Below are 115,067 nucleotides of genomic sequence, written 5' to 3'. Positions count from 1 at the left end.
TGTGCGGTGCGTGAGGGAGCTGTCGCGCGGTGTGAGACAGCCCTCAAAGGGAAGTATGTTCACCGCTGAACCACTGTCACCACGAATTTCCGGCCACTCTCTTGGCATATTACGGGTGATTGCTGGCCGAAACGTGGGGACGCCGGGGCGCGGCGGCCTGAGCGCCCGGCCCGCCGGTCCTCGGGGGAAAGGGGGTGACCGGCGGGCCGGGGGGCGGGAGGCTGCCGGGTCAGCCCGCGACGGCGCGGTCGATGCGGGCCAGTTCCTCGTCCGTGAACTCGGGCCCCCGGACCGCCGCGACGCTGTCCTCCAACTGCGCCGGGCTGCTCGCGCCGACCAGGGCGGAGGTCACCCTGCCGCCCCGCAGCACCCACGCCAGCGCCATCTGCGCCAGGCTCTGCCCCCGGGCACGGGCGATCTCGTCCAGGGCGCGCAGCCGGCCGACCAGCTCCGCGGTGACGGCGTCGGAGCGCAGGAAGGGGCTGTCGCTCGCGGCCCGCGAGTCCTCCGGGATGCCGTCGAGGTAGCGGGAGGTCAGCAGGCCCTGCTCCAGCGGGGAGTAGGCGATGGAGCCGACCCGCAGCTCGTCGAGCGTGTCCAGCAGGCCCTCGGTCTCCGGGCGCCGGTCGAGCAGGGAGTAGCGCGGCTGGTGGATCAGGAGCGGGGTGCCGAGGCCGGCGAGGATGCGGGCGGCCTCCCGGGTCTGCTCCGCGGAGTAGTTGGAGATGCCCACGTAGAGCGCCTTGCCCTGCTGGACCGCCGTGTGCAGGGCGCCCATCGTCTCCTCCAGCGGAGTCTGCGGGTCCGGGCGGTGCGAGTAGAAGACGTCGACGTACTCCAGGCCCATGCGGCCCAGGCTCTGGTCGAGGGAGGAGAGGAGGTACTTGCGCGAGCCCCACTCGCCGTACGGTCCGGGCCACATCAGGTAGCCGGCCTTGGTCGAGACGACCAGCTCGTCGCGGTGGCGGCGGAAGTCGGCGCGCAGTGCCTCGCCGAGGGCGGACTCGGCGGAACCGGGCGGCGGGCCGTAGTTGTTGGCGAGGTCGAAGTGGGTGACGCCGAGGTCGAAGGCGCGGCGCAGGATGGCCCGCTGGGTCTCGGCGGGGCGGTCCGGACCGAAGTTGTGCCACAGGCCGAGCGAGAGCGCGGGGAGCTTCAGGCCGCTGTGTCCGGTGCGCCGGTAGGGCATGTCCGCGTAACGGTCGGGGTGTGCGGTGTACAACGCGACTCCTGAGGGGGTTGGCACCCGGGTACGGGCGGGAGAGGGACCGCTCCCACTCTGGCGTGGCCTGCGGGCAGTGGTCCAACAGAAGAATCCGATGGGATTCAGCGGATACGCTTCTCAATCATGGAACTGCGCCATCTCCAGCACTTCGTGGCGGTCGCCGAGGACCGGCACTTCACCCGCGCGGCGGAACGGCTGCTGGTCTCCCAGTCCGGCCTGTCGGCCTCCATCCGGGCGCTGGAGCGGGAGCTGCGGGCGCCCCTGTTCGTCCGGACCACGCGCCGGGTGACGCTGACCGAGGCGGGCCGGGCCCTGCTGGGCGAGGCGCGGCGCGTCCTCGCCCAGGTCCGGGCGGCGCACGAGGCGGTCGCGGCCGTGCAGGGCGTCCTGCGCGGCACGCTGTCGCTGGGCACCGAGCAGTGCGTCGCCGGGGTCCATGTGGCGGGGCTGCTGGCCGCGTTCCGCCGGCGCCACCCGGACGTGGAGATCCGGCTGCGGCAGGCGGGCTCGGGCGAGCTGGCGGAGGAGGTGGCGGCCGGGCGGCTGGATCTGGCCTTCGCCTACCGGACGCGGGCCGACACCGACCAGTTGCGCTCCGCGTCGCTGGCGGCGGAGCCGATGACCGTGCTCTGCCATCCCGGCCACCGCCTCGCGGCCGGCGGGGCGGTGCTCGCCCCCGGCGACCTCGCCGACGAGGTGTTCGTCGACTTCCACCCGGACTGGGGACCGCGCCGGGTCACCGACGCCGTCTTCGCCGCCGCGGGCGTCCGGCGCAGTGTCGCCCTGGAGGTGAACGACGTGCACGGGCTGCTCGACCTGATCGACGAGGACCTCGGCATCGCGGTCGTGCCGCGCCACTTCCGGCACAAGCGGGCGTCCCTGACCTCGCTCCCGCTCCAGGACAGCGGCCGGACCCTCTACGAGACCATCGCCCTCTCCCCGCCCCCGCAGGCGATCAGTCCGGCGGCGCGGGCCCTGCTGGCGCTGCTGGAGACGGGGAGCGGCTGAGGCCCGGCTGCGCCATGGTGGAGGCATGCACGCGAAGGACATCCTCATCGAGGGCTACAGCCGCGTCCGGGAAGAGGTCCACGCCGCCGTCGAGGGCCTCGGACCCGACGCGCTCCACGCCCGCCCGACCGACCGCGCCAACTCCGTGGCCTGGCTCGTCTGGCACCTCACCCGGGTGCAGGACGACCACGTCGCCGACGCCTTCGGCCTCGACCAGGTGTGGATCGCCGAGGGCTGGGCGGAGCACTTCGGGCTGGGCCTGCCGCGCCACGACACCGGGTACGGCCACACCCCGGCGAAGGTCGCTTCGGTCCGGGTCGGCTCCCCCGGCCTGCTGACCGGCTACCACGACGCCGTGCACGAACGGACGGTGGGCGCGCTGCGCTCGCTGACCGCGAAGGAGCTGGACGAGGTGGTGGACGAGGGGTGGGACCCGCCGGTCACCCTCGGGGTGCGGCTGGTCAGCGTCCTGTCCGACGATCTCCAGCACGTCGGACAGGCCGCCTACGTCCGCGGGCTCGTCCGCGGCAGCGCCGCGTAGCCCGGCAGGACGACGTCCTCGATCAGCGCCCGGCGCTCGTCGTAGGGGATGAAGGCGCTCTTGAGGGCGTTCACGGTGACCGTGCGCAGGTCGGCCGCGGTCCAGCCGGCCTCCTCGACCAGCAGGGACATCTCGCGGGTCATCGTCGTGCCCGAGACCAGCCGGTTGTCGGTGTTGAGGGTGACCCGGAAGCCGAGGTCCTTGAGCGCGGTGATCGGGTGCTCGGCGATGGAGGTGGCCGCGCCGGTCTGGAGGTTGGAGGTCGGGCACATCTCCAGGGCGATGCGGCGGTCGCGGACCCAGCCGGCGAGGCGGCCCAGCTTGCCGGCGGCGAGGTCGGGGATGTCGTCGGTGATGCGCACGCCGTGGCCGATGCGCTGGGCGCCGCACACCTGGAGGGCCTGGTGGATGCTGGGCAGCCCGTGCGCCTCGCCGGCGTGGATGGTGAAGGGCACGTTCTCGCGCCGCAGGTGCTCGAAGGCGTCGAGGTGGTCGGCGGGCGGGAAGCCGTCCTCGGCGCCGGCGATGTCGAAGCCGACGACCCCGGCGTCGCGGAAGGCGACCGCGAGGTCGGCGGTGGCGCGGGTGCGGTCGAACATCCGCATGCCGCAGAGCAGGGTGCCGACCCGGACCGGCGTGCCCTCGGCCGCGGCCTTGGCCATGCCGGCGGCCAGCCCCTCCTGGACGGTCTCGACGACCTCGGCGAGGGTGAGCCCCCCGCGGAGCATCAGCTCGGGGGCGTAGCGGACCTCGGCGTAGACGACGCCGTCGGCGGCGAGGTCGAGGACGTACTCCTCGGCGGTGCGCAGCAGCCCCTCGCGGGTCTGCATCACGGCGAGGGTGTGCTCGAAGGTGGCGATGTAGCGCACCAGGTCGCCCGAGTTGGCGGCCTCGTAGTACCAGGCGGCCAGTTCGCCGGGGTCGGTGGTGGGCAGGGGGTGGCCCACGGCGTCCGCCAGCTCGACCACGGTCTCGGGGCGCAGTCCGCCGTCGAGGTGGTCGTGGAGTACGGCCTTGGGCAGGGCGCGGAGGGTGTCGGTGTCGATGCGGGGCGCGGTCATGCGGGTGTTCCTCGGCAGGTCGTTCGAAGGGTCACGCGGCGGGCCGACGGCTGGGGGTGGGCGCCGGAGCCGTCGGGACGGCGGTGACGGGAGAGGTTATACGTAAAACTGCCTGGGCACCAGTCCGGGCCCCGGGGTGCGCCCGCGGGCGGGTCCGGGGCCCCTTCCCGGCCGGAAACGGGGGCGGCGCCGCCCGTCCGCCGCGGCGGGCTGGAGCCTGCGCGGGGGACGGACGGCGCCGCCGGTGCCTGGAGCGGGTCAGCAGTAGAGGTTGCCGCCCGGGTCGACACCGAGGATCTGCGCGAACCGCTGGTAGGTGCTCACACGGCTCTGGACCTGCGCGGGGTTGCGGCCGTCGCACTCCAGGGAACCGTTGATGGAGCGGATCGTCTGGCCGAAGCCGGCCCCGTTGACCATGGCGTTGTGGCCGGTCATGCTGCCGGGCCCGGACTGGGTGTTCCAGTACCACAGCGCGGTCTTCCAGGCGACGGCCGAGTCGTTCTGGACCAGCCAGGGGTTGCCCAGCAGGTCGATGCCGAGGGCGTCGCCGGCCGCCTTGTAGTTGAAGTTCCAGCTCAACTGGATCGGGCCGCGGCCGTAGTAGGCGGCCTGTCCGGCCGGGCAGCCGTAGGGCTGGCCCCAGTCGCAGTAGTGCGGGTAGTTGGCGGTGTTCTGCTCGACGACGTGCACGAGACCGCCGGTCTCGTGGCTGACGTTGGCGAGGAAGGCGGCGGCCTCCTGCTTCTTCGTCGCGTCGCCGCCGGTCTTGGCGAAGCCCGGGTAGGCGCTGAGCGCCGCGGTCAGCCCACTGTAGCTGTAGAAGGAGTTCCGGCCCGGGAACATCTGGTTGAACTGGGACTCGCTGACCACGAAGTCGCCGACCGGCGTCTGGGAGCCGCCGTCCTCGCAGGCGTACGGGTCCCAGTACCAGGTGCTGATGATCGGGTCGTAGCCCGGGTTGGCGTGCTCGGCGATGTACGCCTTGCCGTCCGTGTAGCGGACGATGTCGCCCGCGTTGTAGTAGGTGCCGGCCGACCAGTTCGGGTAGCTGGAGCACGACGCGGCGGACGCCGGGGTGGCCGGCAGCAGCGCGGGGACGGCGCCGGCGAGGGCGAGCACGGTCACCAGGGCGGAGATACGGCGTCTCGACACAGGTACTGCCTCCTTGTCGGAGCACGGTCGCTCCCGCGCCGGGGGGAAGGGCGCGGCGGCGGCCTCGTACGCACGGGCCGGCCGGGCCGGCCACGGCGTGGGGCGACCGTGGTGGGGGGTGGGGACGACACTCAACCGCGTTGGTCTGTACCAGTCAAGGGTGTAGACCAATTCCGGCCGTTTCCCTTCAGCGAAGCCGAACCGGCCCCGCGCCGGGCGGAGTTGGCCGACAATCCCCCCGACCCGCGCACACCGGGGACGCGGTGACCGTTGCGTACCGGATCGCGGGCATCTCCCACCCGTCCCAGACCTACACATAAGGGGCGAATAAGAGCACAATGGATGTGCGCGGCGTGAGTTCGGATCGTCCGCCGCGATAGGCCTTGCCAGTCACGAAGGAGACGACTCATGGCCAACGTCTCGCACTCAAGAGGTGACATCGCCACCCATCCCGACGCCCCGGAGATGCGGGCCCGCTACGCCCGTATGCTCGGTGGCCGCGACGTGGCACTCGTGGACGGGCCGGTGTTCCTGCTCGGCCTCTACTGTGCCGTGTCCCCGTGGATCGTCCACTTCACCGCCAACCAGCCGCCGCTGGTGGCGCACAACCTGATCATCGGCGTCGCCATCGGTCTGCTGGCCCTCGGCTTCACCCGGGCCCCGGAACGCATGTACGGCCTGAGCTGGGCGATGTGCGCGGTCGGCGTGTGGATGATCATCTCGCCATGGATCGTCGGCACCCACCCGGACGCCGGCGTCATCTGGAACAACGCCGTGATCGGCGGCCTGGCCCTGGCGCTGGGGCTGGTCTGTGCCGGGACGGCGGCCAGGAGCGCCCCCAGGCACTAGGCCACGAGTGGCGCTCCCGGCCGCGGGCCGGTCCGGACTGCCGGGCCGGCCCGCGGCCTTCGCTTCAACGACCCGTACGGGCAAGGGGGTTGGGCTCCGGCGGAGTGCCGTCGCCGCCAGTGGGCAGACGTAATCCCGCGGGGGTCTTGACGGAGAGGGGCGGAAGTGGAGATCGACGGCATCATCAGTGCCATCGTCATCGGCGTCATCATCGGTGTCCTGGGCCGGCTGGTCGTCCCGGGGCGCCAGCGCATCGGCGTCCTGTGGACGATCCTGGTCGGCATCGTGGCCGCGCTGATCGGCTCGTGGATCGCGAGCGCCTTCGGGGTGGCCGACACCAAGGGCGTGGACTGGATCGAGTGGCTGATACAGATCGGCCTGGCGGCGGTCGGCGTGGCCGCGCTGGACCGGTCGAAGGCGGGCCGCTGAGGGACCCCGCCCGGGGCGGCAGGGTGTCGACGCGGTGCCTGGCGGCACGCCGGACCGGCGTGCCGCCTCGCGTGTACGGGGCCCACGGGGTGGTGGGCGCACGGCCGACCGGGCACGGCGGGCGCCCACGCGCGGTCGGCGGTGCCGGACCGGGGGTCGGGCGGCGCAGGACGTAGGGTTCGCGGCGGAGACGACACCGCGAGGAGGGCCGTACGCCATGGCCGTGAAGGACACCGAACTGACGTATCTGCGCCGCTGCGTGGAGCTGGCCGCCGAGGCGCTGGAGGCGGGCGACGAGCCGTTCGGCTCGGTGCTGGTCGGCGCGGACGGCACCGTACTGGCCGAGGACCACAACCGGGTGGCCTCGGGTGACCGCACCCGGCATCCGGAGTTCGAGCTGGCGCGCTGGGCGGCGGCCCACATGAGCGAGCCCGAGCGGGCGGCGGCGACGGTCTACACCTCCGGTGAGCACTGCCCCATGTGTGCCGCGGCGCACGCGTGGGTGGGCCTCGGGCGCATCGTGTACGTCGCCTCGTCGGCGCAACTGGCCGGCTGGCTGGACGAGCTGGGCGTGGGGCGGCCTCCGGTGCGGACGCTGCCGGTCGGCGAGGTGGCGCCGGACGTGGTGGTGGAGGGGCCGGTGCCGGAACTGACGGCGGAGATCCGCGCCTTGCACCGCCGGTTCCACGGCGCCTGAGCCGGGGTTCGGCAGGGGCGCGCGGACCGGGTGGGGCTCGGACCGGGTGGCGCGCGGACCGGGTCAGCCGTGCGCCGGCCGGGTGAGGGCCGCGCCGTCCCGTGTGGGGCCGGGACCGGCGCGAGGGCGGTCCGGTCAGGCCGCCGCGTGGTGGCGGAAGCGCCGGTAGAGGACCGCGCCGCCGAGGACCAGGGCCGCCCCGCCCGCGAGCAGCGGCAGCGCCTCGTCCGTGCCGGTGTGGGCGAGCGACGCCGTGGTCTGCGGCGGCTCGGCCCGCGGGGCCGGCCGGGGCGGGGCGCGGTGCTCGGCGGGCGCGGGCGGCTCCGGCGCCGGACGCTCCGGGCGCTGGGGCCGCTCGGGGCGCTCGCCGGTGGTGTTCACCGACTCGTTGCCGAAGACCGGGTTGCCGATCCCGACCACGTTCACGCTGTTGCCGGTCGCGTTGACCGGGACGTGCACCGGCAACTGCACCCCGTTGCCGGAGAGCACGCCGGGCGAGTCCTCGGCCACGCCCTCGGCGACGGCTCCGCCGGAGCTGCCGCCGCCCGCCGCGTGGCCGCCGTCCGAGACGTTGGCGCAGCGGTTGCCCATGGCGGGGTTGAGGAGCCCCACCACGTCGACCGTGTTCCCGCACACGTTCACCGGGATGTCCACCGGGAGCTGGACGGTGTTGCCGGAGAGCACTCCGGGGGAACCGGCCGCGGTACCGTCCGCCGTGGCGCCGTCGGCCGCGAAGGCCGCGCACGCCGGGAGCGTCACGGCCATCGCCCCGGAGGCGGCGACGGCGAGGACACCGGTTCGGGTCACCCTTCTCATCAGGTCCCTGCCTTCCAGACTTTGCTCACGGGCACTCGCCCGCACCGGGTAAACGCCGAGCCCCCGCGCCGGGTTATGGCCCCCCGGCCTTTCACCCCATCGGGTGGCCGGCCTCGAACGTGCCGTGAAGACGGCCCGCGCCGCACCGGACGGGCCCCGGCGCGCGGGACGAGTCCGGCCCGGCGCGCGGTGCGGGAACGGCCGGCGCGCGGCACCGGGCGCGGCCCCTGATGTGCCCGGAGGCGAGCCCCGCGGCGCCCGCTTATGGTGAGCGAGGGCGTCGACGACCGGTCCGCGACGGGGCGCCCGGGAGGCATCGATGCCGGCCAAGCTGTCGATACGGTCCTCGGTCCGACGCCGCGCGGCCACCGGCGCGCTCGGCCTGGCACTGCTCGGCGCGGGTGTGCCCGCCGCCGCTCAGGACGGGGGACCCGGCCTGTCCCGCTTCTACGACCAGAAGGTCCGATGGTCGGCCTGCCGGGGACTGGAGGTGCCGAAGGACCTCCAGTGCGGCAAGGTCACCGTCCCGCTGGACTACGCCCGGCCCGGCGCGGGCACCCTCGACCTGGCCCTCGCCCGCTACCGGGCGACCGGTCCCGCGCGCGGCTCGGTGGTGCTGAACTTCGGCGGGCCGGGCGGTTCCGGCGTCAGCGCGCTCGCCTCCGCGGGCAAGGCGTTCATGCCGCTGACCAACGGCTACGACGTGGTCGGCTTCGACCCGCGCGGCGTCGGCCGGTCCTCGCCGGTGACCTGCGGCCCGGCCACCGAGAAGATCATGGAGGCCACCGGCGGGGACCAGGACATGGCCGACCCGCGGGCCGTGCTGGGGCGGCTGCGGGACGCCGCCGCCGAGTGCGCCCGGCACTCCGGGCCCGTCCTGCGGCACATCGGCACGGTCGACTCCGCCCGCGACATGGACGTCATCCGCGCGGCGCTCGGCGACGACCGCCTCACCTACCTGGGCTTCTCCTACGGGACCCGGCTGGGCGCGGTGTACGCGGCCCGGTTCCCCGACCGGGTGGGCCGGATGGCGCTGGACGGTGTGGACACGCTGACCGAACCGCTGGCCGAGCAGGGGCTCGCCGGGGCGCGGGGCCAGCAGACGGCGCTGGAGCACTTCCTCGACTGGTGCGTCGAGGACATCGCGTGCCCGTTCGGCCAGGACGCCCGCGACGCGCGCCGCCAGGTGGTCCGGCTGGTGCGCTCGCTCGACGCCGACCCGGTGCCGACCGCGCTGGGGCAGGAGTTCACCGGGCAGGACCTGGTGGGCGCGATCGTGCAGGGCCTGTACAGCCGGGAGCTGTGGCCCTCGCTGGAGCGGGCGATCGGGCAGCTCACCGACGACGGCGACACCCGGGGGCTGGAGAACTTCGTCTCGGGCGGTGTCGGCCTCCCCCTCCGGTCCGCCGGGAGCGGGCGGGACGGCGGCGGGCTCACCGACGAGGAGGACGTCCCCCGCGACAACCTCCCCTCGGCCCTGATGGCGATCAACTGCGCGGACGACCCCGACCGGCCCGGCGCCGACCGGGTGCTGCGCTCCCTGGGCCCGCTGCGCGAGCGGTACGAGGCGGCCTCCCCGGTCTTCGGCCGCTACCGGCTCACCCAGGTCCTGATGTGTTACGGGCGCCCCGCGGGCACCGACTACATCCGCGAGCGGGTCAAGGACGTGGACACGGCGAAGATGCTGCTCGTGGGCACGCGCGGCGACCCGGCGACGCCGTACCGCTGGACCGTGGAGACGGCCGAGCGGCTCGGGTCCTCGGCCGTGGTCCTCGACAACCGCTCCGAGGGCCACACCGGCTACGCCTCCTCGCGCTGCGTGCACCGCAAGGTGGACGACTTCCTGCTCTACGGCTCCCTGCCGCCCGACGGCAGTTCGTGCGGGCCGGAGGGCGGGGAGGGCACCGGCTGACCGGGGGCCGGCCCGGCGTCCGCACGGCCGTGCGCCTAGCCGTGCGGGGACCGGTCCGCGCGGCCGGGACCCCGCCCGCCAGGTGCCCCGAATGCCCGATACGTCCGCCCGGCCTATGGTGCTGACATGGAGCACGATCTGAGTCCCGCGACCCTCGCCGAACTGCGCCGGCCGCGCCCGTACCCCGCGGTGTCCCTGCTGACGCCCACCCACCGGCGTGCCCCCGACAACTCCCAGGACCCGGTCCGGCTGCGCAATGTGGTCGCCGAGGCCAAACGACGCCTGGAGGAGGACCCGGCGGTGACCCGGGAGCGACGCGCCGAGGTCTCCCGGGAGCTGGACCGCGCCCTCGCCGAGGTCGACCTGGCGCACGCCGAGGACGGGCTGGCGATCTTCGCCGCCCCGGGTGAGCACCAGGTCTGGACCCTCACCCGTTCGGTGCCCGAGCGCGTCGTGCTCTCGGACACCTTCCTCACCCGCAACCTCGTCGCCGCGCACGCCGCCGGCCGCCCGTTCTGGGTGCTGTCGGTCGCCGCCGACCGCGTCACCCTGTGGAGCGGCGGCCCCGAACGGGTCGTCGAGGAGCACGCCGGCGGCTTCCCGATGGACCGTCCGGAGCCGAACTTCGACCCCGAGCGCGTGGAACGGATCGGCGACACGCCGAGCGCCTTCCGCGACGAGGACACCCGCGCCTTCCTGCGCGAGGCCGACACCGCGATGGGCCGCGTGCTGCGCGCCGACCCGCGCCCGGTCTACGTCACCGGGCCGCAGCCCGCGCTCTCCCTGCTGGAGGAGACCGGCACCGTCCTGCGGGACGCGGTGTCCGTGCCGCACGGCGGGCTCGCCCACGGCACGCCCGACTCCGTGTGGCAGGTGGTGCGCCCGGTGCTGGACGCCGAGGCGCGCGGCGCCGCCGACGCGGTGGCCCGGGAGCTGGAGGCGGCCCGGGGGCGCAAGGACTTCGCGGCCGGCGTCGACGAGTTGTGGCGCAGCGTGCGCGAGGGCCGGGTACGGCTGCTGGCGGTCGAGGAGAACTACCGGGTGACGGTGCGGGACGACGGCGCCCACCTCGTTCCGGCGGCCGACGGCGATCCGGACGCCCGCGAGGACATCGTCGACGAGATCGTCGAACAGTGCCTGGAGACCGGGGCCGAGGTCCGCTTCGTCCCGGACGGCGCGCTCGGCGCGGCGGACGGCATCGCGGGTGTGCTGCGCTACTGAGCCGGGGCCCCGGCGCCGGGCCGCGTCCCCTTGACGGCCGTGACACCCTGTTCGCCACAGCCACACCCGCCGGGCGCGGGTGCGGGGCGGACCCGGGGAAGGAGCCGAGGGGCGTGGGCGAACTGCTGGGTGTGGCGGTCCTGGGCGCGGGGCACATGGGCGCCGATCACGTACGGCGCCTGGACCGGACGGTGGGCGGCGCGCGGGTGGTCGCCGTCGCGGACCCGGACCCCGCGCGGGCCGAGGCGGCCGTGGCCGGCGTCGCCGGGGCGAAGGCGCTCACGGAGGCGGAGGCCGCCCTCGACGCGCCCGGGGTGGAGGCCGTGCTGATCGCCTCGCCGGGCGAGGCGCACGAGGCGGCGCTGCTGGCCGCGTTCGCGCGGGGGCTGCCGGTGCTGTGCGAGAAGCCGATGGTGCCGGGCTCGGCGGGCGCGCTGCGGGTGGTGGAGGCGGAGGCGCGGCTCGGCCGCAGGCTGGCCCAGATCGGCTTCATGCGGCGCCACGACACCGCGTACGCGCGGCTGAAGTCGGTGCTGGACGGGGGCTCGCTGGGGCGGGTGCTGATGCTGCACTGCGTCCACCGCAACGTCTCCTCCCCGCCGGGCTTCACCTCCGCGATGCTCATCGAGAGTTCCGTCGCGCACGAGATCGACGCGGCCCGCTGGCTGCTCGGGCAGGAGCCGGCCGCGGTGAGCGTGCTGCGGCCCCGGCCGTCCCCGGGCGCGCCCGAGGGGCTGCTCGACCCGCAGTTCGTGGTCCTGGAGACGGACGGCGGCGCCCTGGTCGACGTGGAGATCTTCGTCAACTGCGGGTCCGGGTACGAGGTCCGCTGCGAGGCGGTGTGCGAGAAGGGGAGCGCCCGGCTCGGACAGGCGCCCGGCCTGGCGGTCACGGCGGCGGGCACGGTCCGCGAGGAGGTGCCGCAGGACTACCTGGTCCGGTTCGCGGACGCCTACGACCGCGAGGTGCGGGCCTGGGTCGACGCCACCCGGCGCGGCCGGGTCACCGGCGCGAGCGCCTGGGACGGCTACGTGGCGGCGGCGACCGCCGAGGCGGGGGTCCGCGCCCTGCAGACGGGCACCCGCAGCACCGTCCACCTGGCACCCCGCCCCGCGCTCTACCACCCGGCGTGACGGGAACGGCGCCGCCGGGGAACCACGGGGAACAGCCATCCCTCGAACGCGCGGACGAACCCGGCCGGGACACCCCGCGCCACCGTCAAGTCGCGTAGGCCGGCTACGACTTGACGGCCCCGGCGGCTACGCCGCGCACGTGCCGAAGTCACTCCGGGGAGACGGTGGCATATGCCGAAAGCACCCCCGTATCGTGTGTCGCCAAATCCCTTACAGCGCGTGGGGGGCTGTGCCACAGTCGTAGCGGCCCTTCCGCCAGCATCGGTTCCGCCCTGGTCGTACCCTCAGCACATCGGAGTGCGTCATGCCGTCCCACCTGTCCGCGGACCGCCCGGCCGCCCAGCCCCCGGGGCGCGGCTCGGTCGAGGCCCTGATATCGCAGGCGCGGCGGCTGCGCGGCGAGGTGGACGCCGTACGGCGGGACAGCCAGGACGACGACACGGACCCGCGCGGACGCTGGCAGCGCGCCCTGTGCGATCTGGCCCTGCACCACCTGCGGGACCTCGACGACCACCTGGCCCGGCTGCGCGACGGCCCGGAGCCCCTCCCCCGGCCCTCCTCCCTGCTCAGCCGGGTCGGCAGCGCCGAGTGGAACCTGCTCACGGACGAGGCCGACTGGTCCTCCGAGCTGTACCTCATCCTCGGCCGCGACCCCGCCGAGGCGCCGCTGAGCCTCGACGCGCTGCCCTCGCTGGTGCTGCCCGAGGACCGGCCCCGGCTGACCGCGATGGTCACCGACTGCCTGGTCGACGCCCGGTCGATCGACGGCGAGTTCCGCATCGTGCGCCCCGACGGCGCCGTACGGACCGTGCACATGATGGGCGAGCCGGTGCTCGACGCCGACGGCGGCACCGCCTCGATGTGGGCGGTGCTGCGGGACGTCAGCGAACTGCGCCTGACCGAGCGGGCGGTGAGCGAGACCCACGCCTCGCTCCGGTTCCCCCCGCCACCGGCGCCCGGGGCGCCCGATCCGCAACCGCCGCCCTGGCAGGGGATGTTGCCCTTCCCGGAGGAGGGGCGGCCGGGCCTGGACCTGGCCGCCGCCCATCTGCCGGGCCCGGCCGGCGCCACCGCGGGCACCGCCTGGTACGACGCCTGCGCGCTCCCCGGCGACGACACCCTGCTCGGCATCGGGTGCCTCGCCGCCGGGGCCGGTCCGGCGCGGAGCCCGGCCCTGGTGATCGGCGCGCTGCGCGGCATGGCGCTCGCCGGTGTCGGGCCCGAGGAGCTGGCGGACCGGCTCGCCCTCCTGCTCGGCGCCCCCGCGACGCCGGCCCCGGGCACCACCCTGTGCTGCGGCTACCGCCCCGGCACCCGCACCCTGGTGTGGGCGCACACCGGACACCCCGCCCCGCTGCTCTTCCGCGGCGGAACGGGGCGGGTGCTGGACGGGCGGACCACGGCCACCCTCCACGCCGGTGACCTGCTGCTCCTCCACGGCGGCGGACCGGTGGCGGAGCACCCCGGGCACGCCTCGGCCGCCCTCGCCCACCGGCTGCTCGCCCTGGCCCCCCGGCTCTCCGGGGCCCGCACGGCGCGGGAGGGCGTCCGCATGGTGACGGAGGAGTTCGGCGGCAAGGACGACAGCGGCCGGGGCGACGGCACCGGCGGCGCGGTCGACGCGTGCGTGCTGGCCGCCCGGGTGACGGCCTGACGGGACCGGCGGGCGGGACGGGGCAGAGTGCCAGGGCGGAACACCGGCAGGGCGGGGCACCAGCAGGGCGGGGCACCGGGAGCGCCGGGAGGTCCCGCCCCGACGACGCGCCGCCCGTGACGGCGCGACGCGCATGACGGCGCACGGCCGTGACCGCTGCCCGGTCGTGACGGTGTGCCGGGTCAGGCCGGGGCGGTCCCGGCGCCGGTCCCCCTTCCCTTGAGCTGCCGGGTCCTGGGCAGCGCCCGCTCGATCTCCTCGCGCAGCTCCCGGATTCTCGGGTAGCCGGCGCACTCGGCGGTGAGCCGGTACATCTGGCGCAGCCGGTCCCAGGTGCGCTGGGAGGAGTTGGAGCCCATCGACACCAGGGCGAGCCGCGCGTACCGGTCCGCCTGTTCGGGATCGTCGCCGATGAAGCAGGCGGAGGCCATCGACAGGTAGTCGAAGATCTTCGACCGCTGGCGGCCGTCGATCCGCAGGGCCAGCGCCTTCTCCGCGAAGTGCTGGGCGTGCACCGCGGCCCCCGGGTCGAACTCGGCGAGCGTCCGGTAGGCCAGGGCCTGCATGCCGTAGAGGTCCTCCTCCTTGAAGGTCTGCATCCAGTCCGGGGCGGGTTCGTGCGGCCGGTCGGAGACGAAGAGGTCCTCGGCCTGGCCCAGGGTCCGGCGCATGGCCTGGCCCTTGCCCATCGACGCCTGTGCCCACGCCTCGATGGTGAAGAGCATCGCCCTGGTGCGCGGCAGCACCTCGTCGCCGGAACCGGAGCGGGCGAGCTTCATCAGGTCGAGGGCGTCGTCGGGCCGGCCCAGGTGGACCATCTGCCGGGCCGCCCGGGAGAGGGCCTCCCCGGCGCGCGGCCGGTCGCCCCCCTCCCGGGCCGCGTGGGCGGCGATGACGAAGTACTTCTGGGCCGTGGGCTCCAGGCCGACGTCGTGCGACATCCAGCCCGCGAGGACGGCGAGGTTGGCGGCGACGCCCCACAGGCGCCGCTGGAGATGGGGCGGGTGGTGGTAGGCGAGCATGCCGCCCACCTCGTTGAGCTGTCCCACCACGGCCTTGCGCTGGAGGCCGCCGCCGCGGGCGGCGTCCCAGGCGCGGAACACCTCGACGGAGCGCTCCAGTTCCTCGATCTCCTGCGACCCGATGGGGGCGGCCTCGTAGCGGTCGTACCCGGCGGGGTCGGCGTGCAGGGATCGGGAGCTGTCGGAAGCGTCGGCGACCAGGTCAGGGTCGGTGTGCAGCCAGTCGTGCATGGCGCTGGTGAGTGTGGAACCCGCGGCGAGCGCGGCGCCCGCGCCCACCAAGCCGCGTCGGTTGAGCATGAGGTCCATTCCCGTGAATTCGGTGAGGACCGCGGCGGTCCGTTCGGGCGCCCACGGCACACCGTCGGGATGTTCCTCGCTCCCGCCGCCCTGCCGTTTCCCCGCACGCCCGTGCCGGACCAGACCGAGGTCCTCGATGGTCACGACACGGCCGAGACGCTCGGTGAACAGCACCGCCAGCACCCGCGGCACCGGATCGCGCGGGATCTCCCCCATGTCGATCCACCGCCGCACCCGCGAGGTGTCGGTCGCCAGTTGCGGGTGGCCCAGGGCCGCCGCCTGCCGGTTGACCAGCCTCGCGAGCTCGCCCTTGGACCAGCCGGCCAGGCCGAACAGGTCCGACAGGCGGGTGTTGGGTTCTCTGCTCACGTCAAGCCCCCAGGTTCTCGGCTGAGTTGACAGTAGCCCGGGGCACGTTGCCGGGCGACTATTCGCCACCGTTCGCCAGGGTGCGCCAGATGGTGTGCCAGGGGCTGAGGGGTGTCAGGTAGGAATGCGCCACCCCGGCCCGGTTGCCGGGGGCCACTCCCCAGGGTGGTTCCCGGCAACCGGCCGGGGCAGCGCGATGCCTTTCGGACAGGCACCGCTTTTCAGGCAGGCACAGCAGGCACACGAAGGGATCTGTTCCGCCCATGTACGCAGCATCGTCCTCCGTGTCCGCGCCGCCCCGGCCGCCGCACCCCCGCCAGCCGGCGGCCGGCGGCCCCTACCTCGCCCCCGCGCGTCCCGCGGCCCCGGTGCTCGGGGCGGGCAGGGCGCGGCGCGGCCCCGGCACCCAGCCGCTCAGCGGCAGGATCGACATGTCCGGCCCGCAGGGGGCCCCGTTGCGCGCGGCGATCGCCTCCGTGCACCGGATCTGCCCGGAGTTCGCCCCGGTGCAGGTCCTGCGGCGCAGCGCGCGCTCCGTGCTCCTGGTGGGCACGACCGGGCGCAGCACCGCGGTCGCCAAGTGCTTACTGGACCACTCCCCCGTGTGGACCGAGCGGATCAGGCACGAGATAGCGGCCTACCGCTCCTTCGTCCGGCACCGTCCGCCGGTGCGCGCGCCGCGGCTGATCGCGGCGGACCCGGACGACTGCACGCTGGTGATCGAGCGGATGCCCGGCCGTCCCACGGCCCTGCAACGGCACCCGGTGGAGGCCCCGCCGCGGGCGGACATCCGGGCGGCGCTCGGCGCGGTCTGCCGGCTCAACGCCTGGCGTCCGCCGGCCGGCACCTTCGACGCGCCGCTGGACTACGCGGAGCGGATCTCCCGCTACCACGAGCAGGGGCTGTTCACCGACCGGGACCTGGGCGACCTGCAGAAGCTGCTGCACGGCATCGCCCACACCTCCGGGCGCCAGGGCATGGGCCAGTTCTGCCACGGCGACGCGCTGCTGTCCAACATCCTCATGTCGCCGGCCGGGCCGGTGCTGGTGGACTGGGAGCACGCGGGCTGGTACCTGCCGGGGTACGACCTGGCGACGCTCTGGTCGATCCTCGGTGACGCGCCCGCGGCCCGCCGCCAGATCAGCCAGATCGCCCAGTCGTCGGGGCCCGCCGCCCGCGACGCGTTCCTGGTCAACCTGATGCTGGTGCTGACCCGGGAGATCCGTACCTACGAGATGGCCGTGCAGCGGTCGATGCGGGAGACCGCCCCGGCGGCGCCGGGCCACCCGGGCGCCGTGGCCACCGGTGAGGAGCAGCGGCTGCTGCTGCGGCGGCTGCACGACGACTGCCAGACGGCCCGACGGGCCGTGCGCGCGGCGGTCGGCACCCGCTGACGAACGCACGAGCGCGGACCTGACCGCGGGGCGCCCCCTGTCTACGGGGGGGGCGCCCCGCGGTCTTCGGCGTGCGGGAGCCGACGCGGTGCCCGCTGCGGAACGCGCCCGGGGGTGCGTGTGCCGGGGGAATCGGGCGGCGCCTCGGCATGATTGACGGGTCGTCGGGTGTCGGGTACCACTGACGCACGCTCGGCCCCGCACGCCCCGCTCCGCCCCGACCGTCACTGGAGGCCGCATTGCGAGGACCCGTCACCGCCCCCGAGCCCACCCCCGCCCGCCGTCGCCCACGCGCCCCGGCCACGGCCCTTGCCGTCGCCGCGCTCCTCGTCCCGCTGCTCGGCGCCGCCCCCTCCGCCGCCGGCCCCGGCGCCGGGCCCGCCGACCCGCCGGACGGGCTCCAGCGGGCGTTCGCCGCGGCGGCGGCCGAGTACCACGTGCCGCAGAGCGTGCTGCTGGGCGTCTCCTACCTCCAGTCCCGCTGGGACGCCCACGGCGGCGCCCCGAGCGTGACCGGCGGCTACGGCCCCATGCACCTCACCGACGCGCGGACCGCGACGACCGGCAGCTCCCACCACGACACGGGTGGCGAGGACCCGCGCGGCGACGACGCCCGCCCCCGGCCGCGGCCCGGGGCCGTACCGCTCCCGGCCGACCTGCCCGCCCGGCTGACCACCCTGCCGAGGGCGGCCGGACTGACCGGCCGGGACCCGGCCGAACTGCGCACCGACCCGGCCGCCAACGTGGCCGGCGGCGCGGCGCTGCTCGCCGCCGCCCAGCGCGAACTGGGCCGGGAGCCGAGCGAGGACCCGGCCGACTGGTACGGGGCGGTGGCCCGGTTCTCCGGCGCGGACGACACCGCCTCGGCCGCCGCCTACGCCGACGAGGTGTACGCCGTGATCCGTGCCGGGGAGCGGCGCACCACCGACGCCGGCCAGCGCGTCACCCTGCCGGCCCGGCCCGCGCTCGCCCCCGACACGGCGCAGCTCGCCCGGGTGGGGCTGCGCACGGCCTCCCGGGCCGGCACCGAATGCCCGAGGTCGGTCTCGTGCGAGTGGGTCCCGGCACCGTACGAGGAACTGGGCGACGACGACTACGGCAACCACGACCTGGGCGACCGGCCCGCCTCGCAGCGCATCCGGTACATCGTCGTGCACGACACCGAGGGCACCTGGGACGGCGTCCTGAACATGGTGCGGGACCCGGCGTACGTCTCCTGGAACTACACGCTGCGCTCCACCGACGGCCACATCGCCCAGCACGTCAAGGCGAAGGACGTGGCCTGGCACGCGGGCAACTGGTACGTCAACGCGAACTCGATCGGCCTGGAGCACGAGGGCTTCCTCGCGGAGCCGGACTCCTGGTACACGGAGGCGATGTACCGTTCCTCCGCGCGACTGGTGGCCTATCTGGCCGGGCGGTACGGCATCCCGCTGGACCGGCAGCACATCCTCGGCCACGACAACGTGCCGGGCCCGACCCCCGCCACCGTCCCCGGCATGCACACCGACCCGGGCCCCTACTGGGACTGGCGGCACTACTTCCGGCTGCTGGGCCGGCCCTTCGAGGCCACCGGCCCGAAGGGGTCCGGCGTGGTCACGATCCGTCCCGACTACGCCGCCAACCGCCCGGAGTACACGGGCTGCGAGACGGCCGGCGAGGCGTGCGCGCCGCACGGTTCGAGCGCGGTGCGGCTCCACTCGGACCACGACGCGTCGTCGCCGCTGATCGAGGACGTCGGCCTGGGCGGCGCCCCCACCACCGGCGTGAACGACCTGTCGTCCCGCGTCTCCACCGGCCAGCGGTTCGCGGTGGCCGACCGGTGGCGGGAGTGGACGGCCATCTGGTACCTCGGGCAGAAGGCGTGGTTCCGCGATCCGTCGTCGCGTCCGGCGGCCGTGCCGGGCACCGGCCGCACGGTGACGCCGCGCGAGGGCCTGGAGAGCGTCCCGGTGTACGGGCGGGCCTACCCGGAGGCGGCGGCCTATCCGGCGGGGGTGCCGGTGCAGGAGATCACCCCGCTGCCGTACACCCTGCCCCGGGGCCAGCGGTACGTGGCCGGGGACAAGGTGCCGGGCGAGTACTTCTGGGCCCCCACGTTCGACCCGGCCTCCCACCGGGTGGTGACCGGGAAGGACCTCTACTACGAGATCCAGTTCGGCCACCGGATCGCCTACGTGCGCGCCGCCGACGTGCGTCTCGTGGGCGGCGGCGCCTGAGGACGGTGGCTCAGCCCTGCTGGAACAGCTCCGGCGGGAGCGGTTTCAGCAGGGCGTACAGGTCGTCGGTGATGGGGCGGTCCCAGGCGGCGATGGTCACCAGGACGTCGTCGCTGCGGTCGAACTGCACGCAGGAGACGCGGCTCTCGGAGAGCTTGAGCCGGCGCACGATGAGCAGGTTGTCGCCCTGCATGACCGGCACGTCCTCGGAGCCGACGACGCTCACCTCGTCGTCGTTCTCCAGTGCCAGCAGGAGCTGGCCGACCTCGAACGGGATCTCCCCCTCGGGGAGGTCGCGGGCCGGTGATCCCTGCGGCAGATTGCCGATGATCATCGCGGGCCCGCGCCCGCCGAACAGGTCGTAGCGCAGGAAGACGCCCTGGCAGCTCCCGTCGGGCGCCGGCAGCAGGCCGGCGCCGAGATTCCCGGGCCAGTCACCCGGGTCCATGGCCAGTACGTCGAAGTCGGGCCCGGCGGGGGTGGCGCTGCGGCGGCGGAGGAACGACATGCCGCCATGGTACGTGGCCGGGCCCGGCGCGCGGCGTGCGGGCGGCGCACTCGGCGGACGTCTTCCGCGCCCCCCGAGGCGCCCCCGAGGCGCCCCCGTGGGACCCCGAGGCGCCCGCCGGGAGTCCCGGCGGGCCGGCCGCGTCACTCCTCGGCGGGGGTGGGCGGCACGACCGCGATCGGGGCCGCGGCGTGCAGCAGGACGGCGTGGGTGACCGAGCCCATCATGCGGGCGGGGGCCAGCAGGCGCCGCCGGTGCCGGCCGACGACGACCAGGTCGGCGTCGCGGGATGCCGCGACGAGGTGACCGGCCGCGTCGCCGGGCACGGGGAACGCCTCGGCGCGCACCTCGGGGTTGCGTCCCCGGTGCGGGGCGAGGAGTTGCTCGGCCAGCGTGCGGGTCTCGCTCGCGATGGACGCCTCGTCGATGGCCGGGGCGACGATCTGTCCGGCCGCGGCCCAGCTCTGCACCGGCCAGGGGTAGGCGGCGACGACCTGGAGGCGGGCGCCGCGCCGGGCGGCCTCCTCGAAGGCGAAGGCGAGGGTGGCCTCGTCGGGGCTGTCGACATTGAGGCCGACGACCACCCGGGGGCCCTGCTGGGCGGGGGCCTCGCCGTGCACCTCGCGGCCGGGGCGGGGCACCACGACGACCGGGCAGACGGCGTCGCGGGCCGAGGCCAGGCCGTTGGAGCCGAGCAGGAGGCTGGTGAAGCCGCCGCGTCCCCGGGAGCCGAGGACCAGCAGTTGCGCGTCGGCGCCCAGTTCCGGCAGGACGCCGCCCGGGACGCCCTCCAGGGCGATGTACTCCATCGGGGGGAGCCCGGCGCGCTGGGCGAGGTGGTGGCGGGCCTCGTCGAGCACCGGGTCCTCTCCGGTGTCCGGCGGACCGGCCACCAGGACGTCGGCCTGCGGCCAGGCCGCGTACTGGCGCACGTGCACCACCCGGAGCGGCGCCTTGCGCAGCAGGGCGGTGTCCACGGCCCAGTCCAGGGCGCGCAGGCTGTCGTGCGAACCGTCGACCGCCGCGATGACCGGCAGGGTGCTCATGGGGTCCTCACCTCCGGAGTATGTTCTTCCGTTCATCATCCCCCGTCCGGGGCCGCCCCCGCTCGGATACGGACGTCCTCGGAGGGTGCCGAAGATCACGTGTCCGGAGACTCCGGGGTGACACCCCCGGATGGGCGGGCCGCCCTCAGGTGAGGTCGAAGTCGCCCTCGCGCGCGCCGGAGACGAAGGCGCCCCACTCGTCCGGGGTGAAGATCAGGGACGGGCTGTGCGGGCTGCCGCCGTTGCGCAGGGCGACGAAGCCCTCGACGAAGGCGATCTGGACGTCCCCGTGGCCGCGGCTGCCGGGCCGCCACTGGGCGTCGCTGAGGTCCAGGTCCGGCTTGTCCCAGCCGGCGCGGGGATGGTGCTGGGTGGTGCTCTCGGCCACGTCCGTGCTCCTCCCGAGTGGTTCGGCGCGGTCAGCCTAGCGACCGGGCCGGGGTGCCGAACAGGCCACGGGCGGGTGGCGTTCTCGCGGCCGGCGGGCACCCCGGCGGGCGGCGCGGCTCAGGGGGCGGCCAGGCGGTCCCGCAGCTCGCGTTTGAGGATCTTGCCGCTGGCGTTGCGGGGCAGGGCCTCGGCGAACAGCACCCGCTTGGGCGTCTGGAAGGCGGCGAGCCGGCCGCGGACGTGGGCGATCAGCTCCTCCTCGGTGACCTCGCCGCGCGGCACGACGACGGCGGTGACCGCCTCGATCCACCGTTCGTCGGGCAGTCCGACGACGGCGGCCTCGGCGACCGCCTCGTGGGTGTAGAGGACGTCCTCGACGTGGCGGGAGGCGACCAGGACGCCGCCGGAGTTGATGACGTCCTTCACCCGGTCGACGATGGTGAGGTAGCCGTCCGCGTCCCGCACGGCGAGGTCGCCGGAGTGGAACCAGCCGTCGCGGAACGCCTCGGCGGTCTCCTCGGGGCGGTCCCAGTAGCCCTCGCACAACTGCGGGGAGCGGTAGACGATTTCGCCGGGGGTGCCGTCGGGCACGTCCGCGCCCTCCTCGTCGACCACGCGGGCGTCGACGAAGAGGACGGGCCGGCCGCAGGAGTCCATGCGGCCCTCGTGCTCGTCGGGTCCGAGGACGGTGGCCAGCGGGCCGATCTCGCTCTGGCCGAAACAGTTGTAGAAGGCCAGCTCCGGCAGGCGGGCGCGCAGCCGCTCCAGCACCGGGACGGGCATGACGGACGCCCCGTAGTACGCCTTGCGCAGGCCGGTGAGGTCGCGGCTCTCGAAGTCGGGGCGGTTGGCCAGGCCGATCCACACGGTGGGCGGAGCGAAGAGGCTGTCCACCCGGCCGGCCTCGATCAGGTCGAAGAGCACGTCGCCGTCGGGCGCGTCGAGGATGACGCCCGTCGCGCCGACCGCGAGGTAGGGCAGCAGGAAGACGTGGGTCTGTGCCGAGTGGTACAGGGGCAGCGCGTGGGCGGGGCGGTCGCCGGCGCTCAGGTCGAGGGCGGTGATGGCGCTCAGGTACTCGTGGACCAGGGCGCGGTGGGTCATCATCGCGCCCTTGGGCAGGGCGGTGGTGCCGGAGGTGTACAGCAGTTGCACCAGGTCCTCGCCGCCCGGTTCGGGGCCGTCGTGGGCGGCGGCGCCGGCCTGCCGGGCGAGCAGCGAGTCGTCGGCGTCGCGCAGCGCCAGGGCGGGGACGCCGGCGGGGAGGCGTCCGGCGAGGGCGGGGTCGGTGAGGACGAGGGCGCTGCCGGACTGGCCGAGGATGTGGGCGAGGTCGTCGCCGGTCAGGTTCTGGTTGACCGGGACGTGGACGAGACCGGCGCGGGCGCAGGCGAGGAAGGCGATGAGGTAGGCGTCGGAGTTGTGGCCGTAGGCGGCGACGCGGTCCCCGGGGGACAGGCCCCGCTCGCGCAGGACGGTCGCCGCGCGGGAGACGGCGGCGTCGAGTTCCTCGTAGGTCCAGGAGCGGTCGCGGTACTCGATCGCGACGCGGGCCGGGGTGCGGCGGGCGCTGCGCCGGAGCACCCCGTCGACCGTGCTGCGGTGTCCGTGCGTCATGCCTGCCGATCTTCGGTGGCCGCGGGGCCGGGGTCAAGGGATGTACGCGGGGCGGGGCGGGGGCCGACGTTCCCGCGGCGCGGCCTGCCGAGGCTTGGGGCCGGGGTCATCCCCGGTCCGCCTCCAGGACGGCCATCGCCGCGTTGTGGCCGGGGATGCCGCTCACCCCTCCCCCGCGCACCGCGCCCGCCCCGCAGAGCAGCACGTTCGGGTGGGGGGTCTCCACGCCCCAGCGGCCGGTGCCGTCCTGGGCGTGGGGCCAGGACAGGTCGCGGTGGAAGATGTTGCCGCCGGGCAGCCGCAGATCGCGTTCGAGGTCCAGCGGGGAGCGGGCCTCGATGCACGGGCGGCCGTCGGCGTCGGTGGCCAGGCAGTCGGCGAGGGGCTCGGCGAGGTGGGCGTCGAGCTGGGCGAGGGTGGCGGCGAGCAGTTCCTCGCGGACCCTGTCGTGGTCGTGGGCGAAGAGCCGGGCGGGGGTGTGCAGTCCGAAGAGGGTGAGGGTGTGCAGTCCCCGGGCGCCGGGGCCGAGGATGCCGGGGTCGGTGAGCGAGTGGCAGTAGATCTCGCTCGGCGGGGCGGTGGGCGGCCGGCCGGCCGACGCCTCGGCGTGGGCGGCGGCGAGCTGTCCGTACCCCTCGGCGATGTGGAAGGTGCCGGCGAACGCCTCGCGCGGGTCGGTGCCGGGGTCGCGCAGGGCCGGGAGCCGCGTCAGCACCATGTTCACCTTGAGCTGGGCGCCCTCGGCGGGCGGGGGCGGTGCGGCGCCGGTGAGGGCGGCCAGTTCGTGCGGGGAGGCGTTGACCAGGACGTGCCGGGCGGCGGCGACCCGCTCGCCGGCCTCCGAGCGGAAGGTGACCTCGGCGGTGTGCCCGTCGGTGTCGATACGGACCGCCTCGTGGCCGGTGGCGAGCACGGCGCCCGCGGAACGGGCCGCGCCGGCCAGGGCGTCGGTGACGGCGCCCATGCCGCCCACGGGCACGTCCCAGGCGCCGGTGCCGCCGCCGATGACGTGGTAGAGGAAGCAGCGGTTCTGCCGCAGGCCGGGGTCGTGGGCGTCGGCGAAGGTGCCGATCAGCCCGTCGGTGAGGACGACGCCGCGCACCAGGTCGTCGGCGAAGCGCTCCTCGATCGCCACCCCGAGCGGCTCCTCGAACAGGGTGCGCCAGGCGTCCTCGTCGCCGACCCTGCGGCGCAGTTCCGCGCGGGTGGGCAGGGGCTCGGTGAGGGTCGGGAAGACGGACCGGGCGACCTGGCCGGTCATGGCGTGGAAGCGCCGCCACGCCCCGTACTCGCGGTCCGATCCGGTGAGCCGGGCGAAGGACTCCCGGGTGCGCCCCTCGTCGCCGCCGACCAGCAGTCCGGCCGGCCGTCCGTCCCGTTCGACGGGCGTGTACGAGGAGACGGCGCGGGCGCGCAGCCGGACGTCCAGCTCCAGATCGCGCAGGATCTTCCGGGGCAGGAGGCTGACCAGGTACGAGTAGCGGGAGAGGCGGGCGTCGACGCCGGGGAAGGGCCGGGTGGACACGGCCGCGCCCCCGGTGTGGTCCAGCCGCTCCAGCACCAGGACGCTGCGTCCGGCGCGGGCCAGATAGGCGGCGGCGACGAGCCCGTTGTGCCCGCCTCCGACGACGACGACGTCATGGCTGCGCGATACCCGCGGTGCGGTCATGGCCCTTGGTAACACGGGGACGCTCCCCCGGGCCAGGGCGCGGCGCCGGGGCCCGCTCAGCGCAGGGTGGCCAGGAAGGTGCCGCAGGCGCGGGCGCAGTCACGGCAGGAGCGCGCGCTGTCCTCGGCACCCGCGTGGGCGTCGAAGACGTGCGCGCTCTCCAGGCAGACGCTCACGCACCAGTCGAGCTGGGCGCGGAGCACGTCCTCGTCCACCTGGTTCTGGTCGGACAGCATCCGGCACGTGGCGTCGCACACCTCGGCGCACGTGATGCCCTGGCGGCGCGCGTGGTCCCGGCTCTCCGTCCCGTCCGGGTCCACGAGGCCGGCCCGCAGCGCGGTGTTCCTGGCGCACTCGCCGCACGCCTGGGCGCAGGCGAACCGGTCCTCCAGGAAACGGAAGAGTTCCTGCTGGGAAGTTGGCGGGGTCACACCCGGCGGGTTGCCGCGAGGTACGCCGCCAAACCCGGCCCCGGGGCGCGGTCCGCCTCCGGCCGGGGTACGGGTTGGCGGCGGTCGCGGAGGGTACCCGCGCTCCATGGACGACGCATGGATGGAGTCGGCGGCGGGGTCCGGCGCGGCGAGCGTGGCACTGGTGGTGGCGGCCGTCGTGGTGGTGGCGGTGCTGATCGGGGCCTTCGCGTACGGTGTCCGCCTCAAGCGGCGCGAGCCGCCCCCGCCGACGTCCGGGGAGCAGCCGAGGCTGCCCGAGGAGGGGCCGGTCGGGGAGGTCCGGGAGCAGCGGGAGCCCGACGAGATGCCCCGCGACGACGACCGGACGCTGCCGCACGAACTGCGGCACCAGGGCAGCCGCACCGCCCCCGGGCAGGACCGGCGCCGCTGGGACGAGGGAAGCAGCGGCTCCTTCGGCAGCGGCGGTCCGGGCGGGCACTGACCACGGGGCGGGTCCGGAAGGGGGACCAGAGGCGGGGGCCGGGTACTCCAGCCGGGGTGGGGGCGTAGTTTCCTGCGGTGGGGTGCGGGAACCCATGCGCCGTGGTCTTGAAGAGGAGAAGGGCCCGCGCCGGCGCGCGGGCCCGCCGCACGGCCGAACACACCGTCACCTGGGCCGACGGCCGTCTCCCCGTGTCCGAGGGCGGGGTGCTGCTGCGCAAGGCGTTCCCCGAGCACTGGTCCTTCCTGCTGGGCGAGATCGCCCTGTACAGCTTCGTCGTCCTGCTGCTGACCGGCGTGTGGCTCACCCTGTTCTTCCACCCGTCGATGACGGACGTGGTCTACGACGGCTCGTACCAGCCGCTGGTCGGGGTGACCATGTCGGAGGCGTACCGGTCGACGGTGGACATCAGTTTCGACGTGCGCGGCGGGCTGCTGATCCGTCAGGTGCACCACTGGGCGGCGCTGGTGTTCCTGTCCGCCATCGGGGTGCATCTGCTGCGGGTCTTCTTCACCGGGGCGTTCCGCCGGCCGCGTGAGGTCAACTGGATGATCGGCGTGACGCTGTTCCTGCTGGCGCTCGCCGAGGGGTTCGCCGGGTACTCGCTCCCCGACGACCTGCTCTCCGGGACGGGGCTGCGCATCGCGCAGGGCATCATGCTCTCGATCCCCGTCGTGGGGACGTACGTCAGCATGTTCGTGTTCGGCGGGCAGTACCCGGGGCACGATCTGGTCCCCCGGCTGTACTCGCTGCACATCCTGCTCATCCCCGGCCTGCTGCTGGCGCTGGTCACCGTCCATCTGATCCTCGTCTTCTACCTGAAGCACACCCAGTGGGCGGGGCGGGGCCGCACCCGGCACAACGTCGTGGGCAAGCCGCTGTTCCCGCAGTTCGCGGCGGGCTCGACGGGCCTGTTCTTCATGGTGTTCGGGGTCCTCACGGTGATCGCGGCGCTGGCCCAGATCAACCCGATCTGGGTCTACGGCCCCTACCGGCCCGACACCGTCTCCGCGGGTTCGCAGCCGGACTGGTACGTCGGCTTCCTGGAGGGCGCGCTGCGGCTGATGCCGCCCTTCGAGACGTCGCTGGCGGGGCACACCCTGATGTGGAACGTGCTGGTCCCGGCGGTGCTGCTGCCGGGGGCGCTGTTCACGGTGCTCTACGCGTACCCGTTCTTCGAGCGGTGGGTGACGGGTGACCGGCAGGAGCACCACCTGTGCGACCGGCCCCGGGACGTGCCGGTGCGGACCGGGCTGGGCGTGGCCGCGATCTGCTTCTACGCGGTGCTCACCGCGGCCGGCGGCAACGACATCCTCGCCCGCACCTTCGACCTCTCGCTGAACCTGCTGACGTGGGTGTTCCGGGTCTGTCTGGTGGTGCTGCCGCCGCTCGCCCTCATGGTGACCAAGCGGGTCTGCCTCGCCTTGCAGGAGCACGAGCGGGAGCGGCTGGAACACGGTGAGGAGACCGGCGAACTGCGGCAGACGCTGACCGGCGGCTACGTGGAGGACAGCACGCCGCTGGAGGCCGAGGAGCGGCACGTGCTGCGCTCGCGCCGGGAGCCGCTGCCGCTCGCCCCCGCCGCCGCGGCCGGGGAGGAGTCACCGCGGGTGGGACGGTTACGGGCGACGCTGAGCGAGTGGTATCACGGGGACCGGGTGGACGTGGGGGAATCGGCGGACCCGGCGGCGGCCCCGGGGGACGCGGCGCCGGACGACGTGCCGGCGGCCGGTCCCGAGCGCTGAGCGCCCCGGCGCGCGTACTGGAAGACCAGTCCGCAGACGGCGAACGCGAGCAGGCCGAAGCCCATCAGGACGAGCCAGAGGCCGAAGACGATGCCGTTCGCCAGGACGATGGCGCCCAGGGCGACGGTGATGGGCCAGGGGCTGTGCGGCGGGAAGAATTCCAGCGGGCCCACGGCGTCGGCGACCTCGGCGTCGCCCCGGTCCTGCGCGCGCGGTCCCCGCTTCTGGTGCTGCACCCGCAGGAAGAAGGAGACCAGAGAGGCCATCAGGCAGGCGAGCGCGAGGGCGACGGTGCCGGCGGGCTCGGCGGAGAACCAGCCGTAGCCGATCGCGGTGGCGGCGAAGAAGGCGGCGACCCCGGCGAACAGGCGGGATTCGGTCTTCACTGTTCCTGCCTCCGGTCGGTCCGGCGGACGGCGGGGTGGTGGAGGTCGAAGGCCGGGGACTCGGAGCGGATGCGGGGCAGCGAGGTGAAGTTGTGGCGCGGGGGCGGGCAGGGCGTGGCCCATTCGAGGGAGCGGCCGTACCCCCAGGGGTCGTCGCGCTCCACCCGCCGGCCGTACTGGTGGGTGTGCCACACGTTGTAGAGGAAGGGCAGGGTGGAGGCGCCGAGGAGGAAGGCCCCGGCGGAGCTGACGGTGTTCAGGGCGGTGAAGCCGTCCGTGGGCAGGTAGTCGGCGTACCGGCGGGGCATGCCGCCCTCGCCGAGCCAGTGCTGCACGAGGAAGGTGGTCTGGAAGCCGGCGAACAGCGTCCAGAAGTGGATCTTCCCGAGGCGTTCGCCGAGCATCTTGCCGGTGAACTTGGGCCACCAGAAGTAGAAGCCGCCGAACATGGCGAAGACGACCGTGCCGAAGAGCACGTAGTGCAGGTGCGCGACGATGAAGTACGAGTCCGTCAGGTGGAAGTCGAGCGGCGGCGAGGCGATGAGGACGCCGCTCATGCCGCCGAGCAGGAAGGTCACCAGGAAGCCGCAGGACCAGAGCATGGGCGTCTCGAAGGAGAGCGAGCCGTGCAGCATGGTGCCGATCCAGTTGAAGAACTTCACCCCGGTCGGCACGGCGATGAGGAACGACGTCATCGAGAAGAACGGCAGCAGCACCGCGCCGGTGGCGAACATGTGGTGGGCCCAGACCACCGCGGAGAGCATGGTGATGGCGATGGTGGCGCCGACCAGGCTGACGTAGCCGAAGATCGGTTTGCGGCTGAAGACCGGGATGATCTCGGAGACGATGCCGAAGAACGGCAGCGCGACGATGTACACCTCGGGATGGCCGAAGAACCAGAAGAGGTGCTGCCACAGCAGGGCCCCGCCGTTGGCCGGGTCGAGGATGTGCGCGCCGAACTTGCGGTCGGCCTCCAGCGCCAGCAGCAGCGCGGTGAGCACCGGGAAGGCGGGCAGCACGAGGATCGAGGTGAACAGCACGTTCCAGGTGAAGATCGGCATCCGGAACATGGTCATGCCGGGGGCGCGCAGGCACAGGATGGTGGTGATGAAGTTGACCGCGCCGAGCGTGGTCGACAGGCCCGCCACCACCAGCCCCATGGTCCACAGGTCGCCGCCGGGCCCCGGGCTGAAGACGGCGCTGTTCAGCGGGGCGTAGGCGAACCAGCCGAAGGCCGCCGCTCCCCCGGGCGTCAGGAACCCGGACACGACCATCAGCCCGCCGAAGAGGTACAGCCAGTACGACAGGGCGTTCAGCCGGGGGAAGGCCACGTCGGGGGCGCCGATCTGCAACGGCATGATCGCGTTGGAGAAGCCGGCGAAGAGCGGGGTGGCGAACAGCAGCATCATGATGGTGCCGTGCACGGTGAAGAGCTGGTTGTACTGGTACGGGGTGAACAACTGGAGCCCGGGACGGAGCAGTTCGGCGCGCATCAGCAGGGCGAGGACGCCGCCGGCGAGGAAGAAGCCGAAGGACGTCGTCATGTAGAGGTTGCCGATCACCTTGTGATCGGTCGTCGACGTCCACCGCACCAGGGCCCGCCCGAGCGTGCGCCCCGTCCGCTGCCGCGCCGGCGCCCGGCGCGGCGGCTCCTCGGTCCTGCTGTCCACCGCCATGCGGCGGAGGCTACCCACGCCCCCGCCCCCGGCCCGAGGACCACGCCGCCCACTCCTCCACCTGGCGGGCACGGCCCGTGGCGTCGGGGTGGGGACGGGGATCGCCTATCTTGGCGGGCATGCAGTCGTACACGATCGGCCAGGCCGCCCGGCTTCTCGGCGTGAGTCCCGACACCGCGCGCCGGTGGGCGGACGCCGGGCGGGTGGCGACCCACCGGGACCAGGGCGGGCGCCGTCTCATCGACGGGCGGGACCTGGCCGCGTTCTCGGTGGAGCTGGCCAAGGGCGGCGGGGCCGAGGAGGAGGCGTCGTTCACGTCGGTGCGCAACGCGTTCCCCGGCATCGTCACGGCGGTCAAGCTCGGGGACGTCGCCGCCCAGGTGGAGATCCAGGCGGGCCCGCACCGGCTGGTGTCGCTGCTGACCCGGGAGGCCGTGGAGGAACTGGGGCTGGAGGTCGGCATGGAGGCCACCGCCCGGGTGAAGTCGACCAACGTGCACATCGACCGCGCCTGAGCGCGGCCGGGGCTCAGGGGCCGGGGCGGATCGCGCGGGCCAGGAAGTGGTGCGGGGCGTCCTCGTGGTGGTCCGGGAGCCAGCCGGCCGCCCGCAGCGCGGGCCACAGGTTGGCCTCGGCGAGGAGGTCTCCGGGGTCGAGGGACCGGCCGTGGCGGGCGGCGCGTTCGGCGCGGCCGGAGGGGTGGAAGAGCAGCAGGACGCCGCCGGGCGCGGTCACCCGGGCCCACTCCCCGAGCGCCGCCGCCGGGTCGGGCACGTGGTCGACGAGGCCCGCGCTGAACACGCCGTCCACCGCGCCGGACGGCAGCGGCAGCCTGCCGGCGTCCGCGAGGAGCAGCCCGGCGTGGGCGCGGCGGCCCTCCCGGGCGGCGGTGGTGAGCATCGCCGCGGTCAGGTCGACGCCCAGCACGACTCCCTGGGCGCCGACCTGGGCGCGCAGGGCGGGCAGGGCGCGGCCGGTGCCGCAGCCCACGTCCAGCGCGCGGCGGCCGGGGCGCAGTCCCATACGGGCGACGGCGGCGGCGTAGACGGGGGCGTCGGAGGCGAAGCGCCGCTCCCAGGCGTCGGCGCGCGGGGTGAAGAAGGTGCGGGTCGCGGTGCGTTCGGCGCGCTCCGCGACGAGGGCGGCGAAGCGGGCCGGCACGCCGTCGGCCCGCCCCGGTGCGCCGAGGGGGAAGAGCAGGCCCCAGGCCGAGCCGCCGACCCGGTAGGCCACCACGGGGTGCCGGTCGCAGGAGGCGAGCAGCGCGGCGCCCGGCGGGAGCGCGAGGGCGCCGTGCCGGCGGTGGTGCGGGACGCGCACCAGGGCGGGCAGACCGGCGAGGAGCGGGTCGGTACGGGCGCCCAGGGACATCCGTACCTCGTCCACATCGGGGTACCGGGCCCGGTCCGGCCGCTCCCCCGCGGCGGCCGGTGCCGGGGGCGCGCTCCCCCGCGCGCGGGCGGCCTCCGCCAGCAGCCGGGCGCCGCGGTGCACGGCGAGCACCGGCACCTCGGCCGCCAGCGCGGCTTCCAGCAGGGCCTGTTCGCCGGTACGCGCGCCGGTCTCGGGGGCGCCGGTCAGGATCAGCGCGGCCAGGTCCGCCGGAGTGTCCGGGACCGGGTCCCCCGCCCAGGCACGGCAGCGGCGCGGCCTCAGCCCGGCCGACTCCAGCGCCGCGGAGACGGCGTACGGAGCCTCGCGCGGCCCGTGTTCGAGGACGAGTACGTCCGCCGCAGGGTCCGATCTCACCGCTCGCTCCTCCTCGCCGTGGGCTTGGTGCCCTCAGGTCCGTGACGTCAGTGCCAGGCCGCGTAGCCGCCGTCCACCCGGATCGCCTCGATGCCGCTGACGTACCGGGCGCCGCAGCGGTCCTGGGGCAGGACCAGTTGGGGGCCGGTGCCGTCGAGCGGGGTGCCGTCGAGGCTGACGGCGAGCAGGACGGGGGCCCGGCCGAAGTCGGGGTCGATCTCCGCCCAGGAGAGCAGGGCGTGGTGGCCGTCGGCGCCGCGCACGGCGATCAGGAAGCGGAGCCGGTCCTTGCGGCGGGTGGGGTCGAAGACGGGGTCCGCGGCGGTGAGCACGTCGTGCAGGCGGGGTCCGGTGAACCGGTGCCGGCGGATGCCGGAGCCGGCGCACTCGAAGGTGACCCGGGCCCCGTGCTGCGGCCAGGAGAGCAGCGCGGCGACGGTCAGGCGGGCCGGGCGGCGCAGGTCGCCGGTGAGGACGACCTCGGCCGGCGCATCGGCGGCCGTGGGTGACCGGCTCACGGCTATCACCTCCCGGGGGACCGTACCCAGCGGTCCGTAGTGCAAACGCACCTGCCAAGGCTACCGGTCACAGATCGGGCTCATGCGAGGTGACCGGTGTCTTTCCCCTGGTATCTGCGGCATTATCATCAGCGCGTGCACGGGCCTCCGGTCCCGCCGGTCGCCGCGGCGATCCGGCCGGCCGCGGCCGGCGCGCGACCGTGGATGTGTGTCCGTCAGGACCCGAGGGAGTGAACCGTGATGACCCGAACCGTGCGCAGGACCCGCCGGATGACGCGGATGGCCGGCGTGGGCGCCGCCGCACTGCTGACCCTGAGCGCCTGTTCGTCCTCGGGTGACTCCTCCGCCGCCGACCCGGCCTCCTCCGGTTCCGGCTCCGCCTCCGCCGGGCAGCTCTCCGGGACGGTCACCGTCTTCGCCGCCGCCTCCCTCACCGAGAGCTTCACGACGCTCGGCGAGGAGTTCGAGAAGGCGCACCCCGGCACCAAGGTCACCTTCAACTTCGGCGGCAGCGACAGCCTCGCCGCCGGCATCAACAGCGGTGCCCCGGCGGACGTGTTCGCCGCCGCCAGCACCAAGACGATGAAGCTGGTCACGGACGAGGGGGCCGCCTCCGGGGAGCCCGTCACCTTCGTCCGCAACCAACTGGAGATCGCCACCCTGCCCGGCAACCCGGACAAGATCGCCTCCCTCAAGGACCTCGCCGGGCCGGACCTGAAGGTCGTCCTGTGCGACAAGGAGGTGCCGTGCGGCGCCGCCACCCAGAAGGTCCTGGACGCGACCGGCCTGAAGGTGACCCCGGTCTCCTACGAGCAGGACGTCAAGGGCGCCCTCACCAAGGTCGAGCTGAAGGAGGCCGACGCCTCGCTGGTCTACAAGACCGACGTGCACGCGGCCGGTGACAAGGTGGAGGGCGTGGAGTTCCCCGAGGCCGCCGAGGCCGTCAACGACTATCCGATCGCCCTGCTCAAGGACGCGCCCAACGCCGCCGCCGCGAAGGCGTTCATCGCGCTGGTCCGCTCCGACACCGGCCGCAAGGTCCTCTCCGAGGCCGGGTTCCTCACGCCGTGACCCCCGAGGAACGGACGGCCGCCCCGCCCGCTCCCCGCAAGCGCTCCCCGCGCGCGGGGACGTGGGCGGTGGGCGGCCGGGGCGTGCCGCTGCCGTTGCTGCTGCCCGCGCTGCTCGGACTGGCCTTCCTGCTCGTGCCGTTGCTCGCGCTGCTGGTGCGGGCGCCGTGGAGCGGGCTGCCCGAGCAGCTCACCAGCGCCGGGGTGTGGCAGGCGCTGCGGCTCTCCCTGATCTGCGCGACGGCGGCGACCGCGGTGAGCCTGGTCATCGGCGTGCCGCTGGCCTGGGTGCTGGCCCGGGTGGAGTTCCCCGGGCGGGGGCTGGTGCGGGCGCTGGTGACACTGCCGCTGGTGCTGCCGCCGGTGGTCGGCGGTGTGGCCCTGCTGATGGCCCTGGGCCGCAACGGCATCGTGGGCCGGTGGCTGGACTCCTGGTTCGGCGTCACCCTGCCCTTCACCACCGCCGGGGTGGTGCTCGCGGAGGCGTTCGTGGCGATGCCCTTCCTCGTCATCAGCGTCGAGGGCACCCTGCGCGCCGCCGACCGCCGCTTCGAGGAGGCCGCGGCGACGCTCGGCGCCTCCCGGTTCACCGCGTTCCGCCGGGTCACCCTGCCGCTGATCGCCCCCGGCATCGCGGCGGGCGCGGTGCTGGCCTGGGCGCGGGCGCTGGGCGAGTTCGGGGCGACGATCACCTTCGCCGGGAACTTCCCCGGCCGCACCCAGACCATGCCCCTGGCGGTCTACCTCGCCCTGCAGAGCGACCCCGAGGCCGCCATCGCCCTCAGCCTGGTCCTGCTCACCGTGTCCGTCGCGGTCCTCGCCGGCCTGCGCGACCGCTGGATGACCGCCTCATGACGACCCGTGACCGTACCGAATCCCCCGCCCGCGAGACCGGGGCCGGGGCGGGCCTGGACGCGCGGCTCGTCGTGGACCGGGGCTCCTTCAGGCTCGACGTGGCGCTGACCGCCGCGCCCGGCGACGTGGTCGCCCTGCTCGGCCCCAACGGCGCCGGCAAGACCACCGCCCTGCGTGCCCTGGCCGGGCTGGTGCCGCTCGACGGCGGCCATCTGCGGCTGGACGGCACCCCGCTGGACCGCACCCCGCCCGAGGGCCGGCCGGTCGGCGTGGTCTTCCAGGACTACCTGCTCTTCCCGCACCTGACCGCGCTCGACAACGTGGCCTTCGGGCCGCGCTGCCAGGGGCTGGCCAAGGCGGACGCCCGCGAGCGGGCCGCCGAGTGGCTGGACCGGATGGGCCTCGCCGCGCACGCGGGCGCCCGGCCCCGCCGGCTCTCCGGCGGGCAGGCGCAGCGCGTGGCGCTGGCCCGCGCGCTGGCCACCCGGCCCCGGCTGCTCCTGCTGGACGAGCCGCTGGCCGCGCTGGACGCCCGTACCCGGCTGGAGGTGCGGGCCCAGCTCCGGCGGCACCTGGCCGGGTTCGAGGCGGTCGCGGTGCTGGTCACCCACGATCCGCTGGACGCCATGGTGCTGGCCGACCGGCTGGTCGTGGTGGAGGGCGGCCGGGTGGTGCAGGAGGGGGCGCCGGCGGACATCGCGCGCCGCCCCCGCACCGACTACATCGCCCAGTTGGTCGGCCTCAACCTCTACCGGGGCCGGGCCGAGGGGCACACGGTACGGCTGGACGAGGGACCGTCCGTCACGATCACCGAGGAGCTGTCCGGACCGGTCTTCGTGGCGTTCCCGCCGAGCGCCGTGACCCTGCACCGGGAGCGGCCGACCGGGTCCAGCGCCCGCAACCTGTGGCAGTGCGAGGTCGCCGGGCTGGAGACCCACGGCGACCGCATCCGCGCCGACCTGACCGGGGACCTCCCGCTCGCCGCCGACCTCACCACGGCCGCCGCCGCCGAACTGGACCTGTTCCCCGGCGCGAAGGTGTGGGGCAGCGTCAAGGCGGTGCAGACGCACGCCTATCCGGCCTGAGGCCGGAGCCGGGGCGTGCGCCCGGCCCGCCGGCGGGCGCCCGGCGGGCCGGGCTTCACCCCCGTGCATCCGGGGTGACATGATGAGGTGAGGCTCACCTCACCTGTGGGCCGTCCGTGTGTGCCGTGTGCCGCGAGGAGACGTCCATGCGCCTGGTGGGGGAAACCGCGTTCGCCGCGTTCGGGCTGTCCGGTGCGCCGGGGACCGACGCGTTCTGGGCCTCCGTGCGGGGGCCCGTGTCGGTGCCCGCCGAGGGGGGCGGCTGGACGACGCTGTTCCTGTGGCGGGGCTCCCCGGCGACGCTGGAGTTCGAGAGCTGGTCGGGGCCGGTGCCGCTGCGCCGCTTCGAGGAGACGGACTGCTGGTACGCGCGGGTGCCGCTGCCGGCCCGACTGCGGGTGACCTACCGGTTCCTGGCCCGGGACGCGGGCCACGCCGACCCGTTCAACCCGGCGGGCGCCGGCGGTGACCGGTCCGTCGCCGCCACCCCGGACGCGCCGGCCCAGCCGCACTGGCCGGACCTCGGCCCGGACGCCGTGCTGCCGCTGCCCCGGACCCGGCTGCGCTGGGCGGGCGGGCGGCTCGGCGGGCGGCGTACCGTGCGGGTCCATCCGGTGGGCGGCGGCGGGCCGGTGGTGCTGCTGCTCGACGGGGACGACTGGCTGTACCTGCATCCCGCGGTGACCGCCTTCGACGCGGCCCACGCCGCGGGCGAGATGCCGCCGGTGACCCTCGTCTTCCTCCCGGCCCGGGACCGCGAGGCCGAGTTCGCGGCCCGGCCGGAGCTGTGGGAGGCGGTCCGGGACGAACTGCTGCCGCTGGTGGCCGGGTCCGGCGTCCCCGCCGACCCGGACCGGCTCGTCGTCGCCGGGCAGAGCCTCGGCGGGCTGAGCGCCCTCTACGCGGCCCTGGAGTTCCCGGAGCTGGTGACGCGGGTCGCCTGCCAGTCGGGCTCGTTCTGGTGGGCGCCCGGTGCCGAGCGGGCGGCGGACCCGCTGGGCGGCCCGCTCGGCGGGGCCCTCGCCGAGCGGCTGCGCGGGGGCGCGGACCTGGCCGGGCTGCGGATCGCCTTCGACGTCGGGGAGCACGAGCGGCGGATGCTGCCGCACTGCGAGCTGGTCGAGACGCTGGCCGAGCGGGCCGGCGCGGTCGTACGGGTCTCGCGCTCGGCGTCGGACCACGACCGGGCCGGGTGGCGCCAGGCCCTGCTGCGGGACGTCGCCTGGGCCCTCGCCGCGCCGAGCGCCCCGGGCCGCTGACCGGCCGCACGGCCCCGGCGGTCGGCGGCCCGGCCCCGTACGCCGCCTACCGGGCCACGGCGCGGCGGTAGGCGTCGTCGCGGGCGAGCAGGTTGCGGTGGGTGTCCTCGGCGGTGATGGCGCCCCCGTCCAGGACGAGGACCCGGTCGGCCGTGTCCAGGAGCGCCGGACTGCCCGTGACGACCAGGGTGGTGCGGCCCCGGCGCAGCTTGGCCACGTTCCGGGCGATCAGTTGTTCGGTCACCGCGTCGACGGCGGTCGTCGGATCGTGCAGCACGAGGACGTCGGTGTCGGCGGCGAGGGCGCGGGCCAGCGAGAGGCGCTGGCGCTGGCCGCCGGAGAGGTTGGCGCCCCGGTCGCGCACCTCGTGGTCGAGCCCCGCCCGGTGCAGGGCGACGACGTCGGTCAGCAGGGACGCCTCGACCGCCTCGTCCACCGACCCGCTGGTGCCCGAGGGGTCGATGTTGGAGCGCAGGGTGCCCGCGAAGATCTCCCCGTCGTACGGGTTGACGAGCAGGTGTTCGCGGACCCCCTCCGCCGACAGGTCCGCCAGCTTGTGCCCGCCGACCCGCACCACTCCCCCGTACGTCTCCGGCGGCACGTGCAGCGCGAGGACCGCCGCGAGGTCGGCCGCCGCGCGCGGCTGGTAGGCGGCGACGGCGACGAACTCGCCCGCGCGCACCCGGAACGTCAGATCGCGCAGGGCGCCGTGGCGGACGTGGTCCAGCTCCAGGTCCCCGCCCTCGCGGGGCCGGCCGGTGCCGGGGACGGTGACCGGCGGGGCGGCCAGCACCAGCGCCATCCGGTCGGCGGAGGCCCGCGCGGTCATCACGTACTTGGGCATCTCCGAGAAGAGCTTGAGCGGTTCGATGATGAACTGGGCGAGCCCGACGGCCATGACGAGTTCGCCGATGGTGATGTCGCCGCGGAAGGCCAGCCACCCCGCGGTGAGGGTGACGGCGGCGGCCAGGGCGGCGTTGAGGGCGAGCGCGGTGCCCGCGTAGACCCCGTTCACCCCGGCGACGGTGACCGCCTGCCGCTTCGCCTCCGTGCTGACCCGGCGGTAGGAGCGGAAGGCGGCGTGGTTGCCGCCGAAGCCGTGCAGCGGGCGCAGGCCGGTGATGAGGTCGGCGACCTTGGCGCCCGCCCTGGCCACCCGCGCCTGCTGCTCGCGGGTGCTGTCGCCGATGCGCCGGGACATGACGCTCAGGATCGACAGGATGGCGACGGTGCCCACGATGACCAGCAGCCCCAGGTGGACGCTGGCCAGGCCGAGGGCGACCGAGGCGACCGCGACCGCGACGAGCGAGCTGATGAGCAGCGGCACCACCTCGATGATGTCGGCGGTCTGGTCGGCGTCCTCGGTGGCGATGGTCAGCACCTCGCCGGACTTGAGGCCGGTGTCCCGGGCCACCGGCTGGAGGGCGCCGGAGGCGACCCGCACCCGCCAGCGGTGCGCCTCGGTCGTGTTGGCCTTCTGCAGGATGCGCATGCCGAACCGCCAGGAGTACGACACCGTCGTGATGATCACCGCCAGGGCGGCGATCGACAGGCCGAGGGAGCGGGGGCTGCGGTCCTGCATCGTGTGCTCCACGATCAGGCCCAGGGCGATGGGGAAAGCGGTCTCCCCCGCCTGGTACAGGCCCATGAGGAACGTGCCCCCGGCCATGGCTCCGATGTTGCGGCGCAGCGCGGTGCGCAGGATGTCGGCCCCCTGGCGGGGGCGCTGGGTGTCAGGCGTGGTCATCGAGATGGCGGGCAATCGCTTCCGGGGTTCGCAGGGTCAGCAGGTCGCGGATGGTGATCACGGGTCCGTACTCGCGGCGGAGCAGGCCGGTCAGCCGTACCGCCAGCATGGAGTGTCCGCCGAGGGCGACGAAGTCGCCGACCGCGCTGACCTCGTCGTCGTCGAGGTCCAGTGCCTCGGCGAAACACTCGCACACCAGGGTCTCGGTGGGGGTGCGCGGTCCGCGTTGGCCCTCGGTGGACAGCGCGCCGAGCGGCCGGGCCGGCGGCAGGGCCGAGGTGTCGGCCTTGCCGTTGACGGTGAGCGGGATCGCGTCGACCTCGGCGTAGTGGCTCGGGCGCAGGAAGTCGGGCAGGGTCGCGCAGACCTCGGCGGCGACCGTGGCGAGGTCTGCGCCGTCCAGCACCAGGTACGCGGCGAGCCGGAGGGTGCCCTCGGCGCCGGGGTCGGGCTGGGCGACGGCGGCGGCGAAGCGCACCGCCGGGTGCGCGGTGAACGCGGCCTCCACCTCGCCGGGTTCGACCCGGTGCCCGCGGATCTTGACCTGCTGGTCGGTGCGGCCGAGGTACATCAGGTGCCCGTCGGGCCGGCGGACGACGAGGTCGCCGGTGCGGTACACGCGCTCGCCGGGCGGGCCGAAGGGGGAGGCGACGAAGCGGTCGGCGGTCTGCCCCGGGCGGCCGAGGTAGCCCCGGGCGATGCCGGCGCCCGCCACGTACAGCTCGCCGGGGACGCCGTCCGGCAGGGGCCGCAGCCAGGGGTCGAGGACATAGGCGTCGGTGTTGTCGATGGGCACGCCCACCACCGGGTCGGCGCACTCGAAGGTGCCGGCGCCGAGGGTGTTGATCGTGTACTCGGTGGGCCCGTACAGGTTGTAGCCGGAGGTGCCCTCGGTCTCGGCGAGCCGCCGCCACAGCGCCGGGGGGACGGCCTCGCCGCCGAGCAGTACGAGCGCCGGCCGCCGGTCCGGGTCGTCGAGGAGCCCTTCGGCGACGAGTTGCTGGGCGTAGGTCGGGGTCACGTTGATCACGTCGATGGCGTGTTCACGGCAGTACGCCACCAGCCGGGGCGCGTCGCGGCGCAGTTCCTCGTCGCAGATGTGCACCTCGTGGCCGTCGGCCAGCCACAGCAGTTCCTCCCAGGACATGTCGAAGGCGAACGAGACGGTGTGCGCGACCCGGAAGACCCGGTGGCCGTGGTCGGCGAGGACCGGTTCGAAGATCCGGCGCTGGTGGTTGACGAGCATGTTGGTGAGCCCGGCGTACTCGGTGACGACGCCCTTGGGCCGGCCCGTCGAGCCGGAGGTGTAGATGGTGTACGCGGGGTGCCGCAGCCGGTCCGGGTCGTCGGGGGCGAAGGTCGTGTACGGCTCGGCCCCGGGCAGCGGCCGGTCCAGGGCGATGAGGTCCCCGGTCAGCCGGGGCGCCACGTCGGCGACGGTCAGGACGACCTCGGGGCGGGCGTCGTCGACGATGGCGGCGATCCGCTCGTCGGGGTGGTCGAGTTCCAGCGGTACGTAGGCGGCGCCGACGCGCAGCACGGCGAAGAGCGCCACGATCGAGTCGAGGGAGCGGGGGACGGCGAGGCCGACGGTGGTCTCGGGGCCGATGCCGCGCGCGGCGAGGACCCCGGCCAGCTCCCGGCTGCGGTCGCGCAGTCCGGCGAAGGTGAGCGTGGCGCCGTGGGCGACGAGGGCGGTGCGGTCCGGGGAGCGGTCGGCGGCCCGGTCGAAGCGGTCCACGACGGTGTCCGTGCCGAAGTCGGTGCGCGGCGCGGGCTCGGGCCGGGGGGCGAGGCCGGGCAGGGTGCCGAGGGGGCCGTCCCGGTGGGCCAGGTCGTCGAGGACGCGGAGGTAGTCGTCGAGGAGGCGGCGGGCCGCGGCGTCGTCGCCGTCGCGGTGCTCCAGCTTGACGGTGAGCCGTTCGCCGGGGGTGACGACCCAGGTGAAGGGGTAGTGGGTGGAGTCGTCGGCCGTGACCGAGGTGATGCCGTGCCGGGTGTTCATCGCCTCGAACGCGTCGTGGTCCAGGAAGTTCTGGTACACGAACAGGTTGTCGAAGAGGGTGTCGTGGCCGCCGGCCCGCTGGATCTCGCCGAGCCCGAGGTGTTCGTGGTCCATCGCCTCGACGCGGGCGGCCTGGACCGCCGCGAGGTAGGCGCCGGGGGTGGCGTCGGGCCGGGCCCGGGTCCACTGGGGCACGGTGTTGAGCAGGACGCCGACGATGCCGGAGAGGCCCTCGCCCTCGCGGCCGGAGACGGTGACGCCGAACACGGCGTCGGCGCGTCCGGTGCGGGCGGCCAGCAGCAGCCCGAAGGCGCCGGTCAGGAGGGTGTTGAGGGTGACGCCGTGGGCGCGGGCGGCCTCCCGCAGCCGGTCGGACCGCTCGGCGTCGAGGGTGCGGACGTGGGCGTGCGGGGGTCCGTCGTCGAGGGCGGGCGCCGCTCCGGCGAGCAGGGTCGGTCCGGGCAGCCCGGCCAGGTGCCGGGCCCAGAACTCCTCGGCGGCGCCGGTGTCGCGGGCGGCGAGCTCCCGCGCGTACTCCTCGAAACCGGGCGTGGCCGGTTCCGGGAGCGGGGGCCGGCCGTCGAGGACGGCGCGGTAGGCGTCGAAGAGGTCCCGCAGCACGATCTCGCGGGACCAGCCGTCCCACAGCAGCAGGTGGTAGCTGAGGAGGAGTCCGTCGTGGCCGTCGGGGCGGCGGACCACGGTCAGCCGCAGCAGCGGCGGCCGGTCCGGGTCGAAGCCGGTGGCCCGGTCCCGGGCGCGCGCTTCCTCGACCTCCGCCTCCGTGGCGAGTTCGACGGTGTGCACGGGGACGCGGCGGCCGGCGCGCAGGAGCTGGACCGGGTTGCCGTCGTCGTCGGTGGTGAAGCCGGCGCCGACGACCGGGTGCCGGGCGATGAGCCGGGCCGCGGCCTCGGCGAGCGCGTCGGTGTCCAGGCGCCGGTCGAAGGTGAAGTAGCTCTGGGCGACGTACGGCGCCGCCAGGCCGGTCATCTGGGCCTGGAAGTACAGGCCCCGCTGGAGTGGGGTGACCGGTGCGGTGCGCTCGGCGGTCGCGGCGGCCTCGGCGAGCCGTTCCAGGGCGCGCAGCCAGTGGTCGGTGATCTCGTCGGGGACGCCCTCGGCGAGGGTGAAGGAGGCGTGCAGGCTTCCCGTCCGGGCGTCGGTCCAGGCGTTGACCTCGACGGCGTACGGGCTGCCCCGGCCGTCGCCGGTGAGGTGCAGGGCGCGGTCCTCGGTGGCCCGGCCGAGGTAGTTGAGGAGCACCTGGGGGCGGGCGGTGAGCAGCGGCGCGGTCTGCGGGTCGAGGTACCTGAGGCGGCCGTAGCCCATGTGCCGCCGCTCGTCGGGCATGCGGGCGGCGGCCTCGCGGGCGGCGGCGAGGGGATCGGTGTGCGCGGTCAGGCGCAGGGGGGCGATGGCGGTGAACCAGCCGACGGTGCGGGTGTAGTCGTGGTCGGGCCGGGCCGGGACGCGGCCGTGCCGTTCCAGGTCGACGGCGAGGTCGGTGGGGTCGGGCTGGACGCGGGTCAGGGCGGCGCGCAGGGCTCCGCAGAGCAGTTCGGTGACGTCGAGGCCGAGCGCGGCGGGCGCGGCGCGGGTGACGTCGTGGCTGGTCGTGGGCGCGAGGACGACGGTGGTCTCGCGCAGCCCGCGGGCCGGGGGCAGCGGGGCGGGGGCGGCGAGGGTGGTGATCCAGTGCCCGAGGTCGGCGACGGGATGGCCGGCCGGGTCGGCGAGGGCCGCGGCGTAGGCGGCGTAGGGGGTGGTGGCCGGGGGCGGTGCGGCGCCGTCGAGGGCGGCGGCGAGGTCGTCGAGGAGGATCACCCAGGAGACCGCGTCGACGGCGAGGTGGTGGACGGTGACGACGAGGGTGCGGCTCGCCGGGAGCCAGGTGAAGGCGGCGGTCCGTCCGGCGGTGGGGTCGAGCCGGTCGGCGGCCTCCTCGGCGGCGCGCTGCGGGTCGGCGGTGTCGTCGCGGACGACGGTGGCCGGGCCGGCCGGTTCGGTGCGCAGGGTCCACACGCCGTGGTCGGTGGCCAGCCGCAGCCGGAGCGCGGGGTGGGCGGCGAGGACGGCGTCGGCCGCGCGCCGGACGTCGGCGAGGCCGGTGCCCTCGGGTGCGGTGACGGTGCGGGCCTGGGCGAAGCGGGCGAGGGGGCCGCCGAGTTCGCGTAGGCGCAGGATGATGGGGGTCGGGGCGAGGGGGCCGTCCTCGGCGGGGGCGGACATCTGGGGCGCGGGGGCCGGGGTGCGCTGGGCGAGGTGGGCGGCGAGGGCGCGCGGGGTGCGGTGCAGGAAGACGTCGCGGGGGGCGATGGGCAGGCCGAGGGCGCGGGCCCGGTTGATGAGGCCGATGGCGACGATGCTGTCGCCGCCGGCGGCGAAGAAGTCGGTGCCGGGGCCGACCTCGGTGTCGGGCAGCGCGGCGGCGAAGACGCCGACCAGGGCGTCGAGGGCGTCGTCGCCGGGGGCGGCGGGCGGCTCGGCGGCGGTGGCGCGGGCGGCGTCGGCCGCCGCGTCGGCGGTGGCGGTGCGTTCGGTGAGGGCCTTGCGGTCGAGTTTGCCGTTGACGGTGAGCGGCAGGGCGTCGGCGGCCAGGACGCGGGCGGGCACCATGTGCCGGGGCAGCTTCGCGGTGAGCCGGTCGGTGAGGTCGCCGGGGACGCGGCCGACGACGTGCGCGACGAGGTGGTCGCCGCTGCCGGCGACCACGACGGCCGCGTCGACCACGCCGTCGACCTGCCGGATCGCGGTCTCCACCTCGCCGAGTTCGACGCGGAAGCCGTGGAGCTGCACCTGGTCGTCGGCGCGGCGGGTGAACTCCAGCTCGCCGTCGAGGGTGCGGCGGGCGAGGTCGCCCGTGTGGTACATGCGGGAGCCGTCGCCGGCGAAGGGGTCGGCGACGAACCGGGACGCGGTCAGTCCGGGCCGGCCCAGGTAGCCGAGGGCGACCTGGTCGCCGGCGACGTAGATGGCGCCTTCGCGGCCCGGCGGCACCGGCCGCAGCCGTTCGTCGAGCAGGTGGGTGACGAGGCCGGGGATGGGCCCGCCGATGGGGCTGGCCCCGTAGCCCGGCGCGAAGTCCTCGTCGGTGAGGACGCGGTGGGTGACGTGGACGGTGGTCTCGGTGATGCCGTACATGTTCACCAGCTCGGGCGAGCGGGTGCCGTGCCGTTCGACCCAGCCGCCCAGCCGCCGCAGGTCCAGCGGCTCCCCGCCGAAGATGATCCGGCGCAGGGCGCGGGCCGGGCCGGGGGCGAGCCGGTCGGCCTCGGCGAACTGGTAGAAGGCGGACGGCGTCTGGTTGAGGACGGTGACGCCGCGGTCGCGGACCAGACGGTGGAAGTCGACCGGGGAGCGGGTCAGCGCGTACTCGGGGACGAGGAGTTCGGCGCCGTGCAGCAGGGCGCCCCACAGCTCCCAGACGGCGAAGTCGAAGGAGGCGGAGTGGAACTGCACCCATACGTCCCGGGGCCCGAAGTCCATCGCGGGCCGGGTCCGCTCCAGCAGGGTCACGACGCTGGAGTGCGGGACGACGACGCCCTTGGGCCGGCCGGTCGAGCCGGAGGTGTAGATGACGTAGGCGGGGTCCCGCGGGCCGGCCTCGCCGACCGGGGCGGGCGGGGCGGCGGCGCCGTCCGGGTCCTCGCCGGGGACGAGGAGGCGGGCGGACGAGCCGGCGCGGGCCAGGAGCCGGGCGAAGCGGTCGCGGTGGGCGGGGTCGACGAGGACGACCTGCGGGGCGGCGTCGGCGAGGACGTACTCCAGCCGCTCGTCGGGGTAGGCGAGGTCCAGCGGTACGTAGGCGCCGCCCGCGCCGACGACGGCGACCAGGGCGACGACCTGTTCCACCGAGCGCGGCAGGGCGATGGCGACCCGCTTGCCGGGGCCGGTGCCGGCCGCGCGCAGGGCCTGGGCGAGCCGGTCCTTCTCCGCCGCCAGCCCGCCGTAGGTCAGGGAGCGGGTGGTGCCGTCGAGGGCGCAGTGGGTGACGGCGGTGGCGTCCGGGTCGCGGCGGGCGGCGGCGTCGAACAGCGCGCCCAGGGTGGCGGGTCCGGTCCGCGCGGGTGCCGGGGTCTCTTCCTGGGGGGCCGCCTCGCCGGCCGGGTGGCCGGGCCGGGTGAGCAGGCCGGTGAGGGTGCGGGTGAAGGTGCGCAGCAGCGCGCGGGCGCCGCTCTCGCGGAGCAGGGCGGCGTCGTGGATGAGCCGGAAGCGGGGACGGCCCTCGGGGGTGCGTTCCACGACGAGGGTGAGCGGGTAGTGCGGGGCGCCCTCGTTGGCGATGTGGGTGATGGCCAGGGTGTCGCCGGGGGCGCGCAGGGCGGCGGGGTCGGTGGCGACGTCGAAGACGACGAGGGTGTCGAAGAGGGGTCCGGCGCCGGCCAGGCGGCCGATGCGGGCGAGGGAGACGTGCTGGTGGGCGAGGACGGCGCTCTGCCGCTCGCGTACCGAGGCGAGCAGGTCGCCGGCGGTGGTGGTGCCGCTCCAGCGGACGCGGACGGGGAGGGTGTTGATGAAGAGGCCGACCATGTCCTCGATGCCGGGCACGTCGGCGTCGCGGCCGGAGACGGTGGACCCGAAGACGACGTCCGTGCGGTGCAGGATGCCGCCCAGGGTGAGGGCCCAGGCGCTGTGCACGGCGGCGCTGAGCGGGACGCCGGCCGCGCGGGCGGCGGCGTCGACGTCGACGCCGGTCTCGCCCCCGGCCCGGTCCCCGGCCGCCGCCTCCTCCTCCCCCGCCTCGACGACGACGTCGGCGAACCGGTCGGAGGGGATGTGGTCCTCGGCCACCAGGCAGGGGCCGGGCAGGCCGGCCAGGTGCGCGCGCCAGACCCGGTCGCTCTCGGCGTCGCCGGCGAGGGCGAGCCGGCGGGCGTGCTCGGCGAAGCCGCCGCTGGGCAGGGCGCTGCCGGGGGCGTGGTACTCGGCCAGCAGGGTGCGCAGCATCGGCGGTACGGACCAGCCGTCGGCGACGATGTGGTGGACGGTCTGGACGAGGACGTGACGGCCGGCGCCGGCGCGGACCAGGGTGTAGCGCATGAGGGGGCCGACGGCCGGGTCGAAGCCTGCCCGCCGGTCCCGTTCGGCGAGGTCGCGCAGGTCGGCGTCGGTGATGCCGGGGCGGTCCAGGACGGTGAACGGCGCCTCGGTGCCGTCCTCCAGGACGGAGACCACGCGGCCGTCGGCGAGGGGCACGAAGCGGGCGGCGAGGTTGGGATGGACGGTGAGCAGGCGGGTGGCCGCCGCCGCGAGGCGCCCGGCGTCGGGTTCGCCGTCCAGGGTGAGGAGTTGCTGTTCGACGTAGCTGCCGGTGGCGTCGTCGTCGTAGACGGAGTGGAAGTACAGGCCCTCCTGCAACGGGGTGAGCGGCAGGATGTCGCGCAGGGCGGGGCCGTCGAGGGCGTCGACGTCGGCCTGGGTGAGGCGGACGCCGGGGAAGTCGCTGGGCGTGTGGCCGCCGCCGTCGAGGGCGGCGAGGCCGGTCAGGGCCTGGTGGTAGTAGCCGGTGAGGGCGGTGATGTCCTCGTCGGTGAAGAGGCCCTCGGGCCAGGAGACGGTGGTGACCAGCTCGTAGCCCCCGCCGGGGGCGGGTTCGGCGATCGCGTTGAACTCCAGGGCGCGCGGCAGGCGCATCCGGGGGTCGCGGCGCTCGCCCAGGTGGCCGGTGGAGCCGGCGGGGCGCCACTCCTCGGTGCTGCCGGCGTCGTGGCGGCCGAGGTAGTTGAAGAGGACCTGGGGCGCGGGGGTGTCGAAGGCCGTGCCGTGCACGTGGCGCAGGACGCCGTAGGGCAGGCCGTTGCCGGGCACCGCGGCGAGATCCTCCTTGACCGCCTTGAGCGCGGCGGCCAGGTGTCCGGGCGACGTGGGGTCGGTGGCCGGGCCGGGGTCCACGGTCACCGGGAACAGGGTGGTGAACCAGCCGACGGTGCGGGACAGGTCGGGTTCGAAGCCGGCGGTGCCGGCGACGAGGCCGGGCTCGCGGCCGTGGCCCTCCAGTTCGATGTGGGCGTGGGTCTGGTCCTGTCCGAGGTCGCGGCGCAGCCGGGCGAGGGCCACGGCGAGGGCGGTCAGCAGGACGTCGTTGACGCGGGCGTGGAAGCGGGCCGGGACCTCCCCGAGCAGCGCGGCCGTCGCGTCGGGGCCGATGCTCACGGTGCGCAGGCGTTCCCGGGCGACGGTGTCGGAGGCGGCGAGGGGGCGCCGGCCCAGGGGTGCGTCGGGCGCGGGCCGCGGGCGGCGGAAGGCGTCGGCGTGCGCGTCGAGGGGCGTGCGGGCCAGGAGCTGGGTCCAGCGGCGGAAGGAGGTGCCCACCGGGGGCAGGGCGATCGGCGAGCCGGAGACGAACTGCCGCCAGGCGGTGGCCAGATCGTCGGTGAGGATGTGCCAGGAGACGCCGTCGACGACCACGTGGTGGGCGACGAGGACGAGTTGGCGGGCGCCGGGCCGCCAGACGGCGCGCAGCATCACGCCGGCGTCCGGGTCCAGTGCCTCGGTGGCGAGGGCGACGCAGGCGTCGAGGGGGGCGTCGCTCTCCTGCCACAGCGCTCCGGCCGGGGCTCCCGCCTCGGGGACGTGGAAGCCCCAGTGCTCGCCGCGCACCAGGCGGGCGCGGAGCATGTCGTGGCGGGCGACGACGGCGGCCAGGACGGTGTCGAGGGCGGCGGCGGTGAGTCCGGCGGGGGTGTTGAGCACCAGGGACTGGACGAAGCCGTCGACGGCGTCGGTGGTCTCGCCGAGCCAGCGCACGACGGCCGAGCCGGTGACCTCGCCGGCCGGGACGTCGCCGGTGTCGCCGGTGGTGACGTCCTCGCGGCTCGCCACCGCCGCCAGTTCGCGGACGACGGTGTGGGTGAAGATCTGCCGTGCGGTGACGTGCAGCCCGGCCGCGCGCAAGGCGCTGAGCAGGGAGATGGCGAGGATGCTGTCGCCGCCGAGGCGGAAGAAGTCCTGGTCGGCGCCGACCCGGTCGAGCCGCAGCACCGAGGCGACCGCCTCGCACACCAGCCGCTCCTCCTCGGTGGCGGGCGGGGCGGAGGCGCCGTCGGCGACGGCCGGCTCGGGCAGCGCGGCCCGGTCCAGCTTGCCGTGGGCGGTGAGCGGGAACGCGTCCATCACGACGACGTGGGCGGGCACCATGTACTCGACCATGTGCCCGGCGGCCCAGTCGGTGACGTCCTCGGCCCGCAGCCCCTCGGCGCCGGCCGACGGGATGACGTACCCCACGAGGTAGGTGCCGCCCGCGGTGTTCTTCCGGGCGACGACGCAGGCGTGCCGGACGCCGGGGTGTTCGGTGAGGCCCGCCTCGACGTCCTCGATCTCCAGCCGCATGCCGCGGATCTTGACCTGGTTGTCGGCCCGGCCGAGGAAGTCCAGCGAGCCGTCGGGGGCCCAGCGGGCGAGGTCGCCGGTGCGGTAGAGGCGGGAGCCGTCGGTGGCGAAGGGGTTGGCGACGAAGCGGGAGGCGGTGAGGCCGGGCGCGTTGACGTAGCCGCGGCCCAGCAGGAAGCCGCCCGCGTACAGTTCGCCGCCGACGCCGACGGGGACCGGGCGCAGTTCGTCGTCGAGGACGTAGAGCTGGGTGTTGGGGTTGGCGCGGCCGATGGAGGTCGACAGGCGTTCGGCCGCGCCCCGGTAGACGACGTGGGAGACGCCGATGGTCGTCTCGGCGGGGCCGTAGCCGTGGTACAGGGGGATGTCGAGCCGGGCGCGGAAGCGCTCGTACAGCTCGGGGGTGAGCACCTCGCCGCCGCACCACACGTGGCGCAGGCTGTCCAGGCGCCCGGAGTCGCCGACCAGTTCCAGGAGGACGTCCAGCATGGACGAGACGAGGTAGGTGAAGGTGACCCGGTGTTCGGCGATGACGCCGAGCAGGTGGTGCGGGTCGCGTTCGCCGCCGGGGCGCAGGACGACCAGGCGTCCGCCGCGCACCAGGGGCAGGAAGATCTCGTTGACGGAGATGTCGAAGGACAGGGGCGCCTTGAAGAGGGAGGCGTCGTCCGGGCCGAAGCCCAGGATCTCCCCGGCCTGCCACAGCAGGCGTTCGCTGATCGCCTCGTGGCGGATCATGGCGCCCTTGGGCCGTCCGGTCGAGCCGGAGGTGAAGATGACGTACGCGAGGGCGGCGCCGGGGATCACGAGGCCGGGGCCCTCGGCGGGCCGGTCGGCGTAGCGCCAGTCGGCGAGGTCGACGGCGGCGGCCTCGGGCTCGTCCGGGGCGTGCTCGCCGGTGGCGTTGAGCTGGAGGACGACGCGGGCGTCCTCGATGACGGCGGCCCGGCGGGCGGCGGGCCAGCGCGGGTCGAGCGGGACGAAGGCGCCGCCCGCGCGGACCACGGCGAGCAGGGCGATGACCAGGTCGGCGCTGCGGTCCAGGGAGATGCCGACGACCTGTTCGGCGCGGAGCCCGCGGGCGAGCAGGTCGTGGGCGAGCTGGGCGGAGAGCGTGTCCGTCTCGCGGTAGGTCAGGGTGCGGTGCTCGTCGACGACGGCGACGGCGTCGGGCCGCGCCTCGGCCTGCGCGCGGAACATCTCGACGAGGGTGGGGCGGTCCCGGTCGGCGGCGGTGTCGTTCCACGCGGCGAGGTCGGCGAGCCGCTGGGCGGCGCCGCGGGGGCCGATGGTGCCGAGGGGCCGGCCGGGGAAGTCGGCGAGGTCGTCCAGGGCGAGCTGTGCCTCGGCCGGGTCGACGCCCTCCGGTACGGGGATGTCCAGGCCGTCGCCGCCGGTGGACGGGGCGTTGCCGGCACCGCCGTGGTGGGCCCAGCCGAGGACGTCGGCGAAGAGGGTGCCCGGGGCGAGGTCGATGCCCTCGGGGCTGTCGCCGTGCGCCCAGTGGGCCAGCGCGACGGCGCAGGCCCGGGTGATGGTCCGGTCGTCGTAGTCGCCGGCCCGGCGGCGTACGTCGTCCAGCCGGGCGGGAGAAAGCCGTACGTGTCGGTCGGTCGGTTGCCTCATCGGAGACTCAACACCCCTCCGGGGCCGGGGTGTCCGGCCCCCTCTCACGGCGGATCGCCTAACTTCCCTCGCGCCATGCCCGCCACAGCCGGGCGTACCGGCCGCCGCGGGCGACCAGTTCGTCGTGGGTTCCCTCCTCCACGACCCGCCCCGCGTCGAGCACGGCGATCCGGTCGGCCGCCATCGCCTGGGTGAGCCGGTGGGCCACGAAGAGCGTGGTCCGGCCGGCGCAGGCGGCCCGTACGGCCCGTTCCAGCTCGGCGGCGCCCTCGCTGCCGGCCTCGGCGGTGGACTCGTCGAGCACCACCACCGGGGTCCGGCCGAGCACCAGCCGGGCCAGGGCGATGCGGGCGACGGTCGTGGTGTCCAGCCGCTCGCCGCCCTCGCCGACCACGGTGTCGAGTCCGTCGGGCAGGTCGTCGAGCCGGCCGCCGGCGCCGACCGTGCGCAGGGCGTCGGTCAGTTCGGCGTCGGTGGCCTGCGGCGCGGCCAGCCGCAGGTCGTCGGCGAGCGGTCCGGAGAAGACGTGGGTCTCCTGGGTCAGGATGCTCACCAGGGCCCGTGCCCCGGCCTCGTCGACGTCGGCGAGGTCGGTGGGGCCGATCCGTACCGACCCGGCCTCGGGGGTGCCGAGGCCCGCGATCAGGGCGGCCAGGGTGGTCTTGCCCGCCCCGGTGGCGCCGACCAGGGCGAGCGAGCCGCCCGCCGGGATGGTCAGGTCGACGTCGCGCAGCACCGGTTCCTCGGCGCCGGGGTAACGGAAGGTCAGCCCCCGTACCGTCACCGGGTGCGGCACGTCCTGGGCGGGGGCGACGGCCGCGTCGCCCACCAGCCGCTCCTGCGCGGGCTCCCCCAGCACGCCGACCAGCCGGATGAGGCTGGCGCCGGACTTCTGGGCCTCGTCGAAGGTGAACATGATGGAGCCGAGCGGGGTGAAGAGCCGGTGGAAGAGGAGCGGGGCCGCCGACACCTCGCCGAGGCTCGCGGCGCCGGCCTCCAGCAGGGCGTACCCGACGAGGATGATCAGGACGAGTCCGATGAACTCGGCGCGGTTCTCCCGGCCGACGAACCGTCCGAAGAACCGGAAGACCTCGACGCCGAGGTCGCGCACCCGCCAGGACTCCTCGGTGACCCGGGTGCGGAAGGCGTCCTCCAGGCGGTAGGCACGCACGGTGTCTATGCCGTCGAGCCCGCTGATCAGGGCCTGCGCCCGGTCGGCCTGGGCGGCGCGCTGGCGCCGGTAGAGCGGGGCGGAGCGCGGCAGGTACCAGCGCAGGGCCAGCGCGTAGGCGGGCAGCGCGCCGGCGCCGGCCAGGCCGAGCCGCCAGTCCAGTCCGAACATGCCGGCGGTGGCGATGAGGACCAGCACCCCGGCGGAGAACACGGTGGGCACGGCCGTGCGGATGCCCTTGGAGAGGACGGCCACGTCGTCCCCGACCCGGGAGAGCACGTCCCCGCGGCCGACCTGCTCGATGCGGGCGCTCGGCATGCCGAGGACGGCCCGTACGGCGCCCTCGCGCAGGTGGGCGAGGAGATCGGCGCCGAGGCGGCCGATGAGGTAGGCGGAGGCCGCGGTGGCCGCCGCGCCGAGCACCGCGGAGGCCACCAGCAGCGCGCCGACGGTGACGAGGACCGAGCGGTCCTCGCCCGCGACGACGGCGTCGACGACCTCGCCGAGCAGGAGGACGGGGAGCACCTGGAGCGCCGCGCCGGCCACCGTGGTGAGCACGGTGGCCGCCGTCAGCCAGGGCACCCGGCGGCAGTGCGCGGCGACCCAGCGCATGCCCTCGCGGGCGGTCGCGGTGCGCAGGGTGGCGGACGGTGCGGGCGCGGCCCGCGTCTCGGTGACCGTCACATCCGCCCGGCCGACTCGACGAGCTGGTCGATGGCGTACGGCAGGGAGAGCAGGGTGCTCTGGGACATGGCCGCGCCGACCGCGGGGCCCTCGCTGTCGAGGAGGTAGGCGACCTTGCCGTCCTTGACGGCGGACAGGTTGGTGAACAGCTTGAACTTCTTCAGCGCGTCCTGGTCGGCCTTGTCGCCGATGACGAAGATGCGGTCGACGTCGACGAGGTCGACGCGTTCGGGCGAGAGCACGGTGTAGAAGCTGCCGTCGGCGATCTTGTCGATCTCCGTCTGTCCCTCGTAGCCGATGCCGGTGAGGAGCCGGCCGCGGACGTCGGTGGTGGTGAAGGGGGCCACGGAGTCCTTGTACCAGGAGAGCGCGACGGCGGTCTTGCCGGCGAACTCGGGGTGGTCGCGCTTGGCCGTGTCGAGCTTGTCCTGGATGGCCTGGATCTGCCGCTCGCCCTCCTCGGCCTTGCCGAGCGCCTTGGCGATCTGGAGCGCGTTGTCCTGCCAGGGGGCGCTGAAGGGTTCCTTCTCGGCCTTGGTGCGGCCCACGGTGGGGGCGATGCGGGTGAGCTTGTCGTAGGCGGCCTGGTCGATCTCGGAGTAGACCGCGATGATCAGGTCGGGCCGCAGGGCGGCGATCTTCTCGTAGTTGGGGCCGGAGTCGCCGTTGCTCATGACGACCTCGGGGCGGGTGTCGCCCCACTTGTCCTTCACCCAGGGCCACTGGGTGTTGATGTCGGGGCTCTGGCCGGACGGGTTCGGGTACTGGTCGACCATGCCGACCGGCTTGACGCCGAGGGCGAGGATGGCCTGGTCGTCGGTGTAGCCGACGGAGACGACGCGCTGGGGGGCCTTGTCGACGCGGGTGGTGCCGAAGGCGTGTTCCACGCTCACCGGGAAGGCGCCCGCCGTGGCGGTGGCCTTCGCCTCGTCCTTGTCGTCGGCCGAGCCGGACCCGCATCCGGCCAGGAGGCCGGCGCCCAGGGCCGCGGCGGCCAGCCCGGCCGCCATCCGCCGCCAGGACTTCACGAGCGTCGTTCTCTGGAGCAGCATCCCGCAATCCCTTGTTCGCGCAGGTCCGTCGCGCCCCCGTGCCGGGGGCAGGCACACCATATCCATCCCAACTAAGGCCAGGCTAGCCTTACTTGGCGTTATCTTCGCCCCACCTGGTCCGATCGGACATGCGTACGACCGATGGGGACGACGAGCGGCCGGTCCCCCACCGGATCGTCGAGCACCGCGGCCCGCAGACCGAACGCCTCGTACAGCAGCTCGGCGGTGATCACCTCCCGCGGATGGCCCTGGGCCAGGATCGAGCCGTCCCGCATCACGATGAGGTGGTCGCTGTAGCGCGCGGCGAGGTTGAGGTCGTGCAGCACCATCACCACGGCGCACCCCGACTCGTGCAGGTCGTCGACGAGGTCCAGCACGTCGACCGCGTGCGCGAGGTCCAGATACGTCGTCGGCTCGTCCAGCAGCAGCAGGTCGGTGCCCTGGGCCAGCGTCATGGAGATCCACACGCGCTGGCGCTGGCCGCCGGAGAGCGAGTCGACCGGGCGCTCGGCCAGGTCGGCCACCCCGGTCATGGCCAGGGCGCGTTCCACCACGGCGGCGTCGTCCGAGGACCACTGGCGCAGCCAGCTCTGGTGCGGGTGCCGGCCCCGGGCCACCAGGTCGGCGACGGTCAGCCCGTCCGGCGCGACCGGCGCCTGCGGCAGCAGCCCGAGCTTCTTCGCCACGTCGCGGGTGCGCAGGGAGGCGATGTCCTCGCCGTCCAGCACGACGGTGCCCGCGGTCGGTTTCAGCAGCCGGGCCAGGGTCCGCAACAGGGTCGACTTCCCACAGCCGTTGGGGCCGATGATGGTGGTGATCACCCCGGGCGGGATCTCGGCGTCGAGGCCGTCCAGCACGGTCCGGCCGCCGTAGCCGACGGTGACCCCCCGGGCCTGGAGCCGGGCTGCCCCGGTGGCCCGGGACTCGTCGGCGGTGATGAACTCGGCGACCACGTGGCCCCCTTCGTCGATTGGTGTCCGGACGGCTCCGTCCCCGTCCCGTCTCATCGGAGATTGGCCCGTACCAGCAGGTATACGAGGAAGGGCCCGCCGATCGCGGCGGTGACCACACCGACCGGCAGGGTGACCGGCAGCGCCGTGCGCGCGACGAGGTCCGAGCCGGTCAGCAGCACCGCCCCCACCATGCCGGAGGCGGGCATCGGCGGCGTCGGGCACCGTGCCAGCCGCATCGCCACCTGCGGCGCGACCAGCGCGACGAACGGCACCGGACCGGCGGCGCTCACCGCCACCCCGGCCAGCAGGACGGCGCAGAGCAGCAGCACCGCCCGGACCCGCGTGTGGCGGACGCCGAGCCCGGCGGCCACCTCGTCGCCCAGGTGCAGCGGCTTGAACTGGAAGGCGGCGCACGCGACGACGGCCAGCAGGGCCAGCGTGCACCACACCGCGATGCCCACCTCGCCCCAGGACCGGTTGTCCAGCGAGCCGACCAGCCACGCCTGGGCGCGGGCCACGTCCCGGATGTCGGCGGTGACCAGCAGCCAGGTCGTGATCGCCTCGGTCACGGCGCTCACCGAGATGCCGATGAGGATGAGGCGGAAGCCGTCGATGCCCCGCCGCCAGGCCAGGAAGTACACCAGCAGGCCGGTGCCGAGCCCGCCTGCGAGGGCCGCCGCGGAGACGCCGAGGGCGCTGTTGACCGCCGCGGCCGTCCCGCCGGAGACCGTCACGAGGAAGACCGCGACCATGCCGGCGCCGCCGGTGACCCCGAGGATGTCCGGACTGGCCAGCGGATTGCGCGCGATGGACTGGGTGATGGCGCCGGAGACGCCCAGCGCGCAGCCGACGACGAGTCCGGCCAGGGCGCGCGGCATCCGCAGGTCCATGATGACGAACTCGTCGACCGGTTCCCCGCCGCCGAGGACGGTGGCGACGACCCGGGGCAGGGCGATGGGGAAGTCCCCGGCGCCGATGGAGAGGCAGAAGACCAGGAAGGCGGCGGCCGCGAGGAGCAGCGTGACCAGGACGAGCCAGGGCCGCCAGACGAAGGACACCTGCCCCAGCCGCACGCCGGGGGGCGTCACCGATCGCTTCACGTCCGTCGCGTTCATGCCTTCCTGAACTTTCCGCGCCATACGAGCACCGCGAAGAAGGGGGCGCCCAGCAGGGCGACGACCACGCCCGCGTCGAGTTCGCCCGGCCGTACCACGAGCCGTCCGACGATGTCGCAGACCAGCAGGACGACGGCGCCGAGCAGTCCCGCGTACGGCACCAGCCAGCGGTAGTCCGGTCCGGTCAGGTACCGGGCCACGTGAGCCACCATCAGGCCGAGGAAGGCGATGGGCCCGCAGGCGGCCGTGGCGGCGCCGGCCAGCACCGTGATGGCGACGATGCCGGCGGTCCGGCTCCACGCGATGTTGACGCCGAGCGCGCGGGCCACGTCGTCGCCGAGGTTGAGCAGGTTGACGGAGGGCAGCATGGCCAGGGCGATCACCAGTCCGGCCGCGACGCAGACCGCGACCGGCCCGATCACGTCGAAGCCGGTGCCGGCGACCGAGCCCGCGTTCCAGAACCGCAGCGCGTTCAGCGCCGTCTGGTCGGAGAGCGCGACCGCCGTGGTCATCGCGGCGAGGAAGACCGCGATGCCCTGCCCGGCCAGCACCAGCGTCAGCGGGTTGCCGGCCCCCCGCCCGATGCTGGCCAGCCCGAACACCACGACCCCGGCGGCGCCCGCGCCGAGGAAGGCGAACCAGACGTACTGGAACGGGTCGGTGAGCCCGAACAGGGTGATCGCCGACACCACGGCGAACGAGGCGCCGGCGTTGACGCCGAGCAGGCCGGTGTCGGCGATCGGGTTGCGCGTGTACCCCTGGATCAGCGCCCCGGCGACCCCCAGGGCGATGCCGGCCACGACCGCGAGGACCGTACGGGGGACGCGGACGGTCCGCACGATGAGCCTGATCTCGGTGAGGCGCTGGTCCGGGTCGGGCGGGGCGAACAGCCCGTCCCACACCTCGCCGGGGCCGAGCGCGCGGGCGCCGACGGCGAGCGACGCCGTGGCCGCGGCCAGCAGGACCAGCACGAGCGCCACCAGTCCCACGACCCGGCGGTGCCGGACCGCGGTGCCCGGCGGTGCCGGACGCTCCACCACAGTCATGCTCATGTTGTCGTACGGTATCCCTTCCCTCCGCCGGGACGGCGGACGGCGACGGACGGGGGCGGGCGGGGGCGGACCGGTCGGCGGTGGCCAACCGGTGTGCGGTCGTGGGCTGGTGGGCGGTGACGGCCCGGTGTGCGGTGGCGCGCTGGTGGGCGGCCGGCGCTAGCGGCCGGGGCCGATGCCGTCGCTGACGGTGCCGGCCTCGTCGGCGGCCTCCTTGAGGGTGCGGTCCAGGAGCGAGTCGAGGATGTCGCCGACCCGGATCGCGGTGTTGGAGAGCAGGGACGACGTGATCCCGTGGGTGTGCTCGGTGCCGCCCTGGAGGTAGATGCCGCAGCGCAGCTCGGGATCGGTGGTCACCCGGTAGTCGCGTTCGACGCGGACGCGGCCCTCGGCGTCGCGCAGGCAGTGGGCGGCGAGCGGGCCGAGCAGCGGGAGCGGGTCGGCGGGTTCGTACCCGGTGGCGAAGACGACGGCGTCGGCGTCCAGCGGGGTCTCCTCGCCGGTGGCGAGGGAGGTCACGGTGGTGTGGACGGTGTCGGGGGTCTCGGTCACCCGGGTGAGCCGGGAGACGTTGAGGAAGCGCAGGCGCGGGGTGCCGAGGACCTTCTCCTGGTAGCTCTGCCGGTAGAGCTGGTCGATGAGGTCGATGTCCACCACGGAGTAGTTGGTGTTGGCGTGGTACTCCATCAGCCGGCGTTTGACCGGCTCGGGCGCGGAGTAGTACGTGTCGACGGCCTCGGGGTCGAAGATGCGGTTGGCGAAGCCGCTGTCGTCGGCGGGGCTGTAGCCGTACCGGGAGAACACGGCGCAGACCTCGGCGCCGGGGAAGTGGCGGTGCAGGTAGGCGACGTTCTCGGCGGCGCTCTGCCCGGCGCCCACGACGATGAACCGGGTGGCCTCGCCGGGGTCCAGCGTCTCGGCCTTGGTGAGCAGTTCGCAGGTGTGCCAGACCCTCTCGCCGCGGTCGACGCCCTCGGGCATCCGGGGGCGAAGTCCCGTACCGAGGACCAGGTTGCGGGTGCGGTGGACGGCGAGGCCCTGGGCGGAGCGGACGGTCACGTCCAGGTACCGCACGGCTCCGTCGTGGGTGACCGGGGTGACGCCGACGACCTCGTGCCCGTAGGAGACCATGTCGTCGACCTGGTCCGCGGCCCATTCGAGGTAGTCGTGGAACTCCGCGCGCAGCGGGAAGAGGTTCTTGTGGTTGATGAAGTCGATCAGCCGCCCCCGGCTCTTCAGGTAGCACAGGAAGCTGAAGCGGCTGGCGGGGTTCCGCAGCGTCACCAGGTCCTTGAGGAAGGACACCTGCATGGTGGCGTCGTCGATGAGCATGCCGCGGTGCCAGCCGAAGCGGGGCTGCTGCTCGAAGAAGTGAGCGGTGAGGCTCTCCCGCTCTCCGGCGCGTGTCCGGTGCTCGCTGAGCGCGAGCGCCATGGCCACGTTGGAGGGGCCGAAACCGATCCCTATGAGGTCGTGGACCGTTGGTACGTCGCCGGGTAGGGCCTGTGCCATGTCACTCCCATCGTGCGGTGTGATCCGCCGTGCGGGGCGGGCGTGCTTCGGGCGGTGCGGGGTGGGGCATGCCGAGGAACCACGGGCTGGACTTAGGTAAGGCTAAGCTCATTCCGTGGATGCTGTCGACGGGCAAAACGGACGCCTCGGAGCTGAGTGATCGTCACCACACCGTCGTGAAAGCCGTGTTGACACTCGGAGCATCTGTGAACCGGGTGAGGCCCGCATGCCGAAGGGGCGGTGAGGGTGTCCCGTTCGACACCTTCACCGCCCCTGACGGCCGCCCGCCCCCTCGCTGACGCGCGGTCCCCGGCCGGCCGTCCCCACGGCCGGGGACCGCGGGCTCAGAACTCCCGCGTCCGCCGCCGCCGGCCCCGCACCCGGTACGCGTAGGCGGCCAGCACCACGGCGAGGCTGAGGAAGCTCATCCCCACCTGGGCCCGTGTCTCCGGCATGACGACCATCACGATCAGCACCCCGGCCATCCAGGCGATGGTCACGTACGACAGGTACGGGAAGCCCCACATCTTCAGCCCGATCGGCTCGCTGCCCTCGCGCTCCACCCGCTTGCGCTGCCGTATCTGCGCCGTGACCAGGACGATGTAGTAGATGAGCTGGATGGCGCCGGAGGAGTTGATGAGGAAGAGGAACACCTCCTCGGGGAAGAAGTAGTTGGCGACCACCGCGAGGTACCCCATCGACGTGCCCGCGAGGATCGCCCGGACCGGGACGCCGCGCCGGTTGACCTTGGCCAGGAAGGCGGGCGCCTCCCGCTGCTCGGCCAGCGTCAGCAGCATCCGCGAGGTGATGTAGAGGCAGGAGTTGAGCGAGCTGAGCACCGCGGTCAGGACGACCACCTGCATCATCTGCCCCGTGTAGGGGATGCCCGCGGTGTCCAGGGCGACCGCGAAGGGGCTCTTGATGATCTTCCCGGAGAAGGCGAAGTCCCACGGCACGACGCAGACGATGAGCAGTACCGAGAGCACGTAGAAGGTGAAGACCCGGTACATCACCTGCTTCGTGGCCTTGGCCGCGTACTCGGCGGGCTTCTCCGACTCGGCGGCGGCGATGGTGGCGATCTCCGCGCCGCCCATGGAGAACAGCACCGTCACACTGCCGATCACGGCGGCCGTGATGCCGAGCGGGAAGAAGCCGCCCGCGCCGAAGAGGTGGCTCAGCCCCGGGCTCGGCCGGCCGGTGCCGCCGAGCAGGAAGACCACCGCGACACAGGCGAAGAAGATGATGGCCACGATCTTGACGGAGGCGAGCCAGAACTCCGACTCCCCGTACGCCTTGACCGACAGCAGGTTGATCGCGGTCATCACCAGCATCAGGCCCAGACAGAGCGCCCAGGTGGGCACCGTGGGCAGGTAGTTGGCGAGGATGCCGGCGCCCGCCACCGCCTCGATGGCGGCGACGACGACCCAGAAGTACCAGTAGAGCCAGCCGATGGTGAACCCGGCCCAGTCGCCGAGGCCGTGCCGGGCGAAGTTGGCCACCGAGCCGGCCGCCGGCCGCAGCACGGCCATCTCGCCGATGGCCCGCATCACGAAGACCATCAGGACGCCGCTGGCCGCGTAGCTCAGCACCGCCGCGGGGCCGGTCCGGTTGATCACCGCCCCGGAACCGACGAAGAGCCCCGCGCCGATGATGCCGCCCAGCGCGATCATCGTCAGATGCCGGTTCTTCAGGGATTTCTTCAGTTGTCCGCCGGGGGCGGGAGCCTGCTGGGACTCGGGTTCAACTCTCGAAGCGGGTCGATCACTGGTCGTTGCCATGGTGGACCTCGTTCTTCTTCGAAGACGACGAAGGAGGGGGATAAGTGGGAGCCGTCCCGGGGGGCGCCCCGGTCGGGGGCGCCACGCGTCGCGCGGACCACGGCTCAGGCGCACCACGCTTCGGCGGCAGCCGCGTAGATCTCGACGATCTCCAGGTACTTGCTCGTCTCGACCCATTCGTTCGCCCAGCTATAGGGGGGCGTGCCCGGACCGATGTTGACGGCGTCGATTCCGGCCTGCTTGAGGGGGACCATGTCGGTCCAGAACTGGATGCCGCGGAAGGCGGGCTCGCCGCCGGCGGTGCGCACCGCGCCGGCCACCGTGCGGGCGATGGGCGCGTCGGTGCCGATCTCGTACGGCAGCCGGGGCCCGCTCAGCCAGTGCGGGCTGAACTCGACCGTGGCCTTGACGCGGGGGTCGTCGGCGCTCAGTTTCTCGATCATGGCGATGACCTGGCGCCGGACCTCGTAGGGGTCCTGGGAGGGCAGCAGCCTGAGGTCCAGGGAGATGGTGCAGCGGTCGGGGACCTGGTTGTGCTTGGTGCCGCCGTGGATGGTGCCGATGTTGAGGATCGGGCCGCCGGGCAGCTCCGGGTGCGGCTCGTAGGGCAGGGTGCCCTCCAGCTCGCGCAGGGCCGCGAGGACCGGCTCCATCGTCTCGATCGCGTTGAGCCCGAGGTGCTTGCCCGCCGTGTGGGCCTGCTTGCCGTGGGTGGTGATCTCCAGGTAGGCCGCGCCCCGGTGGACCGCGCCGATGGTGTTGTCGGTGGGCTCCCCGCAGATGGCCGCGTCGGCGGTGAAACCGGCGTCCAGCAGGGACCGGGTGCCGACCCCGCCCTCGAAGTGGCAGGACACGCCCTGGAAGACGAGGTCGCCGCGGGGCCGGGTACCGGATTCCAGCACCCGGCGCATGACGGCGAGGGAGGCCGTGGTGGCGGCCTTCATGTCGGCGATGCCCGCGCCGTGGACCCTGCCGTCGGCGACGAAGGGGGCGAAGGGGTCGGTGTCCCAGTCGTCGGAGACCTCGTAGATGTCCAGGTGGCCGTTGAGGATGAGGGACCTGCCGCCGCCGGTGCCCCTGATACGGGCGCCCACGCTGGGCCGGCCGGGCATGGACTCCACGAGGCCGACCTCGTCCGCTCCCCATTCGCGGAGCCGGTCGGCGAGGAACTCGGCGAGTTCCCTCTCCCGGCCCCAGGTGGAATCGATGGCAAGGGTCTGCATCAGAAGGTCGAGATCGCGCTGCGACATGGACTCGCTTCTCCGTCCGGCTGAGGTGATGGGCTGGAGTGCAGGTCATTCAGCCAGGAAACACGGAGTTGGAACAAACAGAATTATTCGAAGTCACCCATGGAAGGAATCGATGGTCGCGCCGAGGGTGCGGGCGCACTGCTCGGCGAAGGCGACCGCCCGCCGGCTGGGCCTGAGGCCGGCCAGCCGCACCAGTCCCACGTTGAGCCCGGGGCGGCGCGGGGCGAGCGGCCGGGTGACCAGTTCCAGCCCGTCGTAGCTGATCGGGATGGTGGGGCGCTGGGTCAGTACGGCGTAGCCGAGGCCGTGGGCGACCAGCGAGCGGACCATCTCGAAGTTGGTCGCCCGGTAGCGCACGTGCGGCGTCAGGCCCGCCTCCTTGAACAGCGACAGGAAGTAGGTGGCGCCCGGCGGCAGGTCGAAGAGGATCATCGGCTCGGGGGCCAGGTCGGCGACGCCGATCGCGTCCCGGGCGGCGAGCGGGTGGTGCCGGGAGAGCAGGACGTACGGTTCGGCGGCGTACAGCGCGGTCATCCGCAAGTCCTTGGCCAGCCGGAACTCGTCCGCCTCGTACATCAGGGCGAGGTCGCAGCCGACGCCGCGGAGCTGGCCCACGAGGTGCTGGTCGGAGCCTTCGATGACGTTCAGGTCCACGTCCGGGTACCGGGCGACGAAGTCGGCGATGACCCGGGGCAGCAGCACCGCGGCCAGGGTGCTGTAGCAGCCCACGACGAGGCTCCCCGAGAGCGAGGACTGCACCTCCCGGGCGGAGTCGCGCAGCTCGTCCACGCCGGAGAGCAGCCGCCGGGCGTCGGCCAGCGCCTGGCGCCCCGGGGTGGTCAGTTTCAGGCCACGGGCGTGCCGCAGGAAGAGCTGCACGCCGAGGTTCTCCTCCAGTTCGGACAGGGCCGTGGAGACCGCCGACTGGGTCAGGTGCACCTTCGCGGCGGCGGCGGTGACGCTGCCGGTCTCGGCGGCGGCGACGAAGTATTCGAGCTGTCTGAAGCTGATCTCGTTCATGCCCACAGGGCGTTTCCCCTTTCACGACGGATCGCGTGACGTGGCGCGTCACCGCCCGCGTCCCGGCCCGTCCGATTCCCGCCCGGAGAAGGTATAAGCGAAATCGAATGCTGTCCACAGAAACTTCTGTTGGTCCTATGGCTGCGCCCGCTCACATACTTCTCGGCAAGTCAGCACGGCACTTCCCCGAAGGAGTCGACGTCGTGACCATTCCCGAGGCAGACGTGCGGAGCACCACCGCCCCGCCGGTCCCCAGAGACCGGTTCCGGGCGGCCATGGGAGCCGCGGCCACCGGTGTCACCGTGGTCGCCACCGGCGGCCCGCTGGGCCGGTTCGCGCAGACCGTCAGCGCGATGTGCTCCGTATCCGAGGAACCTCCGACCCTCCTGGTCTGCGTCAACCGGCGCAGCCCGATGAACGAGGCGATCCAGGCGCACGGCACGTTCGCGGTCAGCGTGCTCGGCAGACAGCACGACCACGTCGCGGACACCTTCGCGGGGCGCCCCTGGCCCGGCAAGGAACGCTGGGACTTCACCTGCGGCGAGTGGACACGGACCGTGTCCGGAGCGCCGCGGCTCGCGGACGCCGTCGCGTCCTTCGACTGCGCCGTGGAGACACGGCTCACCGTCGGGACCCACCACATCTACGTCGGGTTGATCCACGAGGTGACCGCGGCCGGCGGCACGCCGCTGGTCTACAGCGACCGCCGCTACGCGCGGCCCGAGACGGTTCCGCCCTCGACGTTCCCCGGCTTTCCCGGGTCCGGACCCGCCCACCGAGACGAGCAGAGGACTACACGATGATCCGTACAGGCGACGAGTACCGCGAGTCCATCAGGGACGGCCGGCAGGTCTGGGTGGACGGGGAGAAGGTCGACGACGTCACCCGGCACCCCATGTTCAAGCCGATCGTCGACGTCCGGGCCCGCATCCACGACCTGGCCCACGAGGAGGCCACCCGGGAGCGGATGACCTACCGGGACGAGGAGACCGGCGAGCTGAACGCGATCGCCAACCGGCTGCCCCGTACCCGTGAGGACTGGCAGGACAAGCGGACCGCGGTCGAGCTGGTGCAGCGCGCCGCGGGCGGTGTCGCCACCCGCGTCGGCGACGAGACCATCGGCGAGATGTGGTCCCTCTACGACGGCCAGGACGTGCTCAACGAGGTCGACCCGCGCTTCTCCGAGAACATCCGCCGGCACCTGGCGAAGGCCATCACCGCGGACCCCTTCCACGTCTCGGCCAACACCGACCCCAAGGGCGACCGGTCCAAGGCGCCCAAGGACCAGGACCCGGACATGCTCCTGCACGTGGTGCGGGAGACCGACAACGGCATCGTGGTCCGCGGCGCCAAGTACGAGACGGCGGCGGCCTACGCCAACCAGGCGTTCACCAAGCCGACCATCGCCAACTGGGGCAACGACACGATGTCCGACTACGCGGTCGGCTTCGTGCTGGACATGGGCGCCCCGGGCCTGAAGTTCGTCTGCCGCAACGGCTTCGCCGGCCGCGCCCCGGCGAGCGACTACCCGCTGTCCAACCGGGTCGACGAGGTCGAGTCGCTGGTCATCTTCGACGACGTCGAGATCCCGTGGGAGGACGTCCTCTTCTACCAGCACACCCGCGCCGCCTCCTTCATCCGCGCGACCCTGCACCGCTACAGCGCCTTCCCCTTCGTCCAGCGCACCCTGCACCTGGCCGACCTGATGATCGGCTCGGCGCTGTGGAACGTGAAGCAGACCGGGCTGGAGAGGCAGCCGGCCGTCCAGGAGAAGCTGGCCCAGCTCGCCTGCTACCGCGAGACGGTCAACGCCCACCTGACCGCCGCGATCGCCATGGCCGAGCCGAGCCCCGGCGGGCTGCTGATGCCCAACCAGTCGCTGCTGTACACCGGCCGTGTGGTGGCGCTCTCCCAGCTCCCGACGATGATGCACACCGCCCGCGAACTGTGCGGCGGCCAGATCTGCATCACCCCGGACTCGGCGACGTTCGCGGACCCGGAGGTCGCGCCGTGGCTGGAGAAGTACTACACGGTCAACGAGAACTGGGTGGCCGAGGACCGGCGCCGGCTGCTCGCCTTCGCCCGCGACCTGCTCAACAGCGACTACGCCGGGCACCGGCTGACCTTCCAGCTCTTCGCCCAGTCCCCGCCCTTCGCCCAGCTCGGCGCGGTCTACCGCGCCTTCGACTTCGACGGCCCGCTGGACCTGGTCAAGGCGGCGGCGGACCTGTCCGACAAGGTCGACGGCTCGCGCTGACCGGCGCCCGGCACCCCGCACAGTGAGGATCAACAATGACGTTTTCCCTGATCGCCCGAGACGCGGCGACCGGCGCCTTCGGTGTCGTGGTCACCTCGTCGAGCCCCGCGGTCGCCGCCCGGTGCGCGCACGTCCGTAGCGGCGTCGGCGTCGCCGCCTCGCAGAACGTCACCCTGCCGGCGCTCGGGCCGCGGCTGCTCGGGCTGCTGGCCGAGGGCGTGGACGCGGCCCGCGCGGTCGCGGCCGTCACCGCCTCCGAGGAGCACATCCGCTACCGCCAGCTCGCGGTGGTGGACGCGCGGGGCCGGACCGCGGCGTTCTCCGGCGAGGGCACGCTCGGCACCCACCGCACCGTCGAGGGCGACGGCGTGGTCGCCGCCGGCAACCTGCTCTCCGACCCGGGCGTCGTCGACGCCATGCTCGCCGCCTACGAGCGGTCCGCCGGCGCCGAGTTCGAGGAACGGCTGCTGGCCGGGCTCCTCGCCGGCCGGGACGCCGGCGGGGAGGAGGGGCCGGAGCACTCGGCGGGCCTCGTCGTCGTGGACGAGGTGAGCTGGCCGGTGACCGACCTGCGCGTCGACTGGTCCGACGACGACCCGATGGGCGAGCTGGAGCGGTTGTGGCGGCGGTGGTCCAAAGAGAAGCGGGACTACCTCTCGCGGGCGGTGAACCCGGCCGCGGCACCGAGCTACGGCGTGCCGGGCGACCTGTGAGCACGCTCAAGGACCGGGCGGCGGCGCGGCTGCCCGGCCTCTCCCCCCTCCTGCTCGGCCTCTCCCACAAGCTGCACGCCCACCCCGAGGTCGCCTGGGAGGAGCACCGCGCGGCCCGCTGGACCGGCGAGGCGCTCGACGGGCTCGGCTTCACCGTCGAGCCCGGGTTCTGCGAGCTGCCGACCGCCTTCCGGGCCCGCGCCGGCAGCGGCCCGCTCAACGTGGCGATCTGCGCCGAGTACGACGCGCTGCCGGGCCTCGGCCACGCCTGCGGCCACAACATCATCGCGGCGGCGGCGGTCGGCGCGGCCGGGCTGCTGGCCCCCCTCGCCGACGAGGCCGGGCTGACCGTCACCGTGCTCGGCACCCCGGCCGAGGAGGGCGGCGGCGGCAAGATCCTCCTGCTGGACCGGGGCGCCTTCGACGACGTGCACGCCGCCATGATGATCCACCCCGGCCCGCTGGACGTGGCCCGCGCCGAGCCGTTCGCCGTGGCCCACAACAAGATCCGCTACCACGGCCGGGCCACCCACGCGGCGGCCTACCCCGAGCGGGGGCGCAACGCCGCCGACGCCTTCACCGTCGCGCAGACGGCGATCGGGCTGCTCCGCCAGCACCTGGACGCCGGCACCCGGGTGCACGGCATCGTCACCCGGGGCGGCGAGGCACCCAACGCGGTCCCCGAACTGACCGAGGGCCGCTGGTACGTCCGGGCCGGGAACCTGGACGAGCTCACGGAACTGGAGACCAGGGTGAACCGATGCTTCGAGGCCGGGGCGCTCGCCACCGGCTGCCGGCTGGAGATCGAGCCGGAGAGCCCGCCCTACGCCGACTTCGTCACCGACGAGGACCTCCTCGCGCTCTACCTCGGCAACGCCACCGCGCTCGGCCGCGAGTTCCCCGAGCCGAGCGAGGCGTCCCGGATGAACCGCGCCTCGACGGACATGGGCAACGTCTCGCACCGGGTGCCCGCCATCCACCCCTACCTGGGCATCGACTCGCTGCCCGCGGTCAACCACCAGAAGGAGTTCGCCGCGCACTGCGCCGGACCCGCCGCCGACCGGGCGGTCCTGGACGGGGCCCTCGCCATGGCGTGGACCTGCCTGGACCTCGCCGCCCGCGACGATCTGCGCACCCGGCTGACGGGCGGCGGTGAGGCAGCGTGAACGGGGACGTCACCGCGGTGCGCGGCGAACGCGACCTGATCGGCTCGCTGCCGGTGCCGGCGGACGCGTACTGGGGCGTCCACACCGCCCGCGCACTGGAGAACTTCCCGGTCTCCGGCACCCCGCTCTCCCGCCACCCGCGTCTGGTGGCCGCCCTCGCGGCGGTGAAGCAGGCGGCGGCGCTCGCCAACCGGGACCTCGGGCTGCTCGACGGGGAGCGGGCGGGGGCGATCGCCGACGCCTGCGAGGAGATCCGGAAGGGGAAGCTGCACGAGGAGTTCGTGGTCGACCTGGTGCAGGGCGGCGCGGGCACCTCGACCAACATGAACGCCAACGAGGTGATCGCCAACCGGGCGCTGGAGATCCTCGGCCGGCCGCGCGGCGACTACGGCCACCTCGATCCGCACGCCCACGTGAACCTGGGCCAGAGCACCAACGACGCCTATCCGACGGCGCTGCGGGTGGGGCTGGGCGACGCCGCGGACGATCTGTCGGCCGCGATGTCCCTGCTGGAGGACGCCTTCCGGGACAAGGCGGCGGAGTTCGCCGGGTTCCTGAAGATGGGCCGCACGCAGTTGCAGGACGCGGTGCCGATGACGCTGGGCCAGGAGTTCGGCGCGTTCGCGGTGATGCTGGCCGAGGACCGCGAGCGGCTGCGGGAGGCGCAGGCGCTGCTGTGGGAGGTCAACCTCGGCGGCACCGCGATCGGCACCGGGCTCAACGCCCATCCCGACTACGCCCGGCTCGCCACCCGGCATCTGGCGGTGCTGACCGGCCGGCCGCTGGTGTCGGCGGCGGACCTGGTGGAGGCCACCCAGGACGTGGGGGCGCTGGTGCACCTCTCCGGCGTGCTCAAGCGGATCGCGGTGAAGCTGTCCAAGACCGCCAACGACCTGCGCCTGCTCTCCTCGGGCCCGCGGTCGGGGCTGGGCGAGATCACCCTGCCCGCCGTGCAGGCCGGTTCGAGCATCATGCCGGGCAAGGTGAACCCGGTGATGGCGGAGATGGTGAACCAGGTCGCGTTCTCGGTGGTGGGCAACGACGTCACGGTGTCGCTGGCCGCCGAGGGGGGCCAGCTCCAGTTGAACGCCTTCGAACCGGTCATCGCCCGCTGCCTCTTCCAGGGGCTGGCGGAGCTGACGGCGGCCTGCGAGCTGCTGGCCACCCGGTGCGTGCACGGCATCACCGCCGACCGGGAGGGGCTGCGGGCGGGCGTGGAACGGTCGATCGGGCTGGTCACCGCGCTCGTACCGCACCTGGGGTACCACCGGGCGACGGAGGTCGCGCAGGCGGCCCTGCGGAACGGGACGAGCGTGGTCGAGGAGATCCGGGTGCAGGGGCTGATGGACGACGCGTCCCTGCTCGCCCTGCTCGGCGACCCGGCCCGGCTGGTGGGCACCGGCGGCTGACGCCGTTCGGGCCGGGGAGGTACGGCGCCCGTGCGGGGGCGTCACACGGAGGGCGGGTCCGTCGAGGGTCCGCCCTCCGCCGGTGCCGTGGCGGCGCCGTGTGCCGTGGGTCAGGCGACGGGGCCGTAGAGCCAGTTGCCGGCCGCGTCGGCGTCGGGGCTGACGTAGAACTCCCGTACGGCGGCGAGGAGTTCGTCGACCGTGAGTCTGCCGCTGCCGTCGGCGTCGAGCTTGCGGAAGGCGGCGGCCCGGTCCTCGGGCGCGGTGCGGAAGACGTCCTGCCACGCCTGGAACTCCCGTTCGTCGACCTCGCCGTCGCCGTCGGTGTCGAGCAGGGTGACGACCGCCTCGGCCAGCGGCCGGAAGGAGGTCTCGAAGCCGTCGGGCGAGGTGACGAAGGCGCCGGTCATGCAGGCCCGGTACTCCTCGCGGGAGAGTTCCCCGTCGCCGTTCTCGTCGGCGACGGTCACGAGGGCGTCCCAGAAGCGGGCCATGCCGTCCATCAGGGCGGTGCCCTTCGGGGAGGTGGCGGGCTCGCCGAACCGGGAGAGCAGGTGGGCGCCGAGGGTGAGCAGGTCCTCGCGGTCGATCGCGCCGTTGTCGTCGGTGTCGAAGTGGCGGAAGCAGAGGTCGATCTTGTGGTGGAGCAGGTCGGTTCCGGACAGCGTGGTCATGGTCGGTGCCTCTCTCGTGGACGCCGTGGCGGCGTGACGGTGCGCCGGGTGGCGCGGGTGGGGTGGGAAAACCTGGGGCGGGGGGGCGCGGGCGGGCCGGGGTGGTCGCGCGCGAACCCCGGGTTACGGGTGCCGCGGCGGGCCGGCGGTGGCGAGGTGGTCGAAGTGGTCCGGCCGGCCGGTGCCGATGCTGATGCCCTGGAGCCGGGTGGTCCGCAGGAAGGGCACGTTGGCCTCGCCGAACACCCCGCCGGACAGTCCGGTCCCGCCGATGATGGGCAGGACGGGGAGCGTCCCGATGTGGCTGTCGTTGACCTTGAGCACGCCCCCGTTGGTGACCTCGTCCGTGAACCGGTCGACGACGTACGGGTCGCGGGCCCACAGGGAGTTGCGCAGCCCGTAGCGGTTGGCGTTGACGAAGGCGAGGACGGTGTCCAGCAGCGCGCGGTCCGCGTCCGTCGCGTCGGCGGGCGTGTCGGTGGCGGCGCCGTCCGCTGTACCGACCGGGGCGTCGTCTGGTGTGCCGGCGGGGGCGTCGTCCGGGACGATCACGCACATCAGCGGGAAGAAGGTCTCCTCGGTGACGGCCCGCATCCGCGCCGCCGCCCGGAGCCCGCGCACACGCAGCAGCACCGGCCGGACGAAGGGGCCCCGGCGCGAGGGGGCGCCGTGCACGTCGACCGCTTCGCCGCCGCAGAGCAGTTCGGCCCCGTGGGAGAGGGCGTCGTCGAGGACGTCCTGGCACTGGGAGCGCTTGACCACGGGCGTGAGCACGACGTCCGGGTCCTCGGGCGGGCCCACTCGCAGCGCCGCCACCCGCTCGCGGAGCAGACCGGTGAACGTGTCGGCCACCGCCGGGTGGACCAGGGCGAACTTGGGGGCGAGGCAGAGCTGTCCCGAGCCGTGGTAGCGCTCCAGCGCGGCGTCGACCGCCCCGGTCAGATCGGCGTCCCGCCAGACCACCAGGGCGTCGTTGCCGGCCATCTCCATGACGGGCTTCTTGCCGTTCTCCAGGCAGGAGCGGGTGAGTTCGGCGCCCTCGCGGGAACCGCCGAAGAAGAACACGTCGTCGCAGTCGGGCGAGGCGAGCCAGGCGCGCAGCACGGGCCGGGCCGGCGCGCAGAGCACGCTGAGCGTGCCGGGCGGCGCCCCGTGCTCCGCGAGCAGCGGGGCGACCACGGTGTGGAAGACGTGCACGGTGCCGAGCGGCACGGAGGGCGGGGCGTTGAGGACGAGCGCGTTGCCGGCGGCCAGGGTGGGGACGCCCGCGAGGGCGGTGAGCAGGGGCGCGTTGCGCGCGGGGTCGAGGCAGACGACGCCGTCGGGTTTGCGTACGAGACGTATCCGGCGGCCGGCCTGCTCGCCCTCCCAGCGCAGGACCGACCGGGCGTGGTCGAGGGTGTCGGGGTGGGTGAGGTTGAGGGCGGCCGACAGGGCCCACTCGGCGACGCGTAAGGGGTGCCCTTCGGCGACGAGGATGCCGGTGAAGTCGCCCGCCCGCTCGCGCAGCCGCCGGTGGACGGCGCGGACGAAGTCGAGCCGTCTCTCCAGCGGCACCCGGGCCCAGACGGGCTGGGCGGCGCGGGCGGCGGCGAGTGCGGCGGTGACCTGCTCGGGCGTGGAGCGGGCGACCTTGCCGGCCAGGCGGGGGTCGGTCTCGTCGGCGGGGGTGGCGCGGCCGTGGTCGAGGCGGGCCTTGAGCGCGAGCACGTCGTAGGTGTCGTGGAGCATGGCGCTGCCGCGGGGCCAGTGGACCCAGCCCTCACCGGGCACGGGGACACCCCCCAGCAGAACGGGATAGGTCGGCGGCGGTGCGCCGGCGGGACAGGTCACGGCAGGATTCTGCGACCGGTACGGGCGCTTCACCCGTCCGCACCCACCGAATCACTGGAAAGGGGTAAATAAACCCGCGTCCGGTTCATCAGGTTGACGCGGGCCCGGCCTCGTCCGGCCCACGGCGCACGCGAGCGACCCGCACGGTGCGCCACCCGCTGCCGACCCGCGGGTCCGCCACCCGCTGCCGGCCCGCCGGCCCGCCTCAGTGCGGAGGGTGGGCGGCGGGTGTGTCGAGGACCTGGAACACGCGCACCGGCTCGGTCCCCGCGATCTCCCACGAGTGGGGCAGCTCCCCGGGGTAGGACATGGTGTCGCCGACGGTGAGCGACACCGGGTCGTGACCGCTGAGGGTCACGACCAGGCTGCCCTGCGCCACGTAGATCACCTCGTAGCCGCTGTGGCTGAAGTCGCCGGTGAGGTCGTCGCCGGGGGAGGCGACGAACTCCGACATCGACAGGGGTCCCTGCCGCAGGACGGCACGGAAGTGGACGTCGCCGGTGGTGTCGCTGACCGGGTAGACGTCGGCGGCCTCGTCGGCCCGGACCACGACGATCTCGTCCTCCTGCACGGAGGGGCGCAGGAGGCCGGCAGGGGTCATCCCGAGTTGTTCCGCGAGCGCGAAGAGGGTGGTGAGGCTCGGTGACGCCTTGCCGGTCTCGATCTCGCTGAGATAGGACTGCGAGATCCCGGCACGCTTTCCGAGTTGCACCATCGTGATGCCCTGCTGGATGCGCAGCGACCTGATCGTCCTCCCGACCGTGGACGGATCGTTGTGGTCCATGCGTTCAGACCTCAGCCCTTCCGGCCCGCCGCCAAGGCCGCGAGCACCTCGATGTAACACCGCCCTGCCACAGCCGCACCGTGGTACTGGTGATCGTAGGCGGGCCCCAGGCAGGAGAAGTCGAACCCGACCAGCTCGCGCCCGTCACCGAGCACGGTCCGCAGGGAACGCAGCATCTCACGGGCGGTCAGTCCGCCTACCTCCGGGTACTTCTGGGCCGGCAGCGCCGCCGGGTCGAACACGTCGACGTCGATGGAGACATAGAGCGCGTCGCAGCCGCTCAGAGCCCGTTCCCGCGCTTCGACGCTCACCTCCTCGACGCCCCGTCGCTCGATGTCGTCGATGGTCAGCACCGTGGTCCCCAGTTCGGCCGCCGCGGCGTGCCAGAAGTGGGAGTTGCGCACCCCGCGGATACCGAGGTGGACGAGGTTGGCCGGTTCGAGGGCGCCCATCTCCATCGCCCGAGCCCACTGCGAGCCCGCCCAGTACCTCGGGTACCACGACAGGTCGTAGTGCGCGTCGTAGGTGACCACCCCGAGCTTCTTGCCGGTCGCCGCGAAGATGCCCGCGATGGTCGGCAGCGACACGCTGTGGTCACCGCCGAAGATCAGCGGCACGGCACCGGCCCGGGTGATCTCACCGATGTGTCCGGGCAGCCACTCCAGGATCTCCTCGGGGGTCTGCTCCCCGATCGGGGCGTCACCGAGATCGCCTGCCCTCAGGTGGTCGCCCACCACGAGACCGCGCTCCGGCAGCAGCCAGTTCGAGTGGTCGATCGAGTAGAACAGGGATGCCTGCCGGATCGCCGTGGGTGCCTCGTACGCGCCGGGACGTGAGTAGACGTCGTGGCCCGGCGCGGGAGCCGTGCCCTGCGGGTAGAAGTTGCGCGGGTCCTTCACCACGAAGCCCTCGAACGGTATGCCGTAGAAGACGGCGTCGTACTCCCGCAACCCGTCGAGGCGGACGCGGTCGACCTCGGCGAAGGTCGGTACCCCCGGCCGCAGCAGGGCCTCGGCCCGCCGCTCGACCCGCTTTCCGGACCGCTCCGCGATGACCGTGGCGCGGTCGAACATGGCTTCGATCTGGTCGTTTCGCACTGGTTCCTTCACTCCTTCTTCGGCGTGCTCCTACCGGCCGGAAATGGCGTCCGCGACCCGGGCGAGCCGCGAGGTGTCCGGTCGGTGGCGTTCGTTGTGGTCCGCGCGCCGGTACAGGGCGTAGAGGGCCTGCACCCCGATCCAGCGCAGCGGTTCCGGTTCCCAGGTGCGCACCGTGCGGCCCACGCACGGCAGCGAGGTGAGGTCGCTGTCGCGCCGCAGCACGAGGTCGCGCAGGGCCCGGCCCGCGAGGTTGGCCATCGCCAGTCCGTGCCCGGCGTAGCCGCCGGCGATCCCGGTGCCGCTTCGGTGGTCCAGCCGCACCGTGGCGCACCAGTCGCGGGCCACTCCCAGTGCGCCGCACCACGCGTGCGCGACCGCGGAGCCGCGCACGTCGGGAAAGATCGAGGTCAGGCTGGACCAGAGGGCGTCGACGTCCCCGGGCCGGGCGGCGGCGTCGGTGTCGGTGCGGGAGCCGTACCGGTACGGGTTGCCGCGTCCGCCGATCGCGATCCGGCCGTCGGCGGTGCGCTGTGCGTACAGGAAGGCGTGGCCCTGGGTGCCCAGGAGCTCGAACCCGTTCCAGCCGATCCGCTGCCAGGTCCGCTCGGGCAGCGGCTCCGTGGCGATCATGACGCTGTTCATCGGCAGCCACTGCCGTCGCGCCCCCGGCAGGCCCGCGGTGAACCCCTCGGTGGCGCGCAGGACGTAGTCGGCGCTCACCACACCGTGCGGGGTGCGCGCCGTGCGCGGCTCGATGGCGAGCACGGGCGTCCGCTCGTGAATCCGCACCCCGAGGCGCTCCACCGCGTCCGCCAGTCCGGTCGCCAGCCTGAACGGGTGGATGCGGGCGCCGTGCGGGCTGAACGCCATCGCCCTGACGCCGGACACGGTGATCCTCGACCGGATCTCGTCCTCGGTGAGCAGGCGGAAGTCCTCCTCGGAGTTCCCCCACGCGCGCTTGTACTCGACCGTCTTCGCGAGCCGGCCGCGCTGGCTCTCCGTCAGCGCCGTGTACAGGAGCCCGTTGCGGGTGATGTCGGCGTCGATGCCTTCGGCCTCCGCGACGTCGATCACCTCGTCGATGCTGTCGATGACCGCGCGTTGCATGCGGATCACGGCGTCGCGGGAGGACTCGGCGGCGTACCGCTCCCGTGAGCCGCCCAGTTCGCCGGAGAGCCAGCCGCCGTTGCGGCCGGAGGCACCGAACCCGACGTGGCGGGCCTCCAGGACGGCGATGCGCAGGTCCGGGCTGGCCTTCTTGAGGTAGTAGGCCGTCCACAGGCCGGTGTATCCGGCGCCGACGATGGCCACGTCGACCTGGAGGTCGCCTTCCAGCGGCGGGCGGGCGGGGAGGTCCCCGGCGGTGTTGCGCCAGAACGAGACCTGCCCGTTCCGGTAGCCGGCACTCAGTGGCGTGCCCATGATGGTTCCTTGTCTTCGGCAGGCGAGCAGGGGTGAGGGGAGAGGGAGCGGGGGATCACGCCGTGGCCGCGGGTTCCGGATCGCTCGACCGGTCGAGTTCGTCGAGGACGTGAGCGGGCGGGGGCGCCGTGAGGAGGCTGCCGGCGATCAGGGCGGACAACGAGATGCAGAACGCGATGAGCAGGGAGTAGGGCTCGCCCGGCCAGGGCACGGCGACCCCCAGCTCGCGCAGGGCGAAGTCGAGGATCACGAACCCGCTGCCCGACAGGGCGCTCCACGACGCGCCGTACCCGTTGGCGCGCCGCCAGTAGAACGCGGCGACGATCGGTACGAGCATGCCGGCGAAGGCGATGGAGAACGCGAGGTAGAGCGCGCCGAGGATGAAGTCGAAGACGGTGGCGAAGAGCAGGGCCACCAGGCCGACGAGGACCGTCGAGATCCGGCCGACGGCGACGGTGCGGGACGGGGAGGCCCGGTCCCCGGTCACGCGCAGGTAGATGTCCTTGGTGACGTTCAGGGCGCAGGAGTTGATGGTGGTGGTGAGCGTGGACAGGATCGCCGCCGTCACGGCCAGGAACAGGAAGGCCGAGACCCACGGGGAGTACATGTTCTTCGACGTCCACGAGACGAGTGACTCGGCGGGCAGGGCCTCGTGGCCGTTGCGGGGCAGCCACACGGTCGCGGCGAGGCCGGCGACCACAGGGAACAGGTAGAGCGGGATGAAGATCAGCAGGGCGAAGAGGCCGCCGCGCACGGCATGGCCCGCGTCCTTGGCGCTGGCGAACCGTTGCAGGATGTCCTGTTGGGGCACGAGGGCGAGGCCGAAGGCCGCGACGTAGGCCATCGCGACGCCGGGGGTGATGGACGAGGAGAACAGGTCGAGGTGTCCGGGGCTCTCCGCGGCCAGGGTGTCGACGATGCCGGACCAGCCGCCCGCCCACCGCACGCCGGTCACCGCGAGGACGCCGACGCCGATGGCGAGGATGACGCACATGATGCCGTCGGTGATGACCACGCCGAGGAAGCCGGACGCGCCGGCCAGCACCAGGCCCACGAGCAGGGTGGCGCCCATGGCTGGCAGCAGGGGCAGGCCGGTGAAGCCGTTGATGAAGATGCCGAGCGCGAGGAGCTGGGAGGTGGTGAATCCGACGTAGAAGAAGATGGTGACGATGGTGAAGACCGTGCGGGTGCCTTCCCCGTAGCGCAGGGCGACGATGTCCGGGACGGACGCGACGCCTTTGAGTCTTCGGACCTTTCTCGCGAAGAAGACGGTGGCCACGAAGGCGCCGATCCACGACGGCACGGCCAGGATCCAGATCGCGCTCACGCCGTAGCTCATGGAGTTGCCCGCCACGACGAGCATGGACGTTCCGCCGAAGAGACCGGCCGCGATGGTGGGCCCGATCCCCCACCAGGGCATCCGGCGTCCCGCGAGGTAGAAGTCCTCACCGGACTTCACGTAACGGCGTGAGAAGAGGCTCGCTGCCGCGAGGACCAACGCGAAGGCGCTTACAACGATGACGAGAGCCATGGAGCATCCCTTTCGGAAGGGCTGGGGAATGACGCTGGGGGCGTGGCCCCGCTTCCCGCGGTCGGCGACCGCGGTGCGCGAACCTCGAAACTCGTCGCGTATCGCTCAGGGCGATATCGGTGAGGGCGATATTAGGAGGGGGTGATCTGTCTGTCAACGACTCGGCCGCACCGGGGACCAGGGGCGGCCGGAGTTGCTCGCGGCATCCCGGAAGGGGGCGGAGGGCCGGGGCCTGCCCCTCCCCCAGGGGCAGGGGTCACGGTGGCGGTGCTGTTCACCCGGCGCCACGTGACCGCCGCCGGCCCGCCCGGCTTCCTGGCGGAGTCGAGCGAGAGCCCACCCCTCTGCCGGGCCGAGGAGCCGGTGCGCCCGGAGGCCGGAGGCGGCCCTCAGGCGGACGCGTCGGGAGACGGGCGGCGCAGGCCGAGGAGTACCGCCGTGGTCGCCGCCGCGCAGACCAGGGCGGTGAGCAGGGCGATGGTGACCAGGGCGCGGGACCACAGGGTGGGGCCGTCACCGGGCGTGTGGACGCGTACGGCGGTGGCGCAGGCGGCGATGCCGAGGCTGAGCCCAAACTGGCGTGCCGCGTTGACCGCGCTGGAGGAGACGCCGGTCCGGGACGGGGCCACGCCGTCCATGGCGGCAGCGGGGAGCACCGGGGAGATGATTCCGGAGCCGATGCCGGTGAGGACCATCGCGGCCAGGACGGCCCGCCACCCGGGTACCAGCGCGGGGAGGAGGAGAGCGAGGCATCCGGCTCCGCAGATCACCAGGCCGGCCGCGAACGGGGTACGCCGGTGCAGCCGCCCGAAGCGGGCGCCGAGCAGCACGGAGGTGAGGAAGAAGGTCACCGGCTGCACGGAGAGGATCAGCGCGGTGGCCACCGGGGTCGTGCCGAGCGCGTCCTGGAGCCAGAAGGAGACGGCCGGGAGCGCGCCGAAGGCGGCGAAGTAGTACGCGGCGGCGACCACGGACGCGACGAGGAAGACACGGTTGCGGACCAGTGCGGGACCGAGCAGCGCCGTGGCCGGTCGGCGGCGTTCGCGCGCGACGAACCCGGCCCCCAGGCACGCGCAGGCCACGAGCACCGTCGTCGCCGTCGGATTCGCCCCGTGCTCGGCGAACACCAGGGTGGCGGCGATGAGTCCGCCGACGGCCGCCGCGAACAGGACCATCCCGGTCACGTCCAGCGGGGAGCGCCCGCCGGGCCGGTCACGCGGGAGGAACACCGCCGTGAGCAGCGCGGCGGCGAGCGCGAGGGGAACGGCGGCGGCGAAGACGGCACGCCAGCCGAAGGCGGAGAGCAGCCCTCCGGAGACGTTGCCGACGGCGGCGGCCAGACCGGACACGGCGCCCCAGACGGCGAAGGCGCGGTGTCGGGCCCGGCCGCCGTAGGTGGCGTCGAGCAGCGGCAGGGTGGTGGCGAACAGCGCGGCGGCGGCGATCCCCTGCACCAGCCGGGCGAGGACCAGCACGAGGACGTCGGGGGCCAGGGCGCAGGCGAGTGAGGCGGCGGCGAACGCGACGAGGCTCCACAGGAGGAGAGAGCGCCTGCCGATCCGGTCGCCGACCGTGCCCAGCGGGACGAGGAGGGCGGCGAGGGCGATGGTGTAGACGTCGATGACCCACTGGAGGGCGCCGAAGCCGGTGCGGAGGTCGGCGGCGATCACGGGCATCGCGACGGTCACGATCGTGGCGTACGCCAGCAGGAGGAAGGTCGCGGTGCAGGAGATGACGAGCGGTATCTGCCGCCTCATGCGTCTCCCCGCGGCGAGGCCGGCGCGGGCGCCGGTGCCGGTGCCGGTGCCGGTGCCGGGCAGGCGTACGCGAAGGCGAGGTTCCCCCTCGGGTCGGTGAACGTCTCGCAGTCGACGTGGTAGACCTCGCGGATCAGCGCGGGGGTCAGGACCCGCCGGGGGGCTCCGGCGGCGACGACCCGGCCGTGGTCGAGGACGTAGACCGTGTCGCAGTAGCGGGCGGCCAGGTGCAGGTCGTGCAGTGCCGCGAGGACGCCGATGCCGAGGCCGCGGACGATGTCCAGGACCTGTAGCTGGTGGCGGACGTCGAGGTGGTTGGTGGGCTCGTCCAGGATCAGGAACCCGGGTTCCTGCGCCAGGGACCGGGCGAGGGCGAGGCGTTGGAGTTCTCCGCCGGAGAGGGTCTGGATGTCGCGCTCCGCGTCCTCGTCCAGCCCGACGGCGCGCAGGGCCCGCGCGACGACGCGGCGGTCGTGCGCGCCGTGGGGTTCCAGGAGCCCGAGGTGCGGGGTCCTGCCGAGGGCGGCCATGTCGCGGACGGTCAGGTTGAAGCCGGCTTCCTGGAACTGTGAGATCACGGCCAGATGGCGCGCGACGACGGCGGGCCGCGCACGGCGCACGTCCAGGTCTCCGAGCCTGATCGTGCCCCCGGTCGGTGTGACGACCTTGTAGAGGGCTTTCAGCAGCGTGCTCTTGCCGCAGCCGTTGGGCCCGACGACCCCGACGAACTCGCCGCCGTTCACGGAGACATCGATGTCGCGGACGATCGGGGTGCCGCCGAGTTCGACGGTGACCCCGGCCGCGCGCAGGCCCGGCGCCACGGGCGGGGTGTCAGCCAAAGCGGTACTCCTTGCGGGTCAGCATGTGCAGGAAGACGGGGGCGCCCAGGACGGCGGTGACGATGCCGATGGGCAGTTCGGAGTGGGAGACGGCGACGCGGGCGATCACGTCGGCCCACAGCAGGAACAACCCGCCGCCGACCACCGCCACCGGCAGCAGACGGCGGTGGGAGGAACCGACGATGCCGCGCACGACGTGCGGCACGAGCAGGCCGACGAAGCCGATCACCCCGGTGCGCGCGACGAGGATTCCGGTGACCAGCGCGCAGACCAGCAGGTACAGGCGTCGCCGGCTGGCGGAGTCGACGCCGAGGGTGAGCGACGACTCGTCCCCGGTGAGCATGACGTCGAGGCTGCGGATCTGTGTGCCCATCACGACGGCCGCGGTCAGGACGGCTCCGGCGGTGAGGGGGATGTCCGCCCAGGTCGCCGACGCGAGACTGCCCAGCATCCAGAACGTCACGGAGCGGATGCCCTCGGCCGAGGCCGCGAAGTACACGAACGAACTGGTGATCGCCGAGCAGAGCGCGTTCACGGCCGCGCCCGCCAGCACGAGCTTGACGGCCGAGGTCCTCGGTCCCAGCGCGCCGACCAGCAGGACGACGGCGGTGGCGGCGAGGCTGCCGAGGAAGGCCCACACCGGAAGGGCCGCGCCCGCGAGCAGCCCGCCGGCCCCGAAGCCCGACAGGATCGCCACGGTAGCGCCGAGCGAGCCGCCCGCGGACACCCCCAGCAGGTAGGGATCGGCCAGGGGGTTCCGCAGGGACGCCTGCATGACGACCCCGCACATCGCCAGACCCGCGCCGACGAGGACGCTCAGGAGCACGCGCGGCAGCCGGATCTCCCAGACCACGTTCTCGAACCGCGCTCCGCCGGCTCCGGCCGGGACGTCCGTGCCGAGCAGCTTCCGTCCGAGGACGGCGATCACCTCGGGAAACGGGATGCTCATCTGCCCGATCGAGACGGCGAGCAGGATCGAGGCGCACAGCACCGCCGTGACCGTCAGGACGGCGACCGCCCCGCCGGGCCGCCGGGGAGCAACCGGCGCGTCCTCCCCGGCGACCGGGGCCGCTCCGTCGCCGCCGGTCACCGGTGACCGGCCTCGGGGTGCAGGAACTCCGCGAGTCTCCGCGTCAGTTCGCCCAGGTGCGGGGTGCCCCGTACCGAGGTGGAGTAGTCCAGCAGCATGACCCGGCCCCGGGAGATCGCGGTGACGTCGCGCAGGCGGTCGTCGCCCAGCAGCCGGTCCTTCTCCGCTTCGGCGCCGGCCTTCTGGAACTGCGTCATCACGATCACGTCGGGGTCGACACTGATGATCGTCTCGGCCGACATCTCCGCGTACGCGTCCTTCGACACCTCGACGTAGGTGCCGCCCGCCGCCCGCACCATCTCGTCCACCAGGCCGAGCGAGGGCGAGTAGTAGTTGTACGTCAGCTTGTTGGCGCCGCCGGAGGCCACCAGCAGCACGCGGGGCGTGTCCTTCGCGGACCGGGTGAGGGACCCGATGTCCTCCAGCGTCTTCTTCTCGCGGGCGATGTAGGCGTCGGTCCGGTCGGAGACGTCGAACGCGGCACCGAGGTTGCGGATGTCGGCGAAGTAGGTGTCGAGGTCACGGCCGATGGTGTAGTTGTCCGCCGTGATGACCGACACCCCGCGGGCGTTCCACGTCGGGACGGACCCCAGGTTCTCGTCCGTCATCGCGAACGACATGGAGAGGATCACGTCGGGGTCGAGCGCCATCACCGCCTCGGCGGACGGCACCTGGTCGGTGAGGTGCGGCAGTTCCGCCAGTTCCTCGCGGTAGTACGAATCGGCGCCGTCGAGGTAGCCCACGCCCACGATCCGGTCCTCCAGGCCGAAGGCGATCATCAACTCGGCGAGGTTCTGCCCGACGACCACCACGCGCTTCGGCTCGGAGGTGATCGTCTGGGTCAGCTCCTCGCCCGCGTTGTCGAACAGGGTCAGTTCACGCGGCCAGGCCGTGTCCGCCCGTACCCCGGACGACGGCGACGCCGATGACGATGACGATGACGACGCCGATGACGAGGGTGACGACGGGGAGGACGCTCCCGGGGAGCACCCCGTCAGCGTGGCGACCCCGACGGCGACGGCCACCACGACGGCGGCCACCGGCCTGTGCGGCACACGAGTAGGCATACGGCCCGGACCTCTTCTCAAAACGGTCGGAGAAGGCCGCCGCTGCGGCCCCGACCGATCCTCGCGCCGGGAGGGAGAGCCTGGTGTGGAGCGGGGGACCCGCCCCTGTGGAGGGAGCGGCCCGGGGCCGGGGCGGCGTCCGCGGTCGCGGCCGGGGGCGCGGAGAGGTCAGAGCCGTGCGCGCCGGTAGGCGGCGGGAGTCGTCCCGAGACGCCGGCGGAAGGCGTAGACGAAGTTGCTCGCCGCGGCGTACCCGACCTCGTGTCCGATCCGCTCGACCGTCCAGTCCGTGTCCAGGAGCAGGTCGGCGGCGCGTTCCAGGCGGCGACGGCGGTGGTGCTCCATCGGCGTCACGCCGAACTCCGTCCGGAAGGCGCTCGCCAGGCGTTTCGGACTCATCGACAGCTCCCTGGCGACCTCGGCGAGGGTGGGCGGGTCGTGGCGCTCCCGCCAGAGGATCAGCGGGACCCGGCGCACCGCCTCGGCCTCGTGGTCGGCCACCGCGTCCTGCCCCCGGCACGACGACGCGGCATCGGTGACCAGGGCCAGGGCCTCCATCACCCGGGCCTCCATCATCAGGGTCTTGCCGGGGGTCTCGGCACGCGCCTCGAAGAGGCCGGCCAGCAGGTTCGGCAGACCGCGCAGCCGTGCTCCCCGCCCGAGGTAGAGGTCGGCGCCCCTGGACGAGTCCAGCCGTCCCAGCGCCGAGGCGAACGCCTCGGCGCCGACGCTCCCCAGGTACGGCGAGAGCGCGTCTCGGGAGCCGGTCAGCGAGAGACCGCGATAGGGCTGGTCCGAGGGGTGCACGATCATCCCCTTGGTCGGCCGCGGAGGCGTCAGGGACGACGAGTAACGGCACAGGTCCGCCCGTCCCGCCTCTTCCTCGGCTATGCGCAACCGGCCGTCGAGACAGACCTCCAGTTCGAAGCGGTCCTCGGGGAACCGGTAGTCGACCCGGTGATCGGCGGTGAAGCTCACGTCGTACCGGATCACCCGCAGCGAGCCCTGCAACCGCGTCACCTCGATCGTCCCCCGGCCGACCTCGGGACGGAGCGTGTACGTGGTGACGTGCGGGGTGTTCCGGCCCCGGGTCTCGGTCGCTATCGCCGCGTAGTACCGGGCGTACTGGCGCTCCTGCTCGGCCGAGCCGACCCCGCCGGACAAGAAGTGAGGACTCACGCGACCAAGCTTAGCCTTGCCTCTCTTTCCGGCCGATGGCGTCGCCGTCGTGGCCCGGGTGGCCCCGGGCCGGCCCGTGCGCCCGTGTCACCGGGTGCAGACGAAGCTCGACGCGGTGTCCGGGTCACCCGCGCGGTACTCGGGCCAGCGCGGGTATTCGCACAGGGGGCGTGTGCGGTCGTGGGCCGTGTCGGCGACGGTCGGATTCGTGGGGGGCCGCCCCTGTTCGACCCAGCGTTCGAGTGCCGAGAGCGAGTCCGTGCTCGCGGCGAACGCCGGCGTGCCGAAGTTCGCGTGGTTCGCCCCGGGCAGGAGGTAGTACCGCAGGAACGCGTCCGTCGAGCGGGGCCCCAGGATGTCGCGTACGCGCTCGTAGTAGTCGCTCGTCGACCGGTCGGAGACCAGTTCGTCGGCGGCGCCGTGGAGCAGGATCAGTTTGCCGCCGGCGCGTGCGAAGGGGCCGAGGTCCGCGTCGTTGCGGTCCTGCACCGTGGACAGGTGGCTGATGCGGGCGAGCCACTTCCCGGGGTTCCGGGGGTCCAGGTCGAGAGAGTTGTAGTGGGGGTCCCGGGTCAGGAAGTACCTGACCCATTGGTCCCAGTACTGCATCCCGTAGCCGCTCGTCACCGGCATGGGATGCGCCGGCGCGGTCTGGCCGAATCCGAGGAACGGGGTCCTCATGTCCGCGCCCGAGAGGAAGGGGAAGCCCGGGTACGAGGTCTCGCCACTGGCGATCCGGTACGGCCACGCGAACGGGGAGGACATGGCGGTGACGGCCCTGATCTGGGGGTCCGACAGGCAGTCCGGGCCGGTGTCGGCGCCGCGGGGGCAGCGAAGCACGTGGGGATCGAAGTGGCAGCCGCCCGGGTGGGAGACGACGTTGTCCTCGACACCGTCCAGGCCGTCGCACGCCCTGATGACGCTGTCGTAGAGGAGCGTCTGCTTCTCGGGTCCGGGGAAGGCCCCGGGGCCGGAGAGGATCTGCGTCAGGTACCCCAGGTAGAGGCCCTCGCTGAGGTTGTTCCAGGCGGGGAAGGCGGAGATCACGCCGTCGAAGGCGGTCGGCCACCGTTGGGCGGCCACGAGGGCTTCCCGGCCGCCTGTCGAGCCGCCCGCGAAGTAGACCTCGGCAGGCCGCGTCCCGTAGGCGTGCCGGATGAGGAAGAGGCTCGCGTCACGGGTCTTCTTGAGCGCGTCACCGGCGGCGAAGTTGTGCAGCGCCTCGTCGTTCAGGCCGAAGGACCCGTCCAGGGACGGAGGGGCCGCCGGGTCCTGCCGGTGGCCGGAGTCGCTTGCGAAGGTCGCGTAGCCCCGGGCGAGGGGCACCGGCCGGTCCACGGGGCCGAACGGCACGTTTCCCGCCAGGTCGGGGATGGTCCCGTTGTAGCCGCCGCCTCCGAACATCATCGCCTTGCGGTTCCAGTCGTACGGCAGGGCGAGGCTCATCTTGATGGCGGGCGCCGACCGGTCCACGGGGAAGAGGTCGGCGTCGACCTGGCAGTACACGAGGGTCTCACCGCCGACGACGCCGGTCCTGACCGACGTCGACACGACGCGGCCGCCGGTTGTCGGCAGGCTCATGACCGAGGCCGGGATCGTCGTGTGCTCCAGTCCGGCGCACCGCGGCACCACCGTCGAGTGGCCGGCCTGGGCCGCGGTCGTCGCGGTGGCGGGTCCGGCGTCGAGGAGACCGACCGCGCCCGCCAGCAGGACCATGGCCGCCGGCAGGGTGAGCCGTCGCGTCCTCGCGCTCCTTGCCGATGTTCTCCTCACACTGGCCTCTTTCCTGGGGCTCGTGGGGTCCGTCAAGTCCGTCGGGTCCGTCGGGTCCGTCAGCGGTACAGGTGCGTGCCCGGGATGGCGTGCGGATCGTCGCGGATCTCGGCGGTGTTCGTCTCGGGCAGGAACCACGCGCTGGCGAAGGTGATCAGGCCCATGACCATGATGTAGACGGCGACCGGTACGGTGCTCCCGGTCTCCGCGATGAGCGCTGTCATGAGGAACGGCGTGCCACCGCTGACGACGATCGCGGAGAGCTGGTAGGCCAGCGACGCGCCCGAGTAGCGGACGCTGGGCGCGAACAGCTCACCGAGGAAGCTCGCGATCGGACCGTAGGTGAGGCATTGGAAGACGAACCCCACCACCACCGCGACGAAGATCAGTGGCAGTGACGCGGTGTCGACGAGCCGGAAGTACGGGAAGGCCCAGACGGCAACACCGAGGCCACCGATGAGGATCAGCGGCCGGCGGCCCACCTTGTCCGAGAGGTGACCGGACCAGGGAAGGGTCACCAGCATCGCCGCGGAGCTCGCCAGCACGACCGCGAGCAGGAGGTCGCGCTCCAGCCCGAGCGAGTCGGTGCCGTAGCTCAGGAGTCCGGAGACGCTGACGTAGAAGAGGCTGTTGGTGGCCGAGAGGAGCCCGCAGCCGAGCAGGATGGTCCCCCACCGGGTTCGCACCACCTGGGCCAGCGGGGCCCGGCTCACCGCGCCCTCCGCACGTGACGCCTCCCGTTGCAGTTCGCGGAACTCCGGCGTGTCCTCCACCTTGGCCTGGATGTAGAGCACCACGAAGAACATCACCACGCTCGCCAGGAAGGGGACGCGCCAGCCCCAGTCGAGGAAGGCGTCGTCCGGCATCAGACCGCTGGCGGCCATGAAGATCAGGTTGGAGACGATCACGGCGACGGGGACGCTGGTCTGTCCGAAGGTTCCGGCGAAGCCACGCCGTTTGGGGCTGGCTGACTCGGTGAGCAGGAGCACGATGCCGCCCCACTGGCCGCCGGCCGCGAGTCCCTGGAGGAAGCGCAGTACGACCAGCAGTGTCGGGGCCAGCGCGCCGATGGTCGCCGCGCCGGGAAGGCAGCCGATCAGGAAGGTCGCCGCCCCCATGAGCGCCAGGCAGGTGACGACGACCGGCTTGCGCCCGTACTTGTCGCCGAGATGTCCGGCGAGCACCCCGCCGATCGGCCGCGCCACGAAGCCCGCCCAGAACGTGCTGAAGGCGAGGAGGGTCCCCGTCAGGGCCGAGGAGTGCGGGAAGAACACACGGGGGAAGACCAGCGCGGCCGCGGTGCCGTAGAGGAAGAAGTCGTACCACTCGATCGAGCCGGCGATGAGCCCCGCGGCCAGCAGCTTGCGGGAGGCGCGGCGCCCGGTCGTGGACAAGTCGGCTCCAAGGGGCTCGGATCGCCCCTCGGGCTGAGTGCTCGGGGTTGTCATGCGTGCCGCCTTCGTCGATGACGCGGAAGGTGATGGCGGTCACATTAAGGCGCCGCTACCCTGTGGGTGAGGTGTACATCTCACACACCTCGCGCCGAGCTGGTGGGCCTTTCTTGCACCTGACGCCGAGGAGGGAGGGCACCTTGACCGGCAACCCGGCCGACGGGGCGGAGTCGTACTCGCTCGTGCGCCGGCAGCGCGAACTGGCGTCGTTGTACGCGACCGCCAAGTCCCTCACCGCGCTCGGCGAGTTGGACGAGGTGCTGCGGTCGATCGTCCGCCACGCCCACGATCTGACCGGTACGGACTTCACCTACCTGTCCCTGGTCGGCGCGGACGGCGGGCTGTCGGCCCGAGCGTCGGAGGGGACGATCTCCGCCTCCTTCCTCGCGGCGGGGATACCGGCCGGCGTGGGCCTCGGCGGCAAGGTGCTGGCCTCGCGGAGCCCGCACTGGGTGCGCAACTACGCCGCCGCGACCCTGATCGAGCACGATCCGGGCTTCGACCGCCTGGTCGTCACCGAAAGACTCGTCGCGCTCCTCGGTGTCCCCCTGGTCATCCGCGGTGAGGCGGTGGGCGCCCTGTTCGCCGGGGACCGCTCCGAACGCTCCTTCCAGGCCGACGAGATCGCGCTGCTGAGCGCCTTCGCCGACCATGCCGCGGTCGCCCTCGACAACGCCCGTCTCTACGAGGCGAGCCGGACCTCCCTGCACGAACTGCGCATCGCCTACCGCAAGATCGAGAAGCACGTGGCGGTGATGCAACGGGCGCAGGCGATCCACGAAGCCCTGACCGGTGTGGTGCTGGCGGGCGGGACACCCGGCGACGTGGCGCAGCTCCTCGCCGATCAACTGGGCGGCGGCATCACCCTCCTCGACAGGACCGGTGCCGCGCTCGTGCGCCGGACCTCGGCGGCGAGCCCGTGCGACGCGCCCCCGGAGACGGACCTGACCGACGCCGTCCGCGACGCTCGCAGCTCGGGCCGCTGCACGACCTCGGTCACCTCCGCCGGAGTCGCCCGGAGCGTGGCCGCGATCCAGGCAGGCGACAACCACCTGGGCGCGCTGGTGTGGAGCCAGGCGGCGGCCGGCCGCCAAGGCGCCCCGGACGAGGCGGACCTGCGCACGCTCGAACGGGCCACGCACATCCTGGGCCTGCTCATCCTCAAGGAGCGGGCCGTCGTCGAGGCGAGCGAGCGATTGAGCGGAGAGCTGCTGACCGAGCTGATGGTCGGCGGCCCCGGGATCAGCCCGGCCCAGCTCGCCCGCGCCCGTGCCCGCGACATCGACGCCGGCCACCTGGATCTGGTCCTCGTCGCCGACTCCCCCGCGCTGTCGCCGGTCGACCTCTACCACCATCTGCGCGACATCGCCCGGGACCACCGCGGACTGGCCGGCGAGCATCTGGGGAGGGCCACGATGCTCCTCCACAGCGTCGACGACGAGCGGACCGTCGAGGAGGTCCACCGCCGGCTGCGGCGCACGGTGGGCGGTCCCGTCCTGGCCGTCGGCGAACGGGTGGTCCATCACGACTGGTCACGCGCCTTCTCCCTGGCCAGTCGCTGCGGTGCGGTGATGCGGGCGATCGGGCACACCGATCTGGGCGCCACGACGGGTCGTTACGCCCTGTACGCCATGCTCTTCGACACCGAACGGGTCCACGAACTCGATCGTTTCCTCTCCGTCTCGATCGGCCCGCTCCTCGACTACGACCGGCGACGCGGCACCCATCTCGTCGACACCCTCAGCGCCTACTACGCCCACCAGGCCAATGTCGCGGCGACCGCACGCGCGTTGTACATCCACGTCAACACGCTGCTGAAGCGACTGGACCGCGCCGGCGCCGTCCTCGGCCTGGACTGCCGCCAGGGCAACGACCTGGAACTGCGAATCGGGCTCAGACTCCACCAACTGCGCGTGAGCGCCGCCGGCTTGCCGTGAGCCCGCCGCGCCGTCCGCGCACCGCGGTTCAGACGGTACGTGCCGACTCCCGCAGGGCCTTCTTCGACAGCTTGCCGGTGCCCGTCTTGGGCAGTTCCGTCATGAAGACGAACTCGTCGGGCAGCCACCACTTGGCGACCATCGGCGTGAGGTGCCGCACGAGGTCGTCGGCCGTGGCCGCGCCGCCGTCGCGCAGGACCACGTAGGCGACGGGGCGCTCCGTCCAGCGCGGGTGGGGCCGGGCGATCACGGCGACCTCGACGACGTCGGGGTGGGAGGCGATGGCGGACTCGAGTTCGACCGAGGAGATCCATTCGCCGCCGGACTTGATCAGGTCCTTGATCCGGTCCACGAGCCGCAGGTATCCGTCGGCGTCGATGGTGGCCAGGTCTCCGGTGCGCAGCCAGCCGTCGTCGGTGAAGCTGTCATCCGCCCGCACCCGGAAGTAGCCGCCCGCCACCCAGGCGCCGGCCACCTGTAGTTCGCCGACGGCGTGGCCGTCGCGCGGCAGTTCCCGGCCTGTCTCGACGTCGACGATCCGCAGGTTCACCAGTGGCAGGGGCTGGCCCTGGGCGGCCCGTACGGCGACCCGCTCCTGCGCGGTCGCCTCCCGGTGCTGGGTACGCGTACCGCCGATGGCCCCGACGGGGCTGACCTCCGTCATCCCCCAGGAATGGGTGATCGGTACGCCGATGGCGGCACGGTAGGTCTCCGCCAGCGCCGGGGGAACGGCGGAGCCGCCCCCGAGCAGGAAGCGGGTGGCGCTCAAGTCGTAGGCCCCCAGCTCGGGAACGAGGCTCGTCCACACCGTGGGAACGGCACCGGCGACGGTCACCCGCTCGGTCTCCCACAGCCGCAGCAGATGAGCGGGGTCCGTGGAAGGGCCGGGCAGGACCAGGGAGGCGCCCGCCATCATCGCGCCGTAGGGAAGCCCCCAGGCGTTGGCGTGGAAGAAGGGCACGATCGGCATCACGACGTCGCTCTCGCCCAGGCCGATGAGCCCGGCCGCCAGCGTCCCGAGGCAGTGCAGAACCGTCGAGCGGTGGCTGTAGAGCACGCCCTTGGGCGGTCCGGTCGTCCCGGAGGTGTAGCAGAGCCCGGAGGCCAGGTTCTCGTCCGCGAGCACGAACGTGTCCTCGAACGAGCCCGTGAACGGATCACCGCCGGAGATCAGCTCGTCGTAGTGCACGATGCGGGGGTCCGCCGGAATCGCCGCGTCGCTGCCGTCGGGGAGCACCACCCAGTGCCGCACCCGGGGCAGGTGGCCGACGCTCCGCCAGATGAGCGGGAGGAGTCCGCGGTCGACGAACACCACGTCGTCCTCGGCGTGGTTGACGATGTAGGCGAGATGGTCCGAGGAGAGCCGGATGTTGATCGTGTGCAGCACCCGCTTGGTCGCGGGCACCGCGCAGTAGATCTCCAGGTGACGCCGGGTGTTGCGGGCGAAGGTGGCGACCCGGGCGCCGACCGGGACGCCGAGGGAGTCCAGTGCGGTGGCGAGGCGCCGCGTGTGATCCGCCACCTCGGCGTAGGTGAGCCGCTCGACGCCGGCGGTCGCGACGTGCTTGTGCGCGAAGAGCCGTTCGGCGCGCTCCAGGATGTGCGCGATGGTCAGCGGCCGTGGCTGCATCAGCCCGTACGGGGTGTCGCTCGCCCCTCCCTCCCTCAGCACCGGGAACCACCCCCGGCGCGGAGGGGCCGGCCGGCGGTGACGGTGGCGACGCGGACCTGATCAGGCATGGCTCTCCTCGTGCGGTCGCCGGGTCTGCCCCGGGTGACGGGTACGGATCGAGAGGGGCGTGAAGGCTCCGGGCCGTGACCTCTCGCCGCGGCCCGCGCCGTGTGCCGCACGTCACCCTAGGCGGGCCTCCGGAACGGGGAGAGGGGGGAATCTCCCACTCGTTCACCCGTTTCGGCGGCGGTTCCTCACACCGCGGCGCCACCGACCCGCCACGCCACCCCACGCCACCCCACGCCACCGCCACGTCACCGGTACGGCCGGTTCGGCGACGGGCCGGCGGTGGTACCCGGCCTCGCGTGAGGCGCCCACGGTGTGCCGGGCACTGTGCACAGACCGGATCCGAGAGTGCTGTGACCGGATATGTCGCCGGTGCGATGTGGATGACGCTGTACGGCATGACCAGCCTCACCACCCCACCGACGCAGGCAGCCGCCGACGCGATCACCCCCGAGGTCCTGCGCGCCACGATGGGCGCGTTCTGCTCGGGCGTCGTCGTCGTCACCGCACTGGACGACCGGCTCGACGGCACGCCCCTGGGCTTCACCTGCCAGTCCTTCGTGTCGCTTTCGTTCGACCCGCCGCTGATCTCCGTCAGCCCGGCCCGGACCTCCACGACCTGGCCCCGCATCCGTGAGGTCGGCCGGTTCGCCGTCAACGTCCTGGCCGACGACCACGCCGACCTGTCCAACCGGTTCGCCCGGTCCGGGAGCGACAAGTTCGCCGGGATCGACTGGACACCGTCACCCAACGGATCTCCCCTCCTCGGGGGTGTCAGCGCCTGGGTGGAGTGCACCATGTGGCGCGAGTACGACGGAGGCGACCACACGGTCGTCCTCGGCGAGGTCACCGCGCTCGGCCACGACATCGAGCGGAACCCGCTGCTCTACTACCGCGGGGCCTATCCGCGCGCGGACTGGCGAGCGTCCTGATGAGCGGCGCGGAGCAGACCGGCGGAGCGCTCAAGGTCACCGCGGTCCTGGCCAGTCCGCACGGGAGCGGCTCGACGGCAGCCGCGGTCGACGCCGTTCTGGACGGGTGCCGCGACGCCGGGGCCGTCTGCACCCTCGTGGACCTGCGTGACGGCGCGGCCGACGGGTTCGCCGGCGCCCGGGAGGCGATCGAGGAGGCCGACGCCGTCGTGTTCGCCTCCCCCACCTACCGCGCCACCCACACGTCCCTGCTCGCCTCGTTCCTGGAAGGCGTCGAGCGCGGCGCGCGGTTCGAGACCCGGGCTCCCCTGCGGGGCAAGGCGACCGCCGTGGTGATGACCGGCGCGGCCCCCGAGCACTTCCTGGCGACGGAGAGACTGCGGGCCACCCTCGCCTCCTTCTACGCCGTCCAGGTGCTCTCACCGTCACTGTTCCTCACTCGGAGCGCCTTCGGCCCGGACGCGTCACTGACCCCGGACGCGGCCGGAACGGCCGTCCTGCACGGACGCGCTCTCGTGGATCTGGCGGCCGCGTGCCGGGCGAGCGGGAACATCGCCCTGCTCAAGCCGCTCGTGTGACCAGTGACGCCGTCGGCGCCGGGAACTCCCGGCCCGGCCGTCCTCGAACCAGCAGGGAGAACGCGTACATGACCACGAAAGTCGAACTCGTCGAGGTCGGTCCCCGCGACGGCCTCCAGAACGAGAGGAAGCCGCTCGACGTCGACACCCGGGTCGACCTCATCACGCGTCTGGTCGCCCGAGGTGCCCGGCGCATCGAGGCGGTCAGCTTCGTGCGGCCCGACCGCGTTCCGCAGATGGCCGGGGCCGAGGAGGTCATGGCGAAGGTGCCGCGGGACCCCGAGGTGTCCTACATCGGTCTGGTCCTCAACCGACGTGGTGCCGAGCGGGCCGCACGGACGTCGTGCACCGAGGTCAACATCGTCGTCCCCGTGACCGACGCCTTCTGCCTGCGGAACCAGAACCTCACCGTCGAGGCGATGCTCGACCACGCGTCCGCCGCGTCGCAGGTCGCCCGTGACGCCGGTATGCGGGTGAGCCTGACCCTCGCGGTGGCGTTCGGGTGTCCGTTCTCCGGGCCGGTCTCCGTCGACCAGGTCGAAAGGGTGCTGGCGCGGGCGGCCGAGAGCCGGCCGGACGAGATCGCGTTCGCCGACACCATCGGCGTCGGCGTCCCCCGCCAGGTTCGTGCGCTGGCCGCGCTCGCGGCCACCGACGCGCGTATCCGCAAGCTCCGTTTCCACTTCCACAACACGCGCAACACCGGCTATGCGAACGCCGTCGCAGCCGCTCGCCTCGGTCCGGCCGGCGGGGCGGTCCCGGGCAGAGTCGTCGCCCTGGACGCTTCGGTCGGCGGGTTCGGCGGCTGCCCGTTCGCGCCCGCCGCCACCGGAAATATCGCCACCGAGGATCTCGCCTACCTCCTGCGCGGAGAAGGCGTGCCCCTGCTCGGTCCCGGCGTCCCCGACCTGGAGGGCCTCGCCCGGGTCGGGTCCTGGCTCGGCGACCGGCTCGGCAGCCCGCCGCAGGGTCTGCTCGTCCGGGCGGGCGACTTCACCCCGGCCACCCGGGCGGGCGACGGGTCCACCACCGAGGACTGACGCGGCGTCATCCCCGACCCTCCCGCGACCGACAAGGAAGGCACCGAGAATGAGCTCGGCAGGCAAGACACCACACCGTCCCCACACCTCGGCCGACACGCTGCCGCTGGCAGGCTTCCGTGTCATCGAACTCGGCAACTTCATCGCCGCCCCCACCGCGGGTCGCCTGCTGGCCGACTTCGGCGCCGAGGTCATCAAGATCGAGCGGCCCCGCACCGGTGACGAACTCCGGAACTGGCGCCTGTTCGCGGGCGACACCTCGATGCTGTACCGCACCATCAACCGGAACAAGAAGTCGGTCGAGCTCGACCTGCGGACGGACGACGGCCGCGTCTCGGTCCTCGAACTGGTCTCCTGTTCCGACGTCCTGATCGAGAACTTCCGCCCCGGCACCCTCGACACGTGGGGACTGACCCCGCAGGCGCTCACCGCGGCCAACCCCGAGCTGGTCGTGGCACGCGTCTCCGCCTACGGTCAGACCGGCCCGCTCGCCCCCCGGCCCGGGTTCGCCGCCGTCGCGGAGGCATTCGGCGGGCTGCGGGAACTCGTCGGCGACAGCGACCGGCCGCCCTCGCGTGCCGGCGTGTCCATCGGTGACTCCATCGCCGGCCTCTACGCGGCGTTCGGGGTCGTCATGTCGCTGCTGGACCGCGGCAACCGCAAGCAGCGGGGCCGCCGGCCCTGGACGCCCGTCGAACGGCACGTCGACGTCGCGCTCCACGAGGCGGTCTTCTCGATGATGGAGTCCCTCGTCCCCGACTACTCCGCCCACGGTGTCCTCCGGGAGCGCACGGGCGGCCGGGTGCAGGGCATCGCTCCGTCGAACGCCTACGTCTGTTCCGGCGGCGACTCCGTCGTCATCGCGGGCAACGGCGACGCCATCTTCGTCCGCTACATGGAGGCCATCGGCCGCCCCGACCTGCGCGACGACCCGGGTCTGGCGACCAACGACGGACGCTGGGCCCGACGCGACGAACTCGACCGTGCCATCGAGGCGTGGACCAGCCGGCGTCCCCGTGACGAGGTGCTGGCCGTCCTGGCCGCGGCCGGGGTGCCCGCCGGACCGATCTACACCGCCAAGGACATCGTCGACGACGAGCAGTTCGCGGCCCGCGGCATGGTGCAGACACTGCCGGTCGACGTCGGCGGGGAAGTGCGCGACGTGATGTTCCCGGGGATCGTGCCGGTGCTGGACCACCGGTCCGTCCCGGTCTCCCGTCCGGGCCCGGACCTCGGCGAACACACGCACGAGGTGCTCTCCGAGCTTCTCGCACGCCCGTGCGGCTGCCGGGCGTGTCTGGAGGCGATGGCCGAACTCGGCGACGGCGCCGTGCAAGATGCCGCACGGAGCGACTCGGCCGACCGCCGTGCCCGGTCCACGCGCACCTGACCCCGTACGCCCCTCACCGAGATGGAGCGCACCCATGACACAGATCTCCCGAGCCACCCCTCCGTCCACGAACACGCCGGACCGCTCCGAGGGCGGCGGTGATGTCGGCACCCTGCGTGACATCTCCCGGCGCGTGCTCTGGCTTTCGGCCGCCATCGTCGACGCCGCCAATCGCGGGCGCCCGAACAGGACCGGCATCAAGGTCGGCGGGCACCAGGCGTCCTCCGCGTCGATGGTCGACATCATGGTCGCCCTGTGGTTCCACCACCTGACCAGTCTGGACCGGGTGTCGGTCAAACCGCACGCGTCGCCCGTCCTGCACGCGATCAACTATCTCCTGGGCGACCTGGACCCGAAGTACCTGACGACGCTCCGGGCGAAGGGGGGCCTCCAGTCCTACCCGTCACGCACCAAGGACCCCGACACGGTCGACTTCTCCACCGGGTCGGTCGGCATCGGCGCGACGGCGGCCCTGTGGGCGGCCGTCTCGCACCGCTACCTCGCCTCCCAGTTCCCCGACACACCCCCCGCGGGCCGCTTCGTGAGCCTGCTCGGCGACGCCGAACTCGACGAAGGCGCCATCTGGGAGGCGGTGGCGGACCCGCAGGTGGCGAAATTGGGCGAGCTGCTGTGGGTCGTCGACCTGAACCGGCAGTCGCTGGACCGGATCGTGCCCGACATGCAGATCGAGCGGCTCCAGGGCATGTTCACCGCCGCCGGCTGGCAGGTCGTCGTCCTGAAGTGGGGGCGCGTCATCGGTGAGCTGTTCGCCCGCCCGGGTGGCGAGGAACTGCGGAGCCGTCTGGAGGGGATGCCGAACGAGGAGTATCAGCGGATGCTCCGGGCCGACTCCTCGGAGATCGCCGAGCGCATCGTCGGAGAGACGGGCTCGGCGGAACTGACGGCACTGCTGGACTCGCTGACCGCGGATCAGCTCACCGCGGCGGTGAGGGACCTCGGCGGGCACGACCTCGGGCTCCTGGTCGACACCTTCGACGCGGTCGACGCGCACCGGCCCACGGTCGTGTTCGCCTACACCGTCAAGGGACGCGGGCTGCCGACCGAGGGCCACCCGAACAACCACTCCGCGCTCCTGACCGAGGCGCAGATGCGGTCGCTGGCACAGTCCTGCGGGGCCGGCCTCGAAGACCCGTGGCGCGTGTTCGAGCCCGGCACGGCGGCGGCCGAGTGGTGTTCCCGCCGCGGTGAGCTGCTGCGGCGGACTCCGTACGCGCCGTCCGCGCCCCTCTCGGTTCCGGCGTCGCTCGGGCATCCGCACCGCAAGCCCGCCTCGACCCAGGCCGCGCTCGGCCGGCTCCTGGCCGATCTGGTCCGGGATGCCCCGGAAACCGCCGCCCGGGTGGTGACGTGCAGTCCCGACGTCGCCTCCTCGACGAACCTCGGTGGCTGGATCAACAAGACCGGCGTGTGGTCGGTCACCGAACGGTTCGACTGGTTCGCCGATGACGCCGAGCGCGTCCTGCGGTGGTCGGAGGTCCCCAACGGGCAGCACATCCAGCTCGGGATCGCCGAGGTCAACCTGGTGTCGCTCGCCGGTGAGCTGGGCGCGACGTGGTCCCGGTGGGGCCGGCGGCTCATTCCCATCGCGACCCTGTACGACCCGTTCGTCTCCCGGGCCCTGGAACCCTGGAGCTACGGCATCTACGCGGGCGGCCAGTCGATCCTGGTCGGGACCCCGTCCGGAGTGACCCTGGCTCCCGAGGGCGGCGCCCACCAGTCCGTCACGACACCGTCGATCGGTCTGGAGCAGCCGTCCTGCGTCGCCTGGGAACCGGCCTTCGCCCAGGACCTGGAATGGTGCTTCCTGCACGCGATGAACCGGGTCGGCGTCCCCGGCGGCACGTCGGCCTACTTCCGGCTCTCGACCCGCCCCGTCGACCCCGCCCTCGCCCAGGTCCCGCAGGACCCGGCGCTGAGGGAGCGGCGACGCCTCCAGGCGGTCGCCGGCGGCTACCGCCTCCCGTCCCCGAGCCCGGCGGACGAGCAGATCACCCTGGTCGGTGTCGGGGCGATGATGCCGGAGGTGATCGCGGCGGCCGACGCCCTGGCGGGCCTGGGCGTCGGCGCCGGGGTCGTCTGCCTCACCAGCCCCGACCTGGTCTTCCGCTCGTTCCAGCAGCGTGGGGCCCGCACGGCCGGTGGCGGGTCGGACATCATCGACGAGCTCTTCCCCCCGCTCCGTCCGGCGCCTCTGGTCACCGTCCTGGACGGCCACCCGCACACGCTGTCCTACCTCGCGGGGGCACGGGGTGACCGCATCCGGTGTCTGGGGGTGAGCGAGTTCGGGCAGTCCTCGGACCTGACCGACGCGTACGCACTGCACGGCATCGGGACCGACGCGATCATCGACGCGGCGCTGACCCTTCTCGGCCGGTAGCACGCCACCGATGCGGAGGACCACACAATGTCGGTATCGCCGGACGAAGCCGGCCCCCCGCGGGCCGCGGTGCCCGCCGGACGGGAGATCGTCGCCGTCGTCCTGACCTGGCGTGGCCGTGTGGGGCTGTTCAAGAGGAGCGGGGCCGTCGGCCACGACGCCGGGAAGTGGCACTGCATAAGCGGCTACGTCGACGCCGGCACCGGCCCCTACCGGCAGGCGGTCCAGGAGGTCTGGGAGGAGACCGGGCTGCGGTTCGCGGACATGGACGCCTTCGAGGCCGGTCCGACGCTGCGGCTCCCGGACGCGCACGACGGCCTCCCGTGGAGCGTGCACACCTTCCACGCGAACACCACCCGCAGGCGCGTCAGGCTGAACTGGGAGCACGTCGCCCACCGATGGGTCCGGCCGTGCGACGTGCCGCGTTTCTCCGGCCAGGTGGGCTGGCTGCGGGAGGTCCTCGCGGCCTTCGAGGAGTCCTGCCAGGCGCCCTGAGGGCGGCCTGGCAGGACTGGCGGGGAGCGCCGCCGGAGAAAGGGCGGGAGTCCTGGTCAACCATCCCGACAGGGATCGTCACGCCATCGCCATCCGCCATTGTCGTCGCCGTCGCCGTCGCCGTCGCCATTCGGTATGACCGTGGCCTTTGACATTTGCCCGTCTTTCGCCAGAATCCGCACAGAGCGGATAGTCGCTCTCCGCCGGCGGCTGCGTGGGGCATCACCGCGCATCTACGCTTGCGGCACTCATCACGTAGCTGATGTGCCCCGAAGGGGTTGCCATGGAATATCTGGCCTCTGCCTCGGTGATCAAAACGCAGAGCCTGGAAGAGGCCCGCGAGGCGGTCACCAAGATCTACCTGCCTCACGATCTGGTCGGCCCCCAGGACGCGATGAACATGCGCCTGAACGCCCTCACCGACCGGCACATGACATTGGGCTACCTGACCTATCAGGCCGAAGCCGAACTCACCATGCCGGCGACCGAGCACTGCTATCACGTCAACCTCACCATCGTCGGTGAGACGAAGGCGTCCCGCAGTGACGGCGGCCGTGAGGTCACGGTGGGCGGCCGGCGCGGGGTGGTGCTCTCCCCGGTCCAGACGAACAGGGTGTCCTGGACCCCCGAGGCGGAGCAGCTCATCCTGAAGATTCCGAGGACCAGCCTCGAATCACATCTCTCGGACCTGATCGGCAAGCCGGTCACCGAGGTCGTCGACTTCGATTTCGGCCTCGACCTGACCACCAGTTCCGGCCGTGCCCTGCTGAGGGCGGTGCAGTTCCTCGCGACCGAACTCGACAAACCCGCCGGCCTGGCGGAGATGCCGCTCGCGCGTGAACAACTCGAGGCGTATGTCCTCACCTCGCTGCTGCACGCGGGCAGGCACCAATTCAGTGACGCGCTCTCCGGGAACGAGGACGTGCGCCGCCTGGGCCGGCTGTCCACCGTGGTCTCCTACATCGAGGAGCACGCGAACGGCGAGATCACCCCGGAGGTCCTCGCGCGCGTCGGCTGCGTCAGCGTCCGCACCCTCCACGCCGCTTTCCAGGAGCAGCTCGGCGAGTCCCCCATGGCGTACGTACGCCGTATCCGGCTGAGCAAGGCCCGAGCCGAATTGCTGCGCAGTGACCCGCAGAAGACCCGGGTGGCGGACGTGGCCATGCGGTGGGGGTTCTTCCACCAGTCGCGGTTCGCCCAGCAGTACCGGGACCAGTTCAACGAACTGCCTTCCGTCACACTCCAGCGCTGACACCCCGCGTTCCTGTGCGCCCGGCCCTTGGGCCGGGCGCACTTCGTCATGCTCGCGCACCGGCGATATCGGCCGCGTATCCGTCAACCCTGCGCTGAATGGCCCTTATACGTCAGCGAAGGGATAGGAGCCCGGCGCCGCCGTTCCTAGCGTTCGGTGTGAAGTCAGCGACATCCCGACTCACTCCCGAGGAGACCGAACGACATGGCTCCCCCCTCCTCCGCATACGAGACGTTCAAGCTTTTCATCAATGGCGAGACCGTCGACGCCGTCTCCGGAAAGACCTTCGCCTCACTCAATCCCTATACCGGACAGCCGTGGGCGACGATCGCCGACGGCGGCCCGGAGGACATCGACATCGCCGTGCGGGCCGCGCGGGCCGCGTTCGAAGGCGAGTGGGGCGCGAAGAGCGGTTTCGAGCGCGCCGCCGTCATGCGGAACATCGCCGACGCCATCAGCGCGAACGCCGAACGGCTCGCACTGCTGGAGGTGCGCGACTCCGGCAAGCTCATGCGCGAGATGATCGGCCAGCTCAAGGGCCTCGGCACCTGGTACACGTACTACGCCGGGCTCGCCGACAAGCTGGAGGGCAAGACCGTCCCGGCCCTGAACCCCCAGACCTACTTCGGCTACACGCTCCGGCAGCCCGTGGGGGTGGTCGGCGCCATCACCCCGTGGAACAGCCCCCTGCTGCTTCTGACGTTCAAGCTCGCGCCGCTCCTCGCGGCGGGGTGCACCTGTGTGGTGAAACCGTCCGAGCACTCGCCCGCCTCGACGGTCGCGTTCGCCCAGATCCTCACCGAAGCCGGCCTGCCCCCCGGGGTCCTGAACGTCGTCACCGGCTGGGACCGCTCCACCGGCGAGGCCCTCGCGGCGCACCAGGGCGTCGACAAGGTCGCGTTCACCGGCTCGACCGCGACCGGTGCGAAGGTGGCACAGGCGGCGGTGGCGAACATCAACAAGGTGACCCTGGAGCTGGGCGGGAAGTCACCGCAGATCGTCTTCCCCGACGCCGACCTGGACGCCGCGGCCAACGGCGTCATCGCCGGCGTGTTCGCCGCTACCGGGCAGACGTGCATGGCCGGGTCCCGGCTCATCGTGCACGAGTCGGTCAAGGACGAACTGGTCGCCAAGGTCGTCGAGCGCGCCAACGCCATCAAGCAGGGCGATCCCACGGAGGCCGGGACCGAGATGGGGCCGGTGGCCAACCGTCCCCAGTACGAGAAGGTCCTCGGTTTCCTCGCGGGCGCGAAGGCCGAGGGGGCGACCATCGCCTGCGGCGGCGAACCCAACGCCGACCTCGGCGGCCTGTTCATCCGGCCGACCGTGGTGCTCGCCGACCCCGAGAAGACGATCGTGCGCGAGGAGGTGTTCGGCCCGGTCCTGGCCGCCTACACCTTCACCGACGAGGACGAGGCCGTCGCCCTGGCCAACGACACGCCGTACGGCCTGGCGGGTGCCGTGTGGACCAAGGACGTGCACCGGGCGCACCGGGTGGCCGCCGCCGTACGCGCCGGCACGATCTGGATCAACGCCTACCGGGTCGTCACGCCGAACATGCCCTTCGGTGGCTTCGGACTCTCCGGCATCGGCCGCGAGAACGGGACCGACGCGGTCGACGAGTACCTGGAGAACAAGTCCGTCCTGGTCGAGCTGACCGGCGGGTCCCGCGATCCCTTCACGATGGGCTGATCCCGCCCTCCCCCCCCTTGCCCCGCGCTCCCGTCCCTGCGGGCCGCGCCTGTGCCCATTCCCGCCCGAGCACGACTTCCCGCGTGCGGGGCGAACCGGAGAACCAAGGAGAACGACATGACGCTCAGCGCGAACGAGAGGCTCGGACTCGCCGCCACCGACCCGCGTCCCGACAGCGAGACCCGGCCGGTCCAGGACCGCCGGGAGACCAACCCGCTCCTCAACGACCAGCCGATGAAGCTCGGCCTGTTCGGCACCAACTGCTCCTACGGCCTGATCATGTCCCACGCGCCCTCGTCGTACGAGATCACCTGGGAGCACACGAAGTCCATCGCCCGGCAGGCCGACCGGATGGGCCTGGAGGTCATGGTGCCCGTCGCGCGCTGGAAGGGCTTCGGCGGCTCGACGAACTTCAACGGCAACTGCTTCGAGACCTACACCTGGGCCGCCGGCCTCGCCGAGGCCACCGAGAACATCGCGATCGCGGCGACCTCGCACCTGCCGACCGTGCACCCCATCGTGGCGGCCAAGGCGGCGACCACGATCGACCGGATCTCCGGTGGCCGGTTCGCCCTCAACCTGGTCATGGGGTGGGTTCCGCCGGAGATGGAGATGTTCGGCGGCGAGCAGCGTCAGCACGACGAGCGGTACGCGTTCGGACAGGAGTGGATCGAGTACGCGATGCGCCTGTGGTCCGAGCAGGGCAGCTTCGACGTCGACGGAGCGTACTTCCAGGGCCGGGACGTGGAGTCCTACCCGAAGCCGCACCAGAGCCCGAACCCGGTGCTGCTGAACGCGGGCAACTCGCCCGCCGGCATCGACTACTCGGCCCGCAACGTCGACATCAACTTCGCGAGCCTCGACACGCTGGAGAACATCAAGACCTACACCGAGACCGTCCGCAACAAGGCGCGCGACGAGTACCGGCGTGCCATCGACGTGATGACCTACGGCCTGGTGGTCGTCCGCGACACCGAGAAGGAGGCGAAGGCGGCCTTCCAGCAGGTCGTCGACGAGGGCGACTGGGGAGCCGCGGGCAACGTCATCAAGATCGCGCTGTCCGGGGCGAGCCAGTCGTTCGACCACGCCAGGGAGATGTCGGAGCGCTTCATCGCCGGCTGGGGCGGCTACCCGCTGGTCGGCACCCCCGAGCAGGTCGTCCAGGGCATGAAGGAGCTCAACGAGGCCGGCATGGGCGGCATGATCATGGGCCTGATCGACCCCGACCAGGAACTCCCGATGTTCAGGGACGAGGTCCTGCCCCTCATGGTCGAAGCGGGCATCCGGCACTAGCCGCGGCGGTCGGCAGGTGGTCGTGCCGGTGCCGGACACGGCCACCGGCGTACGGGGCGGCGGCTGAGCCCGCCGTCCGTCCCCCCTCGTCCCCGTGCCCACGCCCCCCGTCGTCCGCGTGCCCACGCGCCCCCCGGACCCCCTCGACCGGCCGGGAGGAAGGGCCGGTGAAGGCGGGGGGCCGCCGTTTCCCGTTCACCTGTGCGGCCGTCACAGGTGACCGTCGGTGCCGCAAGGCCGATACTGCTGGAAGGAGTGCTCCGGATTTACCGTGTCCGCCCGTCCGGGTTGCCCGATGACCGCCGAATCGTCCGCGTGAGACCGGTGTCGGTGCCGTCGGGCACCGCGTCCGACCGTCGTGAACCGCCGAGATCAACACCCGCCGTCACCTGTCCTGACCAGTGAGGACACAGGTCGCGGCCACCCTGTTCCGATCGCCAGGAGGTACTCATGAAGATGCTCATCAACGTCGCCGAGACCGTGGTCGCGGACGCCCTGCGGGGTATGGCGGCGGCCCATCCCGAGCTGACCGTGGACGTCGAGAACCGGGTGATCCTCCGCCGGGACGCGCCCGTGGCCGGAAAGGTCGCGCTGGTCTCCGGCGGCGGTTCCGGGCACGAGCCGCTGCACGGCGGTTTCGTGGGGCCCGGGATGCTGTCGGCCGCCTGTCCCGGGGAGGTGTTCACCTCGCCGGTGCCCGACCAGATGGCGCGGGCCGCGGCGGCCGTGGACAGCGGCGCCGGGGTGCTGTTCGTGGTGAAGAACTACACCGGGGACGTGCTCAACTTCGACATGGCCGCCGAGCTGGCCGAGGACGAGGGGATCAGCGTCGCCAAGGTGCTCGTCGACGACGACGTGGCGGTGACCGACAGCCTCTACACGGCCGGCCGGCGCGGCACGGGGGCCACCCTGTTCGTGGAGAAGATCGCGGGCGCGGCGGCGGAGGAGGGCCGGCCGCTGGAGCAGGTGGAGGCCGTCGCCCGCCGGGTCGACGAGAACTCCCGCAGCTTCGGGGTGGCGCTGGCCGCCTGCACCACCCCCGCCAAGGGCAGCCCCACCTTCGACCTGCCGCCGGGCGAGCTGGAACTCGGCATCGGCATCCACGGCGAGCCGGGCCGGGAACGGCGGCCGATGATGACCTCGGGCGAGATCGCCGACTTCGCCGTCGACGCCCTCCTCACCGACCTGCCGCCCCGCAACCCGGTGCTCGTGCTGGTCAACGGCATGGGCGCGACACCGCTGCTGGAGCTGTACGGCTTCAACGCCGAGGTGCAGCGAGTCCTCGCCGCGCGTGGCGTGGCCGTCGCCCGCACCCTCGTCGGCAACTACGTGACCTCGCTCGACATGGCGGGCGCCTCGGTCACCCTGTGCCAGGTCGACGAGGAGCTGCTCTCCCTGTGGGACGCGCCGGTGAGCACGCCCGGCCTGAGGTGGGGCATGTGAGCGCGGACGGCGCGTCCCTGGCAGCCCCACCCGAGAGGCAAGGAGATCCCGTGCTCGACGCCGACTTCTTCCGCCGCTGGATGACGGCCTGCGCCGCCTCGGTCGAACGTGAGGCGGACCGGCTGACCGCCCTCGACTCGCCCATCGGCGACGCCGACCACGGCACCAACCTCCAGCGCGGTTTCCGGGCCGTGACCGCCGCGCTGGAGAGGGAGGCGCCCACCACCCCCGGCGCGGTGCTGACGCTGGCCGGGCGGCAGCTCATCTCCTCGGTCGGCGGCGCCTCGGGGCCCCTGTACGGGACGCTGCTGCGCCGTACCGGCAAGGCGCTGGGCGACGCGGCCGAGGTGAGCGAGGAGCAACTGGCCGAGGCGCTGCGCGCGGGCGTGGACGCGGTCCGGGCCCTCGGCGGGGCCGCGCCGGGCGACAAGACCATGGTCGACGCGCTGGTGCCCGCGGTGGAGGCCCTCTCCACGTCCTTCGCCGCGGCGAAGGACGCCGCCGACGAGGGTGCCATCGCCACCACCCCGATGCTGGCCCGCAAGGGCCGGGCGAGCTATCTCGGCGAGCGCAGCGTCGGGCACCAGGACCCGGGGGCGACGTCGTCGGCGCTGATCGTCGCCGCGCTGGAGGAGGCGGACGGTGAGTGACGGGAAGCTGGTCGGCATAGTCCTCGTGTCGCACAGTGCCGAGGTGGCCGCGTCGGTGGCCGGCCTGGCGAAGGGGCTGGCGGGCGGTGACGTGTCCGTGCCCATCGCGCCGGCGGGGGGTACCGCGGCAGGCGGGTTCGGGACCAGTTCGGAGCTGGTGTCGGCCGCCGCCGCCTCCGTCGACCGGGGCGCGGGGGTCGCGGTCCTCGCCGATCTCGGCAGCGCGGTCCTCACGGTCAAGGCGCTCCTCGCCGAGGGCGACGAACTGCCCGACGGGACGCGTCTGGTGGACGCGCCCTTCGTCGAGGGGGCGGTGGCCGCCGTGGTCACCGCCGCGACCGGCGCCGACCTCGCCGCCGTGGAGGCCGCGGCGGCGGAGGCGTACGCCTACCGGAAGGAATAGGCGGCCCCGGGGGCCGTCAGCCGCCGGCCACGAACCTGCGGGCCAGTTCCTCCCCCGCCTCCTCGGCCGCGCTCCGGTCCTCGATGGGCCTGACCTCGCTGTCCTTGAAGACGATGTACGTGACGTCCGAGGCCGCCCCGCCCGAGCGCGGGTCGGCCGGGATGCCGAGGCCCTCGGCGGTGGCGTAGGACGCCTCGCCGATGACGTCGCGGGGGCCGATGTCGCCGACGACGGCGTAGCGCACCCGGTCGCCGTGGACGACGGCGGCGACGGACCCGCCGTGGACGCCGTGCTCGCGGTGGTCCCAGATGCCGCTGGGCTCGGGGACGACGATGTACGGCAGGGTCTCGGCGTCCAGCGGGCCGCCGTCGGAGGCGGAGTAGGCCGTGGCGGGGCTGAAGTCGGGGTCGGTGCCGAGGTTGCAGCGGGCGCCGGGCCTGCCGTCGCAGTCGATGTCCAGGTCGGCCTTCCAGAAGACGGCCTCCGGGGTGCCGCAGACCGGGATGTCCGCGGGCCTGCCGGCGTCGCTGCGGTAGTGGCCGTGGGAGACGGGGTCGCACGCGCGTACCCGGGCCAGCAGGTCGGCGGCGGTGACGGCCCTCTCCTCGTCCTCCCGCGGCTGCTCGGGCTCCGGCGTTCTCGCCGCCGGGCCGGGTCCCGCGGCGCCGGGGCGCGGGACCGGGGGGCGTTGGCGTCCGCCGCGGCCGGGGCGCAGGGGGTCCCTCTCCGGCCGGGGTCCGGCCTCGGCCACGGTGGGGTGCGGGGGCTGCGGTCCGCCGGGCCGGGGCGCCGCGAAGGCGCCGGGGACGGACGTGGGGGCGAGCAAGGCGGCGCCGGCCGCGATCAGCGTCAGCGAGTGGACACGCACGTCGTGGGGGCCTCTCCTGGGGGACAAGGTCGAACGCTCGGCCCCATCTGTGCCCCGGAATCGTCCGCGTGGTCACCCCCACAGGGCCAGACGGTGCACATGCCGGGAGGAGTGTGGAGGTCGGGACGGGGGCGGACGGGCCGGAGCCGGTCTCGGTCCCGGCCCGCCCGACCGCCCGCGCCGGCGCGGGAGTGCGACGACAGCGGTCCGCGCCGTCGGCCGAACTCCCCCGCACGTCACGGGAGTTCGACCGTCAGTTCCCTCAGCATACGTAACCCTTCCGGGTGGGCACCAACGGCGACCCCCTTGATGTGATCGCGTCACCCCGTCATATTGGTCCGGACCATTCCCGTCTGGCTGCCCGGGAGGCAGAACCGTGCGAGGCGTCCCCGTTCCCGCTGTCCCGTCCGCCGGCCCGGCGCCGCGCCGCCGCGCCGCGCTCCGGCCGGTCCTGATCGGCGGCGTCCTCGCCCTGGTCACCTCGTGCGGCTGGGGCGTCTCCGGCGAGGACGGGGGCCGGCTCCCCGCGGCCCCGACCGGCGTCACCGCCGACGCCGGCAGCGCGACCAGCGTGCACGTCATGTGGAACGCGATCGAGGGCGCCGAGGTCTACGAGGTGTACCAGGGCACCACCAAGGTGAAGGAGGTGCCGGCCTCCGACCGGATGGTCGACGTGACCCGCCTCGCCCCCTCCACCGGCTACGTCTTCTCGGTACGGGCGCGGGACGCCGACGGCAGGCTCGGCCCGCCCAGCGCGGAGGTGCGGGCGACCACGCCCGCCGCCGTCGCCGCGGACGGCTCCCCGCCGACCCGCCCGGAGAAGGCCGAGGGCCGCACGGCGGGCAGCCGCGCGGTCCAGCTCTCCTGGTCCGCCGCCACCGACGACCAGGGGGTGACCTCGTACGACGTCCACCAGGGCGGTACGAAGATCCACAGCGTGGGCGGGGGCCAGACGGCGACCGTCGTCACGGGGCTGCGGCCGGGCACCCGCTACGAGTTCACCGTCCGGGCGCGCGACGCCGCCGGCAACCTCTCCCCCGACAGCCCGCCCGTCCGCCTGACCACCCCCGGCTCCGACGACGGCCGGGCCACCGCCCCCACCGGCCTGCGCGCCGCGACGCACCGGGAGGACGGCGCGTACCAGATCGACCTCTCCTGGGTCCCGCCGCGGACCGACGGGGTGATCACCGAGTACGAGATCCAGCTCGACGGGCGCACGGCGACCTCCCTCGTCTACGGCGGCGACGCGCCGCGCGAGAAGGCCGAGTACAGCTTCTACGCGGGCACCGAGGCCGGTGTCACGCACCGGGTGCGGCTGCGGGCCAAGCTGCCCGACGGCACCTGGGGCGGCTTCTCGGCGGAGCGCACGGTGACGACGGGCGAGCAGGCGGGCGAGAAGGGGGACTGACCTCCCCGCGACCGGCGGCGAGGGCGCGTCACCTGGCCGGTGGCGCTCGGCATGCGGGCCCGGCCGCCGCCCTGTTGGCTTCCGTTGAGGCGGTACGGGCTCCCCGTCCTCGGCGGCGCCAGGGATGTGCCGCCGCCGTGCCGCCGGAGGGCAGTCCACATGCGCATCTCATCGTCCCTTCTCCGTTCCGGCCCGGCCGCGGCAGCCGTGGCGCTGCCCCTCGCCCTGGCCTCCCCGGCCGCCGCGGGCCCGGGGATCACCGTGAGCACCACCGCCTCCACCGTGTCGGTCACCACCACCGCCTGCGCCCAGCTCAACGGCAGTTGGGGCACCGCCTCGCTGCTCGGCGAGGGGCAGACGGACTTCGCCCAGGGCCGCCAGGTGGCGCTGTCGGGGACCGCGTCGGGCCAGTCGGCGGCCTGGTCGGGCATCACCCCGGGCACGTACACGGTGGTCGTCCTGTGCTCCAACAACAGCACGGCCGGCACCCAGACCGTCATCGTCTCCCCGCCCCCGTCGCCCTCGCCCTCGGTCTCGGTCTCCGCCTCCGCGCTGCCCGCGCCGTCGGCGTCGGCGTCGCCGCGCGGTGTGCTGGGCGGGATGGGCGGCGCCGTCAAGGACTACGGCACGGCGACCCTGGCGGCGGGCGGCGCGCTGGTCGGCGCGGGGGTCATCGCCGCCGCCTGGTTCCTGCGCCGGCGGGCGAAGCCGTACCGGTTCTGAGCGTGCCGAAAGGGGCGGGGACCTGCTCTCACTCCTCCGGCGAAGGGGTCGTACCGCGCGGGGTGCCGGGGGCGGCGGGCGGACCGGCGGGGCGGCCGTCCGGCAGTTCGGCGAATTCCGCGAGGGCGTGGCGGAGCCAGCTCGTCCAGAAGGTCTCCAGGTCGATGCCGGCCCGCAGCACCAGATGGCGCAGCCGGTCCTCGGCGCCGTCCTTGCCGGGCGGGAAGTCCCGCCGCTCGATCTCCTCGTACGTGGCCAACTGCCGTGCGTGCAGCTCCAGATGGCGCCTGAGGTCGGCCTCGACGCCGGTGGTGCCGACGACGGCGGCGGCCCGCAGCCGCAGCAGCATGGCGTCCCGCAGGGGCCTGGGGTCCTGGGGCTCGGCGGTCCAGCGGGCCAGTTCGGCGCGGCCCGCGGGCAGCACCTCGTAGCTCTTCTTCTGCCCGCGGGCGGGCTGTTCGGCGGGCAGCGCGCGGATCAGGCCCCGCGCCTCCAGCTTGCCCAGCTCGCGGTAGATCTGCTGGTGCGTCGCGGACCAGAAGTAACCGATCGACCGGTCGAAACGGCGGGTCAGCTCCAGCCCGGACGACGGCTTTTCGACCAGGGCGGTGAGGATCGCGTGCGGGAGTGACATGGGGCTCATCCTAGGGACCGCTGCCGCCGCCCCCGCCGCCCCGTCAGAGCGTCGCCGCCACTTCCGTGCCCTGCCGCACGGCGCGCTTGGCGTCGAGTTCGGCGGCCACGTCGGCGCCGCCGACGAGGTGCGCCGCGCGGCCCCGGGCGCGCAGTTCCTCGTGGAGCGTGCGCCGGGGCTCCTGGCCGGTGCAGAGCACGATGGTGTCCACCTCCAGCACGGTGCCGCGGCCGTCGACGGTCAGGTGCAGTCCGGCGTCGTCGATGCGGTCGTAGGTGACGCCCGGGATCATGGTGACGCCGCGGTGGCGCAGTTCGGTGCGGTGGACCCAGCCGGTGGTGGTGCCGAGCCCGGCGCCGACCTTGGTGGGCTTGCGCTGGAGCAGGTGGACGGTGCGCGGCGGCGCGGGCCGCTCGGGCGCGGCCAGTCCGCCGCGGGCGCGGTAGCCGGTGTCGACGCCCCAGCGGCGGAAGTACGCGGCGGGGTCCTCGTGCGCCCGGTCGCCGCCGTCGGTGAGGTAGGCGGCCACGTCGAAGCCGATGCCGCCGGCGCCGAGGACGGCGACCCGGCCGCCGACGGGGGCGCCGTCGCGCAGGACGTCCAGGTAGCCGAGGACGCTCGGGTGGTCGACACCGGGGATGTCGGGGACGCGCGGGGTGACGCCGGTGGCGACCACGACCTCGCCGTAGCCGTCCAGGTCGTCGGCGGTGACGGTGGTGTCCAGGCGGACGTCGACGCCGAGTTCGGCGAGGCGGGTGCGGAAGTAGCGCAGGGTCTCGTCGAACTCCTGCTTGCCGGGGACCACGCGGGCCACGTTGAGCTGTCCGCCGACCTCGCTCGCGGAGTCGAAGAGGGTGACCCGGTGGCCGCGTTCGGCGGCGGAGACGGAGCAGGCCAGTCCCGCCGGTCCGGCGCCGACGACCGCGATGTGCCGGCGCCGGCGGACCGGGGAGAGCACGAGTTCCGTCTCGTGGCAGGCGCGCGGGTTGACCAGGCAGGAGGTGATCCGGCCGCTGAAGGTGTGGTCCAGGCACGCCTGGTTGCAGCCGATGCAGGTGTTGATCGCCTCGGGCCGGCCGGCGGCGGCCTTGGCGACGAAGTCCGGGTCGGCGAGGAAGGGGCGGGCCATCGACACCATGTCGGCGGTGCCGTCGGCGAGCAGCCGCTCGGCGAGTTCGGGGGTGTTGATGCGGTTGGTCGTGACGAGGGGGACGGTGACCTCGCCCCTCAGCCGCCCGGTGACCCAGGTGTAGGCGCCGCGCGGCACGGTGGTGGCGATGGTGGGGACGCGGGCCTCGTGCCAGCCGATGCCGGTGTTGATGAGGGTGGCTCCGGCGGCCTCGACCGCGCGGGCGAGCGTGATCACCTCGTCGAGGGTGGAGCCGTCCGGGACCAGGTCGAGCATGGAGAGCCGGTAGATCAGGATGAAGTCCTCGCCGACCGCCTCGCGGACCCGGCGGACGATCTCCACGGGGAAGCGCATGCGGTTCTCGTACGAGCCGCCCCAGCGGTCGGTGCGGTGGTTGGTCCGGGCGACGAGGAACTCGTTGACGAGGTAGCCCTCGGAGCCCATGATCTCGACGCCGTCGTAGCCGGCCTCGCGGGCGAGGCGGGCGCTGCGGACGTAGTCCCCGATGGTCCGCTCGACCTCGGCGTCGGTCAGCTCGCGGGGGACGTGCGGGCTGATCGGGGCCTTCAGGGGGCTCGGCGCGACCAGGTCGGCGTGGTAGGCGTAGCGGCCGAAATGGAGTATCTGGAGGGCGATCCGGCCGCCCTCGCGGTGCACGGCCCCGGTGACGAGGCGGTGCCGTTCCGCTTCCTGGGGGGTGGTGAGTCTGGCGCCGCCTTCGTAGGGCCGGCCCTCGTCGTTGGGGGCGATGCCGCCGGTGACGATGAGTCCCGCTCCCCCGCGTGCCCGTGCGGCGTAGAAGGCGGCCATGCGCTCGAAGCCGCGCTCGGCCTCCTCCAGGCCGACGTGCATGGAGCCCATCAGGACCCGGTTGGGCAGCGTGGTGAAGCCCAGGTCCAGCGGGCTCAGCAGGTGCGGGTATCGGCTCATCGGGCCCTCCGTGCGCGGTGTGGTGCCTCTGTTGTAGAGGACGGCCACCCCCTTTTGCAACTAGTTGCAAAAGGGGGTGGCCCACACCGGCCCTCACACGGCCCGCGCGTCAGCGGGTTTCGAGCCGTACGTGCAGTTCCCGCTCCTGGTCGCCGGAGGCCGTGCTCAGGTCGCGCACGGCGAACAGGGAGTCCAGCGTGGCGCGGACCCGCTCGACGGCCCAGTAGCCGCCCTGCACGTCCGCGTCGACGGAGCGCCGCAGCCGGACGGGGCCGCGCTCGCCCTCGTGGACGTCGGCCACGTCGAAGGTGCCGAGCCAGACGGTCGGGCGCACCGCGTGGTACTCCCGGGGCGTCTCGCCCGCGCGCCGGTCGGAGGCGTAGGAGGCGCACAGGGCGTCGAAGACGGTACGGGCGTCCTCCGCGCCGCACCCGCTCAGCTCCACGGAGACGGACTCGGGATGCGCTTGGACGGCGTCCATGGCGATCGCTCCTCTCGTGACCGCGGCCCGGCCTCCCACCGCACCGCGCCGCCGCGACCCCCTCGTATCACCAGAAAAGCACCACGGGGACGGGAACACCAGCGGCACGGGCGGCCCGGCGGCCGGGTCCGGCCGCCGCTCGGGCTCAGCCGCGGGTGAAGCGGTACGTCTTGCTGTCGGTCAGCACGCAGAAGCCGGGGGAGACCACGATGACGCGCAGGGTGCCGGTGCGCCGGTCGTAGTCGATGCCCTCCGCCTCGAAACTCCCGGAGCAGGCGCTGCGCAGCGGCAACTGGCGCAGGGCGGTGACGCGGCCGGTGACGTCCCCGGCGCCGGTGGGCGCGGCGGACAGGTCGACCTGGAGCAGCGGCTTGGTCATGCCGAAGAGGCTGCCCTCGGGATCGTCCGAGGAGCACAGCAGGGTCGTCGCGTCCGAGAAGTCGCAGCCCTGGACGTCGCGGACGGGCCGGTCGAGGCGGACGGTGGCGACCCGCGGCAGGTCGGCGGAGGGCGAGGTGGCCGGGTTGGCGCCCGGGGTGGGGAAGACCAGCAGGCGGTCCATCGTGCCCCACTCGCCGGCCAGCATCCACTGGCTGTCCGGCGAGATGGCGACCCAGGAGTTGTTCCGCGCCTCGCCGGGGGCGAGCGTGTGCACGTACTCCGACCAGCGGCCGTCGGGGGTCTGGAGGCGGAACATCTTCGTGTTGCCGTCGTCGCGCTGGTAGGGCTCGACGTAGTGGCCCTGGTAGGAGGCGTCGGGGTCGCCGACGTGGTTCCAGCCGCGGGTGGCGAGGCCGAGGGGGATGGTGCCGATGCCGGTGTAGCGGTTGGGGCTGCCGGCGGGGACCTCGACGGAGGCCAGGCCCTGGCTCTCGGTCAGCGGGTCGGCGCGGTCGGAGCCGACCTCGTTCCAGACGTCGGCGGCGGGGGCGGCGAAGGCGGGCTGCGCGACGCAGAGGGCGGCGGCGGTGGCGAGGGCCGCGAGTCCGGTCAGGGCGGCGTGACAACGTTGCCGGGCACGCAGAGGCATGGCGGGGCTCCTCATGGGGGGTGGTCGGGCGGTACCGCCGGTCGGGTACGCGCTCGGCGCACAGTGTGGCCGCCCCGCGAGGTCATGTACAGACCAACCCTGATGATTCCGCGTCACGTCCCGAGGGCGCTCCGCGCCGTGCCGGGTGATGCTGGAGGCAGGGCGGGCCACGAAGTGGCGTGCCCGTGGCGGGACGAGCGACAGGACGCGTGGTCGACAGGAGGGCGTGCCTGATGGAACGGCGAAGGCGAAGCCCGGGATGAGCCGTCCGGACGAGTCGGAGGAAGAGGCGGCGCTGCACGGACCGATGGAGCCCGGCGGGCTCCTGGACGTGCTCAACGTGGCCTCGGTCGTGCTGGACACCCAGGGACGGATCGTGCTGTGGAGCCCGTGGGCCGAGTCCCTCTTCGGCTACCGGGCGGACGAGGTGCTGGGGCAGCCGGCGGACCGGTTCATGGTGCACGAGCGCCACCTCGACCAGGCGGCGGAACTCTTCGCGGACGTCATGCGCACCGGCGAGGGCTGGGCGGGCACCTTCCCGATCCGGCGCAAGGACGGCAGCACCCGGGTCGTGGAGTTCCGCAACGCCCGCCTGCTGGACAAGGAGGGCAATGTCTACGGGCTCGGGCTCGCCGTCGACCGGACCACGGTGCGCCGGCTGGAACGGAAGATGGCCCTGTCCGACCGGGTCATCTCGCAGTCCCCGATCGGTCTCGCCGTGCTCGACACCGGCCTGCGGTACGTCTCGGTCAACCCGGCCCTGGAGCGGATCAACGGCATCCCGGCCGAGGAGCACCTGGGACGCACGGTGCGCGAGATGCTGCCGCTGGTGAACATCGACGAGGTGGAGGCGGCCGTTCGCCGGGTGCTGGAGACCGGGGAGCCCCTGGTGGACCAGTCCGTGCGCGGGCACACCCCGGCCGACCCGCACGAGGAGCACGCCTGGTCGGTCTCGCTGCACCGGCTGGAGGACACCTTCGGCGCCGTGCTCGGCGTGGCCGTCTCCATCACCGACGTCACCGCGCAGTACCGGGCGAGCGTGGAGGCGGAGACGGCGCGGCGCCGGCTGACCACGATCGCCGACGCCACCGCCCGGATCGGCAGCACCCTGGAGCTGGACCGCACGGCGCACGAGCTGGCCTCGGTGGCCGCGGCGGGCCTGGCCGACCTGGCCTCCGTGGACCTGCTGGAGGCGGTGGTCGACGGCCGGCGCACCGCGCTCGACCCGGCCGAGCCCGCCGTCCTGCGCACCCTGGCCGTCCGGGCGGACGCCGGTACCGAGGTGCTGCCGGCGGCGGACCCGTCGGGCGGCGTCGCCCCCTGGCATCCCGAGCAGTTGGTCGCCCAGTGCGTCCGCACGGCCCGGCCGGTGCTGGTGCCCCGGGTGTCGTGGGCGGCCCCGGACCACGTCGCCGGGGACCCGGGGGCGGACGGGGCGCTGCCCGCGACCGGGGTGCACTCGTACCTGGCGGTGCCGCTGATCGCGAACGGGGAGGTGCTGGGCGCCCTGGCCCTGAGACGGATCGGCAATCCGCAGCCGTTCGGCGAGGACGACCTGCTGCTCGCCCGGGAGCTGGCCTCCCGCGCCGCCGTGCAGATCGACAACGCGCGCTGGTACCAGCGGGCCCGGGACGCGGCGCTGACCCTCCAGCGGAGCATGCTGCCGCGCCATCCGCCGGTGACGGGCGGGCTGGAGGTGGCCTCGCGCTACCAGCCGGCGGAGTCCACCAGCGAGGTCGGCGGCGACTGGTTCGACGTGATCCCGCTGGAGGGCGGCCGGACGGCGCTGGTGGTCGGGGACGTGATGGGCAGCGGCATCGCCGCCGCCGCGTCCATGGGCCGGCTGCGGACGGCGACCAACACCCTGGCGGCGCTCAACCTGGACCCGGCGCTGCTGCTCGAACACCTCGACCGGACCGCGGCCGGCCTCGACCAGGCCATCGCCACCTGCCTCTACGCGGTCCACGACCCGCACCGCCGCCAGTGCCGGATCGCCAACGCCGGGCACCTGCCGCCGGTCCGGCTGCGCGCCGGGTGCGCCCCGGAGCTGCTGGACCTGCCGACGGGGGTGCCGCTCGGCGTGGGCGGCGTCGGCTTCGCCAGCACCACGGTCGACGTGGTGCCCGGCGACCGGCTGGTCTTCTACACGGACGGCCTCGTCGAGACCCGGCAGGACTCCCTCGACCTGCGGCTCGCCACGCTGCTGACCCTGCTGGAGGGGCCGGACCGGCCGCTGGAGGAGGTCTGCGACCTGCTGCTGGGCACCCTGCACCAGCCGGAGAACCCCGACGACGTGGCCCTGCTGATCGCCCGCGCCACGCCGCCGGTGTGACGGCGGCGGGCGGGGCGGGTCCGGTCAGTCGCGTACGCCGACGGCCACGTGGGCGTGGAGTTCCTCGCTCACGGCGAGCCGGGCCGTGAGCCCGCCCCGGGTGAGGGCGTCGAGGGCGGCGGGCGCCTGAGCGCGGCCGGTCTCGGTGAGCAGGGCGCCGCCCGGGGCGAGCCAGTCGCGGGCCCCGGCGGCGACCCGGCGCAGGACGTCGAGCCCGTCGGCGCCGCCGTCGAGGGCGGCCGGCGGCTCGTGCTCACGGGCCTCGACGGGCAGCAGGGGGATCTCGCCGGTCGGCACGTAGGGCACGTTGGCCGTCAGGAGGTCGACCCGGCCGCGCAGTGCGGCGGGGAGCGCGTCGAAGAGGTCCCCGGTGTGCACCCGGCCGCCGTGGGCGGCGAGGTTGCCGCGGGCGCAGCGCGCCGCGGCGGGGTCGATGTCGGCGGCGTGCACCTCGGGCCGGTCCAGGGCGGCGGCGAGGGCGGCGCCGACGGCACCCGAGCCGCAGCACAGGTCCACCACGACGGCGGCGCCGGGGTTGTGGGCGAGGGCCTGGTCGACGAGGTGCTCGGTGCGGCGCCGGGGGACGAAGACGCCGGGGGCGACGGCGACGCGCAGCCCGTGGAAGCGGGCCCAGCCGAGGACGAGTTCGAGGGGCACTCCCCGGGCCCGGCGTCCGACGAGGGCGCTCAGCTCGTCCGGGGTGCGGGCGGCGGCGAGGAGGAGGTCCGCCTCGTCCTCGGCGAAGACGCAGCCGGCGGCGCGCAGGACGGCCGCGACGGCGTCACGGGAGGGGGTGGCGGTGGGCGGCGGGGGCGGTGGCGCGGAGGAGGCGGTCATGCGGGCGGAGAGCCTTTCGGAGACCGAAGGGCGCTCTCGCGGTCAGAGCGCGGCCGGGACCGCGGTGCCGGTGCGGGAGAGCACCCGGGACGGTGCAGCGGTGATCGGTCCCACCTCCCTCGTCACGGCGGCCGGGACGCTCCGCGGCCGTCGCACACCTTACCGCAGCGCCCCCGGCCCGCACGCCGCGCGGAAGGGCCGTCTTCCCTCCTCGGGGCGTGTTTCCCCGGGGGTGTGCCGGGCACCTGGGCGGTGGCGCGCAAGCGCGGTGCCCCGGGGTGGGCGAAGGCCGCCGGCCGGGGCACGAGACCTGTGCGGGCATTCGCACGCGTGGGCGCGATACGGAGACGGCGACGGCGACGGCCCGCCCCCTGCGGCCGTCCGTCCGGCCCTCCGGTCGTGACGAACGCGAGGAGGTCGACATGCGAACCCGGGTGCGCGGCTGGCGCTGGCGGCGCAATCCGCTGCGGCGCCGGTCGGATGTGGTCGAGGCGTGGACGGTGCTCATCGTCGCCCTCCTGTTGTTCATCGGGGTCCCCCTCGTCGGCGTGTACGCGGCGGCGCGCGCCCACGACCAGGCGGAGCAGGTCGCCGCCGTGCAGCGGGCCCAGCGGCACCGGGTCACGGCCACCGTGGTCCGTACCGATCCGAGCAGCCTCCCCTCGGAGCAGACCGACGGGCACGCCTCCCGGGCGACCGTGCGCTGGCACGCCCCGGACGGCGGCACGCGGACCGCCGGGACCGAGGTCCCCTCCGGCACCCGGCAGGGCGACGTGATCGGCCTGTGGCTGGACGGGAAGGGCCGGACCGTGGCGCCGCCCACGGACGACACGGCGGTCTGGCAGCACACGGTGACCGTGGGCACCTGCACCACGCTCGGGGCCGGGCTGACCGTCCTGCTGATGCACGGGGGCGCGTACCGGCTGCTCCAGCGGCACCGGCTGACCGGCTGGGAACGCGAGTGGGAGCGCACGGAACCCCGGTGGAGCCACCGCCGCGCCTGAGGGCACGTACCGCCGCTTCCGCAAGGACGCCCGACCGGTCCCGGGGGGGCCGGGCGGGCGTCTGGCGGCTCCGGCGGCCCCTCCCCTACCGTGTGACCGCCCGTGCTCGCCCCCTCCCGCAAAGGCGGTCCTCGATGGCCCTGTTCGACCTGCCGCCCGGCGAACTGCGCGCCCACCGCAGCACGTCGGTGGAACCGGACGACTTCGACGCCTTCTGGAGCAAGACCCTCCAGGAGGCCCGGGAACACGATCTGGACGCCCGCTTCGTGCCGGTCGACACGGGCCTGGCCACGGTGCGGGTGTACGACGTGACGTTCGCCGGGTTCGGCGGGCACCCGGTGAAGGGCTGGCTGACGCTGCCCGCCGCCGCGACGGGGCCGCTCCCCCTGGTCGTCGAGTTCGTCGGCTACGGAGGCGGTCGCGGGCTGCCCCACGAGCACCTGCTGTGGGCCTCCTCGGGCCGGGCGCACTTCGTGATGGACACCCGCGGCCAGGGCAGCGCCTGGGGCGGCGGGGGCCACACGCCGGACCCGGTCGGCGCGGCGCCCGCCCAACCGGGCTTCCTGACCCGGGGCATCGACGCGCCGGAGCACTACTACTACCGCCGCGTCTTCACCGACGCCGTGCGCGCCGTCGAGGCGGCCCGCTCCCACCCGCTGGCCGACGCCGCGCGGACGGCGGCGCTCGGCACCAGCCAGGGCGGCGGCATCGCCCTCGCGGTCGGCGGACTGGTGCCGGACCTGGCGGCGGTCGCGCCGGACGTGCCCTTCCTCTGCGACTTCCCCCGCGCCGTCACGCTCACCGACCGGCACCCCTACCGCGAGATCGGGCTGTACCTGCGCACGCACCGCGGGCACCGCGAGGTCGCGCTGCGGACGCTGTCCTACTTCGACGGCGTGCACTTCGCCGCGCGCGGCCGGGCCCCGGCCCTCTTCTCGGCGGCCCTGGAGGACCAGACCTGCCCGCCGTCGACGGTCTTCGCGGCGTTCAACGCCTGGGCGCACGACGACAAGGCGATCGAGGTGTACGAGTTCAACGACCACGAGGGCGGCGGCCCCTACCAGGAGGCCGCCCGGCTGCGCTGGCTCGGCGCGCACGCCTGACGCCGGGGGCGCCGGGGCCGTCAGGGCCGCCGGGGCCGCCGGTCAGGGGAGCCGCCGGGCGACCACCAGCCGGGCGCGGGGGCTCCCGTCGGGGCGGCTGCCGAAGCCGGGCAGGGCGTACAGGTCGGTGCGGAAGCCCGCCCGCGCCAGCTCCCGGCCCACGTCGCCGAGGCGGAACGTGCGGTAGTACATGACGAACGGCGGCCTCCACAGGGCGTTGCGCACCCGCATCGCCGCGTCGAAGCCCAGCAGCGTCCAGTACGCCGGTGAGCCGGGCCGGGGCGGGGCGCCGACGGGGAAGGCGAACCGGCCGCCCGGCCGCAGCACGGAGCGCACCTGCCCGAACAGGCCCGGCAGTTCGCGGGGCAGGAAGTGCCCGAAGGCGCCGAAGCTGACCACGAGGTCGAAGACGGGGCCGAAGGGGAGCGCGCGGGCGTCCGCCCGCACCCAGGTGACCTCCGGGCCGGCGGGCACGGGGTGCGCGCGGGCGGCGGAGAGCATGCCGGCGCTGAAGTCGGCCCCGGTCACCCCGTCCCGGCAGAGGCGGGCGAGCACGCCGACGCCCGCGCCGGTGCCGCAGCACAGGTCGAGCCCCCGGCCGAACGGCCCGAGCGGGGCCAGCCCCGAGGCGACGGCGTCGAGCACCCGGTCCGGGGTGCGGTACGGGGTGTGGTCGAACTTCGGGGCGAGCAGGTCGTAGCCGCGCTCGACGGAGGACAACGCCTGGACGGCGAGTTCGCGCAGGGTGGGGCCTTCCGGGCTGAACATCCCGCCAGCCTAGAGCGTGGGCCGCCGGTCGGGCCCGCGCCGGAACAGAAACCGGGCCCGTGGTGTTGACAAGACACGGAAGCGGAAAATCCGTCGCCGGGCCCTGTTGCCGCCCGCCTGGGCGTGGTACGGTCCCGGTTGGCACTCGTGCACGCCCTCTCCTGGGCGCCGGTGCCGGTTCCTCTCTGTTACGCCGCGACACCCGTCCGCTCCGGACCGGTGTGTCTCCGTTTCCTTCCCAGCACGGCCTCGTGAGCGGGTTCTCCCGCGCTTTCCGGGGTGCTGTTCCCCGCCGTCCGGGCGTGACCTCCGTCCGCCCTCGTGCACGGCATCTCCTCCCCCACGCTTTCCTGTGCCCGCGTCCGTGAAAGGACCGCCCATGACCACCACCCTCGACCACACCCCCGTGCGGCGCTCGCCGGCCGAGATCGCCTCCGGTGTCCTCGACATCGACCCGGGCGGCCGGGGCCGCCTGCGCTCGCCGGAGCTGCTGCCGCAGCCGTCCGATCCGTCCCTGTCCCCCGCGCTGATCCGCCGCCACGCCCTGCGCAAGGGCGATCTGATCGAGGCGGTGCGCGGCGAACGCAACGCGATCACCGAGGTGATCCGGGTCGACGGCCGCGCCCCGGCGGCGGACCGCCGCCGCTTCGGGGACCTGACCCCGCTTCACCCGTACGAGCGGCTGCGCCTGGAACATCCCGCCTCGGGCCTCGCCGGGCGGGTCGTCGACCTGATGGCGCCGGTCGGCAAGGGGCAGCGCGGGCTGATCGTCGCCCCGCCCAAGACCGGCAAGACCGTCCTGCTCCAGCAACTGGCCGCCGCGGTCGCCGGAAACCACCCGGAGTGCCGGCTGATGGTCGTGCTCCTGGACGAACGCCCCGAGGAGGTCACCGACATGCGCCGCTCGGTGCGCGGCGACGTCTACGCCTCCACCTTCGACCAGGGACCCCGGCAGCACATCGCCCTCGCCGAGTTGGTGATCGAGCGGGCCAAGCGGCTCGTCGAGGCCGGCGAGGACGTCGTCGTCCTCCTCGACTCCCTCACCCGGCTCTGCCGCGCCCACAACCACGCCGCCGCGCCCACCGGACGCACCCTCAGCGGCGGGGTCGACGCCGGGGCGCTGCTCGGGCCCAAGCGGCTCTTCGGCGCGGCCCGCGCCGCCGAGGAGGGCGGCTCCCTCACGCTGCTGGCCACCGCCCTGGTGGAGACCGGTTCGCGCGCCGACGACTTCTTCTTCGAGGAGCTGAAGGGCACCGGCAACATGGAGCTGCGGCTCGGCCGCGACCTCGCCAACCGCCGCGTCTTCCCCGCCGTGGACCTGCCCCGCTCCGGCACCCGGCGCGAGGAACTGCTGCTGTCCCCGGCCGAGGCGGGCGCCACCCGCGGGCTGCGCCGGGCGCTGGACGGCCGCGACGGACAGGGCCTGGAGACGCTGCTCGACCGGCTGCGCAGGACCCCGGACAACGCGGCCTTCCTCCGGCGGGTCCAGCCGACCCTGCCCGCCGCCTGACCCCCGCGCCGGGCGGTCCGTCAGAACCTCGCCGGACACGGCCATACGGGTGCCGATGTGCGCCAGTCGGACCGGCCCGTATGGCGCTTGCGGGTCCCCTTCCTACGTTTGCGGTATGGCTATCGGATTCTCATCCCGGGCGGCTCGGTCCACGTGTCTGCTGTGCGTGGCGGGTCTGCTGACCGTGATGCCCGCCGCCGTCGCGCGTACGGGCCGCCCGGACCCCGGCACGCCCGGCGGGCCGGGCTCGTCGGCGCCACCGGAATCCGCCGGGGCCGGGGGTGCCGAGGAGGCCGTACTGCACCGCCCCGGCACGCAGGTCCGGCTCCGCCCCGGGGCGCCGCGGGTCCCCGAGGTCTCCGCGCTCTCCTGGGTGGTGGCGGACGCCGAGAGCGGCGACGTGCTCGCCGGTCACGACGCGCACCGTCCCCTGCCGCCCGCCTCCACCCTGAAGACGCTGTTCGCCCTCACCATGCTGCCCCTCCTGCCGGGCGGCACCCGCCACCGGGTCGACGAGGCCGAACTGTCGGACGTCGGCCCCGGCAGCAGCCTGGTCGGGGTCGTCGAGGGCGGCACGTACCGGGTCTCCGACCTGTGGAACGGGGTCTTCCTCAACTCCGGCAACGACGCGGTGCACGTGCTGGCCGCGCTCGGCGGCGGCTGGAGCGAGACGGTCGCCCGGATGCGGGCGCGGGCACGGGCGCTCGGCGCGCTGGACACGCACGTGCTCTCGCCCGACGGGTACGACGCGCCGGGTCAGGTGTCCTCGGCGTACGACCTGGCGGTCTTCGGCCGGGCGGGGCTCCGCGACCCCGACTTCGCCCGGTACTGCGCCAAGGTGGACGCCTACTTCCCGGACGGGGGCGGCTCCTCGTTCGGCATCCGCAACACCAACCGGCTGCTGACCGGCGAGGACGGCGTGGAGCCGTACCCGGGGCTGATCGGCATCAAGAACGGCTACACCAGCAACGCCGGCAACACGCTGGTCACCGCGGCCCGCCGGGACGGGCGCACCCTCGTGGTGACCGTGATGAACCCTCAGGAGGGCGGCGGGTACGCGGTCTACGAGGAGGCCCGCGCCCTGCTCGACTGGGGGTTCCGGGCGGCCGGGCGGGTCGATCCGGTCGGCTCGCTCGACCCGGGCGGGGTGCGCGCCGCCTCGCCGCAGCCGGGGCCGACGGCCGTGCCGCCCGCCGTGGCCGCCCCGGAACACCGCAGCGGCACCGCCTGGGCGGAGGCCGGGATGGTGACGGGGGCC

At 73.8% G+C, this 115,067-nt stretch carries 90 protein-coding genes (1 of these 90 only partly in view); 43 read left to right on the top strand and 47 right to left on the bottom strand.

What is annotated here, in order from left to right; genetic code table 11:
• Positions 1-229: 229 nt before the first annotated feature.
• Complete coding sequence (mgrA, locus tag J5Y05_RS10345) at positions 230-1,222, bottom strand: L-glyceraldehyde 3-phosphate reductase (RefSeq protein WP_210870646.1); 993 nt, start codon at positions 1,220-1,222, stop codon at positions 230-232.
• Positions 1,223-1,348: 126 nt separating this feature from the next.
• Between mgrA and J5Y05_RS10340 the strand changes: the two genes are divergently transcribed.
• Positions 1,349-2,233, top strand: a complete 885-nt coding sequence (locus J5Y05_RS10340; RefSeq protein WP_210870643.1) for a LysR family transcriptional regulator — start codon at positions 1,349-1,351, stop codon at positions 2,231-2,233.
• A 25-nt stretch (positions 2,234-2,258) separates the two neighbouring features.
• Positions 2,259-2,774 carry a mycothiol transferase gene (locus J5Y05_RS10335; RefSeq protein WP_210870641.1) on the top strand — a complete coding sequence of 172 codons (516 nt, stop codon included), beginning with the start codon at positions 2,259-2,261 and terminating at the stop codon, positions 2,772-2,774.
• Here the strand turns inward: J5Y05_RS10335 and J5Y05_RS10330 are convergent.
• Positions 2,738-3,835 (bottom strand): adenosine deaminase, encoded by a 1,098-nt coding sequence (locus tag J5Y05_RS10330; protein WP_210870638.1) that lies wholly within the window; start codon positions 3,833-3,835, stop codon positions 2,738-2,740. The two genes, J5Y05_RS10335 and J5Y05_RS10330, sit on opposite strands and share 37 nt — an antisense overlap.
• Positions 3,836-4,093: 258 nt before the next feature.
• Positions 4,094-4,987: a glycoside hydrolase family 19 protein gene (locus J5Y05_RS10325; protein ID WP_210870636.1), complete on the bottom strand. Its 894-nt coding sequence runs from the start codon at positions 4,985-4,987 to the stop codon at positions 4,094-4,096.
• A 408-nt stretch (positions 4,988-5,395) separates the two neighbouring features.
• Here J5Y05_RS10325 and J5Y05_RS10320 point away from each other — a divergent pair, with 408 nt between their 5' ends.
• The 3 genes from J5Y05_RS10320 (at position 5,396) to J5Y05_RS10310 (ending at position 6,962) form a co-directional block, all read left to right on the top strand.
• Positions 5,396-5,836: an SPW repeat protein gene (locus J5Y05_RS10320; protein WP_210870634.1), complete on the top strand. Its 441-nt coding sequence runs from the start codon at positions 5,396-5,398 to the stop codon at positions 5,834-5,836.
• 165 nt (positions 5,837-6,001) lie between these two features.
• Positions 6,002-6,265: a GlsB/YeaQ/YmgE family stress response membrane protein gene (locus J5Y05_RS10315; RefSeq protein ID WP_210870631.1), complete on the top strand. Its 264-nt coding sequence runs from the start codon at positions 6,002-6,004 to the stop codon at positions 6,263-6,265.
• Between the two features lie 217 nt (positions 6,266-6,482).
• Positions 6,483-6,962 carry a nucleoside deaminase gene (locus tag J5Y05_RS10310; RefSeq protein ID WP_210870628.1) on the top strand — a complete coding sequence of 160 codons (480 nt, stop codon included), beginning with the start codon at positions 6,483-6,485 and terminating at the stop codon, positions 6,960-6,962.
• 135 nt (positions 6,963-7,097) lie between these two features.
• Here J5Y05_RS10310 and J5Y05_RS10305 read toward each other — a convergent pair whose 3' ends face one another.
• Entirely contained in the window at positions 7,098-7,778 is a 681-nt protein-coding gene (locus J5Y05_RS10305) for a chaplin (RefSeq protein ID WP_210870625.1), read from the bottom strand.
• A 319-nt stretch (positions 7,779-8,097) separates the two neighbouring features.
• On the opposite strand from J5Y05_RS10305, the gene J5Y05_RS10300 reads away from it, so the two are divergent.
• The 4 genes from J5Y05_RS10300 to J5Y05_RS10285 all read left to right on the top strand — a co-directional run bounded on the left by J5Y05_RS10300 (position 8,098) and on the right by J5Y05_RS10285 (position 13,698).
• Positions 8,098-9,690, top strand: coding sequence for an alpha/beta hydrolase (locus J5Y05_RS10300; RefSeq protein ID WP_210870622.1), 1,593 nt, complete (start codon positions 8,098-8,100; stop codon positions 9,688-9,690).
• 126 nt (positions 9,691-9,816) lie between these two features.
• Positions 9,817-10,911 carry a baeRF3 domain-containing protein gene (locus J5Y05_RS10295; RefSeq protein ID WP_210870619.1) on the top strand — a complete coding sequence of 365 codons (1,095 nt, stop codon included), beginning with the start codon at positions 9,817-9,819 and terminating at the stop codon, positions 10,909-10,911.
• 113 nt (positions 10,912-11,024) lie between these two features.
• Complete coding sequence (locus J5Y05_RS10290; protein ID WP_210870616.1) at positions 11,025-12,044, top strand: Gfo/Idh/MocA family protein; 1,020 nt, start codon at positions 11,025-11,027, stop codon at positions 12,042-12,044.
• Between the two features lie 304 nt (positions 12,045-12,348).
• Positions 12,349-13,698 (top strand): PAS domain-containing protein, encoded by a 1,350-nt coding sequence (locus tag J5Y05_RS10285; RefSeq protein ID WP_210870614.1) that lies wholly within the window; start codon positions 12,349-12,351, stop codon positions 13,696-13,698.
• A 182-nt stretch (positions 13,699-13,880) separates the two neighbouring features.
• On the opposite strand, the gene J5Y05_RS10280 is transcribed toward J5Y05_RS10285, so the two are convergent.
• A complete protein-coding gene (locus J5Y05_RS10280; RefSeq protein WP_210870611.1) occupies positions 13,881-15,389 on the bottom strand; it encodes a DNA-binding protein NsdB in 1,509 nt (502 codons plus the stop codon).
• A gap of 263 nt (positions 15,390-15,652) precedes the next feature.
• Between J5Y05_RS10280 and J5Y05_RS10275 the strand changes: the two genes are divergently transcribed.
• Both J5Y05_RS10275 and J5Y05_RS10270 read left to right on the top strand, forming a co-directional pair.
• A complete protein-coding gene (locus tag J5Y05_RS10275) occupies positions 15,653-16,783 on the top strand; it encodes an aminoglycoside phosphotransferase family protein (protein ID WP_210870608.1) in 1,131 nt (376 codons plus the stop codon).
• 239 nt (positions 16,784-17,022) lie between these two features.
• Positions 17,023-19,002: an N-acetylmuramoyl-L-alanine amidase gene (locus J5Y05_RS10270; RefSeq protein WP_210870605.1), complete on the top strand. Its 1,980-nt coding sequence runs from the start codon at positions 17,023-17,025 to the stop codon at positions 19,000-19,002.
• Between the two features lie 10 nt (positions 19,003-19,012).
• Here J5Y05_RS10270 and J5Y05_RS10265 read toward each other — a convergent pair whose 3' ends face one another.
• The 6 genes from J5Y05_RS10265 to J5Y05_RS10240 form a co-directional block, all read right to left on the bottom strand.
• Positions 19,013-19,510, bottom strand: a complete 498-nt coding sequence (locus J5Y05_RS10265; protein ID WP_210870602.1) for a hypothetical protein — start codon at positions 19,508-19,510, stop codon at positions 19,013-19,015.
• Positions 19,511-19,653: 143 nt separating this feature from the next.
• Entirely contained in the window at positions 19,654-20,556 is a 903-nt protein-coding gene (locus tag J5Y05_RS10260) for a universal stress protein (RefSeq protein WP_210870599.1), read from the bottom strand.
• 145 nt (positions 20,557-20,701) lie between these two features.
• The gene (locus tag J5Y05_RS10255) at positions 20,702-20,944 is read right to left on the bottom strand and encodes a DUF397 domain-containing protein (protein ID WP_210870596.1); all 243 of its coding nucleotides are present in this window, start codon (positions 20,942-20,944) and stop codon (positions 20,702-20,704) included.
• Between the two features lie 119 nt (positions 20,945-21,063).
• Positions 21,064-22,563, bottom strand: coding sequence for an acyl-CoA synthetase (locus J5Y05_RS10250; protein ID WP_210870593.1), 1,500 nt, complete (start codon positions 22,561-22,563; stop codon positions 21,064-21,066).
• Between the two features lie 106 nt (positions 22,564-22,669).
• Positions 22,670-24,232 (bottom strand): phytoene desaturase family protein, encoded by a 1,563-nt coding sequence (locus J5Y05_RS10245; RefSeq protein ID WP_210870590.1) that lies wholly within the window; start codon positions 24,230-24,232, stop codon positions 22,670-22,672.
• Positions 24,233-24,288: 56 nt separating this feature from the next.
• Entirely contained in the window at positions 24,289-24,663 is a 375-nt protein-coding gene (locus J5Y05_RS10240; protein ID WP_210870587.1) for a four-helix bundle copper-binding protein, read from the bottom strand.
• A 106-nt stretch (positions 24,664-24,769) separates the two neighbouring features.
• Here J5Y05_RS10240 and J5Y05_RS10235 point away from each other — a divergent pair, with 106 nt between their 5' ends.
• Both J5Y05_RS10235 and qcrB read left to right on the top strand, forming a co-directional pair.
• On the top strand, positions 24,770-25,126 hold the full coding sequence (locus J5Y05_RS10235) for a DUF6479 family protein (RefSeq protein ID WP_210870584.1): 357 nt from the start codon (positions 24,770-24,772) through the stop codon (positions 25,124-25,126).
• 101 nt (positions 25,127-25,227) lie between these two features.
• Positions 25,228-26,871: a cytochrome bc1 complex cytochrome b subunit gene (qcrB, locus tag J5Y05_RS10230; RefSeq protein ID WP_210870581.1), complete on the top strand. Its 1,644-nt coding sequence runs from the start codon at positions 25,228-25,230 to the stop codon at positions 26,869-26,871.
• On the opposite strand, the gene ctaF is transcribed toward qcrB, so the two are convergent.
• Together ctaF and ctaD are read right to left on the bottom strand one after the other, a co-directional pair.
• On the bottom strand, positions 26,772-27,257 hold the full coding sequence (gene ctaF / locus J5Y05_RS10225; protein ID WP_210870578.1) for an aa3-type cytochrome oxidase subunit IV: 486 nt from the start codon (positions 27,255-27,257) through the stop codon (positions 26,772-26,774). The genes qcrB and ctaF overlap by 100 nt on opposite strands.
• The gene (gene ctaD / locus J5Y05_RS10220) at positions 27,254-28,933 is read right to left on the bottom strand and encodes an aa3-type cytochrome oxidase subunit I (protein ID WP_210870575.1); all 1,680 of its coding nucleotides are present in this window, start codon (positions 28,931-28,933) and stop codon (positions 27,254-27,256) included. Before ctaD ends, ctaF begins: the two co-directional genes overlap by 4 nt.
• Before the next feature lie 119 nt (positions 28,934-29,052).
• On the opposite strand from ctaD, the gene J5Y05_RS10215 reads away from it, so the two are divergent.
• The gene (locus J5Y05_RS10215; protein ID WP_210870572.1) at positions 29,053-29,448 is read left to right on the top strand and encodes a TOBE domain-containing protein; all 396 of its coding nucleotides are present in this window, start codon (positions 29,053-29,055) and stop codon (positions 29,446-29,448) included.
• Between the two features lie 13 nt (positions 29,449-29,461).
• Here the strand turns inward: J5Y05_RS10215 and J5Y05_RS32450 are convergent, their stop codons facing one another.
• Entirely contained in the window at positions 29,462-30,682 is a 1,221-nt protein-coding gene (locus J5Y05_RS32450) for a methyltransferase domain-containing protein (RefSeq protein ID WP_307853820.1), read from the bottom strand.
• 47 nt (positions 30,683-30,729) lie between these two features.
• Positions 30,730-31,200 (bottom strand): molybdopterin-dependent oxidoreductase, encoded by a 471-nt coding sequence (locus J5Y05_RS10205; protein WP_307853819.1) that lies wholly within the window; start codon positions 31,198-31,200, stop codon positions 30,730-30,732.
• A 240-nt stretch (positions 31,201-31,440) separates the two neighbouring features.
• Here J5Y05_RS10205 and modA point away from each other — a divergent pair, with 240 nt between their 5' ends.
• The 4 genes from modA (at position 31,441) to J5Y05_RS10190 (ending at position 35,469) form a co-directional block, all read left to right on the top strand.
• Complete coding sequence (modA, locus tag J5Y05_RS10200) at positions 31,441-32,271, top strand: molybdate ABC transporter substrate-binding protein (RefSeq protein WP_210870569.1); 831 nt, start codon at positions 31,441-31,443, stop codon at positions 32,269-32,271.
• Positions 32,268-33,125 carry a molybdate ABC transporter permease subunit gene (gene modB / locus J5Y05_RS31715; protein WP_307853817.1) on the top strand — a complete coding sequence of 286 codons (858 nt, stop codon included), beginning with the start codon at positions 32,268-32,270 and terminating at the stop codon, positions 33,123-33,125. Before modA ends, modB begins: the two co-directional genes overlap by 4 nt.
• Positions 33,122-34,210, top strand: a complete 1,089-nt coding sequence (locus J5Y05_RS31710; RefSeq protein WP_247614429.1) for an ABC transporter ATP-binding protein — start codon at positions 33,122-33,124, stop codon at positions 34,208-34,210. The genes modB and J5Y05_RS31710 overlap by 4 nt, the downstream gene beginning before the upstream one ends.
• 146 nt (positions 34,211-34,356) lie before the next feature.
• On the top strand, positions 34,357-35,469 hold the full coding sequence (locus J5Y05_RS10190) for an alpha/beta hydrolase-fold protein (protein WP_210870566.1): 1,113 nt from the start codon (positions 34,357-34,359) through the stop codon (positions 35,467-35,469).
• Between the two features lie 46 nt (positions 35,470-35,515).
• Here J5Y05_RS10190 and J5Y05_RS10185 read toward each other — a convergent pair whose 3' ends face one another.
• The 11 genes from J5Y05_RS10185 to J5Y05_RS10135 all read right to left on the bottom strand — a co-directional run bounded on the left by J5Y05_RS10185 (position 35,516) and on the right by J5Y05_RS10135 (position 59,766).
• Complete coding sequence (locus J5Y05_RS10185; protein ID WP_210870563.1) at positions 35,516-37,216, bottom strand: ABC transporter ATP-binding protein; 1,701 nt, start codon at positions 37,214-37,216, stop codon at positions 35,516-35,518.
• Entirely contained in the window at positions 37,203-48,179 is a 10,977-nt protein-coding gene (locus tag J5Y05_RS10180; protein ID WP_210870560.1) for a non-ribosomal peptide synthetase, read from the bottom strand. The genes J5Y05_RS10185 and J5Y05_RS10180 overlap by 14 nt, the downstream gene beginning before the upstream one ends.
• A gap of 58 nt (positions 48,180-48,237) precedes the next feature.
• Positions 48,238-50,034 (bottom strand): ABC transporter ATP-binding protein, encoded by a 1,797-nt coding sequence (locus J5Y05_RS10175; RefSeq protein WP_210870558.1) that lies wholly within the window; start codon positions 50,032-50,034, stop codon positions 48,238-48,240.
• The gene (locus tag J5Y05_RS10170; protein WP_210870555.1) at positions 50,031-51,086 is read right to left on the bottom strand and encodes an iron-siderophore ABC transporter substrate-binding protein; all 1,056 of its coding nucleotides are present in this window, start codon (positions 51,084-51,086) and stop codon (positions 50,031-50,033) included. The genes J5Y05_RS10175 and J5Y05_RS10170 overlap by 4 nt, the downstream gene beginning before the upstream one ends.
• A 98-nt stretch (positions 51,087-51,184) precedes the next feature.
• The gene (locus J5Y05_RS10165; RefSeq protein ID WP_307853815.1) at positions 51,185-52,039 is read right to left on the bottom strand and encodes an ABC transporter ATP-binding protein; all 855 of its coding nucleotides are present in this window, start codon (positions 52,037-52,039) and stop codon (positions 51,185-51,187) included.
• A 50-nt stretch (positions 52,040-52,089) separates the two neighbouring features.
• Positions 52,090-53,154 (bottom strand): FecCD family ABC transporter permease, encoded by a 1,065-nt coding sequence (locus J5Y05_RS10160; RefSeq protein WP_210870547.1) that lies wholly within the window; start codon positions 53,152-53,154, stop codon positions 52,090-52,092.
• Entirely contained in the window at positions 53,151-54,206 is a 1,056-nt protein-coding gene (locus tag J5Y05_RS10155; protein ID WP_210870545.1) for a FecCD family ABC transporter permease, read from the bottom strand. The genes J5Y05_RS10160 and J5Y05_RS10155 overlap by 4 nt, the downstream gene beginning before the upstream one ends.
• A gap of 159 nt (positions 54,207-54,365) precedes the next feature.
• Entirely contained in the window at positions 54,366-55,718 is a 1,353-nt protein-coding gene (locus J5Y05_RS10150; protein WP_210870542.1) for a lysine N(6)-hydroxylase/L-ornithine N(5)-oxygenase family protein, read from the bottom strand.
• 344 nt (positions 55,719-56,062) lie between these two features.
• Positions 56,063-57,496: an amino acid permease gene (locus J5Y05_RS10145; RefSeq protein ID WP_210870540.1), complete on the bottom strand. Its 1,434-nt coding sequence runs from the start codon at positions 57,494-57,496 to the stop codon at positions 56,063-56,065.
• A gap of 104 nt (positions 57,497-57,600) precedes the next feature.
• Complete coding sequence (locus J5Y05_RS10140; protein WP_210870538.1) at positions 57,601-58,746, bottom strand: M20 family metallopeptidase; 1,146 nt, start codon at positions 58,744-58,746, stop codon at positions 57,601-57,603.
• 93 nt (positions 58,747-58,839) lie between these two features.
• Complete coding sequence (locus J5Y05_RS10135; protein ID WP_210870536.1) at positions 58,840-59,766, bottom strand: LysR family transcriptional regulator; 927 nt, start codon at positions 59,764-59,766, stop codon at positions 58,840-58,842.
• Positions 59,767-59,969: 203 nt separating this feature from the next.
• Between J5Y05_RS10135 and J5Y05_RS10130 the strand changes: the two genes are divergently transcribed.
• Genes J5Y05_RS10130 through J5Y05_RS10110 form a run of 5 tightly spaced genes read left to right on the top strand, consistent with a single transcriptional unit; the run spans position 59,970 to position 65,311 of the window.
• Positions 59,970-60,569 carry a flavin reductase family protein gene (locus J5Y05_RS10130; protein WP_210870533.1) on the top strand — a complete coding sequence of 200 codons (600 nt, stop codon included), beginning with the start codon at positions 59,970-59,972 and terminating at the stop codon, positions 60,567-60,569.
• Complete coding sequence (locus tag J5Y05_RS10125) at positions 60,566-62,023, top strand: 4-hydroxyphenylacetate 3-hydroxylase family protein (protein ID WP_210870530.1); 1,458 nt, start codon at positions 60,566-60,568, stop codon at positions 62,021-62,023. Before J5Y05_RS10130 ends, J5Y05_RS10125 begins: the two co-directional genes overlap by 4 nt.
• A 35-nt stretch (positions 62,024-62,058) precedes the next feature.
• Positions 62,059-62,736: a DUF1028 domain-containing protein gene (locus J5Y05_RS10120; RefSeq protein ID WP_210870527.1), complete on the top strand. Its 678-nt coding sequence runs from the start codon at positions 62,059-62,061 to the stop codon at positions 62,734-62,736.
• Positions 62,733-63,902 carry a M20 family metallopeptidase gene (locus tag J5Y05_RS10115; protein ID WP_210870524.1) on the top strand — a complete coding sequence of 390 codons (1,170 nt, stop codon included), beginning with the start codon at positions 62,733-62,735 and terminating at the stop codon, positions 63,900-63,902. Before J5Y05_RS10120 ends, J5Y05_RS10115 begins: the two co-directional genes overlap by 4 nt.
• Positions 63,899-65,311, top strand: a complete 1,413-nt coding sequence (locus J5Y05_RS10110; protein ID WP_210870522.1) for an aspartate ammonia-lyase — start codon at positions 63,899-63,901, stop codon at positions 65,309-65,311. The genes J5Y05_RS10115 and J5Y05_RS10110 overlap by 4 nt, the downstream gene beginning before the upstream one ends.
• A gap of 110 nt (positions 65,312-65,421) precedes the next feature.
• Here J5Y05_RS10110 and J5Y05_RS10105 read toward each other — a convergent pair whose 3' ends face one another.
• The 13 genes from J5Y05_RS10105 to J5Y05_RS10045 form a co-directional block, all read right to left on the bottom strand.
• The gene (locus J5Y05_RS10105; protein ID WP_210870519.1) at positions 65,422-65,985 is read right to left on the bottom strand and encodes an EF-hand domain-containing protein; all 564 of its coding nucleotides are present in this window, start codon (positions 65,983-65,985) and stop codon (positions 65,422-65,424) included.
• A 123-nt stretch (positions 65,986-66,108) separates the two neighbouring features.
• Positions 66,109-67,818: an aldehyde dehydrogenase family protein gene (locus J5Y05_RS10100; protein WP_307853814.1), complete on the bottom strand. Its 1,710-nt coding sequence runs from the start codon at positions 67,816-67,818 to the stop codon at positions 66,109-66,111.
• A 205-nt stretch (positions 67,819-68,023) separates the two neighbouring features.
• Positions 68,024-68,602 (bottom strand): helix-turn-helix domain-containing protein, encoded by a 579-nt coding sequence (locus J5Y05_RS10095; RefSeq protein WP_210870517.1) that lies wholly within the window; start codon positions 68,600-68,602, stop codon positions 68,024-68,026.
• Positions 68,603-68,613: 11 nt separating this feature from the next.
• Positions 68,614-69,699 (bottom strand): arginase family protein, encoded by a 1,086-nt coding sequence (locus tag J5Y05_RS10090; protein WP_210870513.1) that lies wholly within the window; start codon positions 69,697-69,699, stop codon positions 68,614-68,616.
• Positions 69,700-69,729: 30 nt separating this feature from the next.
• A complete protein-coding gene (locus J5Y05_RS10085) occupies positions 69,730-71,124 on the bottom strand; it encodes an NAD(P)/FAD-dependent oxidoreductase (RefSeq protein ID WP_210870510.1) in 1,395 nt (464 codons plus the stop codon).
• A gap of 55 nt (positions 71,125-71,179) precedes the next feature.
• The gene (locus tag J5Y05_RS10080) at positions 71,180-72,655 is read right to left on the bottom strand and encodes a sodium:solute symporter family protein (protein ID WP_210870508.1); all 1,476 of its coding nucleotides are present in this window, start codon (positions 72,653-72,655) and stop codon (positions 71,180-71,182) included.
• Positions 72,656-73,044: 389 nt separating this feature from the next.
• On the bottom strand, positions 73,045-74,412 hold the full coding sequence (locus J5Y05_RS10075; RefSeq protein WP_210870506.1) for an MFS transporter: 1,368 nt from the start codon (positions 74,410-74,412) through the stop codon (positions 73,045-73,047).
• The gene (locus J5Y05_RS10070; protein WP_210870503.1) at positions 74,409-75,251 is read right to left on the bottom strand and encodes an ABC transporter ATP-binding protein; all 843 of its coding nucleotides are present in this window, start codon (positions 75,249-75,251) and stop codon (positions 74,409-74,411) included. Before J5Y05_RS10070 ends, J5Y05_RS10075 begins: the two co-directional genes overlap by 4 nt.
• Positions 75,244-76,341 (bottom strand): FecCD family ABC transporter permease, encoded by a 1,098-nt coding sequence (locus J5Y05_RS10065; protein ID WP_210870501.1) that lies wholly within the window; start codon positions 76,339-76,341, stop codon positions 75,244-75,246. Before J5Y05_RS10065 ends, J5Y05_RS10070 begins: the two co-directional genes overlap by 8 nt.
• Complete coding sequence (locus J5Y05_RS10060; protein ID WP_210870499.1) at positions 76,338-77,153, bottom strand: ABC transporter substrate-binding protein; 816 nt, start codon at positions 77,151-77,153, stop codon at positions 76,338-76,340. Before J5Y05_RS10060 ends, J5Y05_RS10065 begins: the two co-directional genes overlap by 4 nt.
• A gap of 423 nt (positions 77,154-77,576) precedes the next feature.
• Positions 77,577-78,587, bottom strand: a complete 1,011-nt coding sequence (locus J5Y05_RS10055; protein ID WP_210870496.1) for a helix-turn-helix transcriptional regulator — start codon at positions 78,585-78,587, stop codon at positions 77,577-77,579.
• 87 nt (positions 78,588-78,674) lie between these two features.
• A complete protein-coding gene (locus J5Y05_RS10050) occupies positions 78,675-80,303 on the bottom strand; it encodes a tannase/feruloyl esterase family alpha/beta hydrolase (RefSeq protein WP_247614428.1) in 1,629 nt (542 codons plus the stop codon).
• A 116-nt stretch (positions 80,304-80,419) separates the two neighbouring features.
• Positions 80,420-81,754, bottom strand: coding sequence for an MFS transporter (locus J5Y05_RS10045; protein WP_247614427.1), 1,335 nt, complete (start codon positions 81,752-81,754; stop codon positions 80,420-80,422).
• Positions 81,755-81,951: 197 nt separating this feature from the next.
• Here J5Y05_RS10045 and J5Y05_RS10040 point away from each other — a divergent pair, with 197 nt between their 5' ends.
• Positions 81,952-83,748: a helix-turn-helix domain-containing protein gene (locus tag J5Y05_RS10040; protein ID WP_247614426.1), complete on the top strand. Its 1,797-nt coding sequence runs from the start codon at positions 81,952-81,954 to the stop codon at positions 83,746-83,748.
• A 28-nt stretch (positions 83,749-83,776) separates the two neighbouring features.
• On the opposite strand, the gene J5Y05_RS10035 is transcribed toward J5Y05_RS10040, so the two are convergent.
• Positions 83,777-85,420 (bottom strand): long-chain fatty acid--CoA ligase, encoded by a 1,644-nt coding sequence (locus tag J5Y05_RS10035; protein WP_307853812.1) that lies wholly within the window; start codon positions 85,418-85,420, stop codon positions 83,777-83,779.
• A 464-nt stretch (positions 85,421-85,884) separates the two neighbouring features.
• On the opposite strand from J5Y05_RS10035, the gene J5Y05_RS10030 reads away from it, so the two are divergent.
• The 12 genes from J5Y05_RS10030 to J5Y05_RS09975 all read left to right on the top strand — a co-directional run bounded on the left by J5Y05_RS10030 (position 85,885) and on the right by J5Y05_RS09975 (position 99,052).
• Positions 85,885-86,418: a flavin reductase family protein gene (locus tag J5Y05_RS10030; protein ID WP_247614425.1), complete on the top strand. Its 534-nt coding sequence runs from the start codon at positions 85,885-85,887 to the stop codon at positions 86,416-86,418.
• Positions 86,418-86,996, top strand: coding sequence for a flavodoxin family protein (locus J5Y05_RS10025; RefSeq protein WP_210870489.1), 579 nt, complete (start codon positions 86,418-86,420; stop codon positions 86,994-86,996). Before J5Y05_RS10030 ends, J5Y05_RS10025 begins: the two co-directional genes overlap by 1 nt.
• A gap of 68 nt (positions 86,997-87,064) precedes the next feature.
• Entirely contained in the window at positions 87,065-88,036 is a 972-nt protein-coding gene (locus J5Y05_RS10020; protein ID WP_210870488.1) for a hydroxymethylglutaryl-CoA lyase, read from the top strand.
• Between the two features lie 49 nt (positions 88,037-88,085).
• Positions 88,086-89,426 (top strand): CaiB/BaiF CoA transferase family protein, encoded by a 1,341-nt coding sequence (locus J5Y05_RS10015; protein WP_210870486.1) that lies wholly within the window; start codon positions 88,086-88,088, stop codon positions 89,424-89,426.
• A gap of 34 nt (positions 89,427-89,460) precedes the next feature.
• On the top strand, positions 89,461-91,824 hold the full coding sequence (locus J5Y05_RS10010) for a thiamine pyrophosphate-binding protein (protein WP_210870484.1): 2,364 nt from the start codon (positions 89,461-89,463) through the stop codon (positions 91,822-91,824).
• 27 nt (positions 91,825-91,851) lie between these two features.
• Entirely contained in the window at positions 91,852-92,319 is a 468-nt protein-coding gene (locus J5Y05_RS10005) for an NUDIX domain-containing protein (RefSeq protein WP_210870482.1), read from the top strand.
• Between the two features lie 283 nt (positions 92,320-92,602).
• Positions 92,603-93,571 carry an AraC family transcriptional regulator gene (locus J5Y05_RS10000; protein ID WP_210870480.1) on the top strand — a complete coding sequence of 323 codons (969 nt, stop codon included), beginning with the start codon at positions 92,603-92,605 and terminating at the stop codon, positions 93,569-93,571.
• A gap of 204 nt (positions 93,572-93,775) precedes the next feature.
• The gene (locus J5Y05_RS09995) at positions 93,776-95,263 is read left to right on the top strand and encodes an aldehyde dehydrogenase (RefSeq protein ID WP_210870478.1); all 1,488 of its coding nucleotides are present in this window, start codon (positions 93,776-93,778) and stop codon (positions 95,261-95,263) included.
• Positions 95,264-95,380: 117 nt separating this feature from the next.
• Positions 95,381-96,556, top strand: a complete 1,176-nt coding sequence (locus J5Y05_RS09990) for an LLM class flavin-dependent oxidoreductase (RefSeq protein WP_210870476.1) — start codon at positions 95,381-95,383, stop codon at positions 96,554-96,556.
• Positions 96,557-97,006: 450 nt separating this feature from the next.
• Positions 97,007-97,999 carry a dihydroxyacetone kinase subunit DhaK gene (gene dhaK / locus J5Y05_RS09985; protein ID WP_210870474.1) on the top strand — a complete coding sequence of 331 codons (993 nt, stop codon included), beginning with the start codon at positions 97,007-97,009 and terminating at the stop codon, positions 97,997-97,999.
• Positions 98,000-98,049: 50 nt separating this feature from the next.
• Positions 98,050-98,649, top strand: coding sequence for a dihydroxyacetone kinase subunit DhaL (gene dhaL, locus J5Y05_RS09980; protein WP_210870472.1), 600 nt, complete (start codon positions 98,050-98,052; stop codon positions 98,647-98,649).
• Positions 98,642-99,052, top strand: a complete 411-nt coding sequence (locus J5Y05_RS09975) for a PTS-dependent dihydroxyacetone kinase phosphotransferase subunit DhaM (protein WP_210870470.1) — start codon at positions 98,642-98,644, stop codon at positions 99,050-99,052. The genes dhaL and J5Y05_RS09975 overlap by 8 nt, the downstream gene beginning before the upstream one ends.
• Before the next feature lie 16 nt (positions 99,053-99,068).
• Here the strand turns inward: J5Y05_RS09975 and J5Y05_RS09970 are convergent, their stop codons facing one another.
• Positions 99,069-99,920 (bottom strand): glycoside hydrolase family 75 protein, encoded by an 852-nt coding sequence (locus J5Y05_RS09970; protein ID WP_210870468.1) that lies wholly within the window; start codon positions 99,918-99,920, stop codon positions 99,069-99,071.
• A gap of 376 nt (positions 99,921-100,296) precedes the next feature.
• Between J5Y05_RS09970 and J5Y05_RS09965 the strand changes: the two genes are divergently transcribed.
• The gene (locus J5Y05_RS09965; RefSeq protein ID WP_210870466.1) at positions 100,297-101,328 is read left to right on the top strand and encodes a fibronectin type III domain-containing protein; all 1,032 of its coding nucleotides are present in this window, start codon (positions 100,297-100,299) and stop codon (positions 101,326-101,328) included.
• A 159-nt stretch (positions 101,329-101,487) separates the two neighbouring features.
• Positions 101,488-102,051, top strand: coding sequence for a hypothetical protein (locus tag J5Y05_RS09960; RefSeq protein WP_210870464.1), 564 nt, complete (start codon positions 101,488-101,490; stop codon positions 102,049-102,051).
• Positions 102,052-102,079: 28 nt separating this feature from the next.
• Here the strand turns inward: J5Y05_RS09960 and J5Y05_RS09955 are convergent, their stop codons facing one another.
• The 4 genes from J5Y05_RS09955 to J5Y05_RS09940 form a co-directional block, all read right to left on the bottom strand.
• On the bottom strand, positions 102,080-102,685 hold the full coding sequence (locus J5Y05_RS09955; protein ID WP_210870462.1) for a PadR family transcriptional regulator: 606 nt from the start codon (positions 102,683-102,685) through the stop codon (positions 102,080-102,082).
• Positions 102,686-102,728: 43 nt separating this feature from the next.
• Entirely contained in the window at positions 102,729-104,744 is a 2,016-nt protein-coding gene (locus J5Y05_RS09950; protein ID WP_210870460.1) for an NADPH-dependent 2,4-dienoyl-CoA reductase, read from the bottom strand.
• Positions 104,745-104,853: 109 nt separating this feature from the next.
• Complete coding sequence (locus tag J5Y05_RS09945) at positions 104,854-105,225, bottom strand: hypothetical protein (RefSeq protein WP_210870458.1); 372 nt, start codon at positions 105,223-105,225, stop codon at positions 104,854-104,856.
• Positions 105,226-105,370: 145 nt separating this feature from the next.
• The gene (locus J5Y05_RS09940; RefSeq protein ID WP_210870456.1) at positions 105,371-106,255 is read right to left on the bottom strand and encodes a hypothetical protein; all 885 of its coding nucleotides are present in this window, start codon (positions 106,253-106,255) and stop codon (positions 105,371-105,373) included.
• A 307-nt stretch (positions 106,256-106,562) separates the two neighbouring features.
• Between J5Y05_RS09940 and J5Y05_RS09935 the strand changes: the two genes are divergently transcribed.
• Positions 106,563-108,587 carry a SpoIIE family protein phosphatase gene (locus J5Y05_RS09935; protein WP_210871421.1) on the top strand — a complete coding sequence of 675 codons (2,025 nt, stop codon included), beginning with the start codon at positions 106,563-106,565 and terminating at the stop codon, positions 108,585-108,587.
• A 24-nt stretch (positions 108,588-108,611) separates the two neighbouring features.
• Here the strand turns inward: J5Y05_RS09935 and J5Y05_RS09930 are convergent, their stop codons facing one another.
• A complete protein-coding gene (locus tag J5Y05_RS09930) occupies positions 108,612-109,424 on the bottom strand; it encodes a putative protein N(5)-glutamine methyltransferase (protein ID WP_210870455.1) in 813 nt (270 codons plus the stop codon).
• Between the two features lie 422 nt (positions 109,425-109,846).
• Between J5Y05_RS09930 and J5Y05_RS09925 the strand changes: the two genes are divergently transcribed.
• Together J5Y05_RS09925 and J5Y05_RS09920 are read left to right on the top strand one after the other, a co-directional pair.
• Positions 109,847-110,428, top strand: coding sequence for an Rv1733c family protein (locus J5Y05_RS09925; protein ID WP_210870453.1), 582 nt, complete (start codon positions 109,847-109,849; stop codon positions 110,426-110,428).
• 134 nt (positions 110,429-110,562) lie between these two features.
• Positions 110,563-111,531 carry an acetylxylan esterase gene (locus J5Y05_RS09920; RefSeq protein ID WP_210870451.1) on the top strand — a complete coding sequence of 323 codons (969 nt, stop codon included), beginning with the start codon at positions 110,563-110,565 and terminating at the stop codon, positions 111,529-111,531.
• A gap of 42 nt (positions 111,532-111,573) precedes the next feature.
• On the opposite strand, the gene J5Y05_RS09915 is transcribed toward J5Y05_RS09920, so the two are convergent.
• Positions 111,574-112,299 carry a class I SAM-dependent methyltransferase gene (locus tag J5Y05_RS09915; RefSeq protein ID WP_210870449.1) on the bottom strand — a complete coding sequence of 242 codons (726 nt, stop codon included), beginning with the start codon at positions 112,297-112,299 and terminating at the stop codon, positions 111,574-111,576.
• 379 nt (positions 112,300-112,678) lie between these two features.
• Here J5Y05_RS09915 and rho point away from each other — a divergent pair, with 379 nt between their 5' ends.
• Both rho and J5Y05_RS09905 read left to right on the top strand, forming a co-directional pair.
• On the top strand, positions 112,679-113,809 hold the full coding sequence (rho, locus tag J5Y05_RS09910) for a transcription termination factor Rho (protein WP_210870447.1): 1,131 nt from the start codon (positions 112,679-112,681) through the stop codon (positions 113,807-113,809).
• A 115-nt stretch (positions 113,810-113,924) separates the two neighbouring features.
• A protein-coding gene (locus J5Y05_RS09905) for a D-alanyl-D-alanine carboxypeptidase family protein (protein WP_210870445.1) crosses the window boundary here: on the top strand, positions 113,925-115,067 show its 5' portion. Its footprint extends 69 nt past the window's final position; the window shows 1,143 of its 1,212 coding nt (coding positions 1-1,143); it begins with the start codon at positions 113,925-113,927; the stop codon falls past the right edge of the window.

The organism is Streptomyces tagetis (assembly GCF_018069565.1).
In the GTDB taxonomy this organism is placed as follows: Bacteria; Actinomycetota; Actinomycetes; order Streptomycetales; family Streptomycetaceae; genus Streptomyces; species Streptomyces tagetis.
The sequence above is the reverse complement of the archived record's forward strand: the minus strand, read 5'-3'. Positions and strand labels throughout refer to the sequence as shown.

What these genes read in the sequence shown, in the direction of transcription:
- J5Y05_RS10025 (WP_210870489.1), top strand. Translation starts at nt 86,418, where the DNA reads ATGAGCGGCGCGGAGCAGACCGGCGGAGCGCTCAAGGTCACCGCGGTC.
- J5Y05_RS31710 (WP_247614429.1), top strand. Translation starts at nt 33,122, where the DNA reads ATGACGACCCGTGACCGTACCGAATCCCCCGCCCGCGAGACCGGGGCC.
- J5Y05_RS10265 (WP_210870602.1), bottom strand. Translation starts at nt 19,510, where the DNA reads ATGTCGTTCCTCCGCCGCCGCAGCGCCACCCCCGCCGGGCCCGACTTC.
- J5Y05_RS10185 (WP_210870563.1), bottom strand. Translation starts at nt 37,216, where the DNA reads ATGACCACGCCTGACACCCAGCGCCCCCGCCAGGGGGCCGACATCCTG.
- J5Y05_RS10300 (WP_210870622.1), top strand. Translation starts at nt 8,098, where the DNA reads ATGCCGGCCAAGCTGTCGATACGGTCCTCGGTCCGACGCCGCGCGGCC.
- J5Y05_RS10275 (WP_210870608.1), top strand. Translation starts at nt 15,653, where the DNA reads ATGTACGCAGCATCGTCCTCCGTGTCCGCGCCGCCCCGGCCGCCGCAC.
- J5Y05_RS10005 (WP_210870482.1), top strand. Translation starts at nt 91,852, where the DNA reads ATGTCGGTATCGCCGGACGAAGCCGGCCCCCCGCGGGCCGCGGTGCCC.
- J5Y05_RS10235 (WP_210870584.1), top strand. Translation starts at nt 24,770, where the DNA reads ATGGACGACGCATGGATGGAGTCGGCGGCGGGGTCCGGCGCGGCGAGC.
- J5Y05_RS10190 (WP_210870566.1), top strand. Translation starts at nt 34,357, where the DNA reads ATGCGCCTGGTGGGGGAAACCGCGTTCGCCGCGTTCGGGCTGTCCGGT.
- J5Y05_RS09925 (WP_210870453.1), top strand. Translation starts at nt 109,847, where the DNA reads ATGCGAACCCGGGTGCGCGGCTGGCGCTGGCGGCGCAATCCGCTGCGG.
- J5Y05_RS10335 (WP_210870641.1), top strand. Translation starts at nt 2,259, where the DNA reads ATGCACGCGAAGGACATCCTCATCGAGGGCTACAGCCGCGTCCGGGAA.
- J5Y05_RS10105 (WP_210870519.1), bottom strand. Translation starts at nt 65,985, where the DNA reads ATGACCACGCTGTCCGGAACCGACCTGCTCCACCACAAGATCGACCTC.
- J5Y05_RS10285 (WP_210870614.1), top strand. Translation starts at nt 12,349, where the DNA reads ATGCCGTCCCACCTGTCCGCGGACCGCCCGGCCGCCCAGCCCCCGGGG.
- J5Y05_RS09950 (WP_210870460.1), bottom strand. Translation starts at nt 104,744, where the DNA reads ATGAGCCGATACCCGCACCTGCTGAGCCCGCTGGACCTGGGCTTCACC.
- rho (WP_210870447.1), top strand. Translation starts at nt 112,679, where the DNA reads ATGACCACCACCCTCGACCACACCCCCGTGCGGCGCTCGCCGGCCGAG.
- J5Y05_RS10180 (WP_210870560.1), bottom strand. Translation starts at nt 48,179, where the DNA reads ATGAGGCAACCGACCGACCGACACGTACGGCTTTCTCCCGCCCGGCTG.
- J5Y05_RS10030 (WP_247614425.1), top strand. Translation starts at nt 85,885, where the DNA reads ATGACCAGCCTCACCACCCCACCGACGCAGGCAGCCGCCGACGCGATC.
- J5Y05_RS10135 (WP_210870536.1), bottom strand. Translation starts at nt 59,766, where the DNA reads ATGAACGAGATCAGCTTCAGACAGCTCGAATACTTCGTCGCCGCCGCC.
- J5Y05_RS09930 (WP_210870455.1), bottom strand. Translation starts at nt 109,424, where the DNA reads ATGACCGCCTCCTCCGCGCCACCGCCCCCGCCGCCCACCGCCACCCCC.
- J5Y05_RS10310 (WP_210870628.1), top strand. Translation starts at nt 6,483, where the DNA reads ATGGCCGTGAAGGACACCGAACTGACGTATCTGCGCCGCTGCGTGGAG.
- J5Y05_RS10000 (WP_210870480.1), top strand. Translation starts at nt 92,603, where the DNA reads ATGGAATATCTGGCCTCTGCCTCGGTGATCAAAACGCAGAGCCTGGAA.
- J5Y05_RS10140 (WP_210870538.1), bottom strand. Translation starts at nt 58,746, where the DNA reads ATGTCGCAGCGCGATCTCGACCTTCTGATGCAGACCCTTGCCATCGAT.
- J5Y05_RS10080 (WP_210870508.1), bottom strand. Translation starts at nt 72,655, where the DNA reads ATGGCTCTCGTCATCGTTGTAAGCGCCTTCGCGTTGGTCCTCGCGGCA.
- J5Y05_RS09990 (WP_210870476.1), top strand. Translation starts at nt 95,381, where the DNA reads ATGACGCTCAGCGCGAACGAGAGGCTCGGACTCGCCGCCACCGACCCG.
- J5Y05_RS10260 (WP_210870599.1), bottom strand. Translation starts at nt 20,556, where the DNA reads ATGAGCACCCTGCCGGTCATCGCGGCGGTCGACGGTTCGCACGACAGC.
- modA (WP_210870569.1), top strand. Translation starts at nt 31,441, where the DNA reads ATGACCCGAACCGTGCGCAGGACCCGCCGGATGACGCGGATGGCCGGC.
- J5Y05_RS10145 (WP_210870540.1), bottom strand. Translation starts at nt 57,496, where the DNA reads ATGGCAACGACCAGTGATCGACCCGCTTCGAGAGTTGAACCCGAGTCC.
- J5Y05_RS09945 (WP_210870458.1), bottom strand. Translation starts at nt 105,225, where the DNA reads ATGGACGCCGTCCAAGCGCATCCCGAGTCCGTCTCCGTGGAGCTGAGC.
- J5Y05_RS10160 (WP_210870547.1), bottom strand. Translation starts at nt 53,154, where the DNA reads ATGAACGCGACGGACGTGAAGCGATCGGTGACGCCCCCCGGCGTGCGG.
- J5Y05_RS09935 (WP_210871421.1), top strand. Translation starts at nt 106,563, where the DNA reads ATGGAGCCCGGCGGGCTCCTGGACGTGCTCAACGTGGCCTCGGTCGTG.
- J5Y05_RS10095 (WP_210870517.1), bottom strand. Translation starts at nt 68,602, where the DNA reads ATGGACCACAACGATCCGTCCACGGTCGGGAGGACGATCAGGTCGCTG.
- J5Y05_RS10085 (WP_210870510.1), bottom strand. Translation starts at nt 71,124, where the DNA reads ATGGGCACGCCACTGAGTGCCGGCTACCGGAACGGGCAGGTCTCGTTC.
- J5Y05_RS10320 (WP_210870634.1), top strand. Translation starts at nt 5,396, where the DNA reads ATGGCCAACGTCTCGCACTCAAGAGGTGACATCGCCACCCATCCCGAC.
- J5Y05_RS10250 (WP_210870593.1), bottom strand. Translation starts at nt 22,563, where the DNA reads ATGACGCACGGACACCGCAGCACGGTCGACGGGGTGCTCCGGCGCAGC.
- J5Y05_RS10120 (WP_210870527.1), top strand. Translation starts at nt 62,059, where the DNA reads ATGACGTTTTCCCTGATCGCCCGAGACGCGGCGACCGGCGCCTTCGGT.
- ctaD (WP_210870575.1), bottom strand. Translation starts at nt 28,933, where the DNA reads ATGGCGGTGGACAGCAGGACCGAGGAGCCGCCGCGCCGGGCGCCGGCG.
- J5Y05_RS10340 (WP_210870643.1), top strand. Translation starts at nt 1,349, where the DNA reads ATGGAACTGCGCCATCTCCAGCACTTCGTGGCGGTCGCCGAGGACCGG.
- J5Y05_RS10170 (WP_210870555.1), bottom strand. Translation starts at nt 51,086, where the DNA reads ATGCTGCTCCAGAGAACGACGCTCGTGAAGTCCTGGCGGCGGATGGCG.
- J5Y05_RS10010 (WP_210870484.1), top strand. Translation starts at nt 89,461, where the DNA reads ATGACACAGATCTCCCGAGCCACCCCTCCGTCCACGAACACGCCGGAC.
- J5Y05_RS09940 (WP_210870456.1), bottom strand. Translation starts at nt 106,255, where the DNA reads ATGCCTCTGCGTGCCCGGCAACGTTGTCACGCCGCCCTGACCGGACTC.
- J5Y05_RS10150 (WP_210870542.1), bottom strand. Translation starts at nt 55,718, where the DNA reads ATGGCACAGGCCCTACCCGGCGACGTACCAACGGTCCACGACCTCATA.
- J5Y05_RS10305 (WP_210870625.1), bottom strand. Translation starts at nt 7,778, where the DNA reads ATGAGAAGGGTGACCCGAACCGGTGTCCTCGCCGTCGCCGCCTCCGGG.
- J5Y05_RS10125 (WP_210870530.1), top strand. Translation starts at nt 60,566, where the DNA reads ATGATCCGTACAGGCGACGAGTACCGCGAGTCCATCAGGGACGGCCGG.
- J5Y05_RS09960 (WP_210870464.1), top strand. Translation starts at nt 101,488, where the DNA reads ATGCGCATCTCATCGTCCCTTCTCCGTTCCGGCCCGGCCGCGGCAGCC.
- dhaK (WP_210870474.1), top strand. Translation starts at nt 97,007, where the DNA reads ATGAAGATGCTCATCAACGTCGCCGAGACCGTGGTCGCGGACGCCCTG.
- J5Y05_RS10015 (WP_210870486.1), top strand. Translation starts at nt 88,086, where the DNA reads ATGAGCTCGGCAGGCAAGACACCACACCGTCCCCACACCTCGGCCGAC.
- J5Y05_RS10020 (WP_210870488.1), top strand. Translation starts at nt 87,065, where the DNA reads ATGACCACGAAAGTCGAACTCGTCGAGGTCGGTCCCCGCGACGGCCTC.
- J5Y05_RS10245 (WP_210870590.1), bottom strand. Translation starts at nt 24,232, where the DNA reads ATGACCGCACCGCGGGTATCGCGCAGCCATGACGTCGTCGTCGTCGGA.
- J5Y05_RS09920 (WP_210870451.1), top strand. Translation starts at nt 110,563, where the DNA reads ATGGCCCTGTTCGACCTGCCGCCCGGCGAACTGCGCGCCCACCGCAGC.
- J5Y05_RS10330 (WP_210870638.1), bottom strand. Translation starts at nt 3,835, where the DNA reads ATGACCGCGCCCCGCATCGACACCGACACCCTCCGCGCCCTGCCCAAG.
- J5Y05_RS10155 (WP_210870545.1), bottom strand. Translation starts at nt 54,206, where the DNA reads ATGAGCATGACTGTGGTGGAGCGTCCGGCACCGCCGGGCACCGCGGTC.
- J5Y05_RS10075 (WP_210870506.1), bottom strand. Translation starts at nt 74,412, where the DNA reads ATGAGGCGGCAGATACCGCTCGTCATCTCCTGCACCGCGACCTTCCTC.
- J5Y05_RS10295 (WP_210870619.1), top strand. Translation starts at nt 9,817, where the DNA reads ATGGAGCACGATCTGAGTCCCGCGACCCTCGCCGAACTGCGCCGGCCG.
- J5Y05_RS09995 (WP_210870478.1), top strand. Translation starts at nt 93,776, where the DNA reads ATGGCTCCCCCCTCCTCCGCATACGAGACGTTCAAGCTTTTCATCAAT.
- J5Y05_RS09955 (WP_210870462.1), bottom strand. Translation starts at nt 102,685, where the DNA reads ATGTCACTCCCGCACGCGATCCTCACCGCCCTGGTCGAAAAGCCGTCG.
- J5Y05_RS10215 (WP_210870572.1), top strand. Translation starts at nt 29,053, where the DNA reads ATGCAGTCGTACACGATCGGCCAGGCCGCCCGGCTTCTCGGCGTGAGT.
- J5Y05_RS09915 (WP_210870449.1), bottom strand. Translation starts at nt 112,299, where the DNA reads ATGTTCAGCCCGGAAGGCCCCACCCTGCGCGAACTCGCCGTCCAGGCG.
- J5Y05_RS10050 (WP_247614428.1), bottom strand. Translation starts at nt 80,303, where the DNA reads ATGGTCCTGCTGGCGGGCGCGGTCGGTCTCCTCGACGCCGGACCCGCC.